Genomic DNA, 112,095 nt, shown 5'->3' on the forward strand with positions numbered 1-112,095 from the left:
TGCCTGGTTGCACGAGCAGGCACCCTATGCCCTGCTGGCCCACCGTACCGAGAGCGATCCGCTGTTCTGCTACGCCAACCGGCAGGCGCTGAGCTGCTTCGGCTATCCCCACGCCCAATTCATCGGCATGCCTTCGCGTTACAGCGCCTCGCCCAGGGACCGCGGCGAGCGACAGCGCTTGATGGAGGCGGTGGGGCGCCAGGGCTAAGCCTCAGGCTACGAAGGCTGGCGCGTCGACAAGGCGGGAGAGGCCTTCCAGATCCATGCGGGGGTGGTGTGGAATCTGATCGATGCCGAAGGTACGCGGCGGGGGCAGGCGGCGCTGTTCTGGCCGGATCCGCAGCGGATCGGGCAGGTGGAGTGAGGCCGGATTGTTGGGCTCGGCTGCGCGCGGAAGATCGAATTCGTGGACAAGGCTGCGCCGTTGTCACCCTACGCATGCCCCCGCCGTAGGGTGGAAAACCGCGTAGCGTTTTCCACGCGGGTTAACTGCCCCCTCTCCCTGAGGGAGAGGGTTGGGGTGAAGGGGACCACAACCCTCACTCATCCTCGACGATCAGCACCACCAGATCCTTGGGCCCGTGGGCGCCATAGGCCAGCACCTGTTCGATGTCGGCGGTCTTGGATGGCCCGGAGATCAGCAAGGCGTTTGTCGGCATGCCGTCCTGCCAGCGGTGTTGTTGCTGCAACTCGTAGAAGTTGTCCACCACGGTGCTGGCCCTGAGCAGGGCGATATGCAGCGGGGGCACCAGGCTCATCAGGCGCGGCTCCTGGCGATCCGGCCAGAGCACCAGGCTGCCGGTGGCGGCCAGGGCGCCCAGGGTGCCGGTGAGGCTGGCCGGGGTGTCGTTGAACAGCTCGGCCTTCCATTCTTCCACGGGGCGATCATAGGCCTTCCAGCGCGGTGAGCCGTCGCGCTGCCAGCGCTCCACCAGGCGCGCGCCGTGGGGCGTGCCGGGGGCAATCAGCAGTTGGTCCAGCCCCCGTTCGGCGAGGATGCGCTCGACCAGCGTCGGCCAGTCCGCCGCGGTGGTCAAATGGGTTTCGGTATGCACCGTTTCCATCAGGGTACGCAGGCGGGCGACGCGCTCTTCAGGCGGATAGCGCCAGGGTTCGGTCACCAGGGCTTCGTCGAAGGTGTCCGCCAGCGGCTGGGTGCCCTGCAGACTGCCGCGCAGCTTGGCGAGGATGTTGTCGCGGGCGCTCATGGGCGTTTCTCCAGGTGTTCGCGGGCCAATTCGTGCAGCGAGCGGGATGCCGGCCTGGGCGCGCTGTGGTGCTCAGTCCAGGGGCCGAGCTGGCCCGGGGTGAAGCGGCCGAAGCGGGTGGCCAGGTAGCTGAAGCCGCGATAGAGCAGCGGCGAGGTGTAGAGATTCTGCCAGGCATGCCAGGTCCAGCGCTCCCGGGCGGAGAACTTGCTGCCCTGGCCGCGCAGCAGGTGCGGCTCGGCTTCGGGGGCCTTGACGTTCTCTTCGCGCAATCGCCGCAACAGCGCCGGAATCGGGATCTTGACCGGGCAGACCTCGCCGCAGGCGCCGCACAGCGAGGAGGCGCTGGGATGATCCGGTGCGCGCTCTAGGCCGACCAGGTGCGGGGTGATGATGGCGCCGATGGGGCCGGGGTAGACCTCGCCATAGGCGTGGCCACCGATGCGGGTATAGACCGGGCAGTGGTTCATGCAGGCGCCGCAGCGGATGCAGTTGAGGGTCTGGCGCAATTCGCTGTCGGCGAAGGCCTGGCTGCGACCATTGTCCAGCAGCACCAGGTGCACCTCGCGCGGGCCGTCCAGTTCCTCGGCCTTGCGCGGACCGGAGATCATGTTGACGTAGGTGGTGATCGGCTGGCCCAGGGCGGAGCGGGTCAGCAGCGACAGCAGCGGCACCACGTCGCGCAGATTCTCCACCACCTTCTCGATGCCGGTCACGGCGATGTGCACCGGCGGCACCGTGGTGGACATCCGCCCGTTGCCCTCGTTTTCCACCAGCAGCAGGGTGCCGGTCTCGGCGACGGCGAAATTGACCCCGGAGATGCCGATGTCGGCCTCGAAGAATTTCTGCCGCAGCACCCGCCGACCGGTCTGGATGAGTTCGTCGACGTCGGTGGTGTAGGGCTCGTCCAGATGCTCGTGGAAGAGGGTGCCGACCTGCTGCCGGTTGAGGTGGATGGCCGGCATGATGATGTGCGACGGCTTCTCGCCGGCGAGCTGGATGATGTACTCGCCCATGTCCGACTCCAGGCAGTCGATGCCCTGGGCGCCGAGGACGTGGTTCATGTCCATCTCTTCGCTGACCATGGACTTGCCCTTGATCAGCAGTTTGGCCGCATGGCGCTCGGCGATCTGCTGGACGATGGCGTTGGCCTCGGCCGTGGTCTCGGCCCAGTGCACCTGGACGCCATTGCGCGTGAGGTTGGCCTCCAGGCGTTCCAGCAGCTCCGGCAGCTTGGACAGCGCCCGGGCACGGGTGCGATTGCCCAGTTCGCGCAGGCGCTCGCGCTCGTCGGCATCGCTCATGCTGGCCAGGCGCTTGGTCATCAGCGAATCCATGGCCGTGCGGAAGTTGCGCCTGAGCTGGTCGTCGCCCAGGGCCTGCCGCGCACGGGTCCTGAAGGGAGGCGCTTCGCTGACGTCGGTGAGGGGGATCTTCAGCATCTCGTTCATGCGGCACCTCCGATACGGCGCCAGAGAAAGCTCGCCAGGTGTTCGCCACGCAGGGCGGCGCGCTGCTTTTCCAGGGCGCCGTTGATGTTCATCAGGCACCCGCAGTCGGCGGTGAGCACCTGGGCCGCGCCGCTGTCCTGCAGGGCACGGGTCTTGTCCGCCACCATGGCACCGGAGATGTCCGGCATCCGCACCGAGAAGGTGCCGCCAAAGCCGCAGCATTCGCTTTCGTGGTCATGGTCGACACGCTCCACGGCCTCTAGCTGGCCGAGCAGGGCGCGGCCGTGCAGGTGGGTCTGCATCTCGCGGCGGGCGCTGCAGGAGGTGTGCAGCGCCACCTTGGTCGGGGCGCCGCGATCCTGGTAGTCGACCTGGCAGATGTGCAGCAGGAATTCCGCCAGCTCGTAGGTGCGCTCGGCCAGATCCTGCACCTGACGCAGGGTCTCGGGTTCGTCGGCGAACAGCTCGGCATAGTGATGGCGCAGCATGCCGGCGCAGGAGCCGGAAGGCACCACCACCGGCCAGGGCTCGGCGAACAGCGCCAGCTGGGTGCGCGCCACGGCGCGGGCCTCCTCGGTGTAGCCCGAGGTGTAGGCCGGCTGGCCGCAGCAACTCTGCGCCTGGGGGAAATGCACGCGCAGGCCTTCGCGCTCCAGCAGGCGGATGCTGTCCATGCCGGCTTCGGGATAGAAGAGGTCCACCACGCAGGTGCCGAACAGATACACCTGGGTCGGCTTCTGCTGCGGATAGGTCCGCGGCGGCGCCAGCGGTGGCGCGGTGCGGGTGACGTTGGGGGCGGCGTTGTAGAAAAGATCGTTCATCAGGCGTCACTCCGGGTTGGCCCGGTAATAAGAGGACCGGCGACGGCCTGAACCGCCGCCGGGAACCGCGTGATCAGTGCACCAGCATGCCGGTGAACACATAGGCCTGCGCCAGGGTGATCAACCCGACCAGCACGGCGAAGCCGATGCTGTGGCGCACGGTGAAGCGGAACAGGTCGGACTCCTTGCCCACCATGCCGGTGGCGGCGCAGGCCACGGCGATGGATTGCGGCGAGATCATCTTGCCAGTCACGCCGCCGGAGCTGTTGGCCGCCACCAGCAGGGTGTCGGAAACACCGATCTGGTGCGCGGTGGTGGCCTGCAGCGAGCCGAACAGGGCGTTGGACGAGGTATCCGAACCGGTCAGGAACACCCCCAGCCAGCCCAGTAGCGGCGAGAAGAAGGGGAACAGCGCGCCGGTACCGGCCAGCAGCAGGGCCAGGGTGGTGGACATGCCCGAGTAGTTGACGACGAAGGCGAAGGCCAGCACCAGTCCGATGGACAGGATCGGCTTGCGCAACTCCACCAGGGTTTCCTTGAACACGCCCAGGGCGGTCGAGGGCTTGATGCGGAAGATGGCCATGGAGATCAGCGCCGAGATCAGGATCGCCGTGCCCGAAGCGGACAGCAGATCGAGCTTGTAGACCGCCGGCATCGGCGTCGGCGTGGCCACGATCGGCAGCGTCTTGAGCACCAGCTTGTCCAGGTAGGGCACCGGCACGTTGATCACCAGGACATAGAGGGCACCGCCGCTGGCGAACAGCGCCTTGAAGGCCTTGGTGGTCCAGATCGTCACCACCACGGTGAGGATCAGGAACGGCGACCAGGCCTTGATCACGGTGCCCAGGGAATGTTCCGGCGGCAGCCGACCGCCGCTGCCGAAGCCGGCCCCACCGCCCAGCATGGCGGCGCCGCCACCGCCACCGACCACTGCAGTCGCACCCGCGGTGGCGTGCTGCGGCTGGCGCAGCTTCAGATAGCCGGTGAGGGCGATCATGGCGGCCAGCGACGAGGTGATGTCGGGCAGTTCCGGACCGATGAAGTTGGAGGTCAGGTACTGGAACACGGCAAAGGTGCCGCCGCAGATCAGCGCCGGCTTCCAGGTTTCCCGCAGGCCGCGCATGCCGTCCATCATGAACATCAGCCACAGCGGCACCAGCAGCGACAGCAGCGGCAGCTGGCGGCCGGTCATGGCGCCGATCTTGAAGGCGTCGATGCCGGTCACCTGGCCAGCGACGATGGTCGGGATGCCCAGGGCGCCGAAGGCCACCGGCGCGGTGTTGGCGATCAGGCAGAGCCCGGCCGCCTTCAGCGGATTGTGGCCCAGGCCCACCAGCAGCGCGGCGGTGATGGCCACCGGCGCGCCGAAACCGGCCGCACCTTCCAGGAAGGCGCCGAAGCAGAAGCCGATCAGCAGCACCTGCAGGCGTTGATCGTCGGTGATCGACAGCACCGAGCTGCGGATGATGTCGAACTGGCCGCACTTGACCGTCAGCTTGTAGAGGAACACCGCCGTGACGATGATCCAGGCGATGGGCCAGAGGCCGTAGAGGAAACCGTAGCCGGCCGAGGCCAGCGCCTTGTCCACCGGCATGCGATAGACGAACAGGGCGATAAGCAGGGCGATCGCCAGGGTGATGGCGCCCGCCACATGGCCCTTGAGTCTCAGACCGGCGAGGGCGACGAAAAAGAACAGAATGGGCAAGGCGGCGACGAAGGCCGAAAGGCCAAGGCTGCCAAGGGGGAGATAGATCTGTTGCCAGGTTTCCATCGGGTGCTCCTTGATTGTTTTTGTAGGGAGGCGGCAGGACGGGGTTGCACAAGATCGCGACCTGTGGCAAAAATTGGTAAGACCAATTTACAAGGGCGACTTCACGCACGTTAAGCGGGGTCTTTGTGCCTGTCAAACCCCTTGATGTGCGACTTTCGTCGGCCCAGCTCTTCCGCCTGGCGGACGGCCGCTGCTGTCCGCAGCATTTTTCGAGGTTTTTCATGGGGTTCGAACCGGTCAAGCAACGTCGTCTGTCCGACGACATCGTCAAGCACCTGGAAGCGCTGATCGCCGAAGGCTCGCTGCGCCCAGGCGAGCGCCTGCCGGCCGAGCGGGTGCTGGCCGAGCGCTTCGGGGTGTCGCGACCCTCGCTGCGCGAAGCCATCCAGAAGCTGATCGCGCGCGGTTTGTTGCTCAGCCGGCAGGGCGGCGGTACCTACGTCACCGAGGCGCTCAACAGCGCCTTCACCGATCCCCTGCTGCCGCTGCTGGAAAGCCGCGAGGAAACCCGCCGCGATCTGCTGGAATTTCGCCACACCCTGGAAAGCGCCTGCGCCTACTACGCCGCCCAGCGCGCCACCGAGCCGGACCTGGCGCGGCTGACCCTGGCCTGGGAGCGCCTGGAGGACTGCTACCGCCGGCGCGAGACCCTGACTCGGGAAGAGGAGGGCGAGGCCGATGCCGCCTTTCACCTGGCCATCGCCGAGGCCAGCCACAACGCCGTTTACCTGCACAGCATCCGCAGCCTGTTCGAATTGCTGCGCCATCACATGGTGACCAACATCGGCGGGATGCACGCCCAACGGGGTGAGACCCGCGAGCGGCTGCTGGAGCAACACCGGGCGCTCTACCAGGCGATTGTTGCGGGGGAAGCGGAGAATGCACGCGAGGCGGCGAGCCGCCATCTGGGCTATGTGAGAGAGGTTCTGGAGGAGGCTGGCGCCATGGCAGGCCGTCTAGCACGGGCCAGACGGCGCGATGAGCTCTAAAAAAAATCTGGCGTAAAATATTGTGATGTCATTATGCTAGTAGCATAAATTGAGCGTCCGCGGCTAAAGTTTAGCGTTCCAGAGCTGATAACCCGGTCACACCTTCCCGCCTTCGCTGGCGTCTAGACCGGTACCCTCCTGTGGAACACGCCTCTTCTTCGCCCTCGCTCGTCGACCTTACCTTCACTCCTGCATTGCTCGGTGCATGCGGCACCGGGGCGATCCTGTTCGTGGGCGGCGTGACGCCGACCACCCTGGCCCTGAGTGCCACCCAGGTGGTCCTGGCCGCCGGGCTGGGCTTCTGGCAACTTCGTCGCGCCCAGGCGCGCCAGGCAGAGCGCGTCGCCGCCCAGGCCGTGAGCCAGAGCCCCGCCAGCGGTCGGGACGAAGCCCTCGAAGCGCTTTGCGTGGCTGTACTGCCGGTCTGGTCCGAGCAAATCGAAGCCGCGCGGGCCCACACCGAACAGGAAATCGTCAGCCTGACCAGTCGCTTCGCCGAACTGGCCGACCGCATCCACAGCGTGGCCGGCGCCGATCACGGCAGCGGCGACCGCCTGGTCAACCTCATGGCCAGCAGCCAGAACCAGCTGGACGGCATCCTCCAGGCCTTGCGCGAGGCGCTGTCCAGCAAGGGCGCGCTGCTCAACGAAATCAACGGCCTGGCCGGCCTGACCGAACAGCTCAAGAGCATGGCCAAGGACGTCGGCGACGTGGCGCGCCAGACCAACCTGCTGGCCCTCAACGCCGCCATCGAAGCCGCCCGTGCCGGTGAAGCCGGGCGCGGTTTCGCGGTGGTCGCCGACGAGGTGCGCAAGCTCTCCACCCTGTCCGGCGATACCGGGCAGAAGATCGGCGAAACCGTGGAAACGGTGAACGGCGCCATCGCCCGCACCCTGGAGCTTTCGCAGCTCCACGCCGAGCGCGACACCGGCACCCTGAACCAGTCCGGCGAGACCATCGAACAGGTCATCGGCACCTTTGGCGGCACCACCCGTGACGTGGTCGAGCGCAGCGATGCCCTGGCCGACAACGCCGCAGCCGTGGGCGGCGCCATCGCCGAGGTGCTGGTCGCCCTGCAATTCCAGGATCGCGTCAGCCAGATGCTCGGCCACATCCGTGACGACCAGGCCCGCCTCGAGCGCCTGGTGATCGACCGTCGCGCCCTGGCCGCCAGCGGTCAGCCGCTGCCGACCCTCGACACCCGCGGCTGGCTCGCCGACCTGGCCCGCACCTACACCATGGCCGAGCAGGTCGCCGTGCACCACGGCAAGCGACCGGCCGCCGCCCCCGCCGAATCCGATATCACGTTCTTTTAAGGAAAGCTGTCATGAGCAACAAGACCATTCTGATCGTCGACGACTCCATCTCCATCCGCCAGGTGGTGTCCATGACCCTGAAAAGCGCGGGCTACGACGTCATCGAAGGCTGCGACGGCCGCGATGCCCTGACCAAGCTGGACGGGCGCAAGGTGCACCTGATCATCAGCGACGTGAACATGCCCAACATGGACGGCATCACCTTCGTCACCGCGGCCAAGAAGCTGCCGGCCTACAAGTTCACCCCGGTGATCATGCTCACCACCGAATCCGATGCCGCCAAGAAGGCCGCCGGCCAGGCCGCCGGTGCCAAGGCCTGGATGGTCAAGCCGTTCCAGCCGGCGCAGATGCTGGCGGCGGTTTCCAAGCTGATCATGCCCTGATGGCCCCGGAGGCTGCCCCCATGAACGACATCGTTCGTACCCGCTTGCCCCTTACCGGGCCGCTGACCATCTACACCGCGGCCGACAGCAAGCCGCTGCTGATGGAGCCCCTGACCGCCGGGGTCACCGTGGCGCTGGAACTGGCCGAGGTCGATGAATTCGACTCCGCGGGTCTGCAGTTGCTGCTGCTGGCCCACCGCGAGGCGCAGCGTCTGGGCGGCAGCCTCGAACTGGTCGACCCCAGCCCCGCCGTCACCGAACTGCTGGAGCTGGCAGGTCTTGCCGACTTCTTTACCGCGGCCGCCGCGGAAGGTGTTGCCGCATGAACATGGACGAGATCCTCAAGACATTCATCGCCGAGAGCGAGGAATTGCTGCAGCAGATGGAAGCCGCGCTGCTGCAGATCGAGCAGGCGCCGGATGACGTCGAGCTGATCAATGCCATCTTTCGCGCCGCCCACACCATCAAGGGTTCGGCCGGGCTGTTCGGCCTGGACCATGTGGTGGCCTTCACCCATGTCGCCGAAAGCGTGCTCGACCGCATCCGCAGCAACGAGCTGGCCTTCGACGAGACCCTGTCGGCGCTGTTCCTGGAGGTCTGCGACCACCTCAACGGCCTGATCGCCCGGGTATCGTCCGGCAGCGAGCCGGAGCCCGACTTCCAGGCCGCCGGCGCCGTGCTGGTGCAGCGCCTGGAGCACTATCTGCAGCCGAGCGCCAAGGCCACCCAGCCGGCCGCCACCGCCCGTAGCCTGGCGGCACCGGTCGATGGCGTCGCCGCCGGCCACTGGCACCTGTCGCTGCGCTTCGGTCCGGACATGCTGCGCAATGGCATGGATCCGTTGGCCTTCGTGCGCTACCTCAACAGCTTTGGCCGCATCGTCAACATCGTCACCCTGACCGACGCCATCCCGGCCGCGGCGGAGATGGACCCGGAGACCTGCTACCTGGGCTTCGAGGTCGCCTTCGACAGCGACGCCGACAAGGCGACCATCGAGGCGGCCTTCGAATTCGTCCGCGAGGACAGCCAGATCCGCATCCTGCCGCCGCACAGCCGCAGCAGCGACTACTGCCAGCTGATCGACGACCTGGCCGAGGAAGACCTGCGCCTGGGCGAGATCCTGGTGCGCTGCGGCACCCTGACCGCCACCGAGCTGGACGAGGTGCTGCGTCGCCAGGCCGATCCGGCGACGCCGCGCCAGCCCATCGGCGAAGCCCTGGTGGAGGCCCAGCTGGTCAATCCGCCGGTGGTGGATGCGGCCCTGAACAAGCAGCGCAAGATCAAGGAGCAGCGCGCGCCGGCCGGCGAAGGCCAGCTGATCCGTATCGACGCGACCAAGCTCGATCAGCTGATCGACCTCATCGGCGAGCTGATCATCGCCGGTGCCGGGACCCAGCTGATCGCCCAGCAGAGCGGTCTGGCGGCTCTGGTGGAATCCACCGGGGTGCTGTCGCGCCTGGTGGAAGAGGTCCGCGACACCGCCCTGACCCTGCGCATGGTGCAGATCGGCACCACCTTCAATCGTTTCCAGCGCGTGGTCCGCGACGTCTCCAAGGAAATTGGCAAGGACATCGCCCTGCGCATCAGCGGCGGCGAGACCGAGCTGGACAAGACCGTGGTGGAAAAGATCGGCGATCCGCTGACCCACCTGATCCGCAACGCCATGGACCATGGCATCGAATCCGCCGAGCTGCGCCTGGCGCGAGGCAAGCCGGCCCAGGGCACCGTGGGGCTCAATGCCTACCACGAGTCGAGCAGCATCGTCATCGAGGTCACCGACGACGGCGGCGGTCTGTCGCGCGAGCGCATCCTGCGCAAGGCGACCGAGCGCGGCCTGATCGCCGAGGGCCAGGTGCTGGCCGACAAGGATGTGTTCAACCTGATCTTCGAACCGGGCTTCTCCACCGCCGAGCAGATCAGCAACCTGTCCGGTCGCGGCGTCGGCATGGACGTGGTGAAAAAGAACATCACCGCCCTGCGCGGCAGCGTCGATCTCACCAGCGAGGAAGGCCGCGGCACCACGGTGACCATTCGCCTGCCCCTGACCCTGGCGATCATCGACGGCTTCCTCATCGGCGTCGGCAAGGCTACCTACGTGGTGCCCCTGGAGGCGGTGGAGGAGTGCATCGAGCTGACCGAGGCGGCCAGTGTCCAGGCCAACGGCAACGATTACCTCGACCTGCGCGGCGAGGTGCTGCCGGTGCTGCGCCTGCGCCAGCTGTTCGCCATCGAGGAGGCGCCGCCGCGGCGGCAGAACGTGGTGGTGGTGCGCTACGCCGGCCAGCGCGCCGGTCTGGTGGTCGATCAGCTGCTCGGCGAATTCCAGACGGTGATCAAGCCGCTCGGTCCGCTGTTCGGCCACAACCGCAGCCTGGGCGGTTTCACCATCCTGGGTACCGGCGCCGTGGCGCTGATCCTCAACGTGCCCGGCCTAATAGGAGAGGCCGCGTCTACCAGCGTTACTGCTCCAGTCCACGCTCCCGTGCTGACCTGACCGACAAGGAATTCGAGTCCATGACCGTTACCAAACGTATGTCCCTGCTGGTCCTTTCCGCGTTGCTTGGCATCATCCTGCTGGCAGGGCTGGCTTACTACCAATTGCACCAGGTGTTCGAACGAGCCAATTTCGGCAACGACGATACCGTGCCGGCCATTCTGGGCATCGACGCCGTCGACGCCCATTCCGCCGATGTCATCACCAACATCTATCGCCACCTCGCCGCCGATGGCGAAGCCGCCACCCGGCAGGCCGAAAAGGAACTCGGCGAATCGCAGCGGCTGACCGAAGAGGCCCTCAAGGCCTACGAGGGGCAGATCTCCGACGAGACCGACAAGCGCCTGTGGGAAGACGACAAGCAGGCCATCGCCGCGCTTAACCAGCTCGCCGCCAAGGTGATCCCGCTGTCGCGCGCCAGCCTGGATGACGAGGTCAAGCGGCTGCTGGGCGAAAACCAGGAGATCATCACCCATGTCGGGGATGTCCTCGACGCCCATCGCCTCTACAACCAGAAGCTGGGCGCGGAACAATCCAGCCTGGCGGAAGGCACCCTCACTCAGGCCACGCTGCTGTCGATCGGCATCTCCCTGGCCACCCTGCTGCTGATCGGTCTGCTCGGCTTCTTCATCACCCGCAACCTGCTGCGCCAGCTGGGCGGCGAGCCGGCCGAGGTGGCCAAGGTCGCCAACCGCACCGCCGCGGGCGACCTGCCCGATGATCTGCAGCTGCGTGCCGGCGACGAGTCCAGCCTGATGGCCGCCATGCAGCGCATGGTGGTGACCCTGCGCGGTCTCGTGCAGGAGATGAGCACCATGGCCAGCGAGCACGATCGCGGCGAGACCGAGGCGCGCATTCCGCTGGAGCGCTTCCAGGGCACCTTCCGCAACGTCGCCGAGGGCGTCAACGCCATGGTCGCCGGCCACCTCAGCGATTCCGCCAAGGCCATGGCCTGCGTCAAGCGCTTCGGCGAGGGCGATCTGGCTGCGCCGCTGGAGCGGTTCCCCGGCAAGAAGGCGGTGATCAACGACAACCTCGAGCAGGTCCGCGACAACATCCAGCTGCTGGTAGCGGAGATGGTGCAGCTGTCCGCCGCCCATGATCGCGGCGACACCGATGCGCGCATCCCCGTCGAGCGCTTCCAGGGCACCTTCCGTGGCATGGCCGAAGGCGTCAACGCCATGGTCGCCGGCCACCTGAGCGATTCCGCCAAGGCCATGGCCTGCGTCAAGCGCTTTGGCGAAGGCGATCTGTCGGTGGCGCTGGAGCGCTTCCCCGGGCAGAAAGCGGTGATCAACGACAACCTCGAACAGGTCCGCGACAACATCCAGCGCCTGGTCGAAGACGCCAACCAACTGAGCCAGGCGGCCATGGCCGGTCGTCTCGATACCCGCGCCGATGCCAGTGCCCACCAGGGCGATTTCCGCCGCATCGTCGCCGGCATCAACGGCACCCTCGACGCCATCGTGGCGCCGGTCAACGAAGCCATGGGCGTGATGGCCGGGCTCGCCCAGGGTGACCTGAGCCGCACCGTACGCGGTGACTACCAGGGCCAGTTGCTGGAGCTCAAGGAGTCGATCAACGGCACCGTCGGCAAGCTGAACCAGATCATCGGCGACGTGCGCCTGTCGGCCGACTCCCTGGCCAGCGCCTCGGAAGAGATCTCCGCCACCGCCCAGAGCATGAGCCAGGCCAGCACCGAACAGGCGGCTTCGGTCGAAGAGACCAGCGCCAGTGTCGAACAGATGTCGGCCTCCATCGCCCAGAACACCGAGAACGCCAAGGTCACCGACGGCATGGCCGGCAAGGCCGCGCGGGAAGCCGGGGAGGGTGGTCAGGCCGTCAGCGAGACCCTGGTGGCCATGAAGACCATCGCCGACAAGATCGGCATCGTCGACGACATCGCCTACCAGACCAATCTGCTGGCGCTCAACGCCGCCATCGAGGCGGCCCGTGCCGGCGAGCATGGCAAGGGCTTCGCCGTAGTGGCCGCCGAGGTGCGCAAGCTGGCCGAACGCAGCCAGGTCGCTGCCCAGGAGATCGGCACCGTGGCCAAGAGCAGCGTGGCTCTGGCCGAACGCGCCGGCACTTTGCTGGAGCAAATGGTGCCGTCCATCAGCAAGACCTCCGACCTGGTCCAGGAAATCGCCTCGGCCAGCGAAGAACAGAGCAGCGGGGTGAGCCAGATCAACGGCGCCATGCTGCAACTGAGCCAGATCACCCAGCAGAACGCCTCGGCGTCCGAGGAGCTGGCCGGCACCGCCGAAGAAATGAGTACCCAGGCGGAGCAGCTGCAGCGCCTGATGGGCTTCTTCAATACCGGCGAAAGCCGGGTGGTACAGGACCTGGAGCGCGCGCTGGAGGCCTCGCGGCCGAAGGCCATGCAGGTCCCGGGCAAGGCACTGCGTACGGGTACCGCGGGCGTGCCTGACGGCTACGTCCCCTTCGAATCCTGACCCCTATCCTACGGCCACCTGCGGGTGGCCTTTTTGAGACCATCGACATGACCGTCATCAAGAAAATGCTGCTGCTGGTGCTGTCCGCGTTACTGGGCATCCTGGTACTGGCCGGCACCGGGCAATACGAAATCGACCAGGTGTTCCAGGCGGCCAACTACGGCAATGACAATACCGTTCCCAGCCTCAAGGCACTCGGCGAGGTCAATGACAGCCGCTCCGACTACGTGGTGGGCATCTATCGCCACGTACTGTCGACCAGCAGCGAAGCCATGACCACTGCCGAGCAGGACCTGGCCGCGGCCAAGGAACGCATTGGCCAGAGTCTCGCCAAGTACGAGACGCTGGTCTCGGATGACCGCGACCGTGGCCTGCTGGCCGCCGATCGCGCCGCCTTCACGGCGCTGTTCAACCTCGGCGACCAAGTCATCGCCCTGTCGCGGCAGAATCGCAACGAAGACGCCCAGGCCCTGATGCGCAGCCGCACCGACGTGATGCTGGCCATCAACAAGGCCCTCGACGAGCACGTCGGCTACAACGAGAGCCTCGCGCAGCAGGGCGTGCAGGTCGCCCAGAAGACCAAGGTCGAAGCCACCTGGCTGGCCCTGTCCATCGCCCTGGCGACCCTGCTGGCTGTGGCCCTGCTGGGCTTCTTCATCACCCGCAACCTGCTGCGTCAGCTGGGCGGTGAGCCGGCCGCGGTGGCGACCCTGGCCGGCCGTGTGGCCGCCGGTGATCTGCCCGATGACATCAAGCTGCGCGGCGACGACAAGACCAGCCTGATGGCGGCCATGCAGAACATGGTCACCACCCTGCGCGGCCTGATCGGCGAAATGAGCAGCATGTCGGCGGCCCACGACCGCGGTGAAACCGTGGTGCGCATCCCGGCCGAGCGCTTCCAGGGCGCCTATCGCAACATGGCCGAAGGGGTCAACGGCATGGTCGCCGGGCACCTCAGCGATTCCGCCAAGGCCATGGCCTGCGTCAAGAGCTTTGGCGAGGGCGATCTGTCGGTGCAGCTGGAGCGCTTCCCCGGCCAGAAGGCGGTGATCAACGACAACCTCGAACAAGTGCGCGGCAACATCCAGCGCCTGGTCGAAGACGCCAATCAACTGAGCCAGGCGGCCATGGCCGGTCGCCTCGATACCCGTGCCGATGCCAGTGCCCACCAGGGCGACTTCCGCCGCATCGTCGCCGGCATCAACGGCACCCTCGACGCCATCGTCGCCCCGGTCAACGAAGCCATGGGCGTCATGGCCGGGCTCGCCCAGGGCGACCTGAGCCGCACCGTGCGCGGTGACTACCAGGGCCAGTTGCTGGAGCTCAAGGAGTCGATCAACGGCACCGTGGGCAAGCTGAACCAGATCATCGGCGACGTGCGCCTGTCCGCCGATGCCCTGGCCAGTGCCTCGGAAGAGATCTCCGCCACCGCCCAGAGCATGAGCCAGGCCAGTACCGAACAGGCCGCCTCGGTCGAGGAGACCAGCGCCAGCGTCGAGCAGATGTCGGCCTCCATCGCCCAGAACACCGAGAACGCCAAGGTTACCGATGGCATGGCCGGCAAGGCCGCGCGCGAGGCCAACGAAGGCGGCGAAGCGGTGGGTGAGACCCTGGTGGCCATGAAGACCATCGCCGAGAAGATTGGCATCGTCGACGACATCGCCTACCAGACCAACCTGCTGGCGCTCAACGCCGCCATCGAGGCGGCCCGCGCCGGCGAGCATGGCAAGGGCTTCGCCGTGGTGGCCGCCGAGGTGCGCAAGCTGGCCGAACGCAGCCAGATCGCCGCCCAGGAAATCGGCACCGTGGCCAAGAGCAGCGTGGCCCTGGCCGAGCGCGCCGGGTCACTGCTCGACGAAATGGTACCGTCCATCAGCAAGACCTCCGATCTGGTACAGGAAATCGCCGCTGCGTCCGAAGAACAGAGTAGCGGAGTCACTCAGATCAATAGCGCCATGCTGCAACTCAACCAGATCACCCAACAGAACGCCTCGGCCTCGGAAGAGCTGGCCGCGACCGCCGAAGAAATGAGCGGTCAGGCCGAGCAGCTGCAGCGCCTGATGGGCTTCTTCCACACTGGCGAGGGTCGTGCGGTCCAGGACCTGGAGCGTGCCATCGAGCAGACGCGCCCGGTCGCCAGCCGCACGGCCCAGCCAACCTCGCGTCGTCCGCAGATGGCCGCGGGCGGCCTGCCGGACGGTTACGTCCGCTTCCCGGAGTAATGGCGTCATGACAGCCCTGACCCTTGGCGACATCGCCCACGAACACCTCGGCCATCAGCACCTGACCTTCGTGGTCGATGGGGAAACCTATGCGGTGGATACCCTCGCGGTGCGCGAGATCATCGAGTTCGGCCAGCTGACCCAGGTCCCGCTGATGCCGGCCTGCATTCGCGGGGTGATCAACCTGCGCGGCGCCGTGGTCCCGGTGGTCGATCTGGAAGCCCGCTTCGGCGGGCGACCGACCCGGGTCGGCCCGCGGACCTGCATCGTCATCCTGGAAGTGTGCGCCGACGAAGACACCCAGGTGCTGGGCGTGGTGGTGGATGCGGTGAGCGAGGTGCTGGAAATCGCCGCGGCGGACATCCGTCCGGCGCCGGCCTTTGGCAGTCGCCTGGCGCCGCACTTCATCGCCGGCATGGTCAAGTCCGAGGACGGCTTTCTGACCCTGCTCGACGTGGCCCAGGTACTGGATGTGCAGGAACTGGCGAGCCTGGCCCAGGCCGCCAGCTGAGACATCCCCGCATTGCACGGGCGACGGTAACCGGCGCCTCTAAAACGAAACAGTCGTAACCGGCGCCGGAGGCGCTTCCACCATGCTGAACACTCTTCGCGTCTCGACCAAGCTGGCGATCGGTTTCGGTGCCGCCATCTTCATGCTCTTGCTGACGATCGGCGTCGCGATCCTGAACATGGAGAAGATGAAAGAAGCGGCTGACACCATGTCCCAGCGCAACTTCCCACTCACCGTGCTGGCCAATACCCTGTCGCGCAATACCCTGGATTCCGGCCGGCTGATGCGTAACCTGCTGCTGCAGGACACGGTCGAGGCGCGCGCCAAGACCCTGGACGACATCAAGCGGGTCCGTGCGGAAAACGCGGATATCCTGGCTGACCTGGGCCGACGCGTGCAGAGCGATGAGGGCAAGCGCAAGCTGAATGCGATCGTCGAAAGCCGTCAGCGACTGCAGGACAAGTACGCTGAATTCTTCCGCCTCCTGGATACGGATCGCGCCCAGGCCCGGGACTTCCTGCTCAACGTCTTTGCGCCCAACAACAATGAACTCGTGGCTGCCGCCAATGCCCTGAATGAGCATCAGGCCCAACGCATGGTTTCCTCGGGTGAAGAAGCTACTGCCGCCTACATGGATGCCCGCAATCTGATGATCGTGATAGGTACGGTGGCAGTCCTGATCTCCATCCTGCTCGGCTACCTGATCACCCGCAGCCTGATCCGGCAGCTGGGTGGTGAACCCGCCTATGCCGCCGAGGTGGTGCAGCGCGTCGCCCGCGGTGACCTGAGCGTCGAGGTAACGACCCGCGAGGGCGATACCACCAGCATGCTGGCCGCCGTGCGCACCATGACCACCACCCTGGCGCAGATCATCAGTGACGTGCGCAGCTCGGCCGATGGCCTGGCCAGCGCCTCCGAAGAGGTTTCGGCCACCGCCCAGAGCATGAGCCAGGCCAGCACCGAGCAGGCCGCCTCCGTCGAGGAAACCAGCGCCAGCATCGAGCAGATGTCGGCCTCCATCGCCCAGAACACCGAGAACGCCAAGGTCACCGACGGCATGGCCGGCAAGGCCGCGCGGGAAGCGGACGAGGGCGGCCAGGCCGTGCGCGAGACCCTGGTGGCCATGAAGACCATCGCCGACAAGATCGGCATCGTCGACGACATCGCCTACCAGACCAACCTGCTGGCGCTCAACGCCGCCATCGAGGCCGCCCGTGCCGGCGAGCACGGCAAGGGCTTCGCCGTAGTGGCCGCCGAGGTGCGCAAGCTGGCCGAGCGCAGTCAGGTCGCCGCCCAGGAAATCGGCACCGTGGCCAAGAGCAGCGTTGCCCTGGCCGAGCGCGCCGGATCCCTGCTGAGCGAGATGGTGCCTTCCATCAACAAGACCTCCGACCTGGTGCAGGAAATCACCGCCGCCTCCGAAGAGCAGAGCGCCGGGGTCGAGCAGATCAATGGCGCCATGCTGCAGCTCAGCCAGATCACCCAGCAGAACGCCTCGGCGTCCGAAGAGCTGGCCGCCACCGCGGAAGAGATGAGCGGCCAGGCCGAGCAGCTCCAGCAGATGATGGAATACTTCACCCTGAGCGGTTCGCCGGTGGCCCAGCAGGTCACCCGTCCCGGTGCCAAGCACTCGGGTCCGAGCCTGGCCGAGCGCGCTTCGGCACTGATCGATTCACCCCGGCGTGCGCCCCGTGGCAGCGTGCCGGCCGGTTTCGCCCGTTTCGAGGAGCAAGCCTGATGCTATTGCGCCAGTTTCTGACCTTTCAGCTCGCCGGTGATCTCTACGGCGTGAACACCAGTTGCGTGCGGGAGATCATCGAGTACGGCGCGGTCACCACGGTGCCCATGCTGCCGCCGGCGATCCGTGGCGTCATCAACCTGCGCGGCGCCGCCGTGCCGGTCATGGACCTCGGCGTGCGCTTTCGCAACGAGGTGACCGAGACCTCCCGCCGCAGCTGCATCGTGGTGCTGGAAATCCAGGTCGACGGTGGCCCCCAGGTGTTCGGCATCGTGGTGGACGCGGTCTGCGAGGTGCTGGAGATCGCCGCCGACGGCATCGAGCCGGCGCCGCGCTTCGGCGCCTCGATCCGCACCGACTTCATCCTCGGCATGGCCAAGCAGGGTGCCGGTTTCGTCATCCTGCTCGACATGGATCGGGTCCTGGGCGCAGACGATCTCGCCCAGCTCGCCGCCATGACGGCTGCCTGAGTCGCCGGCCATGGAACTCCCCGCGCTGACCGACAGCGAATTCCGTCAGTTTCGCAGCTTCATCTTCCGGGTCGCCGGCATCAGCATGTCCGATGCCAAGCGCCCGCTGGTGAGCGGTCGCCTGGCCAAGCGCGTGCGCCAGCGCGGCACGCCCAGCTACGACGCCTATTTCCAGCTGATCCAGCGTGACCAGGCGGAATGCCAGATGGCGGTCGATCTCTTGACCACCAACGAGACCTACTTCTTCCGCGAGCCCAAGCACTTCGACTTCCTGCGCGAGCAGGTGCTGCCGAACTGGGACAGACGCCAGCCGCTGCGACTGTGGAGCGGCGCCTGCTCCTCGGGGGAGGAGCCCTATACCCTGGCCATGACCCTGGCCGAAGGGCTGGGCGAGCGCCCCTGGGAAATCGTCGCCTCCGACCTCAGCACCCGGGTGCTGGCCAAGGCACGCAACGCCCAGTATCCGCTCGCCGAAGCCGAGAACATCCCGCCGGCGCTGTTGCGGCGCTATTGCTTCAAGGGCGTGGGCGAGAACGACGGCACCTTTCTGGTGGATCCGCGGCTGACCGCGCGGATCGCCTTTCGCCAGATCAATCTGAACAACTCGCTGCCGGAGCTGGGCACCTTCGACATCATCTTTCTGCGCAACGTGATGATCTACTTCGACGTGCCCACCAAGCGCCAGGTGGTGGCCCGTCTGGTTCGCCACCTGCGACCCGGTGGCTACTTCTTCGTCAGCCATTCCGAGAGCCTCAACGGGGTGACCGACGCCCTGAAAATGGTCAGTCCTTCCATCTATCAACGTCCGCTCTAGCCATGGCAGCCGCGCCGGAACTGTTCTTGCGTCCTGGCGACTGGTATTTCGGCCAGGGCGATTTGCGGATCCGGACCATCCTGGGCTCCTGCGTGTCCTTTGTCTTCTGGCACCCGCAGCGACGCCTCGGCGGCATGACCCATGCGCTGCTGCCCACGCGTCAGCGCGCCGCTCCCGGCGCACCCGCCGACGGCCACTATGTCGACGAATCCCTGCAATTGATGCTGGGGGCGATCGCCCGCCACGGCGGTGATCTCTCCGGCTACCAGGTGCACCTCTACGGGGGTGGCAACATGTTTCCCCAGCTTCTGCGCGGGCGCGTCCGCAACATTGGCGACGTCAATGTCGAGGCGGCGCTGGCGCAATTGGCCCAGGCCGGTATCCACACGGTGCGGACCCACGTCCGCGGCGCCGGCCATCGCAAACTGTCCCTGGACCTCGTCGACGGCCGGGTGCTCATGCAACAGGTGGAGCTACCCTATGTTCCGCCGCTTACGAGACTTACTCCATGAACAAGATCAAGGTCCTTATCGTCGACGACTCCGCCGTGGTGCGGCAGGTGCTCGCCCAGAGTCTCGCGGAGGATCCGGCCATCGAGGTGCTGGGGGTCGCCGCCGACCCGGTGTTCGCCCAGGACAAGATGCGCAAGCAATGGCCCGACGTCATCGTGCTGGACGTGGAGATGCCGCGCATGGACGGCATCACCTTTCTCAAGAAGATCATGGCCGAGCGCCCAACCCCGGTGGTGATCTGCTCGACCCTGACCGAGAAGGGCGCCGCCACCACCCTGCAGGCCATGGCCGCCGGGGCGGTCAGCATCGTCACCAAGCCCCAGGCCAACCTCAAGCAATTCCTCAAGGACGCCTCGGACGACCTCACCAGCGCGGTCAAGGCCGCCGCTCGGGCCAATCTCAAGCGCCTGGCGCCGCGTGGCGTGCCGGTGGTGCCGACGCCCAAGCTCAGCGCCGACGCCATCCTACCGTCCGGCGGCAGCCCGGCCATGGCGCGCACTACCGAGCGCATCGTCGCCCTGGGTACCTCCACCGGCGGCACCCAGGCCCTGGAAGCGGTGCTGACCTCGCTGCCGCGGGTCTGCCCCGGCATCGTGGTGGTCCAGCACATGCCCGAGCGCTTCACCGCCGCCTTCGCCGAGCGCCTGGATCGCCTCTGCGAGCTGGAGGTGCGCGAAGCGCGGCATGGCGATCGGGTCCTGCCGGGACGGGTGCTGATCGCGCCGGGTGGTCGCCACATGCTGCTCAAGCGCAGCGGTGCCCAGTACCAGGTGGACGTGGTCGACGGCCCGCCGGTCAGTCGTCATCGCCCCTCGGTGGACGTGCTGTTCCGCTCGGTGGCGCGGGCCGCCGGCAGCAATGCCCTGGGGATCATCATGACCGGCATGGGCGACGACGGCGCCCGTGGCCTCAAGGAGTTGCGCGACGTCGGTGGCCGTACCCTCGGCCAGGACGAAGACAGCTGCGTGGTCTACGGCATGCCCAAGGAAGCCATGAAGCTCGGCGCGGTGGAGCAGGAGATCGGCCTCAACCAGATCGCCGCCGCCATCCTCAAAGGTGGGGTCTAGACGAACTTGCGGGGCAGGCGGGACTCCAAGCGCGAGCACGCGAGGAGAGCCCCATGTTCGACATCTGCCACTGGATCAACGAGCCTGAAACCTGGCTGGCCGAGCCCGAGCGGCTGCGGGTCATCACCGATCGCCACAGTGACTTCTGGAACCACACCCACGACGGCGGCGAGCGCCACAGCGGCCACTTCTTCGGCGCCCGGGTTACCAGCGGCTTCACCGCCCAGCTGCGGGTGGCGGCGCGCTGCAAGAACCAGGGCGACCATGCCGGCTTGATGGTGCGGATCGACGAGCAGTACTGGCTGCGGGCCGGCATCGGCTACTTCGACGATACCCCGCAATTGCTCAGCGTCCTGACCCTGGGACGCTCGGATCTGGCCGTGGGCGCAACGCTGGGCGAGCGCGAAGAGCTGTGGTTGAGGGTTACCCTGACCCAGGGCACCCTGCGGGTCCAGGCCTCGCTCGACGGTCAGCGCTGGCCGCTGCTGCGCCTGGCCAGCCTGCCCGTCGCCGCCGAGTACCGTGTCGGCCCGGTCTGTGGCACCCCGGAGCGGGGTGGCATGGAGGTGGCGTTCAGCGATTTCAGTCTGCAGGCCCCGCTGCAGCGAGGCCTGGCCGATCTGAGTTGAGGTGGGGAGGGCGACTCAGCCGACGGTGACGGGGGGCAGTTCGACCTGCTGCACCTGCACCGGCTTGCGCGGGGCAACCACCTTGGCGACCCCGTCGACGACCTTGTCGCCGTGCTGGTTGAACACCCGGGTGGCCAGGTTCACGCGAAACTTCGGCAGCTTTTCCAGCACCTCGATTTCCACCGTCAGGGTATCGCCCAGCTTGACCGGCTTTTCGAACGTCATGGTCTGGTCGACATAGAGGGTGCCCGGGCCCGGCAGGTTGCAGGCCACCGCGGCGCTGATCAGGGCGCCACTGAGCATGCCGTGGGCGATGGGCTCGCGAAACAGCGTCTTGGCGGCGAATTCGGCGTCCAGGTGCAGCGGGTTGCAGTCCCCGGAGAGGGCGGCGAACAGCAGCACATCGCGCTGCTCGATGGTGCGGGTCACGGTCACCTTCTGGCCGATCTCGAGGGCTTCATAAGGGATGTTTTCGGTCAGGCTCATGACGCGCTCCGGCAGCTGTGACAAGGCGGCGGACGCCGCGAAGCCGGGCATTCTACCCAGGCTCGCCGCCCGAGGCTAATCGACGCCCGGAAAAGCCCCGAGAGAAGGTGACCATAAGTGACCATCTGGTCATTAGGTGACGTTAAGGGCGGATATTGATGCTGTTGCGGGCAGGGCAAAGCTGCTAGGCTCGCAGGGCCGGTTCAGCGCTGATCACGGCACTCCAACGAACAATAACCATAGAGCGGGAGCGGGCTGCATGATGCCGAATTTCTGGAGTGACAAATATCCCGAGGGCATCCAGACAGACATAGACCTGGACCGTTATCGCAACGTCCTGGCGGTATTCCGCGAGGCCTGCCAGACCTACGCCGAGCGCCCGGCGTTCAGCAACCTGGGTCGTACCCTGAGCTACCGCGAACTCTATGAGCTGTCCGGTCAGTTCGCCGCCTACCTGCAAAAGCATACCGACCTGCAACCCGGCGATCGCATCGCCGTGCAGATGCCCAATGTGCTGCAGTATCCGGTGGTGGTCTTTGGCGCCATGCGCGCCGGCCTGGTGGTGGTCAACACCAACCCGCTGTACACCGCCCGCGAGATGCAGCACCAGTTCAAGGATTCCGGCGCCCGGGCGCTGGTCTGCCTGGCCAACATGGCGCACCTGGCCGAACAGGTGCTGCCGCAGACCGACATCCAGCACGTCATCATCACCGAGGTCGGCGACCTGCTGCCGACCTTCAAGCGCCTGCTGGTCAACGCCGTGGTCCGCCACGTCAAGAAGATGGTGCCGGCCTATCGCATTCCCCATTCCATCCGCTTCGTCGATGCCATGACCAAGGGCGAGCACGTCGATTTCGTCGACGCCGACCCGGCGGCCGAGGACGTCGCCGTGCTGCAGTACACCGGCGGCACCACTGGCATCGCCAAGGGCGCCATGCTGACCCACCGCAATCTGGTGGCCAACATGCTGCAGTGCCAGGTGCTGATGACCAAGTACCTGGGCGGCGGCGCCCAGGTGATGATCGCGCCGCTGCCGCTCTATCACATCTATGCCTTCACCATTCACTGCATGGCCATGCTGATCCAGGGCAACCACAACGTCCTGATCACCAATCCGCGCGACCTGCCGGCGCTGGTCAAGGAACTGCGGCAGTGGCGCTTCAACGGCTTCGTCGGCCTCAACACCCTGTTCGCCGCCCTGTGCAACAACGAGGATTTCCGCCAGCTGGATTTCTCCCAGCTCAAGGTGACCTTTTCCGGTGGCATGGCGCTGCAGCAATCCGTGGCCCTGCGCTGGGAAGAGGTAACCGGCTGCGGCATCTGCGAAGGCTATGGCATGACCGAGACCAGTCCGGTGGTGAGCTTCAATCCGCTGGAGCGGCGCCGGCTGGGTACCATCGGCGTGCCGGTGCCGGGCACCGACTGCAAGGTGGTGGACGCCGATGGCGTGGCCCAGGGCTTCGATACCCCCGGCGAACTGTGCGTCAAGGGCCCCCAGGTCATGAAGGGCTACTGGCTGCGTCCCGAGGCCACCGCCGAGGTGCTGGACGCCGAAGGCTGGCTGCGCACCGGCGACATCGCCGTGATCGAGCCGGATGGCTATCTGCGCATCGTCGATCGCAAGAAGGACATGATCCTGGTGTCCGGCTTCAACGTCTATCCCAACGAGCTGGAAGAGGTGCTCTCCCAGTTGCCCGGGGTGCTGCAGTGCGCCGCCATCGGTATCCCCGACGAGGTGGCGGGGGAGAAGATCAAGGTGTTCGTGGTGCCCAAGCCCGGTGCGTCCCTCACCACCGAGCAGGTGCTCAAGCACATGCACGACAACGTCACCGGCTACAAGCGACCCAAGCTGGTGGAGTTCCGCGACAGCCTGCCGACCACCAACGTCGGCAAGATCCTGCGTCGCGAACTGCGTGACGCCGAACTCAAGAAGGCGTAACAGGACTTCACTATGTCCCCCGCGCCGCTACCTCTCGTCGACTGGTAGCGGTGCCACCGGTTTCCAAGCATGGTTTTCGCAAGAGGTTCGGGTATAAACCGCAGGCGGCATTTTGCCGTCACCTCTCCGACCTCTTTCCTTGAGGACACACCATGCGAATTAGCGTACGCCAGGCCGTGCTGGGCCTCTTCCTGCTGGGCTCCAGCGTGCTCGGTCAGGTCCAGGCCGGTGAACCCATCCGCGTCCTGTTCGTGGGCAACAGCTACACCTTCGTCAACGATCTGCCGGCGATGGTCCGTCAAATGTCCGTTGACGCCGGTCAGTCGCGCCCGCTGGACGTCAAGCATGTGACCTTCAGCGGCGCCAGCCTCGAGGAACACTGGAAGCGCCACGACGTGCAGGACGAGCTGGCCAAGGCCAACTACGACTACGTGGTGATCCAGGACCACAGCATGATGCCGGTGAAGAATCCGGACCTGACCCGTCAGTACGTGCGCCTGATCGCCGACCTGGCGCGCAAGGACGGTGCCCAGCCGATCCTCTACCTGACCTGGGCCCGGCAGAACAACCCGACCATGCAGGCGCAGCTGGACAGCGTCTACACCCCCCTGGCCAAGGAAACCGGCGCGCTGCTGGCCCCGGTGGGCCAGGCCTGGCAGAAGGCCCTGGCTGATCAGCCGCAACCGGGTCTGTTCCTGCCCGACGGCAGCCACCCGTCCTTTACCGGTACCTACCTGACCGCCTCGGTCTTCTATGCCCTGATCTACGGCACCCGTCCGCCGCTGCCGGCCGCCGGCGAAAAGATCAAGTTCGATCATGCCGATCCCGCCGATCTGCAACAGGACGCCTGGAAGGCCCTACAGTCGCTGGACATGGCCCTACGCACGCCGCCGGCCAAGCTGAACGTAGCCAGCGTCCAGGCCAAGCGCTGAGTCCGTTCCGCCGCTGCGCGCCGTCCGGCCGCGCAGCGGTTTTCCGCCCGCCGTTCTTGTAAAGCCCCGCCGCACCCCCCAACTCTTTTACACTTACCGGTCCAAGCGACCGCCGTCGAAAGAGTTTCATGACCGATACCCCCTCCGTTGCCCGTCTCGCCGCCAACCTGGATCAGGCCTTCAACGCCGATCGCCATCGCCTGAGGCGCCAGCTCCAGGCCCTGCAGAAACAGCCTGATCCGGCCCGCGAAGCCCAGTGGCTGGAGCGTTTCCAGGCGTCCTGCGCCAAGGTCGAGGCGCGGCGTGCCAGCGTGCCGACCATCCGTTACGACGACGCCCTGCCGATCGCCGCCAAGCGCGAGGAGATCAAGCGCGCCATCGCCGGCCACCAGGTGGTGGTGATCGCCGGTGAGACCGGTTCCGGCAAGACCACCCAGCTGCCCAAGATCTGTCTGGAATTGGGCAGGGGTGTGCAGGGGCTGATCGGCCACACCCAGCCGCGCCGGCTGGCGGCGCGCAGCGTGGGCGCCCGGGTGGCGGAGGAACTGGGTTCGCCGCTGGGCGAACTGGTCGGCTATCAGGTGCGGTTCGAGGATCAGAGCACCGATGCCACCCTGATCAAGCTGATGACCGACGGCATCCTGCTGGCCGAGACCCAGCACGACCGCTTTCTCGAACGCTACGACACCATCATCGTCGACGAGGCCCACGAGCGCAGTCTCAACATCGACTTCCTGCTGGGCTTTCTCAAGACCCTGCTGCCGCGTCGCCCCGATCTCAAGCTGATCATCACCTCGGCCACCATCGACCTGGAGCGCTTCTCCCGGCACTTCGACGGCGCGCCCATCGTCGAGGTTTCCGGGCGGACCTATCCGGTGGAGACCTGGTACCGCCCGCTCAGCGCCGAGGTGGACGAAGACGGCGAACGGCTGGTGGACGACCTTTCGGTAGACCAGGGCATCCTCCAGGCGCTGGACGAGATCGAGGCGCACGAGCGCAGCGTCGGTCAGCGTCCGGGCGATGTCCTGGTGTTCCTGCCCGGCGAGCGCGAGATCCGCGACTGCGCCGAGGTCCTGCGCAAGGCCCAGCTGAAATTCACCGAGGTGCTGCCGCTCTATGCGCGCCTGACGCCGGCCGAGCAGCAGAAGATCTTCCAGCCGCGTCCGGGGCGCAAGATCGTGCTGGCCACCAACGTCGCCGAGACCTCGCTGACCGTGCCGGGCATCCGCTACGTGATCGACAGCGGCACCGCGCGCATCAGTCGCTACAGCTATAGAGCCAAGGTCCAGCGCCTGCCCATCGAAGCCATCTCCCAGGCCAGTGCCAACCAGCGCAAGGGCCGCTGCGGCCGGGTCGAGCCGGGCATCTGCATCCGCCTCTACAGCGAAGAGGATTTCCTCGGTCGACCGACCTTTACCGATCCGGAGATCCTGCGCACCAACCTGGCGGCGGTGATCCTGCAGATGCTGCATCTGCGCCTGGGTCGCATCGAAGACTTCCCCTTCATCGAGCCGCCGGATGGCAAGGCGATCAAGGACGGCTTCACCCTGTTGCAGGAACTCTCGGCGGTGGACGTCGAGGGGCGCCTGCTGCCCCTGGGGCGGCAACTGGCGCGCCTGCCCGTCGATCCGCGCCTGGGCCGCATGCTGCTCGAAGCGACCGAGCAGGGCAGCCTCGCCGAGGTGCTGATCGTCACCAGCGCCCTGTCGGTGCAGGACCCGCGCGAGCGCCCGGCGGACCGCCAGACCCAGGCCGATCAGGCCCATGCCCAGTGGAAGGACCCGGATTCCGACTTCGCCGCCCTGGTCAATCTCTGGCACGGTTTCGAAGAGCAGCGCCAGGCGCTGGGCTCCAACGCCCTGCGCAGCTGGTGCCGCAAGCACTTCCTCAACTACCTGCGGCTGCGCGAGTGGCGCGATGCCCATCGCCAGCTGACCCTGCTGTGCCGCGAACTGGGGCTCCAGGCGCGCAAGGCCGACAGTCCGGCGCCGGCACCGGCGGAAGTCGGCAACCGACCTGCGCCGACCACCGACAAGCACGTCAACGCCAAGGCCCAGCAACAGGCCGAAGCCAGCGAGGCGGCGGTACGCGCCCGCGGCTATGCGGCGCTGCACAAGGCCATTCTCGCCGGCCTGCTCAGCCAGATCGGCCAGAAGAGCGAGGACGGCGACTACCTGGGCGCGCGCCAGCGGCGCTTCTGGATCCATCCCGGCAGCGTCATCGGCCGCAAGAAACCCAACTGGATCATGGCCGCGGAGCTGGTGGAGACCACCAAGCTGTTCGCCCGTATGGTGGCCAAGATCGAACCGGACTGGATCGAGCCGGTGGCGGGCCACCTGGTCAAGAAGACGCACCTGGAGCCCCACTGGGAGAAGAAGCGCGGCCAGGTGGTGGCCTATGAGCAGGTCACCCTCTATGGCCTGATCGTGGTCGGCCGCCGCCCGGTGCACTTCGGCCCCATAGATCCGCCTGCCGCCCGCGAGCTGTTCATCCGCGAAGGCCTGGTACGCGGCGAGATCAACAGCCGGGCCAAGTGCCTGGCCGCCAACCGGGCGCTGCTGGAGCGGCTGGACGAACTGGAAGCCAAGGCCCGCCGCCGCGATATCCTCGCCGATGAGGAAACGCTGTTCGACTACTATGCTGCGCGTCTGCCGGCGGACGTCTACCAGACCGCCACCTTCGACAGCTGGTACCGCCGCGAGAGCGCCAGGCAGCCCGATCTGCTGATCATGCGCGAGGAAGACGTCCTCGCCCGCGAAGCCAGCGAGGTGACCGCTGCCCAGTATCCGGACACCCTGCGCCTGGGCGAGCTGATTCTGCCGCTGTCCTACGAATTCGACCCGACCCATCCGCGCGATGGCGTCACCCTGCGAGTGCCGGCGCCGCTGTTGCCGCAGCTGCCGCCGCAGCGGCTTGACTGGCTGGTGCCGGGATTGCTCTACGACCGCTGCGTGGCCCTGGTGCGCAACCTGCCCAAGGCGCTGCGCAAGAATTTCGTCCCGGTACCGGATTTCGTCCGGGCGGCGCTGGACAAGATCCCCTTCGGCGAGGGCTCGCTGCACGAGGCCCTGGGGCGCGAATTGCAGCGCATGACCGGCGCCCGTATTCCCGACGAGGCCTGGCCGGAAGCCGAGGCGGGTCTCGATCCCCATCTGCGTATGAACCTGGAAGTCGTCGATGCCCAGGGCAAGCCGCTGGGCGAAGGCCGCGACCTGGCCGAGGTGACGGCGCGCTTCGCCCAGGAGAGCCAGGCGGCTCTGGCCCTGCCGACGCAGAAACGCCAGGAGCAGCGCCCGGTGGAGGCCAAGGCCTTCGCCGAGGTGGCGGCCAAGACCCAGCAGCAGGTGGCCGGCCTTTCCATGACGGTCTATCCGGCGCTGGTGGACGAGCAGGGCACGGTGCGCGAAGGCCGCTTCGCCACCCAGGCCGAAGCGCGCTACCAGCATCGCCGCGCCCTGCAGCGACTGCTGCTGCAGCAACTGGCGGAGCAGGCCAAGTTCCTGCGCGGCAAGCTGCCCGGCCTCACCGAACTGGGCCTGCTGCACCGCGAACTGGGTCGGCCGGAAGCCCTGGTGGAAGACATCCTGCTGGCCAGCCTGGACGCCGCCATCCTTGCCGACGACGCCGAGCTGCCCCGCGATGGCGCAGGCCTGGCTTCACTGGCCGAGCGGCGCAAGGGCGGCTGGACCGAGCAGGCCGAACGGATCGCGCGCCTGACCCTGGAGATCCTCAAGCTCTGGCATGGCCTGCAGAAGAAATTTAAGGGTCGCATCGACCTGGCCCAGGCGGTCGCCTTGAACGACATCAAGGCGCAACTGGCCAGCCTGGTCTATCCCGGTTTCGTCCGGGATACGCCTCTGGAATGGCTCAAGGAGTATCCGCGCTATCTGAAGGCCATCGAGCAGCGCTTCGACAAGCTCGGCAGTCAGGTGCAGCGTGATCGCGTTTGGAGCGGCGAACTGGCCGGACTCTGGGAACAGTATCGCGCCCGCGCCGCCAAGCATGGCCAGGAGGGCAAGCGCGACGCCAATCTGGAGCTCTATCGCTGGATGCTGGAAGAGTATCGGGTGTCGCTCTGGGCCCAGCAGCTGGGCACACGGATGCCGGTGTCGGACAAGCGACTGAACAAGCAGTGGAGTCTGGTGGAGGCCTAGCGCGGTCATCCATCGGAACCCTCCCAGGCCCGGGTCGACCGCTGGCATAGTGAGTCCATGACCCAGGCCAGCTTTCGCTTCCATGGCGCCCTCGAACGCTTTCTGGCCCCGACCCGTCGCGGCCGGGTGATCCGGGTCGAATGCGCCGCGGTGGCGAGCGTCAAGCATCAGATCGAAGCCCTCGGTGTGCCCCATACCGAGGTGGGTCTGCTGCTGATCAACGGCGAGGCGGCTGCGCTGACGCAGCGACTGGACGACGGCGATGAGGTCATCGTTCATCCGGCACAGGCCGAGAGCTCAGGCGAATCCGCGCCTGGTCATCCAGGGGCAGGACGTCCGCGCTTCGTCGCCGATGCACACCTCGGCGCGCTGGCGCGGCGTCTGCGCATGGCGGGCTTCGATACCCTGTACGACAACGCCTATGCCGATCCGGCCCTGGCCGATCTCGCCCGGCGCGAAAAACGTATCCTGCTCACCCGGGATCGTGAATTGCTCAAGCGACGGCAGGTGCTGCATGGCTGCTATGTGCATGCCCTGCGTCCGGAGGCGCAGCTGCAGGAGCTCTACCAGCGCCTGGGTCTGCGTCCCTGGGCATTGCCCTTTTCACGCTGTCTGGCCTGCAACTCGAGTCTGCAGGCGGTCAGCCTGGCGGAGGTCGCCGACCGCCTGCCTCCGCGCGTGCGGGAACGCCACCGGCATTTCCTGCACTGTCCGCATTGCGACAAGCTGTTCTGGGAAGGCAGCCACTGGCGCGCCATGCGCGAACGCCTGGCACAGGTCTAGCGCGGCAATACCTGGCGCAGCGAGCCACCCACGTCCGGCAGGTCCATCTCGATGCGCCGCCACCAGGCTTCCGCGAAGCTGTAGCAGGCGAAGGCGATCAGGCCGAGGCCGACCACGGACAGCACCAGTCCGCCAAAGGGCAGATTCTGCAGGCCGTTCAGGGCGTCCTTCATGCCCGGCGGATGCAGCGCCTGGTAGCGCGAACCGCTGACCACCAGCAGGACGGCGATCTCGACGAAGGCCACGCCCCGAGCGATAAGGCCGAAGCGACCGACGGGCCGGATCAATCGCAGCTGCTCCGGACTGGCTTCGAGATAACGCTCGAAGCTGGCCTTCCAGCCCTTCACGAAATGGGCGAGGCCCACGCCCAGCGGAATCAGCGCGGCGACGTACACCAGCAGGTTGGAATAGCGCCAACCGAGGAGCGTCTGCAGTAGGTCGTTGGTTTCCCCACCCGAGCCACCGCCCTGGCGCAGACCACTGACCAGCAGGCCGAGGGCGAAGAAGGCCAGGGCGCCATAGGTGATGCCACCCACCAGCAGGCCGGCGCGGATCACCAGGCCCTTGGGCTTGCTGCCATGGTCATCCACATCGCGGATGGCCTGGAGGATGCGCCAGGCCGCGAAGGCGACCAGGCCGACCACCACCAGGCCGACCAGGAAGTGGCCGAAGGGCTGGGCGAGCAGGGCTTCGAGGCTGTCATGGCTGTCCGCCGGCTGGCCGGAGCCGCGTGCGGCCAGCAGCGCCAGCACGCCGATGATGAGATAGACGAGACCGCGGGCGGCATAGCCGCCGCGGGCCAGGAGAGTGAGTCCGGTACGGGTGCGCATCTGTTATGTCCGGTTACATCCTGCCTTGTACTGACCGGCGGCCCGCGTACGGGTTCTGGCGGGCGGACAGGCGCACCGGGGATGCTGGCGGGACGCGGCGTTAGGCCTTAGGCTCGCACCCTTTGCCTCGGCGACAGTTTCATGGACAAAGCTCGACTGCTCACCCTCATTCTCCAGGCGCTGGAAGCCGACCGCGAGGTCATCAGCCAGCAATTGGCGGCCAGCCATGAAGCGGCCACCCACAGCGAAAGCAAGGCCGAGAACAAGTACGACACCCGCGGTCTGGAAGCGGCCTACCTGGCCGATGGCCAACGCCGCCGTCTGCACGAGATCGAGCTGGCCCTGGCCGCCTACCGCGCGCTGACTCCCATGACCATGAGCGACGGTGTCCGCGTCGGCGCCCTGATCGAACTCACTACCGCCACGGCCAGCCGCTGGCTGTTCCTCGGCCCGGATGCGGCGGGACTCAAGGTCAGGCTGGATGGTCAGGAGGTGCTGGTGATCTCCCCGCGCGCGCCCCTCGGTCAGGCATTGCTCGGGCGGGAGGAGGGCGACGAGGTGGCGGTGACCGTGGAAGGCAAGGTGCACCGGCAGGAGATTCTGGCGGTGTATTAGCGTAGGGCGGAGGTAATGTCCTATCTCCGTCGTGGCCTTGGTCCGCTCCCATGGACTGGGCAATGACGGCGGATCGCAGGCTTGCCGGTGCCAATGGAGATGAATGCCCGCTCGGATAGCTCCCTCTCCCCTCGGGAGAGGGTTGGGGTGAGGGTGCCCTTCCACGAAGCCCCAGTGGAAAAGGCTACGCCGTTTTCCGCGCTACGGCGCCATGAGACGCCGTTGACGGTAGTCGCGGCCATGGGCCGCGCCTACGGACCCCTCTCTCAGGTCTCCACCCCTTCCACCGGCCGGTTGGCCCTGGGCGGTGCGGCCTCTTCCTTGTCCTGCTTCGGCCGGTGCTGATCCAGCCAGGCGCGGCTCTGCTGCTGGGCCTCGTCGACCTTCCTGTTCAGCTCGTCGAGAGTCCCGCCCAGGGTTTCCCGGGCCTGTTCGCGGGCGGCTTCTTCCACCTTGGTGGCGAAGCTGTCCGCTGCCTTCTCGGCGCTGTCGCAGCCGCCGAGGCCGAGCAGCAGAAGGATGCCGGCAAGTCCGAGGATGGCTTTGGTGCTCATGTTCGTCCGCTCCTTGTCATGAAGGCCGCTTCAGCGAATCGCGCGGCTCAGGACCGGCGGCGCTGTGCTTGGCTTCGCCGCGGGTCTTGTACAGCGAGACCAGCACGCCACCGGCCAGCAGGCCCAGGGTCACGCTCAGGGAGATCGCCGGCGGAATCTTGCCGATGATGCCCACCAGGAAGATCTTGCAGCCGATGAACACCAGCACCAGCGCCAGGGCGTACTTGAGGTAGGCGAAGCGATGAATCATCGCCGCCAGGGCGAAGTACAGCGCGCGCAGGCCCAGGATGGCGAAGACGTTGGAGGTGTAGACGATGAAGGGGTCCTGGGTGATGGCGAAGATCGCCGGCACGCTGTCCACCGCGAACACCAGGTCGGCGCACTCGATCACGATCAGCGCCAGGAACATCGGGGTCGCCCAGAGCACCGCCTTGCCACTGGCATCGGGCTGGCGCACGAAGAAATGATCGCCATGCAGCTCATCGGTCACCCGCATTTTCTTGCGCAGGAATTTAATGAAGACGTTGTCGTCGAGGTTGGGCTCTTCATCCACCTTGGCGAACAGCATCTTGACCCCGGTGATCACCAGGAAGGCGCCGAAGATATAGAGGATCCAGTCGAACTGGTGGATGAGGGCCGCGCCCAGGCCGATCATGATGGCGCGCAGCACGATCACCCCGAGGATGCCCCAGAACAGCACCCGGTGCTGGTACTCGCGTGGGATGGCGAAGAAGCCGAAGATCACCGCCATCAGGAAGACGTTGTCCATGGACAGCGACTTCTCGATCAGGAAGCCGGTGACGTAGTCGAGACTGGCGTCGGCGCCCTTGAGCTGCCAGACGAAGAGGGCGAACAGCAGACCCGCACTGATGTAGCCGGCGGACAGCAGCAGGCTTTCCTTGACCTCGATGGGCTTGTTCTCCTTGTGGAGCACACCCAGGTCGAAGGCCAGCAGGGCGATGACGACGGCGAAGAAGGTCAGCCACATCCAGGTGGCGGTGCCGAGGAAGTCGGCGAAGAAGAATGCATGCAGGGCGTTCATGAGCCCCTCCTTAGTCAAGTTTCAAGACTATGACTCGACATGGCGGCACACGCCGTCAGAGGGGCCCGGGTCACCAGAACAGGATTTCGAACTCGCGCACATTCGGCAAGGATTGCAGTTTTACAAAATGCAACCGCTCTAGCTCAGGCTTCTCGGGAGGAGTGGTGGCCGGTGATCAGCCAGCGGCCGTCGATCTGCTCGAAGGTGAAGAGGAAGCGCGCGGGCACGCTGATGGCCTGCTCGCCTTCCCGATAGTGGAAGACATAGAGCCCGCCAACCACCACGGTGCCGAGCTTGCTGCTGACCCTTTTCTTGAAGATCTGGACGTCGCACACCAGCCCGTCGTTGGCGAGGAAGTTGCGGAAGTATTCGCGGCGGCTTTCCTCGTTGTCGCGTACCTCGTTGGAGAGCGTGGGCACCAGGATGGCGTCCGCGGCATAGAGCGCAAGGATGGCCTCCACGTCGCGGGTGGCAACGGTCGCGGCCCAGGTGTACAGCGCGGCTTTGGCGCCGGCCAGGCAGGCGATCTCTTCGTTGGAGCGGGCAGGAGCGGCGATCGACATGACGGAATCCTCGGGCTGATAGGTGACTGTTATAATATAACAATCAATCCCGGGTGGTTGCGCTGTGGCGACCTATCGCTCGAGGGTGACGCCTGCGCGAGGCGTCCGGGGCACGGAGGTGTCGCCGCCGGTTGCCGGCGACGGCGGGGGCGAGGTGGATCAGCGATTCTCGACCTTCGACCGCAGCGGGATCTCTTCGCGCGAATCGGTCTGGCTCACCGGCTGGCCGACCATCTCTTCATAGACCGCCGGCTGGGCGATGAACAGGCGCACGTCCTTGACGTCATCGAGGATGCGCCGGGCTTCTTCCACCGAGGCCACGTGCAGGGTGGCGCCCTTGTCATCGGCGACGGGGACCGAGGTGCCTTCCACCAGCGCATGGATGACGTAGGAGCCGCCTTCCATGGACACCAGATTGACTTCCTTGACCGCGCCGGCCTTGACCTGCTGATTCAGCTCTTTGACATTCATCGACACACCTCGGTTATCACGCTAACGAGCCCTGCGCAGCGGCAGGAGTAGGTAAGGATTCGAGGCGGGAGCGGGGGTGGGAGTTCCGGAGTGAGATGCGTCCGGGAGGTGTCTCTCCGCTCTTGTCAGTACCCCGTCATTTCCAGGTAGCCCATCCCCCTGGCGCTGCCCTCCACCCTGACCGGACCTTCCCAGTAGGGCGTGCCCAGGGCCATCCAGGCATCGGGGTTGACTGCCGCGATTTGCAGGTCGAGCTGCTGCCCCGGCAGGGTGATGGACCAGCGTACCGGCACCTCGCGGCCGGCGACCCTGTGGGTGGACTCCGGCGCCAGGCGGATATCGCCGGGATGTAGCGGCTGGTTGTGGCCATCCGCGGCGATCAGGTTGCCGAACAGATAGTGCTGGCCGTCGGCCTGGCGCAGGCGATAGAGCATCAGCTGGCGACCGTCGTCCAGGTGCAGGGAAAACCAGTCCCAGCCCAACTGGTCGGCGGCCAGGTGCTGGCTGCTCCATTCGCGATCCAGCCAAGCCAGGCCCTTGACCGGCACGCGCCGCCCTTCGATCTCCAGTTCGCCCTCGGCCTGGAAGAAGGGCTGGCTGTAGTAGTAGGACGCCTGACCGCTGGCGGATTTGCGGCTGATCCCGCCTTCGCCCTGGAGCACCAGCGGGCCGGTGGCGGCGAGTTCCAGCCGATAGGCGAAGCCCGGGCCTTGCGCCTGGACCTGCGCCTGCCCGGCGAGGTCGCCCGCGAGGCGCCAGTCGTCGATCCAGGCGGCGAAGGGCGCGGCCGTCACGCCGGCCTGCCCGATACCACCGCGGCCCTGGGTCTGGGCGGAGAACTGGCGGGTCTCGGTGGTAAGGCCGGCGTGGCCCAGCCAGAGGTTGCCATTGCTCCAGCCGGGCTGGTCCGCGCCGGGCCGCAGGGCATTGCGGAACAGTGTCCATTGCACGCCATACTGATGGCCCTCGGCATCGCTGAGATTGGCGGTGACGTACCACCATTCGATGCGGAAATCCGGATGAGCGCCGTGATCGGCGGGAAAGCTGAAGACCTTGCCCGGCACCACCGGCGCGAAATTCTCGCTGCCCTGGCCAAGGCCGGCGAAGCCCTCGGAAGCCGGTTGCTGGTCGCAACCGGTGAGCAGCAGGAGTGCGACCAGCAGGGCCCTAGCGTTCATTGCCGAGTTCTCGCAGCAGATCCAGCGGTTGACTGCGTTGCAGCCGCAGCAGCGGCCAGGCGGCCGCCAACAGGGTCGCCACTAGGGCAATGGCGGAAAGCGCCAGCAATTGACCCGGAAAGACCTGCAGCGGCAATCGCCAGCCGAAGGCCTGGACGTTCACCACCGCTACCAGGCACCAGGCCAGGAGAATGCCCAGCGGCATGGCCAGGGCCAGGGTGAGAAGGGCGAGCCCCAGCAGCTGCCCCAGGCTGAGCAGGATCAGCCGCGGTCGTTCGATGCCCAGCGCCCAGAGCGGCGCGAGCTGACCGAGACGCCGCTGCGCCTGGCCGAGCAGGGCGATGAACAGGGCGAGACCGGCCACCGCCAGGGTCAGGGCGTTGAGCGCGGCGGTGGCGCTGAAGGTCCGTTCGAACACCTGATCGGCGTAGCGCCGCAACTGCCCCTGGTCGATGGAATGACTGGCGTCCAGCCCGAAGCGCTGCTGCAGTTCGCCGCGCAGGGCCTCTACCTGCGCCGGCGCCATGCGGATGACGATGCGTACCAGGGCGGCATCCGGCCACAGCGCCCGCAGGCGCGCCTGGGCTAGCAGCAGGTGGCCACGCGGATTGCCATAGTCGGCATAGGTAGCCAGTATCGGCGCGGACCAGCGCCCCTGGCTGCCCTGCAGCTCCACCCGCTGCCCTTTGGCTACCCCGAGGCGGCGCGCCAGTTGCTCGCTGAGCATCACGCCCTCTCCGGCGAAGAAGGGCGTCCAGGCGTCGCCACCGGCATCGAGCAGCGGCCAGTGCTGGCGATAGAGGTCAGCGTCCAGCACCCCGCTCAGGGTGGACGGCTGGCCTTCAATCCTGGTCTCTAGTTCGTACACCGGGAGCACCGCGCGGACGCTGGATTGCCGGGGTAGCCAGGCGAGCAGGGCCGCGGCCTGGGTAGCATCCTGCGGGCGCAGATAGAGTTCGGCGGCCAGGCGCTGGTCGAGCCAGCCATCGAAAGTGCGGCGGAAGCCTTCGGTCATGCTGCCCGCGCCGACATTGGCCGCCAGCGCCAGCAGCAGCGCCATCAGCGCCTGGGACAGCCCGGGCAGCTGCTGGCGGGCGTCGGCCAGGAACCAGCGTGAAAGCGGGCGCCGGGCCTGCTTGAGGAGCAGATCCAGCAGGGCGCTCAGCAGCGGCGGCAATGCCAGGGCCGCCGCCAGCAGCAGGCAACCGAGCAGGGCCAAGCCGCTGGCCAGGCTGTTGCCGCCCAGCCACAGCCCCAGCGCCGCCAGGCCGACCAGCAGGGCGCCCAGGGCCTGGCGCTGGAGCCAGCGGCCATGGGCGGCGCGCCAGGCCTCACCCTGGGCCAGCGCCAGCAGCGGCAGCCGCGCGGCGCGCCAGAGGCCGTCGGCACCCGCCAGCAGGGCACCGCCCAGGCTGAGGCCAAGGCCGGCCAGCCACCAGGCCGGGCTCAGGGTCAGGCTGCCGGCGATCTCGGCGCCATAGAGGCCGCGCAGACTGGCCGCCACGTCGGGCAGCAGCAGCGCCGCCAGCAGATAGCCGCTGGCAACTCCCAGGGCGCCCGCCACCAGGGCGATCAGTGCCAGTTCCAGGGTCAGCGCCAGCACCAGGGTCGCGGCCGACAGACCACAGGCGCGCAGGGTGCGCAGCAGGGCGCGGCGTTGCTCAAGCGCCAGACCGGTCGCGGCATGGACGATGAACAGGCCGACGGCGAAGGCCAGCAGGCCGAGCGCCAGCAGGTTGAGGTGGAAGCTGTCGGTCAGGCGGTCCAGTTCGGCGCCCTGGTCGTTCTCCAGCCGTTGCAGGTCGACCCCGTCCAGGGTGGGCAAGGCGCGCTGAAAGGTCTTTGGCAGGATCAGTCGGGAGAGCTGGTCCGGTGCGTCGAGCAGGCGCTGGGCCTGGCCGATGTCCATGACCAGGGTGCCAGGCGCCAGGCCGGGGCGCGGCTGGAGCGGTGGTAGCGCCAGGCCATCGGCGCGGTGCAGCACTTCACCGGCCTGGAGCCGCCATTCGCGCAGCGTTTCCGGCGCGATCCAGGTGGTGCCAGTCGGACCGAGAAAGTCGAACAGGGCCTCGGGCGAAGCGCGGGCCGCCACCCCCCGGTCACTGGGCAGGGTGACCGGCTCGATGCCCAGCAGCGGCAGGGCGCCCTCGCGCTCGGCCAGGGTCAGGCGGCCCTGCAGGACGGGCGACACCGGCCAGCCCTGACGACGCAATTCGACGAACAGCGCCTGGGGAAAGCGTTTGCCGTCCCGGGCTTCCAGACTCGACTGGTCGGCACCGAAGAGGGCGCTGGCCTGGGCATAGCTCTGGCGGGCCTGGGCATTGAGCGCCAGCACCCCGATCAGCAGCGCGGTCGCCAGCCACAGCCCGGCGACTAGGCCGGCCAGTTGCAGCGGATGGCGCCGCCAATGGCTGGCCAGGCTGTGCAGACTCCAGTAGAGCAGTCTCATGGCTGGCCCATGGCTGCGCCGCCGAGACGCCCGCGTTCCAGTTGCAGGGTGCGATCCAGATGACTGGCGATGCGCGCGCTGTGGGTCACCATCAGCAGGCTGCTGCCGGTCTCGGCGACCAGTTCCAGCAGCAGGGCCAGGGCCTGGTCGCCACTGGCTTCGTCGAGATTGCCGGTGGGTTCGTCGGCGAGCAGCAGGGGCGGCCGGGAGGCGAGGGCCCGTCCCAGGGCCACGCGCTGCTGCTGGCCGCCGGAAAGCTGTTCCGGATAGCGCTCCAGCAGGGCGGTCAGCCCCAGGCGCTCGGCCAGCTCGGCTTGCCAGCGCGGATCATGGCGCCCGGCCAGGCGCGCCTGGAAGGCGAGATTGTCGGCCACCGTGAGGCTGGCGATCAGATTGAATTGCTGGAAGATCAGCCCGATGCCCTCGCGGCGCCAGGCGGCCAGGGCCCGTTCGTTGAGACTGTCGAGTGCCTGGCCGGCGGCCTGGATGTGGCCTCGGTCAGGCCGGTCGAGGCCGGCGACCAGGTGCAGCAGGGTGCTCTTGCCACTGCCGGATTCGCCCATGAGCGCCAGACTCGCGCCCCGCGCCAGGCTGAGGTCCACGCCGCGCAGGACCGGCAGCGGGCCCTGGGGCGTCGGATAACTCTTGTGCAGATCGGTGATGGTCAGCATCGCGCCTCCAGCGCCGGTCGTGGTCTGCAATCGACCGGGCGGGGGCGGCGACGTTCAGCGCGGCTAGCGGCGCTTGGCCTTGCCCTTGCCGGCCTTCTCGTCTTCCTCGCGCTGCAGACGCTCGCACTTGCGCACCATGGTGAGGTAGTACACGGCGCTGCCGGCGAACAGGATGATGGGCAGTGCCAGGGACATCTGCAGTAGGCTGCCGGGGAAGGCGCTGGGCACCCAGTGGTGATAGAGCAGGATGCCGATCGCCAGCAGCACCGAGTACAGCAGGCCGTAGCCACCGGCCTTGCGCGATTCGCGGGCGAGGTCGAGAGGTGGGCGATTCAGATCGTTGGGCTCGAACATGGAGGTCTCTGGCAGGCTCTGAAGAAGGCGCTAGTTTAGCGCCTGGACTCGCGCCGGTCGCCACTGCCCGGGCACCCCGGACAAGACGTCGCAGGGATAGCCCGCCGCTCGTTCACGCGATGTTCAGGCAGACATAAGCTTGAAATCTTATCCTTTGCAGCCATTTAGAGGCCTGGCGATGGCAAGCGAGCAGGTCTCCTTGTAAGCTCGATCAGTTATTTGAACGCGCACAATGCGCACGGATAAGGAATCAACATGAAACAGTATCGGTTGGCAGCAGCGGTGGCCCTGGTGGGTCTGGTTCTGAGCGGCTGCGACTCCAAGCCCAAGGTCGAGCTGGAAAGCCCGGCCCAGAAGGCGTCCTACGGCATCGGCCTGAACATGGGCAAGAGCCTGGCCCAGGAAGGCATCGACGACTTGGATCCCAAGGCCGTTGCCCTGGGTATCGAGGACGCCGTTGGCAAGAAGGACCAGAAGCTGACCGATCAGCAGCTGACCGAAGCCTTCGCCGCCCTGCAGAAGCGCGCCGAAGAGAAGATGACCAAGGTCAGCGAAGACAACGCCAAGGCCGGCAAGAAGTTTCTCGAAGAGAACGGCAAGAAGCCTGGCGTGATCACCACCGCTTCCGGCCTGCAGTATGAAGTGGTCAAGAAGGCCGATGGCCCGCAGCCCAAGCCCACCGACGTGGTCACCGTGCACTACGAGGGCAAGCTGGTCGACGGCACCGTGTTCGACAGCTCCATCAAGCGTGGCACCCCGATCGACCTGCCGGTCAACGGCGTGATTCCGGGCTGGGTCGAGGCGCTGCAACTGATGCACGTCGGCGAGAAGATCAAGCTGTACATCCCCTCCGAGCTGGCCTACGGCGCCCAGAGCCCGAGCCCAGCGATCCCGGCCAATTCCGTGCTGGTGTTCGACCTGGAACTGCTCGGCATCAAGGACGCCGCTGCCGCGGACGCCGAAGACGCTCCGGCCGCTCCGGCTGCCGAGGCGCCGGCCGCTGCCGAAAAGGCTCCGGCCAAGAAGTAAGCCGCACTCTTTGTGCCGAACGCCCTGCCTAGCAGGGCGTTTTACATTGGACGGCGGGAAACCCTGCCGCAGCGGTGCGATCCAAGCAAGGGCGCAAAGACCTGTGGTTTACGGGTCTCTGGCCAATGCTCTCTCCTGCTCGAGGTGTCCATGAAGCCGCCGAAGAATTTTGATCGCTACCTTGGTATCGCCCAGCGCCTGCTGATCCGTGGCCGCCTGCCCGCACTGTTGCTCGGCGTAGCGCGCAAGACCAGCAAGCGCGGACTCAAGCTGGGCGAGGCCCGCGACACCCTGAGTCTGTTCCATCAGCTGTTGCTGGCCTGGTGGCGAGGCGAATACCGCGGCGTGAGTCGCAAGACGCTGCTGACCGTCGCCGGGGGTCTGGTCTACTTCCTGCTGCCCATCGATCTCATTCCCGACTGGGTGCCCATGTTCGGTCTGTTCGACGACCTCGCCGTGCTGGCCTGGGTCGGCAAGGCCTGCAGCGATGAGCTGGACGGCTTTCGGGCCTGGCGCGCCAACCGCACCGCGAGCCAGCAGGCGGCCCTGGCGGCCCTGCCCGACAAGCACGAGCGGCCGGCGCCCGGCGTCGCCCTCGATCAGTTGCGGGATTGAGGGATTTGAGCGTACGCATCAGTCGCCAGCACTGGCTGGCCTTGCTGGATGAACTGGAGAGCGCGCGGCGCAGCCGCAGTCTCCTGACCTACCGCTCGGTGATCGAACGGCTGGGGCTGCCCCAGCCGGCGATGGTCACCCTGACCACGGCGCTAGAGTATCTGGCCGCCCTCGATCGGCGCGAGGGTCGGCCGCTGCGCAGTGCGCTGGTGGTCAGCCAGAGCGGTACGCGCATCCCCCGTGAAGGTTTCTTCGACTGTGCCCTGCGCCTGGGCGCCCTGGAAGGTTCGCCGCCCGTCACCGACGCCATCAGCTGGCATGCGGCCGAAGTGACCCGGGTGTTCGATCACCGCTATCCCGACCATCGCCAGGAATAGGCGTCAGGCCCGCATCAGGTGCAGGCTGTAGCCGGGCACCCTTTTGGCATTGCGCTTGGCCTCCGAGGCCAGCGCCGCCACTCCGCTGGCATCCACCCGCTGGCCGGCCTCTCGGTCCAGTTCCACCACCCCCAGGGACAGCGACAGCAGCGGATACTCGCGCCGGCGGCCGTCTCTGTCGTAGGCCAGGAAACAGCCGGCCTCCAGGTGCTCGCTGCGATAGAAATGTCGGCAGCGCTCCTGGAAGGCCGCTATCAGGCCATTGAGGCGCCGCCGCCAGTCCGCCGACCCCAGCACCACCAGGAAGTCGTCACCGCCGATGTGGCCGACGAAGTCCTGCTGTGGATCCAGGCGCTCGGACAGGGTCTGCGCCAGGCAGAGCAAGACCTCGTCGCCCTTGGCGTAGCCATAGAGGTCGTTGAAGGGCTTGAAGCCGTCGATGTCGACGTAGCACACCACGGCTTCGCGCTGCTGATCCAGCAGCCGGGTCAGGCACTGCTGGATGGGCACGTTACCGGGCAGCTGGGTGAGGGGGTTGGCATGCTTGGCCTGCTGGATGCGCTGTTCGGTGATCAGGCGCAGCACGTCCATCACCCGTCCGACGCCGACATAGCGACCGCCTTCGGTAATGATGAAATCCTCTTCGATGCGCTGGCGTGCTCGGGCGGTGAGCAGGCGGCTGACCTGCTGCAGCGACTGGCCGGATTCGGTCGCCAGGAAGTCCTGGCTCATCAGTCGGGCGATGGGCTTGCGCGCGAACACCTCGTGGGCGAAGGGCTTGAGCAGCGCCGAACTCAGTTCGTGATGGTGGACGATGCCCACCGGGCGATCGTCTTCGTCCACCACCGCCAGGGTGTTGAGGCTCGGCTGCAGGCGGAAACGCTCCAGCACTTCGGGAATGAGCATGTCCTGGCCGACCGCGACCTGCTCGACCCTGAGACTAGCAACGGTGGTCGATTCTTCGGCAAGCTCGGAACTGCGGACTTCCATCACCGGCAGCAGGGTCTGGATCTCGCGCGGTGGGGCGGCGGTCGGTCGACCCAGCAGATAGCCCTGGACCAGATCCACGCCCATGCTCGCCAGGGTCGAGAGCTCTTCGTGGGTCTCGATGCCTTCGGCGATCACCTGGGCGCGCGAGGCTTCGGCCATCTTCAGGATGGAGCCGACGAATTCGCGCTTCACCGCATCGCGGTGGATGGACTCGATGAAGTGGCGATCGATCTTGACGAAGTCCGGGCGCAATTCCGACCAGCGCCTGAGACTAGAATAGCCGGCGCCCAGGTCGTCGAGGGCGATGGAAAAGCCCATGGCGCGGTAGTGGTGCAGGGCGGTGGCCAGCAGCGCGAAGTCATCGATGGGCGCCTGCTCGGTGAGCTCGATCACCACCTGCGCCGGGGAAAGACCCAGGCGCTGCAGCAGTTTAAGGGTCTGGCCCGACTGGTGCGCCGGTTCCAGCAGGGTTTCCGGACAGACGTTGAGAAACAGCAGGCCATCCAGCGCCAGCTCGCGAAAGGTCTGGCAGGACTGCTGGCGTGCGGCGATTTCCAGTTCGGACAGGCGACCGGCCTGGCGGGCGGTGGCATAGAGGGGCAGGGGGGATTGCAGCGGGGTATTCGAGGCGCCGCGAATGAGGGCCTCGTAGCCGAGGATGCGTCGCTCGCTCAAGGACACTATGGGTTGAAAGAGCGAATGCAACTCGCGGTTGGCGAGAATGCGATCCAACACCCCAGCCTGGTCGTTAAGCGTCATGATAAGCCTGCAGGAACCCGGAAACGAAAATGCCCGGGGGTCGCAGGTGGCGACCCCCGGGCATTTCACGACAGAGATGTGACGTTTTGATGTCAGCGCTTGGGCGGCGTCTGGCTCAGGTCCAGGTAGTCCAGCAGCACATGGCCGGACTCCATGAGATAGGCGTCGTCCTGCGGCTTGGTCTTGTCGTCGTCGATCGCCGGGTTGTCCTCGTCGATCTTCTTCAGCTCCTTGAGCGGGGCTTCGCCCTTGCCCTTGCGACGCTGGTTTTCCATGGCCAGCTGGCGCTCGTCCAGCGCGGTCTGCTCGGCGCGGCGTTTCTTCTCGTCGAGGCTGACGGTGGTGTCCGCCGCCAGCTCCTGGGCCAGCTTCAGGCGCTCGCGGGCAAAGATGAAGTCGGGATCCTTCTGCACCCGCACGTCATGGCGCTTGACCAGTTCCGGCAGGTAGTTGGCGAAGGGATTGCTCAGACCGGTCACCGCCGGGGCAATGGTGTCCCAGGGCATGGAGTCGGGCAGGGCGCTCTCGCCGATCTGCTTGGTGTCCACCACCGCCGGGTAGTCGATGTCCGGCAGTACACCCTGGTGCTGGGTGCTCTGGCCGGAGACGCGGTAGAACTTGGCGATGGTCAGCTTCAGCTCGCCATGGTTGAGCGGCTGGATGGTCTGGACGGTGCCCTTGCCGAAGGTCTGGCCGCCGACGATCAGCGCCCGGTGATAGTCCTGCATGGCGCCGGCGAAGATCTCCGAGGCCGAGGCGGACAGGCGATTGACCAGCACGGTCAGCGGGCCCTTGTAGAAGGCGCCGCCTTCGTCGTCGGCCAGCACCTCGACCTTGCCGTCGCCATTGCGCACCAGCACGGTGGGACCCTGGTCGATGAACAGCCCGGTCAGTTCGGTGGCTTCCTGCAGCGAGCCGCCGCCGTTGTTGCGCAGGTCCAGGACGATGCCATCGACCTTTTCCTTCTGCAGCTCGCCGATGAGCTTCTTCACGTCACGCGTGGTGCTCTTGTAGTTCGGGTCGCCGGCGCGATAGGCCTTGAAGTCCAGATAGAAGGCCGGTACGTCGATCACGCCGAGCTTGTAGTGCTTGCCCTCGTGGGGCACGTCGATCACGTGCTTCTGCGCCGCCTGCTCTTCGAGCTTGACCGCTTCGCGGGTGATGGTGACGATCTTGGTCTTCTGGTCGTTCGGCGCATTGCTCGCCGGGATGACCTCCAGGCGGACCTTGGAGCCCTTGGGTCCGCGGATCAGCTTGACCACCTCGTCCAGCCGCCAGCCGATGACGTCGACCATCTCGCCGTCGCCCTGGGCGACGCCGACGATCTTGTCCGCCGGCGCGATCTGCTTCGACTTGTCGGCCGGGCCGGCCGGTACCAGGCGCAGGATCTGCACGTAGTCGTTGTCGTTCTGCAACACTGCGCCGATGCCTTCCAGCGACAGGCTCATGTTGATGTCGAAGTTTTCCGCGCTTTCCGGGGAGAGATACTGGGTGTGCGGGTCGTAGGACTCGGCGAAGGCGTTGATGTAGGTCTGGAAGACGTCTTCGCTGCGGGTCTGGTTGAGCCGTGCCAGTTGATTCTTGTATCTCTTGGTCAGCTGCTGCTGGATCTGCTGATCGGTCTTGCCGGACAGGCGCAGGCGCAGGACCTCGTCCTTGAGCTTGCGGTGCCAGAGATCGTCCAGCGCAGCGGTGTCCGCCGGCCAGGCCGCCTTCTCGCGATTGGTGTTGAAGGATTCGTCGACGGTGAAGTCGAGCTTGCCGATGCCGGCGTTGAGCAGGCCCAGGCCGTAGTTCAGCCGCTCGGTCATGCGCTGGGCATAACGACGGTAGATGGCGAAGCCCGGTTCGAGGTTACCCTGCTTGAGGTAGTCGTCGAAGCGGGTCCGCGAGGCGTCGAATTCGCGAATGTCGGCGGCATTGAAATACAGCCGGCCGGGATCAAGCATCTTCAGATAGCTGTCGTAGATCTTGATCGACTGGGCATCGTTGAGCGGCGGCTTGCTGTAGTGGTGCCGCTTGAGCAGCTCGACGATGTTGAGGCTGGCGATGACCTGGTCGCGATCGGGTTGCAGTTTCTCGGCGCCTACCGGCGCGTTGGGCTTGGCGAAGAGGGGCGTTGCGCTGACGCCAAGCAGGACAACGAGGGCGGTACGGGACAAGAGCTGCTTCATGTGTATTCGACTAATGCACGGAAAGGAATAGGCTATAGGCCCTTCCCGGCCCGGGCGGTTCCGCGGCCAGGGGAAGTATGACGGGCGCTGACGAAAGTCGTCTGACGGCGGTCTTAAGGGTAGCGGCGATCGGAGGGGAAGGCTGTGACAGCCCCGCGTCTTCCGGTCCGCTCGACTCCCGCAGAACCCGCCGGCGCAGGCGCTTTTCGTCAAAGCCTGAGCCACTATGGAGGCACCGTGAACGCATTGCAAGGTATCGAAGGGCAACTGGAATGGCAGTCACTGAGCGCGCGCGCGCTGGCGCCTGGGGAAATTCGCATCAAGGTGGCGGCTGCCGGTCTCAACCGCGCGGACCTGCTGCAGCTGGCGGGCAACTATCCGCCGCCGCCCGGCGCGCCGGCGACCCTGGGCCTCGAATGTGCCGGGGTGGTCAGCGAGACCACTGCGGATTCGCGCTGGCAGGTCGGTGACCGCGTCTGCGCGCTGCTGGCTGGCGGTGGCATGGCCAGCGAGGTGGTTGTGGACGGGCGTCAGGCGGCCTCCGTGCCGGAAGGCCTGTCGCTGATTGAGGCCGCGGCGCTGCCCGAGGTCTGGGCGACTGCCTGGAGCAACCTGTTCGATCTGGCCGCACTGCAGCCGGGCGAAAAGGTACTGCTGCATGCCGGCGCCAGCGGCGTCGGCTCGGCCGCCATCCAGCTGTGCAAGGCCTTCGGTAATCCCTGCTGGGTCAGCGTCGGCTCCCAGGATCGCCTGGCGCATTGCGAGCGCCTCGGTGCCGAGGGCGGGGTGCTGCGCAAGACCGATCTGGAAGGGCTGCGCGATTTCGCCCCCTTCCACGTCATCCTCGATCCGGTCGGCGCGAACTATGCGTCGCTTAACCTGGATCTGCTGGGCCAGGACGGACGCTGGGTGCTGATCGGCCTCATGGGCGGTCGCCAGGCCGAGATGGATCTGGGCAAGGTGCTCGGCAAGCGCATCCGCATCATCGGTTCGACGCTGCGCAACAGATCCGTGGAATTCAAGGCCAAGACCATGAGATCCCTGGAGGCCAAGGTGTGGCCGCTGTTCGCCGAAGGCAAGCTGAACGTCAACCTGGAACGCCGCTTCGCCGCCCAGAACGCCGAAGCCGCCTTTGCCGCCCTGGAAAGCAACGAGGTGAACGGCAAGGTGGTGCTGGTGCTGGACGAAGGGCTGGAGTAGCACCAAGGCCAGGGTTATCGCGGCCATGGCGGTCTGCCGCTACGGCCGCTCCTACAGATCGAGTCCGCTGTAGGCGCAACTGTCTTTATCGCGGCCATGGGCCGCTCCTACGAGGGGTGATGCTTCTGTAGGAGCGGCCCATGGCCGCGATAACATGCGTGTCTGACTGACTCTACCGCCAGCTGAGGATCGGCCAGCCGGCCTGTGCCGCGCGCTCGCGTAGTACCGGATCGGGGTTGACCACGTGCGGCTTGCCCACCGCTTCGAGCAGCGGCAGGTCGTTGCGCGAGTCGGAGTAGAAGCTGGCGCCAGCCAGCAGGCTGCGGTCGCCGCCGAGCAGTTCCAGCAGGCGGGTCAGCTTGCCTTCGCGAAAGGTCATGACGCCCTCCACCTGGCCGCTGTAGACGCCGTGGCTGACCTGCAGGTCGATGGCCAGCACCTCTTCCACGCCGAGGCGTTCGGCGATGGGCTCCACCAGATGCACCCCGGAAGCCGAAACGATGATCACCCGGTCGCCGGCCGCGCGGTGGGCGGCGATGCACTTCATGGCGTCGCTGAAGATCAGGGGTTCGATGACGTCCTCGACCCAGGGCCCGACCTCGAAATCCACTTCCTCGGGCGTGCGGCCCACCAGGGGTTCGAGGTGGAAGGCCATGTAGTCTTCCATGGCCAGTTCGCCCTGGGCGTAGGCCGCCATCAGCTCGCTGTCGCGCCGCACGAAGGATTCGCGGTCGACCCAGCCGAGCACGCCCATCTGCTGGCTCCACAGGCTGGAACAGTCACCGTCGATAAGGGTTTCGTCGAGATCGAAAATCGCCAGGGTCATGCCACTTCTCTCAGGCTGTCGGAATCGACGGCCAGGGTGACGGCTGTGCCGTTCGGCTGCAAGGCCGTCGGCCCATGGTTGAGAACGTCGACATTGAGTTCGCAGGCTTCGGTGGCGATCCGGTAGCGGATCACGTTGCCCAACAGGCTGTGACCGACGATGCGGCCGCTGAAACCGCTGGCGACGCCGAGTCGGATGGCCTCGGGGCGAATCGCCACCTGCCCCTGGAAGGTCTGGCCGAACAGGCGGCTGGCCTGGTCGGCGCTGAGCAGGTTGTAGTTGCCGATGAAGCCGGCGGCGAAGGCATCCACCGGTGCGGTGTAGAGGGTCTCGGCATCGCCGCTCTGGACGATGCGCCCCTCGCGCATCAGCACGATGCGATCGGACAGGGTGAGGGCTTCTTCCTGATCGTGGGTGACGAACACCGTCGTCAGGCCCAGCTCCTGCTGGATGGCGCGGATCTGTTCGCGCAGGTGGCGACGGATGCGGGCATCCAGCGCCGAGAGGGGTTCGTCCAGCAGCAGCAGCCGCGGCCGCACGATCAGCGAGCGCGCCAGGGCCACGCGCTGGCACTGGCCGCCGGAGAGCTGATGCGGATAGCGCTCGGCGAAGCCCTGCAGTTCTACCAGGGTCAGGGCCTCGCGCACCCGCTGTTCGATTTCGTCCCGCGCCAGGCGCTGCATGCGCAGGCCGAAGGCGACGTTCTGCGCCACGGTCATGTTGGGAAACAGCGCATAGCTCTGGAACACCATGGCGATGCCACGGCGCTGCGGCGGCAGGTGGGTGATGTCCTGTCCCGCCAGCACGATGGCGCCGCGATCGACCTCGGTGAGCCCGGCCAGGCAGCGCAGCAGGGTGGACTTGCCGCAGCCCGAGGGGCCGAGCAGGGTCACCAGTTCGCCCTGTTCCGCATGGAATTCGATGTCGGTGAACAGGGTATTGGCGCCGTAGCGCTTGTGCAGTCCCTTGACCGCGAGATAGCTCATGTCCGCTCCCGATTCAGGCGATTAGCGATCCAAGTCAGCAGCAGGACCGCGAGGAAGTAGGAGATCACCAGGGCGCTGGTCAGGTGGCCGCTGCCGTTGCGCAGGTTGTAGAGATAGATCTGCAGGGTCTCGTAGCGCGTCCCCACCAGCAGGTTGGCGAAGACGAATTCGCCGATGAGAAAGGAGAAGGACAGGAACAGCGCCACCATCAGGCCGGTGCGCAGATTGGGCAGCACCACCAGCAGGGCGGCGCGCCAGGAGCTGGCGCCGAGCAGGTGGGCGGCGTCCATCAGGTCGCGCAGATTCAGCGCCTGGAGGTTGTTGCTGATGGCGCGGTACATGAAGGGCAGGGCGATGGTGAAGTAGCAGAACACCAGGATCCAGGGCGTGCCGGTCAGCGGCAGCGGCCCGCTCGCATAGAGCTGCAGCAGGCCCACCGCCGAGACCACCGGCGGCACGGCGAACGGCAGGAGGATCAGCACGTTCATCAGCGCATCTAGCCGGGGGAAGTGATAGGCGACGGCGAACATGGTCGGCAGGATCAGCACGCAGGACAGCGCCAGGGCGCCAAAGCAGATCGCCAGGGAGCGACCGAAGGCGGCGAGAAAGCGCGGATCGCCCCACAGCTGCAGGTACCACTTGAAGGTGAAGCCCGCCGGCAGCAGGGTCGCCGACCACTGGGTGGCCAGGGAATATAGGAGGGTCGCGGCGAGGGGCGTGAACAGGATCAGGAACAGGATCCAGACCACCAGCCGATGGTAGAGGCGCTCAGCTCTGGACATGACGACTCCGCCGCAGCAGCCATTGATGGACGAGGGTGATCAGGGTCATGAAGGCCACCAGCAGCATGGCCAGCGCCGCGGCCAGGTTGGGCTCCAGATAGATGTCGCCGGAGACCAGGGCGGCGATGCGCACCGGCACCACGTTGAAGTTGCCGACGGTAAGGGCATAGACCGTGGCGTAGGCGCCCAGGGCGTTGGCGAGCAGGATGATGAAGGTGCCGATCAGCGCCGGACTGAGCACCGGCAGGCCGATGTGCCGCCAGTATTGCCAGGTGCCGGCACCCAGCAGCGCCGCCGCGTCGCGCCAGTCCTGCTTCAGGGCTTCGAAGGCCGGGAACAGCAGCAGCACGCCCAGGGGAATCTGGAAGTAGGTGTAGATGAGGATCAGGCCGCCCTTGGTGTAGAGGTTGAAGCCTTCGATCAGCCCGAATTGCTTGAGCGCCAGGGTCAGGCAGCCGTTGATCCCCAGCAGGATGATGAAGGCGAAGGCCAGCGGCACCCCGGCGAAGTTGCTGGTCATGTTGGTGAAGGCCACTACGAAGCCGCGCAGCCGCGAGTCGACCCGGGTCAGCGAATAGGCGCCGAGCAGCGCGATCAGCAGGCCGCAGACGCTGGACCAGAGCGAAATCTCCAGGGAGAAGCGGATGGCCTGCAGGTAGAAGGGCGAGCCGAGGATTTCGGCGTAGTTGCCCAGGCCCCAGCCGCTTTCGCTGGAGTTGAAGCTGTTGAAGGCGATCCAGGCCAGGGGCGCCAGCTGGAAGGCGCCGAACACCAGCAGGAAAGGCAGGATCAGCAGCAGGGCGAGTCGGGGCCGCTTCATGCCAGCAGCTCCCGACACAGGGGCTTGTCATGGGCGAGGCCCAGCAGCGTGCAGACGGTGCCGCAGAGCTCCACCTGCAGCGGCGTCGCCTCGCCCAGGGAGAAGCCTGCGCCAAAGACGAACAGGGGCACCTCGCGTTCTTCCGGCAGCGTCCCGCCGTGACTGCGGTCGTCGTTCATGCCGTGATCGGCGGTCACCAGCACCTGGTAGCCGGCGTCCAGCCAGGCGGGCAGGTAGTGGGACAGCAAACCGTCGGCGCGGCGCGCGGCGTTGCGGTACTCGGGGCTGGAGAGCCCGTGCCGGTGACCGGCATCGTCGATGTTCATCGGATGCACCAGCAGGATGTCCGGGTCATGGGCCAGGCGCAGGTGCTCGGCATCGTCGAACAGATGGGAATCCGGATAGTGGTCGGCGTAATAGAAGTGGCCGTGCTGGATCGGCAGGGCGGTGTCGCTGACGTGCCTGTCCCGTGCCCGGTCGAAGGGGCTGCGATTGTAGAGTTCGCTGACCCAGTGATAGGCCGCCGCCGCCGTGGTGAGGCCGGCGGCCCGGGCCAGGTGGAAGAGGCTGGTCTGGTTGGACAGCCGGTCCACGCCGTTGTGGACGATGCCGCTGCGCACCGGGGGCACCCCGGTGAGCAGGCATTCGTAGAGCGGACGAGAGAGCGAGGGCAACTCGCATTCCAGCCGGTAGAGGCGACCCCGGCCGGCCAGGCAGAGCGCCTGGAGGAAGCCGAGTCCGTGTTCGGCGACCCTCAGGGCGAGTCCGTCCAGCACGACCAGGATGACCTTCATGATGTCACTGCTGCATGTTGATCAGAACGTGTTCCTGCCAGAGCCGCGGCAGGCGCTTGGAGGTCTCTTCCCACGCCTTGGCGTCGGCAATGGGACGGGCCTTGGCGTATTGCGCCTGGGGCAGCAGCTTGGCCTGGACATCGGCCGGCAGGGTCAGGTGCTCCGCGCGGATCGGTCGGGCATAGCCCTGGGCCAGGTTGATCTGGCCGGCGTCGGAGAAGATGTACTCGCGGGCCAGCTTGGCGGCGTTGGGGTGCTTGGCGTACTTGTTGATGATGGTGGTGTAGCCGGAGGTCACCGAGCCATCGGAGGGGATCAGCACCTCGAAGCGCGATCGATCGATCTGGTCGCGATAGTTGAGGGCATTGAAGTCCCAGACCACGCCGACTTCCACTTCACCCTTCTCGAGGTTGGCCACCACCGGGTTGGTGAAGGCCAGGCGGCCCTGCTTGGCCAGCTTGGCGAAGAAATCCAGCGCCGGCTTGATGTTCTTTTCGTCGCCCCCGTTGGCATAGGCCGCCGCCAGCACGCCGCTCACCGCCTGGGAGGCCGCGCTGACATCGCCGATGGTGACCTTGTAGTTGCCCTTGAGCAGGTCGGCCCAGGAATGGGGAACGTCCTTGACGGTCTGCTTGTTGACGATGAAGGCGATGGTCCCGGTGTAGGCCAGGGCCCAGTGACCGTCGCTGTCCTTGGCCCAGCTCGGGACCTGGTCCCAGGTGCTGGGTTTGTAGGGCTGGGTAACGCCCTTCTGCACGGCGATGGGGCCGAAGGAAGCACCGACGTCACCGATGTCGGCGGAGGCGTTCTCGCCTTCGGCGGCGAACTTGGCGATCTCCTGGGCGGAGCTCATGTCGGTATCCTGGTGCTTGAGTCCGTACTTCTGCTCAAGGTCCTGCCAGGTGCCTTTCCAGTTCGCCCAGGTATCGGGCATGCCGACGCTGTTCACCTCGCCTTCCTTGCGGGCGGCGGCTTCGAGGGCTTTGAGATCGACGGTATTGGCGAAGGCGGTACCGGCCTGTACCGCAACGGCTGTGGCCAACAGGGAAGCAAGCAGACGGGTCATACGGGCGCTCCAGGGATTAGGGCTTGGTCTAGGTCAGCAAGACACAGGCCAATCTAGGACCGGGGTATGACGATTTGATGGCAATCCGCCCAGGTTCTCTGCTGGCACGGGCGCTGCAGTCGTCACCAAGCGGTCATCTGGCCGTCTTAGTCTCCAACCAAACCCTAGTCGAGGCGTTACGGGTGCACCAATCTGAAACTGGTCTAGTCCAAAGAAGTGCGCCAGGTGCCGGCGCCATCCGCCAGGCCCTGCAGGAGCAGATCGCCCACGGTCTGCTGCCGGCCATGGAGCGCCTGCCGTCCGAGCGCCAGCTGAGCGAACTCTTCGCCACCACCCGCATCACCCTGCGCGAAGCCCTGCTGCAGCTGGAGGCCCTGGGGCTGATCTATCGCGAGGAACGCCGCGGCTGGTTCGTCGCCCCACCGCGCCTGGCCTACAACCCCCTGGCGCGGACCCATTTCCATGCCATGGTGGAAGCCCAGGGTCGCCGACCGGCTACCGAGGTCCTGGCGGCGCGGCAGATGCTGGCCTCGGCGGAGATCTGCCGCCTGCTGGAGTTGCCGGCGCTGTCCAGCGTCTATCAGATCCGCCGGGTCCGCCGCGTGGATGGCCGACTGGTGCTCTATGTCGAGCACTACCTCAATGCCGCCTATTTCCCGGGCCTGCTGGAGCACGACCTGCAGCGCTCTCTCACCGAGCTGTATCGCGACCGCTACGATATCCGCTACGGCGAGGTGCGCTTCGAGATCCTGCCGACGGCGCTGCTACCGGAAGCGGCCCAGGCGCTGCGGGTGGCCCAGGGCAGTCCGGCGCTGCACATCACCCGCATCAACCACGACCAGCAGGGACGCCTGATCGACTGCGACCTGGAATTCTGGCGGCATGACGCCATCCAGGTCAGGGTCGAGGTACCGGACTAGACCGGCATCAGAGCGGCAGTTCGCTGCTCGAATAGAAGGCCGTCAGCACCTTGATCAGATGGCCCAGGTCGTGGCTGCCGGCCAATTCGCGGATGGAGTGCATGGCGAAGGTGGGCAGACCGATGTCCACGGTGCGCACGCCCAGCTGTCCGGCGGTGATGGGCCCGATGGTGGAGCCGCAACCCATGTCGCTGCGCACCACGAAACTCTGCACCGGCACCCCTTCGCGCTGGCAGAGATCGCGGAAGAAGGCCGCGGTCTCGCTGCTGGTGGCATAGCGCTGGTTGGCATTCACCTTGATGACCGGTCCGGCGTTCAGTTTCGGGCCGTGGTTGCCATCGTGCTTGTCGGCATAGTTGGGGTGCACGCCATGGGCGTTGTCAGCCGAGATCAGCAGCGAGCGCTGCAGGGTGCGGGTAAAGGCATCTCCGGCGGGCAGCAGGCGCTGCAGCACCTGTTCGAGGAAGGGACCGTCGGCGCCGCAGCAGGAGGTGGAGCCCACTTCCTCGTGATCGGTGCAGACCAGTACGGCGTTTTCGTCGCCCTCGTCGGCCAGCAGGGCTTCCAGACCGGCATAGCAGGACAGCAGATTATCCAGGCGCGCGGCGGCGATGAAATCGTCTTCGAGGCCGACCAGGGCAGCGGGCTGGACGTCATAGAAGCTCAGTTCGAAATCCAGCACCTCGGCGTCGTCGAGGCCGTGCTCCTGTTGCAGGCGGGTGGCCAGCAGGGCGCGAAAGTCGCGCCGCTCGCCGGCCGGCACCTGGGCCAGGATCGGCGGCAATTCGTTCTGGGCATTGATGGCCCAGCCCTGGTTGGCTTCGCGATTGAGGTGGATGGCCAGGTTGGGAATGATCGCCAGCGGCTTGCGGAAGTCGATCAGTCGACTCTGCACCCGGCCACCGGCGCGAAAGGTCACCCGGCCCGCCAGGGACAGGTCGCGGTCGAACCAGGGCGCCATCAGCATGCCGCCGTAGACCTCGACGCCCAGTTGCCAGAAGCCCTGCCGCTGCAGCTCCGGCTGCGGCTTGACCTTGAGGCAGGGGCTGTCGGTATGGGCGCCGACCAGGCGCAGACCGCGCTCCAGGGGTTGGGCGCCCAGGCGTACGGCGATCAGCGAGGAATCGTTGCGGGTGACGTAGTAGCGGCCACCCGGCTGCACGGACCAGCTCTCGCGCTCGTCCAGACGCTGGTAGCCGGCAGCTTCGAGACGGCGGGCGAGGGTGGCGGTGGCATGGAAGGGGGTGGGGGAACTGGCGAGGAAATCGATGAGGCCTTGGATCTGATCGGTACGCATGGACGACTCCGGACGACAAGGTGTCCAGTCTAGGTTCTGGACCCGGGGGAGTCGAGCGTAGCGCCGGGTCCGGCGGCACCGCCATGCTCAGCGGCGTTGCAGCACCAAGTGGTGGATGTGCCAGTGCTTGGGCCGCCCGACCGCGGTATGGCCTTCCTCTTCCTCTTCCCGGTGCAGGAGGACGTCCCAGTCCTGGAGAAACCGCCGCAGGGCCGCGGCGTCGACTACCGTCACGCCCTTGCTGGCCCAGCTGTCCCGCTCGCCGAAGAGCTGGCCACAGAACAGACCACCCGGACGGACCGCCGCCGTGATCCCGTTCCACAGCGTGGGGGAATGGGCCGGTTCACAGAAGGGCAGGGCGAAGCTGGAATTGAGGAGGTCGCAGCGGGGGAGGGTGACCGTCTCGAAGCGGGCCTGGCGGGTTTCCAGGCGCCCCTGCAGCAGGGCCGGCGTGCGCTCGCGCAGCGCGCTCAGGGCCTCGGGCTCGGCATCCAGGGCCAGCACCTGCCAGCCCTGCTCCAGCAGCACCAGGGTGTCGCGACCGGTGCCACAGCCCAGGTCCAGCGCCAAGCCTGGCGGACTCGACCAGGACGAGAGCGCCTGCAGCAAGGTCTCACGCGGACCGCCTGCGGCGGTGGCGGTGTAGTAGGACGTCCAGTGCGACAAGCGGCGTTCCTCCGGTCGAGTGCCTCAGTAGGCCAGCGAAGGATCAGAAAGGCGCGGGACTGGTAAAGCTCATCCGCTCGCCCGAGACGGGATGGGTCAGCGTCAGCAGGCTGGCGTGGAGGCAGAGGCGGGGCCGGAGCGCCAGCGCCTCGCCCTGGGCATAGAGCTGATCGCCCAGCAGCGGATGACCGATGCTCAGCATATGGACGCGCAACTGGTGGGAACGGCCGGTGATGGGGGTGAGTTCCACCCGGCTGTAGTGACCGTGACGCTCCAGCACCTGCCAGAAGGTCAGGGCATGGCGCCCCAGTTCGTGATCCACCACGTGGCGCGGCTTGGTCGGCGGGTCGTAGCGCAGCGGCAATTCGATGCGACCGCTGTTGGCCTCCGGCTCGCCCCAGCAGAGGGCGCTATAGGCCTTTTCCGTTTCCCGGTCATGGAATTGCCGGGACAGCTCGCGGTGGCTGTCGGCATCCCGCGCCAGCACGATGACCCCGGAGGTCTCCCAGTCCAGGCGGTGGACGATGCGGGCCTCCGGATAGCCGTTTTCCTGCAGGCGGGTCACCAGGCAGTCACGGTTGTCTTCGGCGCGACCGGGGACCGACAGCAGCAGGGTGGGCTTGTCGACCACCAGCAGGGCGTCGTCTTGGTGAATGATGCGGATGTTGGAGAGGGGCATGGGCTTCCTGGGGGCCTGCTTGCGAAGCCGGCCCGCGCCTGACGGGCGCAGCGGATTCGACATGGCTTAAACGCCAACGGCGGCCCTGGGGCCGCCGCTGTCCTGCAAGACGCGCCTTAGCGGTCGGGCAGGGTGATGTTGAGTTCGAGGATCGAGCAGCTGCCCTGGTTTTCCAGTTCGACCTGGATCTGGTCCTGCTCGATGGGCACGTACTTGCGGATCACTTCCAGCAGGTCCTTCTGCAGTTGCGGCAGATAGTCCGGCTGCTCGTGGCGCCCGCGTTCGTGGGCCACGATGATCTGCAGCCGCTCCTTGGCTATCGAAGCGCTGTTCTGCTTCTTCCGATCGCGAAAGAAGTCGAAGATGCTCATTCGCCACCACCCCCGAACAGACGTTGCAGGAAGCCTTTCTTCTTCACGTCGAGGAAGCGATAGGCCACTTCCTTGCCGAGCAGTCGCTCCACGGTATCACTGTAGGCCTGACCGGCGTCGCTCTGTTCGTCGAGAATCACCGGAATACCCTGGTTCGACGCCTTGAGCACCGCCTGGGATTCGGGGATCACGCCCAGCAGGCGAATGGACAGGATCTCTTCCACGTCCTCGACGCCGAGCATTTCGCCCTTGGTCACGCGCTCGGGGTTGTAGCGGGTCAGCAGCAGGTGTTCCTTGATGGCTTCCTCGCCCTTTTCCGCGCGCCGCGACTTGCTGGCCAGCAGGCCGAGCATGCGGTCGGAGTCGCGGACCGAGGAGACTTCGGGGTTGGTCACCACGATGGCCTCGTCTGCGAAGTACATCGCCAGGTGGGCGCCCTTCTCGATGCCGGCGGGGGAATCGCAGACGATGAAATCGAAGGTCTGCTTGAGTTCATTGATCACACGCTCGACGCCATCCTGGGTCAGGGCGTCCTTGTCACGGGTCTGGCTGGCGGCCAGCACGAACAGGTTCTCGAGACGCTTGTCCTTGATCAGGGCCTGGCTCAGGGTGGCTTCGTTGTTGATCACGTTGACGAAGTCGTACACCACGCGGCGCTCGCAGCCCATGATCAGGTCGAGGTTACGCAGGCCGACGTCGAAGTCGACGATGACGGTCTTGTGGCCGCGCAGGGCGAGACCGGTACCGATGGCGGCGCTGCTGGTGGTCTTGCCGACGCCGCCCTTGCCGGAGGTGACTACGAGTACTTTGGCCAAACTGATTCACCTTGATCGAAAGTAATAACTGAAGCGACTCGGTGCCCTCGGTGACGAGATTGCAGGCAGTGTCGCGCTTCGTGTTGCCGTTGGCGGCTTAGGCGCCAAGTGCGAAAAATTCGCGGAAGTATCCGTTAAAGACGGGTGATGTTCAACACATCTCCCACCAGGCTGACCTGCACCGGATTGCCCCATTGTGGATGGCGTCGCAGGTCTTCGGCGACCTTGTACTGGCCGGCGATGGAAAGCAGTTCCGCGGTCAGCTGCTGGCAGAAAATCCGCGCTTTAGTATCACCTTTGACGCCGGCCAGCGCGCGGCCGCGCATGGGTCCATAGACATGGATGTTGCCGTCGGCGAGCAGTTCGGCGCCCGGGCTGACCGGTGCCAGCACCACCAGATCACCGGCCGGGGCATAGAGCTGCACGCCGCCGCGCACCGGTGCGGTGATGATCTTGGTCGGATTGATCGGCGGGGCGGGCGGTACGACCGGTTTGGGCGGTTCCGCCGGCTTCACCGGTTCGCGATCGCGCGGCTCGACCTGGCGCTCGCGGCCACCGGAGCTGGGCGGCAGGATCGGCAGGTCGTAGTCGTTGGCGGCGGCCAGGTCCCCGCTGCGGCTGGCACGCAGGGCCAGGGTGCGCAGACCGTGGCGGCGGCAGAGATCGAGGAGGGCGCCCAGGTCGAGCGGGCCGGCATCCTCGGCAAGCTTGTCCAGGCCCAGCACCAGCGGCGTTTCCTGGAAGAAGTTGGGGGCCTGGGCGACCTTCTGGGCCAGTTGCCGGTCCAGGCGCCCCAGGTCGTTGCGGAGAAGCTCCAGCACGGTCACGGCGAGCATGTTGCCCTTGAGCTGGAAGACGGAGTCGCTTTCGGAAGGATCGGCTGCGGTCATGGTGGGTACTTGTGCTTGGATGGCGGGACTTATAGCGGGATGCCCCGCGTGTCGCAACCCTCACCGGGTGCGGGGGGCCGTGACTGTGAAGGCTACGGGAAATCTGCGCGAGGCCTGTAGAATGGCGCGACTTTTTCATGCAGGAGTTCCGATGGAGCGGCCGTCTTTCCGCCTCGCCTTTCTCAATCCACGTTATTGGCCGCTCTGGCTAGGGCTCGGTCTGCTCTGGCTGCTGGTGCAACTGCCCTACGCCGTGCTGCTGCGTCTGGCCCGGGGACTCGGCTGGATCTTCTATCACGTCGCCGGGCAGCGCCGAGCCATCGCCCGCCGCAATCTGGAACTCTGCTTTCCCCAGCTCGACGAACAGGCGCGTGACCTGTTGCTCAGGCGCAACTTCGCCAGCAGCGCCATGGCCCTGCTGGAGATGGCCATGAGCTGGTGGTGGCCGCGGCAGCGCCTGGCCCGGCTGGCCCACATCGAAGGCCTCGAGCACCTGCAGGCCGCCCAGCGCGACGGGCAGGGCGTGATCCTCATGGCGCTGCATTTCACCACCCTGGAAATCGGTGCGGCGCTGCTCGGTCAGCGGCACACCATCGATGGCATGTACCGCCAGCACAAGAATCCGGTGTTCGACTTCATCCAGCGCCGTGGTCGCGAGCGCCACAACCTGGACGCCACCGCCATCGAGCGCGAGGACGTGCGCGCCATGCTCAAGGTGCTGCGCGCCGGTCGTGCCATCTGGTACGCGCCGGATCAGGACTACGGCGCCAAGCAGAGCCTCTTCGTGCCGCTGTTCGGCATCCAGGCGGCGACGGTGACGGCCACCACCAAGTTCGCCCGTCTGGGGCGGGCCAGGGTGCTGCCCTTCACCCAGGAACGCCTGGCGGATGGTTCGGGTTATCGCCTGGTGGTCCATCCGCCGCTGGCCGACTTCCCTGGCGACAGCGAGGAAGCCGACTGCCTGCGCATCAACCAGTGGGTGGAGCACTGCGTCAGCCAGTTGCCCGAGCAGTACCTCTGGGCCCACCGGCGCTTCAAGACCCGCCCGGCCGGTGAGCCCAAGCTCTATCCGAAGAAGAAACGCTAGATGAGTCTGGGCGGCGAAGGGCGCACGGGGCTGATACTGGCCGGCGGTGGCGCGCGGGCCGCCTATCAGGTCGGGGTGCTGCAGGTGGTGGCGGACACCCTGGCGGTCCGTTCCGACAATCCCTTTCCGATTCTCGTCGGTACCTCGGCGGGGGCGCTGAACGCCGCCGTGCTGGGCTGTGGCGCCCTGGATTTCGGCCGCGCGGTGGATCGCCTGGCGGCGGTCTGGGCAGGGCTGGACACGGCGATGATCTATCGCAGCGACTGGGCCGGGGCGACCCGCCAGGCTGCGCGCTTCGGGCTGCAGACGCTGTTCGGCGCCTGGCGCCAGGAACCCCTGGCCCTGCTCGACAACGCCCCGCTGCGAGCCCTGCTCAGCCGCGAGCTGGATTTCTCCGGCATCACCGCCGCCTTGCGCCAGCGCGCCCTGCGCGCCGTGGCAGTCACGGCGTTCGGTTACGCCTCGGGCCAGGCGATGACCTTCTACCAGAGTCATGGCGCCCTGGATCCCTGGTTTCGCCACCGGCGCGTCGGAGTTCCGGCTCGGCTGGCGGTTGACCACCTGCTCGCCAGCACGGCCATTCCGCTGTTCTTTCCGCCGGTGAAGGTGGGGCGTGAATACCTGGGCGATGGGTCGGTGCGGCAGACGGCGCCCATCAGTCCGGCGCTGCATCTGGGGGCGGATCGCATCCTGGTCATAGGGCTCGGCGCGCCCGGGGGGCACGAGCACGGCCTGCAGGGTCGGCCGCCGACGGTGGCGCAGATCGGCGGCCACCTGCTCAACAGCACCTTCGTCGATGCCCTGGACAGCGACACCGAAACCCTGCGGCGTCTCAATCTGCTGAGCAGTGCGCTGCCGGCGGGGGATCCGGTCAGCGGACGGTTCTGCCGTCCCGTGGAGATGCTGGTGATCTCGCCCAGCCAGCCGCTGGCGGATATCGCCACCCACCATCGCAAGCGCCTGCCGCCGGCCTTGCGGCAGTTGCTGCGCGGCGTCGGGGTGAACCGGCCTTCGGGCAGTGCACTGCTCAGCTATCTGCTGTTCGAGGCGGCCTATTGCCAGGAACTCATGGCGCTGGGACGGGCCGATGCCCAGGCCCGCCTACCGGAGCTGCGGGCCTTTCTCGCCGGCGCCTAGGCCTTATTCGGCGATCTGCAGTTCCCGCGCCTTGGTGTAGAAGTAGCGGATCTTCTCGTACTCGAAGGGCGAGTTGAGCTGGCCGTATCTCATGTCGGTCACGTACCTGAGGTTGATGCCGCGCAGCACCATGATCTCCGGATGACGACTGCTCTCGTCGCTGACGTTGAGGAAGTTGATCTGCGCCTCGGCGGCGAAGTCCACCGCCAGGCCACCGGTGTCGCGCAGGTTGGACGGGCCGAGGATCGGCAGCATCAGGAAGGGACCGTCACCCACGCCATAGAAGCCCAGGGTCTGGCCGAAGTCTTCCGGCTGCTTGATCAGCCCGACGCGGGTCGCCGGATCCCACAGGCCGAACACCCCCACGGTGGTGTTGAGCAGCAGCCGGCCGGTGGTGTCCAGGGCGCGGCGGCCCTTGAACTGCAGCAGGCTGTTGAGCAGGTTGTTGACGTCGCCCAGGTTGCTGAAGAAGTTGCTCACGCCCGAGCGGACGAAGCGCGGGGTGATATAGCGATAGCCATTGACCACCGGCAGCAGGACCCACTCGTCCAGCCGATAGTTGAAGTGGTAGACGTGGCGGTTCCAGGATTCGAAGGGGTCGTAGACGTCCAGCGCCACCAGTGACGCCCGTTCGAATTCGCGCTGGTCCAGCCCCGGGTTGTACTTGAGGGTCGACAGCGGATTGCTGAAGCCGTCGGCGCCCACGGGCGCGGCCGGCATGGTGTCCGAGCCGATGGTCAGGGAGGAGGAGGGCGGCGGGCTCGATTCGGCAGCGAATACCGAGGCACTGGCCATCAGGAGAAGAGCGAGAAGGGACTTAACCACGGGCGAAGAACTCCAGCATGGCGTTCGCGTTGACGCGGTAGTTGAGATTGCCGCAATGGCCGCCGTGGGGATAGACGGTCAAGCGATCGCCAAAGGTCTTGCGCAGGAAACCGAGGTCGCCCGGGCCGAGGATGATGTCGTCGGCATTGTGCATGACGCCGATCTTCGGGCTGCTCTTCAGATAGTCCTCCAGCGCGGTGAGGCTGGACTTGCGCGCCAGATCGTCGAGGTTCTGCCCCTTGAAGTTCTTCTGCCAGAACGGCATCACCTGCTCGGTCATGTAGCAGTCGAAATCGCACTGCAGCGAACGGGCGAAGAAGCGCGTCAGGCTGGTGCCCTCGCTGATCGGGTAGGTCGGCGGGGTGATCAGGCCGCGGCGGTTGATCAGGTCGGAGGTAAAGGCGATGTCGGCTGCCGAGAAGCGGAAGGACGAGCCGATCAGCATGGCCAGTTCTTCGTTGCTCAGCCGCTCCGGCGAGCGCTGGAAGTCGCGCACCACGGCGTCGTTGAAGTCGACGTAGCCCTTTTCCTGGAAGTAGCGGGTCAGCTTGGACAGGATCAGCTCGTAGAAGGTGCGGTTGTTGGTGACGCCCTTCACCTCGGTCTGCACCAGGCGATCCAGGTTGCGTACCGAGGTCAGCAGATTGACCGGCGGATTGACCATCAGCACCTTCTTGAAGTTGAAGCTGCGCTGGCTCTCGTCCAGGTAGGACACGAAGGCGGCGTCCAGGCCACCCAGGCTGTAGCCGGTCAGGTAGTAGTCGGTGACCGGCAGCTTGGGATGCTGGGCGCGCACCGCCTGCATGGCCCGATAGAGGTCCTCGGCATCGTGCGGGGTGTAGCCCGGGGTGGCCGTACGCGACACCGACACCATGAAGTCCCAGCTGGTGGGCGAGGACAGCTGCACCACGTGGTAGCCGGCCGCGTAATACAGCCGCTTGAGGTATTCCTGGGTGCTGGAGGAATAGTTGGCCCCGGTGCCGGCGATCAGGAAGATCAGCGGCGCCGGATGGTCCTGGCGGGCGAGGCGGTAGTGGAATTTCTTCACCGGCCAGAAGTTGCCGGGCAGCTGGTATTCCCGCTCCGGACGCAGGTTGAGACTGTAGTCATCCTGGTCGATGGTGCTTTCGGGCGGCAGCTCGGGGCGGAATTTTTCCGGCGTGGTGACGATGGTGGCTTCGAAAGGATTGACCAGTGGATAGCCATAGGTGGCGGCATCCACTTCGGCGGCCGCGTGCGCGGTACCCCAGAGGCCGGAAAACAGCGCGCCCAGCAGGGCGGCGACGCGCAACGGAAGACGCATGGACAGAGTCCTTTCAGAGGGCTTGAGAGCGTAGGTAAGACAACGACTCGCCGATAGGTTGCATCGGCGAGCGAAGGTTTCTGCGAGGCGTCGATTACAGAGCGGTCGACGGGCTGCGTCAAGCGACATCGGATGTCGCGAAAAGTGCAGCTCTTGTCGCTAACCGGTCGTTATGCGTCGTCCAGGCGGTAGTGGCCATCTTGCATTGCCCGAATGATGGGGGTGGGGCAACCGCCCGACTTCCATAGCGAGAGGACTGCTGCATGAGCATGGTGAAGAAACTGTTGGGAATAGGACTCGGTGTTGCGCTGACCTCGGCCATGAGCCTGGCCCAGGCGGCCAAGCCGGAAATCACCATCGGCTATGTCGATGGCTGGGCCGATAGCGTGGCCACGACCCATACCGCAGCTGAAGTGATCCGCCAGAATCTGGGCTATGAGGTCAAGCTCATGCCGGTCGCCGCCGGCATCATGTGGCAGGGGGTCGCGCGCGGCAAGCTCGACGCCATGCTCTCCGCCTGGTTGCCGGTCACTCACGGCGCCTACTACGAGAAGATGAAGGACCAGGTGGTCGATCTGAACGTCAATACCCCCGATGCCAAGATCGGTCTGATCGTGCCGGAGTACGTCAAGGCCAACAGCATCGCCGATCTGCAGGCGCAGAAGGCCGACTTCGGCGGCCGGATCGTCGGTATCGACGCCGGTGCCGGGGTCATGCTCAAGGCCGACCAGGCGATCAAGGATTACGGCCTGGACTACAAGCTGGTGGCCAGTTCGGGCAGCGGCATGATCGCCGAGCTGACCCGGGCGGAAAAGGACCAGAAGCCGGTCGTGGTGACGGGCTGGGTACCGCACTGGATGTTCGCCAAGTGGAAGCTCAAGTTCCTCGAAGATCCCAAGGGCGTGTTCGGTGGCTCCGAGCATGTGGACACCGTGGCCAACCCGGCCCTCGAAGCCAAGGCCAAGCCGGTCTGGGATTTCCTGAAGAAATTCGCCTGGCAGCCGGGTGAGGTGAACGAGGTGATGCTGGCCGTGGAAGAAGGCAAGAAGCCGGAAGAAGCGGCCAAGGCCTGGATCGCTGCCCATCCGGATCGCGTGAAGTCCTGGCTGCCCTGAGGGTTGGCCGAATGAAGAACGGGCCCCGCGGGGCCCGTTTTGCTAGCTGTGCAGCTGCTCGGCCGCGTACAGCGTGTTCTCCAGCAGGCAGGCCCGCGTCATGGGGCCGACGCCACCCGGGACCGGGGTGATCCAGCTGGCGCGTTCGCAGGCGCTTTCGTATTCGACGTCGCCGACCAGGCGGCCATCGGCCTGACGATTGATGCCGACGTCGATGACGATGGCGCCGGGCTTGATCCATTCACCCTTGACCAGTCCGGGCTTGCCCACGGCGACCACCACCAAGTCGGCCTGGCTGACATGGTGCTCGAGGGAGCGGGTGAACCTGTGGGTCACGGTGGTGGTGCAGCCGGCCAGCAGCAATTCCAGCGCCATGGGGCGGCCGACGATATTGGAGGCGCCGACGACCACCGCATCCAGACCATAGAGGTCGACGCCGGTGCTGTGCAGCAGGGTCATGATGCCCTTGGGCGTGCAGGGACGCAGCTGGGGATTGCGCTGCGCCAGCCGGCCCAAATTGTAGGGGTGGAAGCCGTCCACGTCCTTGTCGGTGCGGATGCGCTCCAGCAACCCGGTGGCGTCCAGGTGGGCGGGGAGGGGCAGTTGCAGCAGGATGCCGTCGACGCCGGTGTCGTCATTCAGACGATCGATCAGGGCTTCCAGCTCGGCCTGGCTGGTAGTGGCCGGCAGGTCATGGGCATAGGAGTCGAAACCGACCTCTTCGCAGTCCTTGCGCTTGTGCGCCACATAGACGCGCGAGGCGGGATCGTCGCCGACCAGGATGACGGCGAGGCCAGGGGCGCGCAGTCCGGCGCTACGACGTTGAGAGACTCGCTGGGCAATATCCTGGCGCAGGCGGGCGGCAATGGACTTGCCGTCGATCAGTTGGGCGGTCATGGGCGATTTCTGGTGGTGACGGAAAAGGGTCGGCTATTTTCGCATGGACGGGCCCGCTCGCAACAGAGAAGCCTCTGCGGCGGCTAACTCATTCTTCTGCTTAAAAATTTTTAAAAAATTAGTTGACGGACCTGCGCGAGCTTTATAACATTCGCCCCGCTTGCCGAGCACAGCCCAAGTCACTGACAAGGGCCAGGCAAGAGGCTTCTCACCAAGGAAGTCTCTGCTAGGGCAGCTGCCGTAACAGGCGCCCGTAGCTCAGCTGGATAGAGCATCCGCCTTCTAAGCGGATGGTCGCAGGTTCGAGTCCTGCCGGGCGCGCCATTGGCGGTTCGGCGACGGCAAGCAGGTAAGATATGGTGGGCGTAGCTCAGTTGGTAGAGCACAGGATTGTGGCTCCTGGTGTCGTGGGTTCGATTCCCATCGTCCACCCCATATTTAGCGAACGCCAGACCTTGTGTCTGGCGTTCGTGTTTCAAGCGTCTCGCGGACGTGGTGGAATTGGTAGACACACCAGATTTAGGTTCTGGCGCCGCAAGGTGTGAGAGTTCGAGTCTCTCCGTCCGCACCAATCAAGATGCACAGCAAAAGACCGGCCCAGTGCCGGTTTTTTTGTGCCCGCGATTTAGCGGGCGGCCAGAGGATCGCTAGCGCCGGCGCCGGACCTCAGTGCAGATGCCGCAGCAGCGGCGCGCAGAGGGCGAAGGCCAGCGAGGTGCCGAACAGCAGGGCCCGGGTCCAGCGTTGCGCTGTGCGCCTGTGGCACACGGGCGGCGGCGAGCCTGCCGTGGCGGACTGATCGATGGCGCTGTCGAACAGGGTGATCGAGCGGGTCAATTGGGTTCGCATGATCCGACCTCTTGCCGTATGCACTAATTGTTATTGGCACCTTCAAGATAATGCGCTGGGCGGGTAATGCAAGATGCCTGGAGAGCCCGGACGAGTGGCGGCGGCGCCGCTGGCCACGCGGCCGGTCAAGGACGGCCGCGCCCCGGGGCGGGTCAGGCGGGAGGTGGCGACCAACGGTCAGTTGAGTGTTGAGGTCAGCAGGAAGAAGGCGCCGCCGAGGGCTCCGCCACTGATCAGGACCAGGCTGATCAAGGCGCCGCCCACGAACTGGGCGATGTCATCACTGATTTCGTATTCCGCTTTCATGCTGGGCTCCAGAAGGTAGATGCCGCTACAGATAGCAACCGCGCGTTACAGCGCGACGACACCGGTCGCATCAAGGCTAGCTGTTCGCCCAGTTCAGCCAGAGCGTCTGTTCTTCGCTGAGCTGACCCACTTCGCGCAGCGCCTGTTCCAGGTCTTCGCGAACCCGGCGCTTGAGATCGGCGTTGAGATCGACCTGGGCGCTCTCCGCCAGCCGATCGGCGAGCGAGAGATCCGCACTGAGCTGGCGCAGGCGGGGCCCGATGAAATCCTTCTGCTGCATGAGCCGCTCCTATCTCCTGACGCTTCGGAGTGTGGCATGGGGGAGCTTCGACTGAACACAGGTGGGAAAAATATTGTCTGACTTGATTGGTCAAAAGTCGGACTTTCGGCAGCTCATGTCGTTTTCAGGTCCGAGATGTCAGCTTTATAGAGGGAAGAACAGATCATGAGCGGGAATTCGACGCGCAAGTTGCTGGTGCTGACCGCAGGTTTCGGCCTGCTGGTGATCGCCGCGGTGGCCACTACCCATCGCAGCGACTCGACCGGCAGCGAGCCGGCCGTGGTGGCCACCACCACGCCGCCGGTAGCGGCCCATGCACCCACCACGGGTACCCATCCCGTCGCCGACGAACACAAGCAGGATCTCGCGAGCTTCCTGGCCCAGGCGGCCCTGACGCCGTGCGGGTCCACCCTGCCAGCGACCATCACCGACCCTGCCTGTCGCGCCGCCATCGAAACCCATGCGCGGCGCGCCGGCTATGGCGACGACGAGGTGGCGGCCTATCTGAATGCCCACCAGGACCGATGATCCCCTGGTTTAGCGTTTTCGGTTATAAGCAAAGACTCTTTTCATATAGGTCGGCATAACCTGAGTGGTTATCCTGTGCGGCCGCAAGATGAGCCGACAACGGCAATTGGGGCTGTAATGGAAGTAGGGTCGATGGGCTTCGTGGTCGCGGGGCTGGTGGTTGGCTTCATCGTCGGCATGACAGGGGTGGGCGGTGGCTCGCTGATGACGCCCATCCTGCTCTGGTTCGGGATCAATCCGGCCGCAGCGGTGGGGACCGATCTGCTCTATGCCGCCATCACCAAGGCGGGCGGCGTCTTCGTCCACCAGCGCAATAGCAACATCGACTGGAAGGTGACCGGTTGGCTGGCCGCCGGCAGCGTGCCCGCGGCGGCCCTGACGCTGCTCGCCCTGGCCCTGCTACCCGGTGATCAGCAGGCGACCAATACACTGATCAAGCATGCCCTCGGCATCGTGTTGCTGCTGACGGCCCTGGCCATCCTGTTCAAAAAGCAGATTTTCGTCTTTGCCAGCCGCCATGCCGGCGACAGATTCCACCTGAGCGCTGGGCGGCTCAATGCCCTGACGGTCCTGACCGGCGCGGTACTGGGCTTCATGGTGACCCTGACCTCCATCGGCGCGGGTGCCCTGGGTACGGTGGCGCTCTTTCTGCTCTATCCGCTGATGGCGACGCGGCGTCTGGTCGGCACCGAGATCGCCCATGCGGTCCCCCTGACACTGGTGGCAGGGCTGGGACACGCCGGCCTGGGCAATCTAGACTGGCATGTCCTGGGCTTTCTGTTGCTGGGTTCGCTGCCGGGCATCTTCCTGGGCAGTCATCTCTCCGGACGGGTACCGGACGCTGTCCTGCGGCCCTGCCTGGCGGTCATGCTGCTGGTCATAGGCACCAAGCTGGTGGTCTGAACCTAGATGGAAAACTTAAGGTCGTTCATCGGACGACTACTGGCGATCCGCTAGTGCAAAACATCTCTAGGATAGGCGGTATTAAAACTGTTATCGCGATTGCCGATAACCTGATCGCCGAGTCCTTTCCTGGAGCTGTCCCATGTCCTCCGCCACTGCCGAATTCGCCGCTGTTGACGATGCCTCTGCCTATCACGTGCTGCGCCAGGCGCTGGACCGCTCCCTGGCGGTGATCGAATTCGATCTGCAGGGCAATGTGCTGCACGCCAACGACAACTTCCTGGAGACCTTCGGCTATCGTCTCGAGGAGATCAGTGGGCGGCATCACCGGCTGTTCTGCCCGCCCGGGGTAGCGGAAAGCGACGACTATCAGGACTTCTGGGCAACGCTGGGGCGCGGCGAATTCCATAGCGGCGTCTATCGCCGCAGGCACAAGGACGGCAGCCTGAAGTGGATCCGCGCCACCTACAATCCGTTGCTGGATGCGCAAGGGCGCCCGCAGCGCATCATCAAGTTCGCCACCGACATTACCGAGGCGCGCCTGCAGGCGGTCGAGTACGAGGGCAAGATCGAGGCCATCCATCGTTCCCAGGCGGTGATCGAATTCGATCTGCAGGGCAACGTGCTCTGGGCCAACGACAATTTCCTTGGCATGACCGGCTATGCGCTGGACGAGCTGCGCGGGCGTCATCACAGCCTGATGTGCCCGGCCGACTATGCGCGTTCGGCGGAATACGCCCTGCTGTGGAATCGCCTGGGGCAGGGCGTTTTCGATACCGGCGTCTACAAGCGCATCCGCCGCGATGGCCGGCCGATCTGGATCCAGGCCACCTACAACCCCATCCTCGACAGCGACGGTCGGCCCTACAAGGTGGTGAAGTTCGCCACCGATGTCACCGATGCGCAACTGCAGGCCGCGGAGTTCGAAGGCAAGATGGCCGCCATCGATCGTGCCCAGGCGGTGATCGAATTCGATCTGCACGGCAATATCCTGACCGCCAACGAGAATTTCCTGTCGGCCATGGGTTACAGCCTGGACGAGGTGCGCGGCAAGCATCACCGGATCTTCTGCGAACCCGAGCACGCCCGCTCGCCGGGCTATCGGCTGTTCTGGGAGAAGCTCGGCCGCGGCGACTTCGATACCGGGCTGTACAAGAGACGCGCCAGCGACGGCCGCCAGGTGTGGATCCAGGCCACCTACAACCCCATCCTCGATGCCGAGGGCAAGCCCTACAAGGTGGTCAAGTTCGCCAGCGACGTCACCGAGAGTCAGCTGCGCAACAGCGACTACGAAGGCAAGGTGGCGGCCATCGACCGCTCCCAGGCCATCGCCGAATTCTCCCTCGACGGCACGGTAATCACCGCCAACCGCAACTTCCTGCTGGCCCTGGGTTACCAGGCCGATGAAGTGGTGGGCAAGCATCACCGCATCTTCTGTCCCGACGACTATGCCCGTTCCGCGGAGTACCGGCTGTTCTGGGATAAATTGGCGCGGGGCGAATTCGACGCCGGGGTGTACAAGAGACGCAACAGCCGGGGCGAGGAGATCTGGATCCAGGCCACCTACAACCCGATCTTCGACGCCGACGGCAAGCCGTGCAAGGTGGTGAAGTTCGCCGTGGACATCACCGAGAGCCAGATTCGCAACAGCGACTATGCGGGCAAGGTGGCGGCCGTCGACCGCGGCCAGGCGGTGATCGAATTCGACCTGACCGGCAAGATCCTCGAAGCCAACCGCAACTTCCTGGCGACCCTGGGTTATCGCCTGGAAGAGATCCGCGGGCAGCATCACCGCATCTTCTGCGAGGCGGAACACGTCGCCTCCGGCGAATACCGCGAGTTCTGGGCGCGGCTGGCCCAGGGCGAGGTGTTTGGCGGACGCTTCATGCGGCTGAGCAAGTTCGGCCAGCGCATCTGGATCCAGGCCACCTACAACCCCATCTTCGACGCCGACGGTCAGGTGCACAAGGTGGTGAAGTTCGCCACCGATATCACGCGCCAGGTGGAGCTGGAGCAGCACCTGCGGCAGAAGATCGAGCAGATGAATCTCTCGCTGCATGCCCTGACCCGCTCCATCAACCAGATCGCCGAGACCACCGACGACGCCAACCGCATGGCTCGACGCACCCTGGAGGAAGCCGAGCGCGGCTCCCTGACCCTGGGCCGCTCGCTGGACGCCATGGAGGCCATAGGCACCACCGCCGGGGGCATCCAGGACATCGTTCAGGTGATCAGCGACATCGCCAACCAGACCAACATGCTGGCCTTCAACGCCGCCATCGAGGCGGCCCGCGCCGGCGAACACGGACTGGGCTTCTCGGTGGTGGCCGACGAGGTGCGCAAGCTGGCCGAGAAGTCGTCCCAGGCGACCAAGGAGATCAACAAGCTGATCCTGGAGTCGGTCAAGAGCATCGCCCAGGGCAGCGAGATCTCGCGCAGCGTGGGCGAGGCCTTTGGCCTGATCGCCGAAGGGGTGGGCAAGACCCAGCAGTCCATCGAGGCCATCAACGGCTCCACCGCGGCCCAGCTCGAGGATGCGGCGCGGGTCAATCAACTGATCCAGGAGCTGGACGCGGCCACCACGCTCACGCCGGTGACCGGGGGAGCGCGATCGTGACCGCGATCCAGGGCGTCGTGCGGATCGGCGAACTGGAAGTCGCCCTGTCCGCCCAGGCCCTGGAACGCGTGGTGCCCTGGCCGGAGCGCCTGGCCCCTCATCCGAGTCCGGTGCCCTGGCTGCTCGGCCTCTTCGAGCTGGGCGGCCAGCCGCTGCCGCTGGTGGACGGTCATCGCCTGCTGGGGCTGCCGGCGGGCGAGGGCGAGCGGCGGATCGCCGTGATCCGCCAGGGCGGTGGACGCTTCGGCCTGGCCATCGATGGCGTGGTGGATCTCCTCGGTCTGGCGGATGACGTCATCGTACGGTTGCATGGGGCGCCTGGACGCCTGCTGGGGCGGGTGTACCTGCGCCCGGACAGCGGTCGGCTGGTGCACCTGCTGGACCTGGACGCCCTGGCCGCCTTGCCGGGCTTCGAGGTCAGTGCCGACGTGCCGTCGACGCGGCAGCAGGTTGCCCGCGGCAAGGAAGGGGAGCGCCTCTATCTGCTGTTCGAGTGCGACGGGCGCCGCCTGTGCCTGGACGCGGCGGTGGTGCAGGAGCTGGTGGATCGACCGCAACTGACCCCCAGCGAATTCGCCAGCGACAGCTGTCGCCACCAGGTGCAGCTGCGGGGCCAGGCCCTGCCGGTGCTGGAGCTGTCCGAGCTGCTCGGCCTGGCCACGCCGGCGAACGGTCACCATGAGCAGCTGCTGGTGCTGGCGGCGGGCGACCAGGGTCAGTATCGGGTCGCCTTCGGCTTCCAGCGGCTGCTCGGCATGTGGCGCCGGGATCCGGCGCAATGCGCGCCACTGCTGGGCTTTGGCCTGGAGCAGCCGGGGCTGTTGCGTGGGGTATTCAGCGCCGCTGATGGCGAGGCGGCGATCGTGATCGATCACCTGGCCCTGGGGTGCCAGGAGGCGGCGGTCGCCTATGCGCGGATCTATCGCACCGATCGCGACCTGTTGCGCGAAGAGCGCCGCCAGGTGCGACGTCAGCCGTGCCTGACCTTTCTCGCCGAACTGCTGTTCGCCGTACCGCTGGAGCAGGTGGCCGAGGTCCTGCCGCTGCCGGCGCACTTCCTGCGCCTCGGTCAGCGGGATCCGCGGCTGCTGGGGGTGATGGAGGTCCGCGGCCAGCAGATCACCCTGGTGTGCCTGCGCACCCTCGCCGGCGCGGTGGCGGTCGCGCCCGGCCCCGGCGATCAGGTGATCGTGGTGGAGGGGCAGCGCCAGCGCCTGGGCTTCGTGGTGCAGCGGGTGGAAGCCATCGAGGCCTTTACCGAATTGCGCGCCGATGCCCTGACGCGCAGCTGGCAACTGCCCGGGGAGGGCGGCGCGGTGCCGGCGCAGCGGGCGCAGAGCTGGGTAGGGGTAGGGGCTCCGGGCAACAGTCGCCAGGCGACCCTGATCGACCTCGGCGCCCTGGCGCGGCGCCTGGAAGGCCAGCCACGCCAGACCCTGCCGGAGCCCTTGGTCGCGGCGATCTGACCTACCGCCTGTCGCTTCGCTGAGCGGTCGGGTAACGGATCGCCGGCACTCTGGTCCGGCCCCGCCGGACGTCATCATCGAAGCGGCAGCGGCAGGCTAGAGCCGCTCGGGTTTTCCCTCCAATGTCAGGCCGGGCGCGCGATCGGCGCTGTTGTTGCCGGCTCGGGAGCCAGGCGTTCATCAGCACCCGGTCAAGAAATCCCGCGGCGCGTCGAACCAGAGAAAGACACAACTTTCCTGGGTGATCCCATGTTCAACGCCGCACTCAAACGTCGCATCGCCGATCTCGAAGCCGAACTGTCCGAGCACCGCCAGGTGAGCGCGGCCTTCCATCAGGATTCGCTGCATCTGCTGCTGGACGCCCAGGGCCGGATCGAGGATTTCAACGAGAACTTCGCGCTCTGCCTAGGCTACGCCCCCGGCAGTCTGACCGGGCGCAATCTGGACGACATCATTCCGGACTACGTGAAGAAGCTGGTCTGCTACGGCGACCTGAAACGCAGCTTCAGCGAAGGCCGCCAGGCCAGTGGCATCTATCGGCTGCTGCGCGGAACGGGCGGCGTCGCCTGGCTCTATGCGATCTGGACGCCAGTGCGCGATAGCCAGGGCCAGGTCAAGCAGATCCGCTGCTATGCCTATGACCGTACCGAGCAGGTGGAGACCTCCACGGAACACTCGGGCATCATCAATGCGCTGCTGAGATCCACCGCGGTGATCGAATTCAACCTGGCCGGCGAGGTGCTGACCGCCAATGAGCGCTTCCTGCAGGGCATGGGCTATTCGCTGGCGCAGATCGTCGGCAAGCACCACCGGATGTTCTGCACCCGTGAAGAGGCCGAATCGGCCGACTATCGCGCCTTCTGGGAACGGCTCAATCGCGGCGACTACGTGGCCAGCCGCTTCAAGCGCATCGACAGCCATGGCCGTACCGTCTGGCTGGAAGCCTCATACAACCCGGTACTCAACACCCGTGGCGAGCTGTACAAGGTCATCAAGTTCGCCACCGTCATCACCGATCAGGTGGAACAGGAACTGGCGGTGGCCGAGGCCGCGCGGGTCGCCTTCGACATCTCCCAGACCACCGACGAAAGCGCCCGCCAGGGCGCGGCGGTGGTGCAGGACACGGTCGCGGTGATGACCCGCATCGCCGACGAGATCCAGGTCGCCGCCAATGGCATCGAGGACCTCGGCAAGCAGTCGCTGGTGATCAGCGCCATCGTCAAGACCATCAGCGGCATCGCCGAGCAGACCAATCTGCTGGCGCTCAACGCCGCCATCGAAGCCGCCCGGGCCGGCGAGCAGGGGCGCGGCTTCGCGGTGGTGGCGGACGAGGTCCGGCAACTGGCCGGGCGCACCAGCAAGGCCACCGAGGAGATCGTCGGCGTGGTGCAGCAGAACCAGCAACTGGCGCAGACGGCGGTCAGCAACATGGCCGCCAGTCGCCAGCAGGCGGAGCAGGGGCTGCACCTCGCCAGCAACGCCGGGGTGCGCATCACCGAGATCCAGGAGGGCGCCCGCCAGGTGGTGGGCGCGGTCAGCCAGTTCGCCCGCCGGCTGAGTTAAGGCTAGGCGTCCCAGCCGGGGGCGCTGTACCACGCATAACCGGCCGCATCCAGCTCCAGCCAGCGGCCCTGGTGGATGACCATCCGGGTCGCCACCTCCGGGCTGGCCAGGCCGATGGCCACCAGCAGGCTGCGGATCAGGGCGCCATGGGCCACCAGCAGGGTGGGACCCTGGAGTTCCTCCAGCAGGGGGCGCACCCGTTCGGCGGCATCGGCATAGCTTTCGCCACCGGGCACCCTAAAGGTATAGGGCTCGGCCATGCGCTGGGCGTGCTGCTCGGGATAGCGCTGGGCGATGGTCGGCATGTCCAGGCCTTCCCAGTCGCCAAAGGCCTTTTCCGCCAGACGCGCATCGCGGCCCAGGCTGAGTGGCGCACCGGGCAGCTGCGCCAGGATCAGATCGAGGGTTTCGCTGGCGCGTTGCAGCGGACTGCTCAGGCAGGTGAAGCGAGAGACGTCGAGGCGCTCGCGCAGGGCCAGGCCCACGGCCTCGGCCTGGGCCCGGCCACGGGCGTTGAGCGGTATGTCCTGGCGACCCTGCAGGCGGCCGCTGGCATTCCAGTCGGTTTCGCCGTGACGGATCACCAGCAAGGGAGCGGGGAAGGGCAAGGGCATCAGTCCAGGGCAGTGGGTAGGGTGAGGATGAAGCGCAGACGGCCGTTTTCCTGGCGCGCGACCAGGCTGCCGCCATGGCCGCGGGCGACTTCCTGGGCGAGGTAGAGGCTCAACTCCAGGCGGGCGGGCTGTTCAGGCGTGGCCTCGGTCAGCGCCGGCTGGAACACCTGGCTGAGGCTGCCGGGATCCACCACGGCGGTGCGGCTTTCCACGGCGAGGCGATAGCAGCGTTCGTCGAGCTCGCCGCGCAGCAGCAGGGTGCCGCCGGCAGGATTGCGGGACGCGACCCACTCCAGCAGCGCGCCCATGGCCTGCAGCAGGCGCGGCAGGTCGAGGCGCACCGCGGCGGGTAACTCCGGCAGCTCGCTGCCTAGGGTCTGGTCGGGAAAACGGGCCTGCAGCGTGGCGAGCAGGTTGGTCAGACGCTCGTTGACGCCCTCCACCAAGGTCAGTTTCAGCGGCAGGCCGTGGCCGAGACGCACACGGACGAAATCGGCGGCCGCAGCGCTGCGTTCGGCCAGGCGCCGGGCCTCGGCCTGCCAGGGCTCGGCTTGTGCGGCGCTCGTGGGCAGGTCCTGCGCGGCCAGCGCCTGGAGCGGACGCTGCAGGTCTTCTTCCAGCAGCACCAGCAGTTGCTCGCGCAGCGGTGTGAGATCGAGGTCGCCACGCGCGCCGGGGCTCGCCTCGCGACGCTGTTCTTCCCGGGCGAGCAATTCCCCCAGCAGACGGGCGAAGCCGTCCAGGGTGTCGATCACCGGGCGCTGTTCCAGCCGCGGTGCGGGCTGGGGATCGAAGGCGCACAGCGTGCCGAAGAAGGTGCCATTGGGCCGGAACACCGGGACCGACAGATAGCTCTTCCAGCCATAGAGGCCGGGCGCCGGATGGTCGCAGTAAGTAGGGTTCTGGGTCACATCGCTGATGATCACGGCGTCGTGGGAGGAGCGCACGTGATTGCACAGGGTAGATTCGAGATCCAGTTCGGCGCCGGGTTGCAGGCCGAAGGCGATGCGATCCTCCACCGCGCAGGCGATCCAGCGCTGCTCGGTGACCTCGGCCACGGTGGCGACCCCGAGGCCGCTGATGTCGCAGACCACGCGCAGGAGCGCCGCGACGGAATCCAGGGACGTCAGCAGCTCGATGCTTTCGACGGTGCTGGAGGGTTGGCTGGGCATGGCGCGGTAGTTCTCTTACGGACAGGGCCTGAACGCTAGGCCAAGAGACGGCGGAGAGCAACCGTCAGGCCGCAGAGCCAACCGCCAGGCCGATGCCGGCTAGCCGATCAGATCGGTGGCGTAGGCCAGCACCGTGAGGCAGAGCAGCAGCAAAAGCAGGTTGGCCGGGGTAATGCTTTTCATCGGGGAGATCCTCTCACGCAAGGGCTGTTCCTTGTCCAGGTACGCCTGGGACTGTCATGCCGGTGCTGGGGATCTCGGGGGGTGGAGCGGGTAGGTTCATCTCTGCGTCTCGATACTGCTGGCAAAGGACAGGACTCGGAACGCCACTGTCGCCGTTCGTTCAGCCGCCGGCAGAGGAGGTGCGACATCTGGTCGAAGCGGCAGTGCGAGCGGTTCGCAGTTGCCAAGCGGCGGGCGAGTGGGTAGCGTGGCGCCCCATGCGAACCTTCCTTTGCCCCATCAGCGCCTATTACTCCTACCTGACCAATATCGGGTGGTAGGTACTGCGCTGCATGACCGAACCGCCCAGGGCGGCTCGGTCAAGGCAACTTCTCCCGGTCTCCCAGGCACCGTCCAGCCACAGGAGACCCCATGGACAGCACCACGCAAGACCTGCTCGCCACCCTCGAAGCCCGCGGCTTCGTCCATCAGACCACTGACCGTGACGGCCTCGCCCGCGCCTTTGCCAGCGGCCCGGTGACCGGCTATCTCGGCTTCGACGCCACCGCCGACAGTCTCCACGTCGGCCATCTGCAGGGCCTGATGCTGATGCGCTGGCTGCAGCGCGCCGGCCATCCCATCCTGCTGCTGATCGGCGGCGCCACCACCCGCATCGGCGATCCCAGCTTTCGCGACAGCAGCCGTCCGGTGCTCACCGACGGCCAGATCGCCCTGAACATGGCCGGTATCGCCAAGGCCTTCCACCGCTACCTGGAGGTCGGCGATGGCCACGGTCGCGCCCAGGTGGTGGACAACGCCGAATGGCTCGACGGCCTCGGCTATCTGAATTTCCTCGGCGCCGTGGGTCGGCACTTTTCCATCAATCGACTGCTGACCTTCGATGCCATTAGGAATCGCCTTGATCGCGAGCACTCGCTGTCCTTCGAGGAATTCGGCTACACCCTGCTGCAGGCCTACGACTTCGTCGAGTTGTCGCGGCGCTATGGCTGCACCCTGCAACTGGGCGGCGCGGACCAGTGGGCCAACATCATCAATGGCGTGGAGCTGTCACGCCGGCAGGGTGGCCCTCAGCTCCATGGCCTGACCATGCCGTTGCTGGCCACCCGTGACGGCCGCAAGATGGGCAAGTCGGCCCAGGGCGCGGTCTGGCTCAACGAGGAGCGGCTGTCGGCCTTCGACTTCTGGCAATTCTGGCGCAACTGCGACGATGCCGACGTCGAGCGTTTCCTGGCGCTGTTTACCGAGCTGCCGCTGGACGAGGTACGGCGGCTGGCGGCCTTGGGCGGCGCGGAGATCAATCTGGCCAAGACCGTGCTGGCCAACGAGGCGACCCGCCTGGCCCACGGCGAGCAGGCCCAGCGTGCGGCCGAGGCGGCGGCCGCCGAGGTCTTCGCCGACCGGGACGGCGGTGGTCGCTTGCCGACGCTCGCTCTGAGTCGCCGGCAGCTCGATGGGGGTGTCAGCCTGGTCGAGCTGCTAGTGCAGACCGGTGTGCAGCCGTCGCGCAGTGCGGTCCGCCGACTGGCGGAAGGCGGTGGCCTTCGCCTGGACGAACTGCCCGTATCCGATCCCGATGTGCGGCTCACGGCGGGCGACGTCGGTCGACGGGTAAGTCTGGGCAAGAAGCGGCATCTGCGCATCACAGCGGTGGACTGAGGAGAAGGCGATGAAGGTCTGGGTGATAGGCGCCTCGCGGGGCATAGGACTGGGGCTGGTCGAGCGCTACCTGGGTCGTGGCGACCAGGTGCTGGCGCTGGTACGAACACCGAATGCGGCGCTGGACGCCCTGGCGGCGACCACCGCGGGACGGCTGCGGGTGGTGACCGGCGATCTCTGCGATCCCGAGCTGGGCACGCGACTACTGAGCGAAAGCCGCGATGAGTCGCTGGATCGGCTGATCGTCAATGCCGGCATCATGGGGCCGCACGAGGTGGAGGGGCAGCGGGCGACCCCCGCGGAGCTGGGCGAGCTGTTCCTGACCAATGCCGTGGCGCCGCTGCGGCTGCTGGAGGCCCTGGCGCCGCGGATGGCTGCGGCGGGAGTGGCGGCCTGCTTGAGTTCGCAGATGGGCAGCGTCAGCCTGGCACGGGCCGCCGACATGCCGCTCTATGGCGCCAGCAAGGCGGCGCTCAATAGCCTGCTGCAAAGCTGGGTCGCCGGGCAGCAACCGGCCTTCGCCGTGCTTGCGCTGCACCCAGGTTGGGTGCGTACCGCCTTGGGCGGGGTAGGCGCGCCGGTCGAGGTGGCCGCTAGCGTTGCCGGTCTGGTAGCGACGATCGAGGCACGGGCCGGCCAGCGCGGCTGTGCCTTTCTCGACTACCAAGGCCAGGCCCTGCCCTGGTAAGCAGGGGGCCGGATCGCTCAGTGCGGCTGAGCGATCCGGCCCTTGTCCGACCTCTGTCGAGGATCGAAGATGAGTCCATCATCCTGGAGAGCCCGCCCATGCGCATCGACGAGCACACCTTTCTGGTAACCGGCGCCGGATCCGGCCTTGGCGCCGCCACCGCCGCGGCGCTGATCGCGGCAGGCGCCCGGGTGGCACTGCTGGATCTGCAGGCCGACGCCGTGCAGGCCCAGGCCGAACGCCTCGGCGACCGGGCCCTGGCGCTCGCCGTGGACGTGACCGATGCCGAGGCCCTGAGCGCTACCATGGATACCGTCCTGGCCCGCTGGGGCGGTCTGCAGGGGGCAATCAACTGCGCCGGCATCGTTGGCGGCGCACGCATCCTCGGGCGCAACGGCCCCCACGATCTCGCCGCCTTCGCGCGCATCATCAACGTCAACCTGGTGGGCAGCTTCAATGTGCTGCGCCTGGCCGCCGCGGCCATGGCCCAGGGCGAGGCCGATGCCGGCGGCGAACGCGGCGTGATCATCAACACCGCCTCCATCGCCGCCTTCGACGGCCAGATCGGCCAGGCCGCCTATGCCGCCTCCAAGGGGGGCGTCGCCGCGCTCACCCTGCCGGCGGCGCGCGAACTGGCCGGGCAGGGCATCCGGGTCATGACCATAGCGCCGGGCGTCTTCGAGACGCCCATGATGGCCGGCATGACCCCCGAGGTGCGCGAGGCCCTGGCCGCCAACGTGCCCTTTCCGCCGCGCCTCGGTCGCGGCGAGGAATTCGCCGCCCTGGTCCGCCACATCATCGAGAATCCCATGCTCAACGGCGAGGTGATCCGTCTCGACGGTGCGCTGCGCATGGCCCCGCGCTAGGAGAGTTGTCATGAACGATCCCATTGTTATCGTCGCCGCCGCTCGCACCCCCATGGGCGCCCTGGGCGGCGAACTGGCGGCGCTGTCGGCGCCACAGCTGGGCAGCGCCGTGATCCGCACCGTGCTGGAGCGGGGCGGTTGGTCGCCGGAGCGGGTCGACGAGGTGCTCATGGGCTGCGTGCTGCCAGCCGGCCTCGGCCAGGCACCGGCCCGCCAGGCGGCCCTTGGCGCCGGCCTGGACCAGAGCACACGCTGCACCACCCTGAACAAGATGTGCGGTTCGGGCATGCAGGCGGCCATCCTCGGCCATGACCTGCTGCGCGCCGGCAGTGCCGAGGTGGTGGTGGCGGGCGGCATGGAAAGCATGAGTCGCGCGCCCTATCTGCTGGAAAAGGCCCGCAGCGGCTACCGCCTCGGCCACGGCGCCCTGATCGACAGCATGTTTCTCGACGGCCTGGAAGACGCCTATGAGCCCGGGCGTCTGATGGGCACCTTCGCCGAGGATTGCGCGGCGCGCCTGGGTATCGGCCGCGAGCGCCAGGATGCCTATGCCCAGCAGTCCCTCGCCCGGGCGCGCCAGGCGCAGGCCAGCGGCGCCTTCGTCGCCGAGATCGTCGCGGTGGAGGTGGCGGGGCGCAAGGAAACCCTGAGCATCGACACCGATGAACAACCGCGCCGCGCCGATCCGGCACGCATTCCCACCCTCAAGCCGGCTTTTCGCGAAGGCGGTACCGTCACCGCGGCCAACGCCAGCTCCATCTCGGATGGCGCCGCGGCATTGCTGCTGATGCGCGCCAGCACGGCGGCGCGCGAAGGCCTGACGCCGCTGGCGACGATCCGTGGCCATGCCGCCCATGCCGGCGCGCCGGGCGACTTTCCCACCGCGCCCATCGGCGCCATCCGCACCCTGCTCGCGCGCATCGACTGGCAGCTGAACGACGTCGACCTGTTCGAGATCAACGAAGCCTTCGCCGTGGTGGCACTGGCCGCCCAGGATGCCCTGGGGCTGGACCCGGAGCGCCTGAACGTGCACGGTGGCGCCTGTGCCCTGGGCCATCCCATCGGCGCCTCCGGCGCGCGGATCCTGGTGACCCTGATCCAGGCGCTGCGCCAGCGCGGTCTGCGCCGGGGCGTGGCCGCCATCTGCATCGGCGGCGGCGAGGCCACGGCCATGGCGCTGGAACTCAACGACTAGACAAGGACAAGACCATGAGCGAACCCTCTGCCGAATCGACCCTGCTGCTGGAGATCGAGGCGCGCGTCGCCCTCATCACCCTCAACCGCCCCAAGGCGCTCAACGCCCTCAATGCCCAGCTGCTCCACGAGCTGGATGCCATGCTGGCGCGCCTGGACGCCGATCCCGAGGTCGGTTGCGTGGTGCTCACCGGCTCGGCCAAGGCCTTCGCCGCCGGCGCCGACATCAAGGAAATGGCCGGGCAGGGCTATCCGCAGATCTACCTGGACGACTATTTCCGCGTCGCCGACCGCATCGCCGAGCGGCGCAAGCCGCTGATCGCCGCTGTGGCCGGCTACGCCCTGGGTGGTGGCTGCGAACTGGCGTTGCTGTGCGACTTCATCTATGCCGCCGACACCGCGCGCTTCGGCCTGCCGGAGATCACCCTGGGCGTCATTCCCGGCATCGGCGGTACCCAGCGTCTGACCCGCGCCCTGGGCAAGGCCAAGGCCATGGAACTGTGCCTGACCGGACGCCAGCTGCCCGCCGCCGAAGCCGAGCGCGCCGGCTTGGTCGCCCAGGTGTTTCCCGCCGACGAATTGCTGGAGCGCACCCTGGAAGCCGCCCGCGGCATCGCCAGTCGCTCGCTGCCGGCGACCCTGCTGCTCAAGGAGAGCGTCAATCGCGCCTTCGAGACCAGCCTGGCCGAGGGTATCCGCTTCGAGCGCCGGGTCTTCCATTCGCTGTTCGCCAGCGCCGACCAGAAGGAAGGCATGGCCGCCTTCGTCGAGAAGCGGCCGGCGAAGTTCGAGCATCGTTGAGCGCTCCCGGCGCCTCTCGGAGGCGCTAGACTGGCCGTTTCCGCCCAGCGTCGCAGAGCCTTCGGATGCGTATCGACCCCTTGCCACCCCTGACCAATCTGATTGCCTTCGAGGCAACGGTCAGGCTTGGCAGCTTTACCCGTGCCGCGCTCGAACTCAATCTCACGCAAAGCGCCATCAGCCGTCAGGTGGCGCAGCTGGAGGCCTTTCTCGGTCGCGCGCTGTTTCGGCGGGAACACAAGCGGCTGCACCTGACCGTCTCCGGGCAGCGCTATGCCGAGCGGGTCCAGCAACTCTTGGCGGGTCTGGCGGAAACCACCGCCGAGGTCATGGACCTTAGTGGCGAGCAGCAACTGGTCCTGGCCTGCTCCTCGGGCGTCGCCGCCCTGTGGCTGGGTCCGCTGATCGGCCATTTTGCCAGTGCCTTTCCCGGCATCGACGTGCGCCTGCGGGTGCTGGACAACCTCGATACCCTGCTCAAGCCCGAATTCGATCTGGCGCTCTATTTCCTGCGGGAACCGCCGCCGCCGGGATTGGCCGGTCGCCAGTTGTTTCCCGAATGGGTAGGCGCCTATTGCGCCCCGGACTACCTGGGCGGGCAGCAGCTGTCACCCCCGGAGCTGCTCGACCGGCGCCTGCTGATGATCGAGGACGGGCAGCGACGCTGGCTGTCCTGGACGGAGTGGTTCGCGCGGCTAGGCTATCCAGCCCCGCGGATCCGCCAGCGGCTCACCGTGAGTCAGTACCCCATCCTGGTCGATCTGGCGATTGCCGGTCACGGTATCGTCCTGGGCTGGCGCCCCATGATCGATGCCCACCTGCGCTCGGGCGCGCTGGTCGAAGCCTGTAGCGAATGCGTGCAGGGGCAGGGGGGTTACTACCTGCTGTGGCCGGGCGATCGCCAGCCGGGCCTGGCGACGCGCCGTTTCGAAGCCTGGCTTAACGACGCCCTGAGCGCGTCACCTTGACCCCTCTTGCATGCGCCTGGCGCATGCAAACCCCTGCAATCAGCGTTTTCCTGCGTCCCGGGTAGCCCCTTAAGCTCGGCGGCAGAGGGCGGAGATCCTCGTCCTGTTTCCTTTATCGAAACTGCCGTCGCCGGTGCAGGGACTCCCGAGTTTCCTGCGCGACTCGCATTCAGGGAGCCAACAATGCAGAGCGCTACGACCTTCCCGCAGCCGTCCACCGCCCACCGCCGCCAGGCCAACAAGGCGGTCGTCGCCACCGTGATCGGCAACGGTCTGGAGTGGTTCGACTTCACCGTCTACAGCTTCTTCTCCGTCATCATCGCCAAGGTGTTCTTTCCGACCGCCAGCGAACTCACCTCCTACCTCCTGGCCCTGGCCACCTTTGGCGTCGGTTTCTTCATGCGGCCAGTAGGGGGCATCCTGCTCGGCATCTACTCCGATCGCCGCGGCCGCAAGGCGGCGCTGTCGCTGACCATCCTCTTGATGGCCGCCGGTACCCTGATCATCGCCGTGACCCCGGGCTATGCCCAGTGGGGGCTGTTCGCCCCGGCGCTCATCGTCTTCGCGCGCTTGCTGCAGGGCTTTTCCGCGGGTGGCGAGATGGGCAGCGCGACCGCCTTTCTCACCGAGCACGCGCCCGCTGGGCAAAAGGCCTACTACTCCAGCTGGATCCAGGCCAGCATCGGGGTGGCGGTCGCCCTGGGTGCAGGCGCCGGCGCGCTGCTGTCGGCCTTGCTGACTCCGGAGCAACTCGAGAGCTGGGGTTGGCGCCTGCCGTTCCTGTTCGGCTCCCTGATCGGCCCCGTCGGTTTCTACATCCGTAGCCGCATCGACGAAACCCCGGCCTATGCCACCGTCGAGCGTGCCCAGTCGCCGCTGCGGGAGGTAGTGCGCATCTATCCCCGCCAGACCGCGATCACCTTTTCCATGGTCGTGCTCTGGACGGTCTGCACCTACTCCGTGCTGTTCTACCTGCCGTCCTACTCCACCCGGGTGCTGGGTCTGCCCAGTGGCCTGGGCTTCACCGCCGGCGTACTCGGTGGCCTGGTGCTGCTGGTGGCGACGCCGCTGGTCGGGCGCCTGGCCGATCGCCAGGGCAAGCGACCCTGGCTGCTGGGGTCGGCCATCGCCATCTTCTGCCTCGCCTGGCCGTTGTTCTGGATGCTCAATCGCTGGCCGGGCCTGGCTTCCCTGCTGGTGTTCCAGGCCGTGCTGGGACTGCTGATCTCCGGCTATCTGGGCGGTCTGCTGGCGGCCTTCGGCGAGTTGTTGCCGACCCGGGTGCTCTCCACCGGACTGTCGGTGGCCTACAACTTCGCCGTGACCCTGTTCGGCGGCTTCGCCACCTTTACCGTGACCTGGCTGATCGCCGCCACCGGCAGCCCGCTGGCGCCGGCCTTCTACATCATGTTCGCCGCGGCCATCAGTGCCGTGGGCGCGGCGCTGTTTCGCGACGCCGCCAGCGAGCAACCTTCGGGAGAATCCGCATGACTCAAAGCACCTCTCTACTGCTGCGCAACGGCAAGCTGCTGGATCTGGCGAGCGGCATCCTGATCACCGGCAAGGAAGTCCTGGTGGAGGGTGAGCGCATTACCGCCGTGCGCGACCAGAGCGCTGCGCCGCCGGCAGGCGTCACCGTCATCGATCTGGGCGGCCGCACCCTGATGCCCGGCCTCATCGATTGCCATGTGCATGTTCTGGCCTCCAGCGCCAACCTGGGTTTCAACGCCCTGCAGCCGAACGCCATCATCATGTACCGCGCCCTGCCGATCCTGGGCGCCATGCTCGAGCGCGGCTTCACCACCGTCCGCGATGCCGGCGGCGCGGACTGGGCGCTGGCGCGCTCCATCGCCCTGGGACTGGTGCCGGGCCCGCGGATCTTCGCCTCCGGCAAGGCGCTGTCGCAGACCGGCGGCCATGGCGACATGCGGGCGCGTGGGGAGCTGCTGCTGAACGAGCCGTGCAGTTGCTGCTTCCGCGCCGGTGCTATCGCCCGGGTGGTGGACGGGGTGGACAACGTGCGCAAGGCGGTGCGCGAGGAACTGCAGCAGGGCGCCAGCCAGATCAAGATCATGGCTTCCGGCGGGGTGTCCTCGCCCACCGATCCCATCGCCAATACCCAGTACAGCGAAGCCGAGATCCGCGCCATCGTCGAGGAAGCCGAAGCGGCCAATACCTATGTGATGGCCCATGCCTATACCGCCCGCGCCATTCGCCGCGCCGTGGCGTGCGGGGTGCGCACCATAGAGCACGGCAATCTGGTCGACCGGGAGACGGCGCAGCTGATGCGCGAGCGGGGCGCCTTCGCCGTGCCCACCCAGGTGACCTACGAGATGCTCGCCGAGCACGGCGCCCGCTATGGACTGCCAGCGGATTCCGTGGCCAAGATCGAAGACGTCCGCCTGGCCGGCCGTCGCGCCCTGGAATTTTTCGCCGAGGCGGGCGTACCCATGGGCTACGGCTCCGACCTGCTGGGCGAGATGCACGAATACCAGACCCAGGAACTGCGCATCCGCGCCGAGGTGCTGGGCAATCTGGAAGCCTTGCGCAGCGCCACCAGCGTCGCGGCGCGCATCCTCGAACGGGAGGGCGAGCTGGGTTGCATCGCGGCTGGCGCCCTGGCGGATCTGCTGGTCGTGGATGGCGATCCCTTGACCGATATTTCCTGCCTGGTGGGGCAGGGCGAGCGGTTGGACGTCATCCTGCAGGGCGGCCGTCTGGTAAAGAATCGCCTCGGGTGAAGGGAGACTTGCCGGCCTGGCGTGGTCCCCTGTAGCAGTCAATGACCATGGAGAATTCGTGATGCCCCTCGCCGCAACCGAACTCGGCAGTCACTACCAGGCCTACCTCGACTGCCTCAACCGCCAGGCCTGGACGGAGCTGGGCCGTTATGTCGACGAAGCCGTCGAGCACAACGGCCGGCCCCTGGGATTGGCGGGCTACCAGGCCATGCTGGAAGGCGATCATGCCGCCATTCCCGATCTGCACTTCGCGGCGCGCTTGCTGGTCGTGGAAGCGCCCTGGCTGGCCGCGCAACTGGACTTCGACTGCACGCCACGCGGCGAGCTGTTCGGGCTGGCGGTGAACGGACGGCGGGTGCGTTTCAGCGAGCACGTCTTCTATCGCTTCGAGAACGGGCGAATCCGGGAGGTGCGCTCGGTGATCGACACCGCCGCCATCGCCGCCCAACTGGCGGAGGGCTAACCCGCTCGGGTCTGGCGCTGGCGATAGCCCAGGGGGCTCAAGCCCGTCCACTTGCGAAAGGCGCGCTGGAAGGAGCGGGGATCGGCGAAACCCAGACGCAGGGCCAGCTCCTCCAGGGGCAGAGCGCCCTGATCCAGCTGGCGGCAGGCCAGGCGGCAGCGACGTTCGTCCTTGAGGCGCTGGTAGGTCTGGCCGCTCGCCGCCAACTGGCGTCTCAGGGTCGCAGCCGAAAGACCCAGGGTCGCGGCCAGGCTGACGGCGTCCGGCCAGTCTTCTGGGGCGCGACTGCGCAGCAGGGCGCGGATGCGGGCGATCAGACTGGCGTCGTCGCGATAGTGCACCAGCAGATTGCCCGGTGCGGCGGCGATGAAGCGACGCGCATCCGCGGCACTGCGGCGGATCGGCAGGCCCAATACGGCGGCGTCCAGCCGCAGCCAGTCTTCGCCGTGGGCGAAGCTGAGGTGGGTGCCGAAGCGCTGGCGATAGTCGGCCAGCAGTTCCGCCGGCGGCTCCTGGGCGGTCAGGCGAATCTCCGCCAGTGGCAAGCGGCGGCCCACCAGCCAGCAGGCCAGGCCATGCAGGATCAGCCAGAGGGTAAAGACGGCAAAGCTACCCGGCAGGCTGCCGGGGGCCAGCCGCAGGGTCGCCTGCTCGCCATTGCGCTGCAGGCGCAGATCGACGCCCAAGGTCAGGCGCAGGAAGTCGGCGCTCTGCCGCAGGGCGTCGCCCAGGGTCGGTTGCAGGCGGGTGCTCTGGCAGAGAAAGGCAAAGCTGCCGGCCGGGAGCGGGCGTGGGCCAAGGGCGAAGAACTCGTCATCGAAACGCCACGCCAGGCGATACCACAGCTGGCCGAACAGCGGCGCCGAGAGGCGCTCGCGGTCAAGCAGCAGCTCGGCTGGCTGGACGCCTTCGGCAGCGAGCAGGGCCTCCGGCGCCTGACCACTGCGCCGGCACAGCCCGGCCAGGGCTTCGTCGAGGATGCCCGGCGCCAGGCTGTCGCGCGGCAGGCCGGTCACAGATGCAGGGCCCGGCCCAGGGCGCGCAGCGCCGCTTCCTGCACCGCTTCGCCCAGGGTGGGGTGGGGGTGCAGGGTGGCGGCGACGTCTTCCAGTTGCATGCCCATTTCCAGGCTGTGGGAAAAGGCCGTGGCCAGTTCCGCCACCTGCTGCCCGGTGGCCTGCCAGCCAAGGATGCGATGGTCGTCCGCACGAGCCACCACCCGCACGAAGCCTTCCGGCGCCTCCAGGGTGAGGGCACGGCCATTGGCGGCGAAGGGGAAGCTGGCGACCTTGGTCTCCAGCCCCTGGGCCTTGGCCTGCTCGGGGGTCAGGCCGACCACCACGATTTCCGGATCGGTGTAGCAGACCGCCGGGATGGCGACCGGCGCGAAGCGCCGCCGCTTGCCGGCGATCAGCTCGGCGACCACCTCGCCCTGGGCCATGGCGCGATGGGCCAGCAGGGGTTCGCCGGTGAGATCACCGATGGCCCAGACGTCGGTCATGCTGGTACGGCAGCCGTCGTCGACGCGGATATAGCGGCCGTCGTAGTCCAGCGGCAGGCGCTCCAGGCCTTCGGTGCGGGGACGGCGACCGGCCGCCACCAGGATGCGCTGGGCCGGCAGGATCTGCTCCTCGCCGTCACCGCGGGTCATTCGCAGGCCAGCGCCGTCCGCGGCCAGACCGGCGACGGTGCAGCCCAGGTGGAGCTCGATGCCCAGGCGTTCCAGTCGCTGGCGCAGCGGCGCCGTGAGCTCGGCATCGTAGCCGGGCAGCAGGCGCGATTGAGCCTCCACCACCGCGACCCGGGCGCCCAGCTTGCGATAGGCGATGCCCAGCTCCAGGCCGATATAGCCGGCGCCCACCACCACCAGATCCTCGGGAATCTCTGTAGGCGACAAGGCCTCGGTGGCCGAGATCACCGGGCCGCCGAAGGGCAGGCTGGGCAATTCCACCGAGGTGGAGCCCATGGCCAGCACCAGGTGTTCGGTACGGATGCGCAGCCGTTCGCCACCGGCGCGCTGCACCTCCACGGTCTTGCCGTCGAGGATCTCGGCCCAGCCCTCGACCACCGTCACCCCCTGCTTCTTGAGCAGGGCGGCGACGCCGGTGGTGAGGCGATCGACGATGCCGTTCTTCCAGGCCACGGCCTGGCCAAGGTCCAGTTCCGGGCGGCCATGGCGGATACCAAGGGCGCCCTGGTCGGCGCGACCGCAGGCGCGATGGAATTCCTCGGCGACATGGATCATCGCCTTGGAGGGGATGCAGCCGACGTTGAGGCAGGTACCGCCAAGGGCGGCGCCCTCCACCAGGGTGGTGGCGATGCCCAGCTGAGCGGCGCGCAGGGCGGCGACATAACCGCCGGGGCCGCCGCCGATGATGAGGAGTCGGGTGTCCATGGCTACTCCAGGAAGAGGGTGGCGGGTTGTTCGAGCAGCTGGCGCACGGCCTGGATGAAGCTGGCGGCGTCCTGGCCATCGATCAGCCGGTGGTCGAAGGAAGCGGAGAGATTCATCAGCTTGCGCGGCACCACCAGCCCATGGCGGAAGGCCGGGCGCTCGACGATGCGATTGACGCCGATGATGGCCACTTCGGGATGGTTGATGATGGGCGTGGAGGCGATGCCCCCCAGCGGACCCAAACTGCTGATGGTCAGGGAAGAGCCGGAGAGTTCGTCGCGACCGGCCTTGCCGCCGCGCACCGCGGTGGCCAGCCGGGCCACCTCCTGGGCGCAGCCCCAGAGATCCAGCGCCTCGGCATGGCGGACCACCGGCACCGCGAGCCCCTGTTCGCCCTGGGTGGCGATGCCCAGGTGCACCGCGCCATAGCGCGTCACGGTGCTGCTCTCTTCGTCGAAGCGCGCATTCATCTGCGGAAAGTCCCGCACCGCCACCACCAGGGCTCGCGCCAGGAAGGGCAGCAGGGTGAGGTGGGCACGACGACCCTGCCAGCGCTGATTGAGGGTGGCGCGCAGGGCTTCCAGCTCGGTGACATCCACCTCTTCCACATAGGTGAAGTGGGGGATATGCCGTTTGGCGGCCTGCATCTTCTCGGCGATCTTGCGTCTCAGGCCGATCAGCGGGATGCGCTCCTCGCCACCGCGTTTCGCCAGGCCACCGCCGCCGGTGGCGGGCGGCAAGCCGGCGTCGCGTTGCTGCACATAGGCCTCCAGATCGCCATGCAGGATGCGCCCGCCCTGACCGCTGCCGGTGACGAAGCGGAGTTCGATGCCCAGGTCCCAGGCGTGCTGGCGTACCGCGGGAGACGCCAGCGGCGGACTGCCGGGGGCCGGGCGGGAAGCTGGTCGGTCGTCGTCGCGCGGGACCTCCGCTTCCGGGCGTCGCGGGGCCGGGGCCGTCTCGGGCGTGGGCGCTTCCGCCTTCGGTGCTGGCGCCGGCGCGGCTGCCACCGGCGCGGGGCGACTGGTCTCGCGCAGATTGCCGTCGCCGGCCACCTCCAGGCGGATCAGCTCGGCGCCCACCGCCAGCACCTGACCGGGCTCGCCGCCCAGGGCGACCACCCGGCCCACCACCGGCGAGGGAATCTCCACCATGGCCTTGTCGGTCATGACGTCGGCCAGGGTCTGGTCTTCGCTGACCTCGTCGCCCACTGCCACGTACCACTTGACCAGTTCCACCTCGGCGATGCCTTCGCCGATGTCGGGCATCTTGATGACATGGGTACCCATCTCAGACCTCCATCACGCGCTTGAGCGCGGCGCCGACCCGGGACGGACCCGGGAAGTAGTCCCATTCCTGGGCGTGGGGATAGGGGGTATCCCAGCCGGTCACCCGCTCGATGGGCGCCTCCAGGCGATGGAAGCAGTGCTCCTGCATCAGGGACACCAGCTCGGCGCCATAGCCGCAGGTGCGGGTGGCTTCGTGGACCACCACGCAGCGACCGGTCTTGTTCACCGAATCGGTGAGGGTCTGCAGGTCCAGCGGCCAGAGGCTGCGAATGTCGATCACCTCGGCGTCGATGCCGGTCTCGGCGGCCGCCGCCAGGGCGACCCAGACGGTGGTGCCATAGGTCAGCACCGTGACCTGCTTGCCGGGACGGACCACCGCGGCGCGTTCCAGCTCGACCCGGTAGTAGCCGTCCGGCACGGCGCTGGCCGGATGGCCGGACCAGGGCGTCACCGGGCGGTCGTGATGGCCGTCGAAGGGGCCGTTGTAGAGGCGCTTGGGTTCGAGAAAGATCACCGGATCGTCGCTCTCGATGGAAGCGATCAGCAGGCCCTTGGCGTCATAGGGATTGGAGGGCATCACGGTGCGCAGCCCGCAGACCTGGGTGAACATGGCCTCGGGACTCTGGCTGTGGGTCTGGCCGCCATAGATGCCGCCACCGCAGGGCATGCGGAACACCAGCGGCGAGGTGAACTGGCCCACCGAGCGATAGCGCAGCCGCGCCGCCTCGGAGACGATCTGGTCGATGGCCGGGTAGACGTAGTCGGCGAACTGGATCTCCGCCACCGGTCGCAGGCCGTAGGCGCCCATGCCCACCGCGGCGCCGGCGATACCGTTCTCCGAGATGGGCGCGTCGAATACCCGCGAGGCGCCATACTTGGCCTGCAGGCCCTCGGTGCAGCGAAAGACGCCGCCGAAATAGCCGACGTCCTCGCCGAACACCACCACGTTGCTGTCGCGTTCGAGCATCACGTCCATGGCCGAGCGGATGGCCTGGATCATGGTCAGGGTGCTGCGGCTGCCGGCCTGGGTCGGCAGGTCGGTTTCCTGTTGTACGGTCATGGCGTCACTTCCCGAGCTGTTGGCGTTGGCGGCGCAGGTGCGGCGGCAGGTCCTGATAGACCTCCTCGAACATGTCGGCGGCGCTGGGGGCGAGATCGCTGGCGAAGGTGCCGTGGGCTTCGGCGGCCTTCTGGGCAGCGGCCACCTCGGCTTCCAGCTCGGCGCTCAGCGCCTGGTGTTGTTCCTCCGACCAGAGGCCACGACCGATCAGGTGTGTTTTAAGCCGGTCGATGGGATCGCCCAGGGGGAAGTGCGTCCAGTCGTCGGCGGGACGGTACTTGGATGGGTCGTCCGAGGTGGAGTGGGGGCCGGCGCGATAGGTCACCCACTCGATCAGGGTCGGCCCCAGGTTGCGCCGGGCGCGCTCGGCGGCCCAGCGCGAGGCGGCCAGCACGGCGAGAAAGTCATTGCCATCCACCCGCAGGGCGGCGATGCCATAGCCGAGGCCGCGGGTGGCCAGGGTGATGCCCTCGCCGCCGGCGATGGCCTGGAAGGTGGAAATGGCCCACTGGTTATTGACGATGTTGAGGATCACCGGCGCCCGGTAGACGTGGGCGAAGGTGAGGGCGGCGTGGAAATCGCCTTCGGCGGTGGCGCCGTCGCCGATCCAGCCCGCGGCGATGCGGGTGTCGCCCTTGATCGCCGAGGCCATGGCCCAGCCCACCGCCTGGATGTACTGGGTGCCCAGGTTGCCGGAGATGGAAAAGAAGCCGAGGTCGCGGTAGGAGTACATCACCGGCAGCTGGCGACCCTTGAGCGGATCCCGGGCGTTGGACAGCAGCTGGCAGATCATCTCGTCCAGCGGCGCCTCGCGGGCGATGAGGATGCCCTGCTGGCGATAGGTGGGGAAATGCATGTCGTCCGGGCGCAAGGCCAGGGTCTGGCCGACGGCGATGGCTTCCTCGCCCAGGCACTGCATATAGAAGGAGAGCTTCTTCTGCCGCTGGGCCTTGAGCATCCGCGCATCGAACAGCCGGGTCTTGAGCATGGCCCTGAGGCCCTGCAGCAGCAATTCGGGCGCTTCTTCGGTGGCCCAGGGGCCGACGGCGCGACCCTCTTCGTCGAGGATGCGGATCAGCTGGGTCGCGAGCTCGCGGGTATCCACCGGTGCCACGTCGATGGGCGGCTTTTCCGCACGGCCGGCGGGGCAGAGTTGCAGGTAGCTGAAGTCGGTGGGACGTCCCGGGCGGCCGCTGGGTTCGGGAACGTGCAAGCGCAGGGGTGGATGGTCGCTCATGGCCGCCCCTCCTGGTGGAAGAGGGTGCAGGCGGGTCGCAGGACGGGTTGGCCGTCCGGATGCGATGCAGGGTGCCACATGGTGGAGGCCTCGGCATTCTTGTTATTGGTCGCCTGAGTATAGGCCGGCATGGCTAGCCGTTTTGCCGCAATTTCAGGGTGTGCAGCCCGGCCTTTTGGTGCTATTGAACTCCGTACAAGAACAACAGTGGAGGTTTTGCACCATGGCTGGTCTGGACCGTATCGACCTGCGCATCCTCAACGCCCTGTCCGCCGATGGCCGCCTGAGCTGGCGCGATCTGGCGCAGAAGATCGGGCTGTCGCTGACCCCGACGCTACGGCGGGTCAAGCGACTGGAGGAGGAGCGTTACATCCAGGGCTATCACGCCCAGCTCGATGAAACCCGGCTGGCCGGCAGTGTCAGCGTCTTCGTGTCGGTGCGCCTGGAAAAGCAGTCCACCGACTACCTGCGCGCCTTCGAGCGGGAGATCGTCAAGGCGCCCCAGGTGATGAGCTGTTTCCAGATGACCGGGGATGCGGACTACGTATTGCGGGTGGTGGTGCAGGATCTCGCGGCCTACCAGCACTTTCTCGCCGAGACCCTGACCTGTATTCCCGGGGTGGCCAGCGTGACATCGGCCTTCTCGCTCAAGGCCGTGCTGTTGCGACCGGCGCCGTTGCTATGAGGCGCGTGCAACGACTAGCGGATACCGAGGGAAGTGCGGACCTGCTGCGCCTGGGTTGCGCAATAGGCGCGGTCGCGCAGGCGGGCGGTATCCAGCATCAGGGTCAGGCGACGTTCGCTGGCGGGACGACAGACTTGCACCGGCAGACCGCCATCCGGGGTCAGGGGGCCGAACAGGCAGTCGATGTTGGGCAGCTGGGCGACGAACTGGTGGGTGAGGGCAAGCATTGTTGTTGTCCGAAGTACCGAGGTGGCGATGTGACACCATTCACATCGCCAGGGTTCCTCGATCTTCAGGCACTGGGCGTAACAGAATAGGCGACGCCATTCACGGCATCGATCAATTGACCGATGGACCAGGGCTTGGGCAGGAAGCGCACCTTGCACTTGATGCTGGCCGTGGACGGCGTTTCGTAGCCGGACATGACAATAATGGGCATATCTGCCCAGCGTTGGCACACCAGATTGGCCAGTTGAGCGCCATCCATGGAGCCGGGCATGCGGATGTCCGTCAACAGGATGTCGATATTGGCGTCCTCTTTCTCCAACAGCGACAAGGCAGCATCGGCGGAGTCAGCGGCGATGATATTGAAGCCTTCGGGTTCGAGGATCTCGGTAACGAAATCCGCGACCAGTGGCTCGTCGTCCACCACCAGGATGGTGGGTCGGAAGACAGGGGTTCCCGGCTGTTCTGCGCGCATGACTGGACCTTATATACAAGACGTTGCTGAGCCTTGGATAGCGGCGACCCGGGAAAATTCCCCAGGCCATGTGCCACTGAATTTGGCGTCAGATTTCTGTCTTCGTGCCGTGATTATTTTGTCGCGCGCAGCTTTCGCACGCTGCGACGCCATGCCACGCATATTTGGTTACGTTTCCTGCAAAGGCTCTAGAGCGGTGTTTTGCGACACCCTGCAGTCATGCAGGACCGCCGCCGCGGTGAAAGGTTTCAGCGACCTGGCATATGACTTGTATTGGGTAAGGCAACTGCAGGACGCAGAGTGCTTTTTTTGTCACGTCCCAGTGGCCTTACCTAAACCCAGGCTTTGCTCGTACACAAAGGACATCGACGCCACGCCTCCCAAAGCAGTATCTGTCCATGACGCCTATCCGCTCCCTCGCTACCGCCCTTCGTCGTCCGCTCGCCGCGGCCGCTACCGTTCTCGCGCTGTCCGCTGGCGTTGCCCAGGCCGAGCCTGTCAGCCTGGTCGGTCTGAATCTGTCGGGTGCGGGCTTCGCGCCCCAGGTGCTGCCCGGCATCAATGGCACCAACTACATCTTCCCGGTGGAGGCCTACTTCCAGCAGTGGAGCGCGCGGGGCGTCAAACTGATCCGTTTCCCCATCATCTGGGAGCGCCTGCAACCCAAGCTGGGCGGCCCACTGGACAGTGCCTACGTCGCCCTGGTGAACCAGACCTTCGGCTATGCGCAAAAGCACGGCATCAAGATCATCCTCGACCTGCACAACTATGCCCGCTATCGCGGTCAGGTGATCGGCACCAGTGGCGTCCCCTACGCCCGCTATCAGGAGATCATGACCCACATCGCGCGGCAGTGGAGCGGCCAGTCCTCGCTGTACGCCTACGACATCATGAACGAGCCCCACGATGCCATGGCCTACTGGCCGACCGCGGCCCAGTACGGCATCAATGGCGTGCGCGCGGTGGACAGCACCCGTCCGGTCATCGTCGAAGGCAACGGCTGGTCGAGCGCCACCCGCTGGGCCGAGTTCAACGATGCCCTGCTGGGGCTGAAGGATCCGGCCAACAACATCATCTTCTCGGCGCATTCCTACTTCGACGAGAACGCTGGCGGCAGCTACGACAAGACCGACGTCAACAAGCTCGACGCCAACTATGGCGTGACCCGGGTGAAGCCCTTCGTCGACTGGCTGAAGAAGAATGGCAAGCGCGGCTATATCGGTGAATTCGGCGTACCGGACAACAATCCGCGCTGGAACCTGCTGATGGACAACATGCTGGCCTACCTCAAGCAGAACTGCATCCCGGCCTCCTACTGGGCCGCGGGTCCGGGCTGGGGCAGCTACTTCATGTCGGTGGAGCCGATCAATGGCCAGGAGCGGCCGCAGTGGCCGACCTTGCGCAAGTACCTGGACGACAGCAGCTGCACCGCCATCGGCCCGGTCGCCAGCGGCAGCACCACCCCGGCCAACGGTGGTGGCACGGCCGGCAACAGCGGTTCGGCTGGCGGTAGCGCCGGCGCCGTGGGCAATGCCGGCAGCGGCAGCAGCGCCGGCAACACCGGAAACGCAGGCAGCAATGCAGGCGTTCAGGTGCCGCCGAGCAATGGCGCGACCGCAGGCACGGTTACCTCGGTGATCAACGACTTCACCAACTCGGACTGGCACAAGGGGGTGTTCCTCAAGAAGGCCGCTGTCTCGGTACCCGGTACCGCGGTGAATCGCGCCGCCTTCAAGGCCGGTGCCTACCTGACCACCGCGGATGGCCAGGTGCGGCGGATCTCCTCGGTGCAGGCCGGCAACAGCCTGGGGGTCTTCACCGAAGGCACGCCCTTCAACGGCAACGCCGTGGGCTATCCCAAGACCGTGACCGTGTCGCCCACCGGGGTGACCAGCGCCGCCAGCGTCAGCAGCGCCATCAACGACTTCACCAATGCCGACTGGAACCGCGGGGTCTACCGTCGCGCCGCGGCCATCTCCATCCCGGCCACCGCGGCCAATCGCTCGGCCTTCAAGCTGGGTGGCTCGGTACGCCTGGTCAATGGCCAGATCCTCAAGATCAGCTATGTGCAGGATGGTGCCAACAACTTGGGGGTGTTCTTCGACGCCAGCCGCCTGGATGCCAGCGTCGGCTACCCCAACACCCTGGTGTCCTTCAGCCGCTGATCCCCGGGATCGGGCAATAAAAAACCCGGTGGCCAAAGGTCACCGGGTTTTTTATTGCCTGCTCAAAGATGGATGAAGGTGGTGACCTCACCCGGCTGCACGCGGCATTCGTCGACGGCGTGGATCACCCCGGTGGTCAGGGCCGCTTCCGGACTCAGCAGCCGGGCGTTGGCCTTGAGGCAGCTGTGGATGTCCAGGGCCTCGGCGGCACCTGCGGTGCGCTCGGCGACGATGCGGGCATAGAGATCCAGGTCGTAGTCCAGGCACATGGCGTATTCGGCCATGCGCGCATGGTCCACCGAGTTGTTCAGATTCCAGTAGAAGGAGTGGTAGAGGAATTTGCTGTGACGACTGGCGGTGCGGTGTTCGCCAGCCAGGAAGAGGATGTTGCCCATGGACTCGACGGTGCCCAGGTTGTGGGTATGCACCGGCAGCGGCAGGGACAGCAGGAAGTTGTACATTGTGAAGCCGTAGCTGCAATCGCCGCCCATGGTGGCGATCTTGAGCAGGATGCGCGAGGCGTCCTGCTGCACGGCCTGGGAGCACTGGGCGATCAGCTGGCCGCAGCTGGTGGAATTGATGGGACCGGTGAAATGGATGACATGGGTGCTCATGGGGCCTACCGACGCGCCGGGGAGCCCGACAGAGGGCAGGGCTCTATGTCTTCTGCTTCGGCGATTTTCGGGTGGGCTTGAGCGCTGGCGTCGGCTGGCCGACGAAACGCGTCCCGACCGGATGGGCTGTGCCCGGGTAGAGGCGCGGTCTCAGCGCAGCAGCAGCATCGGTACTTCGGTCTTGTGCAGCAGCTGGGTGGTGCGACTGCCGCGCAGGAAGCGCCAGACCGAGGAGTGACTGTAGGCGCCCATGATCAGCAGGTCGGCCCGGCGTTCGTCGAGGTGGCGGGGGACGATGCGCTCCACGTCGCCATGGGCGACGGTGGTGTCGACCCGGCATCCGGCGCTGCGCAGCAGCAGGGCCAGGTCATCCAGGCGCTTGCGCAGGATCGGATCGTCTTCGCCGACGCGCAGCAGGGTGCCGCTCATGCCGGCCAGCAGCGGACTGCGCGCCAGCGCCAGGATGCCCTGGTGGGTGGCTTCCCGGCCGTCATAGGCGATGGTGAATTGCCGCGGCGGCTTGAACGGCCCCGAACAGATCAGGATCGGCCGGTGCACGGCGCGGACCACGGCCTCCAGCTGGCTGCCGATGCCGCTGTCCCCGGAGCGCTCGCCGCGCTTGCCGATCACCAGCAGGCGGGTGTCGGCTTCCAGGGTCTTGAGGGTATCCACCAGCCCCTCGGGGCGGCGCAGGATCTGCGGCGCCGAGGTCAGGCCCTGCTGCAGCAGGCGTTGGCGGGCATTGAGCAGCAGCGCCTTGGCCATGCCGGCGCCGACGTCATCGTCCAGATAGACCGGGGCGCCGTTGGCGACCTTCTTGCCGCTGCTGGCCGACTCCTGCACGTGCAGCAGGGTGACGGGCGCGTCCAGTCGTCGCGACAACCAGGCGGTGTGGTCGCAGACGCTTTCGGCGTGGGGAGATCCATCGATGCAGGCGAGCAGGGAGGCCATAACGGTATTCCTTGGCAAGACCGGGACCAGACACGATCCCTGTCAGGAGCGTAGCACCCGCCCAGTGCTGTCCAGATGACGCCTGGGTGTCATCTTCGGCTTTTGCTGGGCAGGTCACGGCCGTCATCCCGGACGCCCTCACATTTCGTAGCGATCGAGTTCCCGGGTGATCAGCAGGCGCTGGATTTCACTGGAGCCTTCGTAGATCTGGGTGATGCGGATGTCGCGGTAGTACTGCTCCACCGGGTAGTCCTCCAGGTAGCCGTAGCCGCCATGAATCTGGATGGCCTTGGAGCACACCCATTCGCCCGTCTCGGTGGCGAACAGCTTGGCCTGGGAGGCTTCGCTCAGACAGGGCTGGCCCGCCGTGCGCAGTCGCGCCGCATGCAGGATCAGCAGCCGCGCGGCATTGAGGCGCGTATGCATGTCCGCCAGCATGTTGGCGATGCTCTGGTGCTGGATGATCGCCTTGTCGAACTGGATGCGCTCGCGGGCATAGCCGAGCGCCGCTTCGAAGGCCGCGCGGGCGATCCCCAGCGCCTGGGCGGCGATGCCGATGCGGCCGCCTTCCAGGTTGGACAGGGCGATGGCCAGCCCCTTGCCGCGCTCGCCCAGCAGGTTGGCCGCCGGGATGCGGCAGTTGTCCAGGGTGACCGCGCAGGTGTCGGAGGCGCGCAGGCCCATCTTGTGCTCGGTGCGCTCGACGCGAAAGCCGGGGGTGTCGGTAGGCACCAGAAAGGCCGACAGGCCCTTCTTGCCCAGCTCCGGATCGGTCACCGCGAAGACGATGGCCAGGCCCGCGCGGCGACCGTTGCTGACGAATTGCTTGCTGCCATTGAGCACCCAGCTGTCACCGTCGAGTACCGCCCGGGTGCGCAGGTTGTGCGCCTCGGAGCCGGCCTGGGGTTCGGTCAGGCAGAAGCAACCGATGACCTTGCCGGCGGCCAGGTCAGGCAGCCAGCGGTCCTGCTGTGCGGCACTGCCGTAGCGCAGCAGCGGGCCGCAACCCACCGAGCTGTGGATGCTCATCAGGGCGCCGAGGCTGCCGTCGCCGGCGGAGATCTCTTCCACCGCTAGGGCATAGGCGACGTAATCCAGGTAGGTGCCGCCCCATTGCTCGGGCACCACCATGCCCAGCAGGCCCAGTTCACCCAGCTGGGCGACCACGGCGTCGTCGATCCACTCGGCCTTTTCCCAGGCGCGGGCGTGGGGCGCGACCTCGCGGCGGGCGAAGTCACGCGCCAGGTCGCGGATCATGCGTTGTTCTTCGGTGAGTTCGATGTCGTGCATGGGGGCCTCCCTCAGGAATGGCGAAAATCGGCGAAAAAGGCGGCGACGCGGCGGGGATCCAGGTCCTGCCAGCGGGCCGGATTCCAGTGCGGCGTGCGGTCCTTGTCCACCAGCATGGCGCGCACCCCCTCGACGATCTCGCCCTTTTCGAACCAGCGGCGATCCAGGTGCAGCTCCAGGGCGAAGCACTGTTCCAGCGACAGCCCGCTGCCCTGGCGCAGCAACTCCAGGGCGGTGGCGACCGCCAGCGGCGAACGGGCGTCCAGGGTGGCGAGGGTCTCCTGCGCCCAGTCGCGATAGGCGGGGCGCTGCTCCGCCTCCAGGCTGGCGCGCAGCTCCTCGACGGTGGCCGCCGCGAAGTGCTCGGCGATGGCCGGGCGCAGATCGGTCAGGCGCGCGGCTTCGGCCGGCGCCGCGGCGAATTCCTGCAGCAGGGCGGCCAGGTCGGTGGGGCCCTGGGCAGTGGCTGCCTCCAGGCGCTGCAGCAGGTCGGCGTTGGCCGCTTCGGGAATGAAGACATCGGCCAGGCCGGCGGCCAGGGCATCGGCCGGACCGATCTGCACGCCGGTCAGCCCCAGATAGAGACCCAGGTGGTCGGGCAGGCGCGGCAGGAAATGGCTGGCGCCGACGTCGGGGAAATAGCCGATGGCGGTTTCCGGCATGGCCATGCGGGTGCGCTCGCTGACGATCCGCAGCCGCGCCGCCTGCACCAGGCCCATGCCGCCGCCCAGCACCAGCCCCTGGGCCAGGGCCAGCACCGGCTTGGGATAGCGGTGCAGCGCCAGGTCGAGGGCGTATTCCTCGGTGAAGAAGGTCAGGTGCAGGTCATCGCCGCGCTGGTAGCTGTCGTACAGCGCCCGCACATCGCCGCCGGCGCAGAAGGCCTTGGGCCCGTTGCCGCGGAGCACGATCACCCGCACGCCCGGGTCCTGCTCCCACTCGCGCAGCGCCCCATGCAGGGCGCGCACCATGTCCAGATCCAGGGCATTGAGCCCGGCCGGGCGATCAAGGGTCAGGTAGCCGACCCCGCCGCGTCTTTCCAACAGCACCTTGGCGTCGCTCATGCACCGTCCTCGTCCAGGTAGTCCTGGATGATGGCCGAGAAATCCAGCCCGCCGCCACCCGCGCGGCTGAATCTCTGGTAGAGCTGTTGCGCCACTGCGCCGAGGATCACCGGCTGCTGCACGGCGCGCGCTGCCTCGGTGGCGAGGCCCAGGTCCTTGAGCATGAGGTCGGCGGCGAAGCCGCCCTGGTAGCCGCGCGAGGCCGGCGCCTGGGGCAGTACGTCCGGATAGGGGTTGTTGACCTCCGAACTCCAGCAGCGCCCGCTGCTGGTATTGATCACTCCGGCCAGGGTCTTGGCGTCCATGCCCAGGCGGGTGCCCAGGGCCATGGCCTCGGCCACCCCGATCATGGAGATGCCCAGCAGCAGGTTGTTGGCCACCTTGGCCACCTGGCCGTTGCCGCTGGCGCCGCAGTGCACCAGGTTGCGGCCCATGGCGGCCAATAGTGGCTGGGCGCGCTGGAAGCCGGCTTCGCTGCCGCCGACCATGAAGGTGAGGGTGCCCGCCGCGGCGCCGCCGGTGCCGCCGGAGACCGGTGCGTCCAGCAATTCCAGACCGCGCTCGGCGGCGGCGCTGGCCACCGCCCGGGCGCTGAGCGGATCGATGGTGGAGGAATCGATCAGCAGGGTGCCCGGTCGGGCCCGAGCGATCAGCCCGTCGTCGCCCAGATAGACCGTCTTCACATGGGCAGCCGCGGGCAGCATGGTGATGATCACTTCCGCGCCGCTCTCGGCGACGGCGGTGGGCGAGGCGGCGACCTCGGCGCCTTCGGCGCGCAGCGCTTCGAGGGCGGCGGTGGAAAGGTCATAGACGGTCAGCTGATGGCCGGCCTTGAGCAGGTTGCGGGCCATGGGCGCGCCCATGTTGCCCAGTCCCAGAAATCCCAGATGCATGCTGGCGTCTCCCTTACTTGAGGGTGATGGTGGTGTTGACGACCCCGGCGCTGCCGACGTCCTGCTCGTCGGGCCAGCGCGTGGTGATGGTCTTGGTCTGGGTATAGAAGAGCACCGCCTGCTTGCCATAGGGCCCCAGGTCGCCCAGCTTGGAGGCGCGCGAACCGCTGAAGGAGAACAGCGGCACCGGCACCGGGATGGGCACGTTGATGCCGACCTGGCCGACGTCGATGTCTTCCTGGAAGCGCCGCGCCGCGGCGCCGGAGCGCGTGAAGAGGGCGACGCCGTTGCCATTGGGGTTGGCGTTGATCAGGGCGATGGCCTCGTCGAGGGTGGCCGCGTGCATCACGCAGAGCACCGGTCCGAACAGCTCTTCGCGATACAGGGTCATGTCGGTGGTCACCCCGGAGAACAGCGTCGGGCCGACGAAGTTGCCCTTCTCGTAGCGCTCGACCTGGATGTTGCGACCGTCCAGCTCCAGGGTCGCGCCTTCGCTCACCCCGCGCTCGATCAGGCCGCTGACCCGGTCCAGCGCTTGGCAGGAGATCAGCGGGCCGACGTCGGTGCCGTGCTCGTGACCCGCACCCACCCTGAGGCTGCGCGCCTTGGCCACCAGGTCCGGCACCCAGCTGTTGGCTTCGCCCACCAGCACCACCACCGAGACCGCCATGCAGCGCTGACCGGCCGCGCCGAAGGCGGCGCCCACCAGGTTGGCCAGCGTCTGCTCGCGGGGCGCGTCGGGCATCACCACCGCGTGATTCTTGGCGCCCATCATGCACTGGACGCGCTTGCCGGCTTCGCTGGCGCGGCGATAGACGTGGGTGCCCACGCGGGTGGAGCCGACAAAGGACAGCGCCTTGATGTCCGGATGATCGCAGAGGGCGTCCACCACCGCCGGTCCGCCATGGACCACGTTGAGCACCCCGGGCGGCACCCCGGCTTCCAGCGCCAGCTCGGCCAGGCGCATGGTCACCAGCGGATCCTGCTCCGACGGCTTGAGGACAAAGGTGTTGCCGCAGGCGATGGCCATGGGGAACATCCACAGCGGAATCATCGCCGGGAAGTTGAAGGGGGTAATGCCGGCGCACACGCCCAGGGGTTGCAGCAGGGTATAGGTGTCCACCCCGCTGGCGACGTTGTTGGCCAGTTCGCCCAGCTGCAGGTTGCCGATGGCCGCGGCGTGCTCCACCACCTCCAGGCCGCGGAAGACATCGCCCTCGGCGTCGGCCAGGGTCTTACCCTGTTCGGCGGTGAGCAGCGCGGCCAGTTCGCTCATGTGCTCGCGGATCAGCTGCTGATAGCGCAGGAAGATGCGCGCCCGGGCGCCGATGGGCGTCTTGCGCCAGGTGGCGAAGGCCGCCTTGGCACTGGCGACGGCGCGCTGCACCTCCTCGGCGGTGGCGAAGGGCACCCGCGCCAGCACCTCCTGGGTCGCAGGATTGATCACCTCGCGGCTTTCGCGGCTGGTGGAGGTGACGAACTGGCCGTCGATCAGCAGCGGCACGTCTTTGATGGCGGTCTGGGTCATGACAGGGATTCCTGAGCGGTGGCTGGGGTGGCCGGGGCAGGTTGGGCGGCGAAGTCTTCTTCGGCGTAGTCGTGGAGGTCGGCGCTGCCGCCGGCGCGGCGCTGGGCCTCGCCGAGGCGCAATTCGATGCGGCGGATCTTGCCGGACAGCGTCTTGGGCAATTCGCTGACGAATTGCAGGCGGCGTACCCGCTTGTAGGGCGACAGGCAGCCCCGGGCGAAGCCGAGCAGCTCCTGCGCGAGTTCAGGCGAAGGCGCGTGGCCGGCGGCCAGGATGACGAAGGCCTTGGGCACATTCAGGCGCAGGGGGTCGGGGCTGGGCACCACCGCCACCTCCATCACCGCCGGGTGCTCGATCAGGGCGCTCTCCAGTTCGAAGGGGCTGATGCGGTAGTCCGCCGACTTGAAGACGTCATCGGCGCGGCCGACAAAGGTGATGTAGCCATCGACGTCACGCACCGCGGTATCGCCGGTGCGGTAATGGCCGTCGCGCATCACCTCGGCGGTCTTTTCCGGGCTGTCTTCGTAGCCCAGCATCAGCCCGGCCGACCGTGGCTGCAGGGCCAGGGCCACCTCGCCGTCGTCGCCCGGCCGGCCATCGGCATCTAGTAGCGCGATGTGACACCCGGGCAGCGGGCGCCCCATGGAGCCCGGCTTGAGCGGCTGTCCGGGGGTGTTGCCCACCAGGGCGGTGGTTTCCGACTGGCCGAACCCATCTCTCAGGGTCAGCCCCCAGGCCGCCTGCAGGCTGTCGATGATCTCGGGATTGAGCGGTTCGCCCGCGCCGACCAGCTCGCGGAGCTGCAGGCGCTCGCGATAGGCGGCGAGATCCTCCTGGATCAGCATCCGCCACACCGTGGGCGGCGCGCAGAGGCTGGTGACCGGATAGCGCGCCAGCACCTCCAGCAGCGCCTGGGGCTTGAAGCGCGGCACGTCATGGATGAACACGCAGGCGCCGGCGTTCCAGGGCGCGAAGACGCAACTCCAGGCATGCTTGGCCCAACCGGGGGACGAGATGTTGAGGTGCACATCGCCCGGTTGCAGACCGATCCAATACAGGGTGGACAGGTGCCCGACCGGATAGCTGCTGTGACTGTGCAGCACCAGCTTGGGCCGCGAGGTGGTCCCCGAGGTGAAGTAGAGCAGCAGCGGATCCGTGGCGAGGGTCGGGCCATCCGGCAGGAAGTCGCTGGCACAGGCGGCCGGCGCATAGGACTGCCAGCCGGGCACCGGCGCCCCGACGCAGATGCGGGTGAGGCCGGCATCCAGACTGGCGCAACGCTCCGTGTGCGCACTGCCCACCACCAGGTGGGCGATGCGCCCGCGCTGCACCCGATCCTGCAGATCGGCGTCGCTGAGCAGAGTGGTGGCGGGCACCACCACGGCGCCCAGTTTGAAGGCGCCAAGCAGCGTCTCCCACAGCGCCACCTCGTTGCCCAGCATCACCAGGATGCGTTCGCCGCGGCGCACACCCTGGGCGCGCAGGAAATTGGCGGTGCGATTCGACGCCTGGCGCAACTCGGCGAAGCTGTAGCGCTCTTCCCGGCCCTCGGCGTCGAGGCGCCACAGCGCCGGACCGGCATGCTCCTCTGCAAGGCGATCGAAATGGTCCAGCGCCCAGTTGAACTGTTCCAGTTGCGGCCAGCGGAAATCGCGGACGGCGGTGGCGTAGTCGGTGCGATGGCGCAGCAGGAAGTCCCGCGCTTCGCGAAAGGCGTCGCCGGCCGTCATGGGCGATACCCCGCGGCCTGCAGGGGCGGGAGGGAAGGGCAGCGTCCGGCCTGGCGCCGGGATGGGGCGTGAGGGTGGGTCATGGTGGCCTGCTCGTTATTGTTGTTGGCTAGCAGAGGTTCGCGCCATCACCGCTCGTGACGCGACCTGGTAAGCAGTATAGTTCCGGCAAAAGTCTCCTGGCTTCCGACAAAAACGCCCGACCGATATGCAAAAATCCAATAACCCGGCTGCGCGTCTCGACTGGGACGACCTCAGATTCTTCCTCGAAGTGGCGCGCACCCAGAAGGCCAGCGCGGCCGCCCGGCGCCTGGGGGTCGACTACACCACCGTGTCGCGGCGGATCGCCGCCCTGGAGAAGGCGCTGGGCGCGCTGCTGTTCGAGAAGTCGCGCAGCACCGGCTTCAGCCTCACCATGGAAGGCCAGCGCCTGCTGGTGCACGCGGAAACCCTGGAGAGCACCCTGCAGACCGCCTGCGAGCAGATCTCCGATACCCGGCTGGCGCCTTCCGGCCAGGTGCGCATCGGCGCCACCGAAGGCTTCGGCAGCTACTTCGTCGCGCCCCAGCTGAGTTTCTTCCAGGATCGCTATCCGGGCATCACCCTGGAGGTGCTGCCGGTGCCGCACTTCGTCAATCTCTCGCGCCGCGAAGCCGACATCGCCATCACCCTGGAGCGGCCCGAGCGCGGGCCCTACGTCTGTCGCAAGCTCTGCGACTACCGCCTGCGGCTCTATGCCACCGCCGACTACCTGGCCAGCCATCCGCCCATCGCGCAGCTGGCCGATCTGCAGCGCCATAGATTCATCACCTATGTCGACGATCTCGCCTTCAGCCCCGAGCTGCTCTATCTGGAGCGGATCCTGCCCGAGGCTAGCAGCGGCCTGCGCAGCACCAGCGTGATCGCCCAGTACCAGGCGGCCCTGTGCGGGCACGCCCTGGCGATCCTGCCGTGCTTTGTCGCCGAGCCCGATCCGCGGCTGGTGGCGCTGCTGCCGGAGCAGATCCAGATCACCCGGCAATTCTGGCTCTATTACCGCGAAGACCTGCGCCGCCTGCGGCGCATCACCCTGGTGACCGACTACCTGCGCGCCTGCACCGACGCCAATCGCGACTTCCTGCTGGGTGAAACCCGCACGCCAGTGCTGGGCTGGCCGACGCCCTGAAGCCCGTTGCCGATCGGTGCGGCACCCCGGGACCCGGCTGGGGTCTCAGAGCTGTCGGTCGTCCGTCGACGGCCTCCAGTGAACAGATGGGAACGGCAATGGAACGATATCAGGCATTGAGTCAGGCGCTGAGCAAGGCGGCCGAGCGGGAAGAAGCCTATTGGCAGGGACTGGAGCGCCGCCTGCATGAATTGCCGGATTGCTTCACCCGCTACCTGGGCCTCACCCCGGCCGATCAGGTGGATGCCGGGCTGGGCCTGGAAAAGCGCGTGGATGGCAATATCGTGCGCGAACTGGAGGTCTATGCCCGCTATGACCTCACGGTGATCGTCGATGACCTCGCCGGCACGCCCCAGACCTTCGCTATCGGCCTGTCCTTCTTCTATACCAATGACCACTTCGTGCTGAAGGAGCGCGAGGGCGAATTCTCCGTCGCCCTCGAACCCCAGGACGATCCCGACCGCTTCTGGGCCGAAGGCTGCCGCGAGATCTACGACTCCCTGGCGCGCCGCATCCGCGGCAAGACCCTGCCGGCCATCGAGTAACCCGCGGTTCGCATCCGTCAGACCGGCGTGACCAGGCGCCCCTCGGCGAAATAGCGCTCCACGTTGGCCAGCACCAGGTCGGCCATGGCCTGGCGGGTCTCGTGGGTGCCGCTGCCGAGGTGCGGGGTGAGCACCACGTTGTCCAGCGCCAGCAGGGCCGCGGGTACCTCGGGTTCCTCGGCGAAGACATCCAGGCCGGCGCCACCCAGGCTGCCCGCTCGCAAGGCGGCCACCAGGGCGGGCTCGTCGACTACGCTGCCGCGGGCGATATTGATGAGATAGCCGTGCGGTCCCAGGGCGGCGAGGATCCGGGCGTCGACCAGCTTGTCGGTGGCTGGTCCGCCGGGCAGCGACAGGACGAGGAAATCCGCCGCCTTCGCCAAGTCTTCCAGTTCGGCGTGATAACGATAGGGGACGTCCGGCTGCGGTTGGCGTCCGTGATAGGCCACCTCCATGCCGAAAGCTTCTGCCCGCCGGGCGATGCTCTTGCCGATGTTGCCCAGGCCGACGATGCCGCAGGTCTTGCCGGCCAGGCGCGAGGTCAACGGAAACTTGCCCTGTCGCCAATCGCCGCGGCGCACGAAACGATCCGCGGCGCTGATGCCCCGTGCCACGTCGATCAGCAGGGCGAAGGCGGTATCGGCGACGCAGTCGTCCAGCACGCCAGGCGTGTTGCTCACCACCACGCCCAGATCCCGTGCCGCGGCGATGTCGATGCTGTCGTAGCCCACCCCGAAGCTGAACACCGCCTGCAGGCCGGGCAGGGCGCTCATCAACTCGCGTGTCGCACCGTGCACGCCGGAGGTGACCAGGGCCACCACGTCCCGCCCACGCGCGGCGAGCAGGGCGGCCTGATCGGGTGCTTCCCAGAGCCGCAGCACCTCATGGCGTGAATTCAGGGCGTCCTGCAGGGCAGGCAACAGCGGACCTACCTGCAGCAGCAGCGGACGTTCGTTCTGTTCAGGCATATCTAGACTCCTTGAAGAGGCAGGGGCGGCGAATCCGCCCCTGAAGGGGGAGGGCCTAGCCCAGCAGCTGCAGGCCGAGCTGGATCGCGACCCAGATCGCCAGCAGGGTGGCAAAGCCCAGCGCCAGGTTTTCGAACCAGTTGTTGCGGTACTTGTCGCCCAGCAGCGACTTCTGGTTGGACATGATCAGCAGACCCAGGGAGATCACCGGCAGGCCGACGATGTTGAGGGCATTCACGCCGATGGTCAGGGTCACGAAGTCGGGCATGCCCGGCAGCGACCACACCAGCGGCGTCACCAGGATGAAGAGCAGGAACCACTTGTGCGCCGGGTCCTTGTGAAAGGTCTTGCCATAGCGTTCGCGGCGCTCCGGACGGATGTGTTGCAGGGCGTCGGTGATCAGCATGGGAAAGGCGGTGGTCTTGCCCACCACGCTGGCGAACAGGGTGGCGAAGACCCCGGTGAAGAAGATCACCCAGCCGCCGGCGCCAAAGAACAGCTCCAGGGCCGCGCCCAGGTCACTCAGGGTATTCACCTGCAACCCATTGGGTCTGAGGATCTCCACCCCGACCACCCAGATCGCCAGGTTGATGACGATGCCGACCACCACCGCGAAGAGCAGGTCGTTGCGCTGGATGCGCTTGTGTTCCGGGCCGGTCCAGCCCTTTTCCTTCATCACATAGGGATGCACGAAGTTGGCGATGGAGCCGGCCACGGCGCCGATCACCGATACGGCGACCAGCAGGGCGCCGTGCACGCCTTCGTCCGGCGGAATGCTGAAGCCGATGGTGCCGCGCAGGATGCCGCCCAGGTCCGGACCCGACATCACCGCCAGGGTGATGAACGCCAGCGTCATGACCGCCAGCAGCAGTTTCATCACGCCCTCGATCAGCGCATAGAAATTGCGGCCCACCAGCAGCCAGACCGCGATCACCACCGCCGCCGAGCAGAGCAGCGGCTGGTCGAGGTGGAGCAGGGTGGCCAGGGCTTCGCCCGCGCCCTTGAGCATATAGGCATTGGTCAGGTGCCCCATGATCAGCGCATAGCCGAGCATGAACCAGGCGAACGCCGGGTGCAGCTGGGCATAGCCTTCCAGGATCGACATGCCGCGGTTATTGCACAGCTGGAAGCGGGCAATGATGTTGACGATGAGAAAGCGCAGCAGCAGGGACACCGCCAGCACCCACATCATGGCGTAGCCGTAGTTGGCGCCCGCCACCGAGGAGGTGATGAGGTCCCCGGCGCCCAGCCAGGACAGCACCGCGATGATGCCGGGGCCCAGCAGCTTCGCCAGGCGGCGCAGGCCGGAGCCTTGCGCCTTGTTCAGGGTTACGGATTTTTCGACGGAACCGGATCGCTCCATGGGGGCGGCTCTCCTAACGATTGTTGTTGTTGTGAATGGGCCGCAGGCGGCCTTTTCGTTAGCTTGCCCTCTGGGTTTAGCACTACATACGACGTCGTACAACTTTAAGCGGACGACAAAATGTTGCCTTCCTCGGGCTCGGCCGGGCTCGCTTCGGTGGCACCCGTACGCACCGCTGGATCAAGCCAGGTGACTTCGCCTGAGACTGTCTCTAGAATGGTCGCCCTTGATTCTGGGGGGTCGGAGTGCCGGCCTGTTCTTGTGCCACGAGGAATATCCATGCAAGTTTCCGTTGAAAACACCTCTGCTCTCGAGCGTCGCATGACCATTGGCGTGCCGGCCGAGCGTATTGAAACCGAAGTGAACAAGCGTCTGCAGCAGACTGCACGGCGTGCCAAGGTTCCCGGTTTCCGCCCGGGCAAGGTACCCATGAGCGTCATCCGCCAGCGCTACGAAGCCTCGGCTCGTCAGGAAGCCTTGGGTGATCTCATTCAGGAAACCTTCTACGAAGCCGTTGTCGAGCAGAAGCTCAACCCGGCCGGCGCACCCGCCGTCGAACCCAAGGTGTTCGAAAAGGGCAAGGACCTGGAATACGTCGCCACCTTCGAAGTCTTCCCCGAGTTCGAAGTGAAGGGCCTGGACAGCATCGAGATCGAGCGTCAGGACGCAAGCGTCGAAGACGCCGACATCGACAAGATGCTCGACGTGCTGCGCAAGCAGGGCACCCGCTACGAAGCCGTTGACCGCGCTGCCGCCAACGACGACCAGGTCACCATCGACTTCGTCGGCACCCAGGACGGCGAAGCCTTCGCTGGCGGTTCCGCCGAAGGCACCAAGCTGGTGCTGGGTTCGGGCCGCATGATCCCCGGTTTCGAAGACGGTCTGGTCGGCGCCAAGGCCGGTGACGAGCGCGTGCTCGACCTGACCTTCCCCGAGGACTACCAGAACCTGGATCTGGCCGGCAAGGCCGCCCAGTTCAAGGTCACCGTCAAGGAAGTGGCCGCGCCCGAGCTGCCCGAGCTGAACGAAGCCTTCTTCAAGCAGTTCGGTGTGGAAGAGACCACCGTCGAAGGTTTCCGCGCCGAAGTGCGCAAGAACATGGAGCGCGAGCTGCGCCAGGCCCTCAAGACCAAGGTCAAGAACCAGGTCATGGACGGTCTGCTGGCTGCCAACCAGATCGATGTCCCGGCTGCCCTGATCAGCAACGAAGTGGATCGTCTGCGCGTGCAGGCCGTCCAGCAGTTCGGCGGCAACATCCAGCCCGAGCAGCTGCCGGCCGAGCTGTTCAGCGAGCAGGCCAAGCGCCGCGTGCTGCTGGGTCTGATCATCGCCGAGATGGTCAAGCAGTTCGAGCTCAAGCCCGATGACGCCCGCGTTCGCGAGCTGATCGAAGAGATGGCGGCGGCCTACCAGGAGCCCGAGCAGGTAGTGAAGTGGTACTACCAGAACGAGCAGCAGCTGAACGAAGTGCGTTCGGTTGTACTGGAAGAACAAGTCGTGGATACTGTCCTCAAGCAGGCAAAAGTCACCGACAAGCAGGTCTCCTACGAGGACGCGGTCAAACCGGCCGAGGCTCCGCAAGCAGCCTGATCTGCCTCCAGTTGCTAGTTCACCTAAGCCAGCCTCGTGCTGGCTTATGTGTTTTTGACAGGTCATCCAGATAGGGAGCTAGTGCAGGACATGTCCCGCAATTCATACATGCAATCCATGCCCGATATTCAAGCCGCTGGCGGTCTGGTACCCATGGTGGTGGAGCAATCCGCCCGGGGCGAGCGCGCTTACGACATCTACTCCCGGCTGCTCAAGGAGCGGGTCATCTTCCTGGTCGGCCAGGTCGAGGACTACATGGCCAACCTGGTCGTCGCCCAGCTGCTGTTCCTGGAAGCGGAGAATCCTGACAAGGACATCCACCTCTATATCAACAGCCCGGGTGGTTCGGTGACCGCCGGCATGTCGATCTACGACACCATGCAGTTCATCAAGCCCGACGTTTCCACCATCTGCATCGGCCAGGCCTGCAGCATGGGCGCCCTGCTGCTGGCAGGCGGCGCCGCCGAGAAGCGTTTCTGCCTGCCGCACTCGCGGATGATGATTCACCAGCCCCTGGGCGGTTTCCAGGGTCAGGCTTCGGACATCGAAATTCACGCCCGTGAAATTCTGACCATCCGCGAGCGTCTGAATAAGGTGCTGGCGCATCACACCGGTCAGCCGATGGACGTGATCGCCCGCGATACCGACCGTGACAACTTCATGAGTGGCCCCGAAGCCGTCGCCTACGGCCTGATCGACAAGGTCCTCGAGAAGCGCAACATCCCCGCCTGACCCCGCCTCGACCACCTGCCCAGGCGCCGGTCGTTTGGGCAGGTAGGCTTGAAAAACCGTGCAATAGGCTCCATCTTGTTGATGTAAGCACATTCCATTGGATCGATCGAATGACAGATACGCGCAATAGCGACGATAACGGCAAGCTGCTTTACTGCTCCTTCTGCGGCAAGAGTCAGCACGAAGTACGTAAATTGATCGCTGGACCCTCCGTCTTCATCTGCGACGAATGCGTCGACCTGTGCAATGACATCATCCGCGAGGAAGTCCAGGAAGCTCAGGCCGAAAGCAATGCGCACAAGCTGCCAGCGCCGAAGGAAATCAGCGCCATCCTCGACCAGTATGTCATTGGTCAGCAGCGTGCCAAGCGGGTCCTCGCCGTTGCCGTCTACAACCATTACAAGCGTCTGAATCAGCGCGAGAAGAAAGACGACGTCGAACTGGGCAAAAGCAACATCCTGCTCATCGGTCCGACCGGTTCGGGCAAGACCCTGCTGGCGGAAACGCTGGCGCGCCTGCTCAACGTACCTTTCACCATCGCCGATGCCACCACTCTGACCGAAGCCGGTTACGTGGGTGAAGACGTCGAGAACATCATTCAGAAGCTGTTGCAGAAGTGCGATTACGATGTGGAAAAGGCCCAGATGGGCATCGTCTATATCGACGAGATCGACAAGATCTCGCGCAAGTCCGACAACCCCTCCATCACCCGTGACGTCTCGGGCGAGGGCGTGCAGCAGGCGCTGCTGAAGCTGATCGAAGGTACCGTGGCGTCGGTTCCGCCCCAGGGTGGCCGCAAGCATCCCCAGCAGGAATTCCTGCAGGTCGATACGCGCAACATCCTGTTCATCTGTGGCGGCGCCTTCGCCGGCCTGGAAAAGGTCATCCAGAACCGTTCCACCAAGGGCGGCGGCATCGGCTTCAATGCCGAGGTGCGCAGCCAGGAACTGGGCAAGAAAATCGGCGAATCCCTGCGTGACGCCGAGCCCGAGGATCTGGTCAAGTTCGGTCTGATCCCTGAGTTCGTCGGTCGTCTGCCGGTCATCGCGACCCTGGACGAGCTGGATGAACCTGCACTCATGCAGATCCTGACCGAGCCGAAGAACGCCCTGACCAAGCAGTACGCCAAGCTGTTCGAGATGGAAGACGTGGATCTGGAATTCCGTCCCGACGCGCTCAAGGCGGTTGCCCGCAAGGCGCTGGAGCGCAAGACCGGTGCCCGGGGTCTGAGATCCATCCTCGAAGGCATCCTGCTCGAGACCATGTACGAGATTCCTTCGCAGAAGGAGGTCAGCAAGGTGGTCATCGACGAGAGCGTCATCGACGGGAGTTCCCAGCCGCTGCTCATCTACGAGAACAGCGAGCCCGCCAAGGCGGCGCCAGACGCGTGACAAAAGGGGCTTCGGCCCCTTTTTCATTTCAGCGACGGTTGTATTTTGCGGCGCCCAACCTCATGTTAGAGAAAACCGAGGCCTTAACCGCATCTGCGGCCGATTATTTGCCGAGACCCGTATCCCATGACTACGACGATAGAACTTCCCCTGCTGCCCCTACGTGACGTAGTGGTCTATCCCCACATGGTCATCCCATTGTTCGTCGGAAGGGAAAAGTCCGTCGAGGCCCTCGAGGCCGCCATGGCTGGCGACAAGCAGATCCTGCTGGTCGCGCAGAAGAATCCCGGCGACGACGATCCCGCCGCGGATGACATGTATCACATGGGTACGGTCGCCACCGTTCTCCAGCTGCTCAAATTGCCCGACGGCACCGTCAAGGTCCTGGTCGAGGGCGAGCAGCGTGGCCGTATCGAGTCCTTCGTCGAGAACCAGGCCTATGCCCGTGCCCTGGTCACCCTGATCGAGGACAGCGAAGCCCCGGATCGCGAATCCGAGGTGTTCTCGCGCAGCCTGATGAGCCAGTTCGAGCAATACGTGCAACTCGGCAAGAAGGTCCCCGCCGAGGTGCTGTCTTCCCTCAACAGCATCGAAGATCCCAGCCGCCTGGTCGATACCATGGCCGCGCACATGGCGCTGAAGATCGAGCAGAAGCAGGAGATCCTCGAGATCACCGAGCTGGGCCCCCGCGTCGAGCACGTGCTGGCACTGCTGGATGCGGAAATCGACCTGCTGCAGGTGGAAAAACGCATCCGTGGCCGCGTCAAGAAGCAGATGGAGCGCAGCCAGCGCGAGTACTACCTCAACGAACAGATGAAGGCCATCCAGAAGGAATTGGGCGACATCGATGAAGGACACAACGAGGTCGATGACCTCAAGCGTCGCATCGAGGCCGCCGGTTTGCCCAAGGATGCCCTCGCCAAGGCCAATGCCGAGCTGAACAAGCTCAAGCAGATGTCGCCCATGTCGGCCGAAGCCACCGTGGTGCGCTCCTACATCGACTGGCTGGTGAACGTGCCGTGGCAGGCCGAGAGCAAGGTCCGTCTGGACCTGGGCCGCGCCGAGGAAGTCCTCGACAAGGACCACTACGGTCTCGAGGAAGTGAAAGAGCGCATCCTCGAATACCTCGCTGTGCAGAAGCGCGTGAAGAAGGTGCGGGGCCCGGTGCTGTGCCTGGTCGGTCCGCCCGGCGTGGGCAAGACCTCGCTGGCCGAGTCCATCGCCCGCTCCACCGGTCGCAAGTTCGTGCGCATGGCCCTGGGTGGCGTGCGTGACGAAGCCGAGATCCGTGGTCACCGCCGCACCTACATCGGCTCCATGCCGGGTCGTCTGATCCAGAAGATGACCAAGGTCGGGGTGCGCAACCCGTTGTTCCTGCTCGACGAAATCGACAAGATGGGCAACGACATGCGCGGCGATCCCGCCTCCGCATTGCTCGAGGTCCTGGATCCGGAGCAGAACCACACCTTCAACGACCATTACCTCGAGGTGGACTACGACCTCTCCGACGTGATGTTCGTCTGCACCGCCAACTCCATGAACATTCCGGCGCCGCTGCTGGACCGCATGGAAGTGATTCGGCTGCCCGGCTACACCGAAGACGAGAAGGTCAACATCGCCACCCGCTACCTGATTCCCAAGCAGGTCAAGGCCAACGGCCTGAAGAAGGGCGAGGTGGAATTCGATGAAGCCGCCCTGCGCGACATCATCCGCTACTACACCCGTGAAGCGGGCGTGCGCAGTCTGGAGCGTCAGGTGGCCAAGGTCTGCCGCAAGGTGGTCAAGCAGCACGCCCTGAGCAAGGAGCGTACCGCCAGCGTCACCGTGGACACCCTGGAGCACTGGCTGGGCGTCCGCAAGTTCCGCTACGGTCTGGCCGAGCAGCAGGATCAGATCGGTCAGGTCACCGGCCTGGCCTGGACCCAGGTGGGCGGTGAACTGCTGACCATCGAGTCCGCCGTGGTCCCCGGCAAGGGTCAGATGATCAAGACCGGTTCGCTGGGCGACGTGATGGCCGAGTCCATCACCGCGGCCCTGACCGTGGTCCGCAGCCGTGGTCGCAGCCTGGGTATCCCCAGGGACTTCCACGAGAAGCACGACATCCATATCCACGTCCCCGAAGGCGCCACGCCCAAGGACGGTCCGAGTGCCGGTATCGGCATGTGCACGGCGCTGGTGTCGGCGGCCACCCGCATTCCGGTACGCGCCGACGTGGCCATGACCGGCGAGATCACCCTGCGTGGTCAGGTGCTGGCCATCGGCGGCCTCAAGGAAAAGCTGCTCGCAGCCCACCGCGGCGGCATCCGTACCGTGATCATTCCGGAAGAAAACGTCCGGGATCTGCGGGACATTCCGGACAACATCAAGGCCGACTTGCAGATCAAGCCGGTCAAATGGATTGACGAGGTCTTGGAGGTTGCGCTGCAATACACGCCGGAGCCGCTTCCGGACGATGGTCCGGAGCTCGTCAGCAAGGACGAGAAGCGGGATCAGGAAGGCAAGGAGCGCGTCAGTACCCACTGACGGCGCCCCTGGGCTTGATGGGCGGGCCCCAGCTGAAGCTGCTGGTGTTCCGCCGTCCTGCTGGATGCAAGGTCCTTGATCGACGAAAAGGCGCATCTCGAGATGCGCCTTTTCGCTATTTGGTATTCGACGATTTCGCCATGGCCGGTCCGGCCACAGCTCGTGGGGGGAACATGCTACAAAACATCAGGGACCGTTCGCAGGGATGGATTGCCAAAGTCATCATCGGATTCATCATCCTGCTGATGGCACTGACCGGCTTCGAAGCGATCATCCGCGCCACGGGTCACCAGGGCGCCGTCGCGCTGGTCAATGGCGACGAGATCAAGCAGACGGAGCTGGCGCAGGCCGTGGAAATGCAGCGTCGCCAGCTGCAGCAGCAACTGGGGCAGGGGTTCGATCCGTCCACCTTGGATGACCGTCTGCTGCGCGAATCCGCGCTCAAGGCACTGATCGACAAGCAACTGCTGCTGCAGAGCGCCAAGGCCGATCGCTTCGCCTTCTCCGAGCAGGCACTGGATCAGCTGATCCTCAATACCCCCGAATTCCAGACCGAAGGGCGTTTCGATCCGCAGCGCTTCGATCAGGCCGTTCGCCAGATGAACTACAACCGCCTGCAATTCCGCGATCTCCTGCGCGACGAGATGCTGATCGGTCAGCTGCGCGCCGGCATCGTCGGCAGCAACTTCGTCACCGATGCCGATATCGAGGCCTTTGCGGCCCTCGAACGGCAGACCCGTGACTTCGCCCTGCGTACCGTCAAGGCCTCGCCGGCCGGCATCACGCCGACCCAGGACGAGATCCAGGCCTACTACGACAGCCACAAGAACGCCTTCATGACCCCCGAGCAGGTGGTCATCGAGTACGTCGAGCTGAAGAAGGATGCCTTCCTGGCCAAGGCCAAGGTCGACGAAAGCCGCCTGCAGGCCGCCTACAAATCCGAGATCGCCAATCTGTCGGAGCAGCGTGACGCCGCCCATATTCTCATCGAGGTCAATGACAAGCAGAACGACGAGCAGGCCAAGGCCAAGATCCAGCAGATCCAGGAACGCCTGAAGAAGGGCGAGGACTTCGCCAAGCTGGCCAAGGAGTTCTCCCAGGACCCGGGCTCGGCGGCCAATGGCGGTGACCTCGGCTTTGCCGGTCGCGGCGTCTATGATCCGGCCTTCGAAGAGGCGCTCTATGCGCTGGCACCGCAGCAGGTGTCGGCTCCGGTGCGCACCAGCTTTGGCTGGCACCTGATCAAGCTGCAGGGCGTACAGGCACCGGAAGTGCCCACCCTGGCCAGCGTCCGGCCGCGTCTGGAACAGCAGCTCAAGGCGGAAGACGCCGATCGCCTGTTCGTGGAAGCGGGCCGCAAGCTGGAAAGCTCCGCCTATGAGTCCTCCGACCTGGGCCAGCCGGCCCAGGAGCTGGGCCTGCAGGTCAAGACCAGCGCGCCCTTCGGTCGTGAAGGCGGCGAGGGGTTGACCGCCAACCGCCAGGTGATCGAGGCGGCCTTCAGCGAAGACGTCCTGCGCAACGGGGCCAACAGCACCGCGCTGCAACTGGATCCGGAGACCCTGGTGGTGATTCGTGACAAGGAGCACCGTACGCCGCAGCTGCAACCTCTGGATGCGGTCAGAAATGAGATCGTGACCCGCCTGACCCAGGAGAAGGCCGCAGCCGTGGCCAAGCAGACGGGTGAGCAGCAGCTCAAGACCCTGCGCGACGGTGGCAAGGCCGTGGCGGGCGACTGGCGTACCGTCGAAGCCGCCACCCGCAACCAGGAGGGTGTCGATCCCCAGGTGTTGCAGGCGGCCTTCCGCATGGCCAAGCCGGAAGGCGACAAGCCGTCCTATGCGGGCGTCAGCCTGCAGAACGGCGACTTCGTCCTGATCCGGCTGCAGGGTGTCGGGGTGCCCAAGGAAGCCCTGAGTGCCGAGGACAAGGCGTTGTATCGTCGCTATCTCGCCTCGCGTGCCGGCCAGGTCGATTTCGCGGCCTACCGTCGGGCCCTGGATGCCAAGGCCGAGATCAAGCATCTCTGATACGAAAAAAGCCCGGGAAACCGGGCTTTTTCTTGG

Annotated in this window: 102 protein-coding genes, 3 tRNA genes and 1 pseudogene (1 of these 106 cut by a window edge); 54 read left to right on the top strand and 52 right to left on the bottom strand. The window is 66.5% G+C overall.

Going from position 1 to position 112,095, the window contains the following annotated elements:
• Window positions 1-364, top strand: a pseudogene (locus DBY63_RS11230) (MEKHLA domain-containing protein) (it extends 107 nt beyond the left edge of the window).
• 175 nt (window positions 365-539) lie between these two features.
• Here DBY63_RS11230 and DBY63_RS11235 read toward each other — a convergent pair.
• The 4 genes from DBY63_RS11235 to DBY63_RS11250 form a co-directional block, all read right to left on the bottom strand.
• On the bottom strand, window positions 540-1,208 hold the full coding sequence (locus DBY63_RS11235; protein WP_108581955.1) for a lactate utilization protein C: 669 nt from the start codon (window positions 1,206-1,208) through the stop codon (window positions 540-542).
• Window positions 1,205-2,659, bottom strand: coding sequence for a LutB/LldF family L-lactate oxidation iron-sulfur protein (locus DBY63_RS11240; protein ID WP_077173250.1), 1,455 nt, complete (start codon window positions 2,657-2,659; stop codon window positions 1,205-1,207). The genes DBY63_RS11235 and DBY63_RS11240 overlap by 4 nt, the downstream gene beginning before the upstream one ends.
• On the bottom strand, window positions 2,656-3,480 hold the full coding sequence (locus DBY63_RS11245; protein WP_108581956.1) for a (Fe-S)-binding protein: 825 nt from the start codon (window positions 3,478-3,480) through the stop codon (window positions 2,656-2,658). Before DBY63_RS11245 ends, DBY63_RS11240 begins: the two co-directional genes overlap by 4 nt.
• Before the next feature lie 73 nt (window positions 3,481-3,553).
• Entirely contained in the window at window positions 3,554-5,251 is a 1,698-nt protein-coding gene (locus DBY63_RS11250; protein WP_108581957.1) for a lactate permease LctP family transporter, read from the bottom strand.
• A gap of 221 nt (window positions 5,252-5,472) precedes the next feature.
• Between DBY63_RS11250 and DBY63_RS11255 the strand changes: the two genes are divergently transcribed.
• From DBY63_RS11255 to DBY63_RS11320, 14 genes are all read left to right on the top strand, one after another.
• Window positions 5,473-6,240: an FCD domain-containing protein gene (locus DBY63_RS11255; RefSeq protein WP_077173252.1), complete on the top strand. Its 768-nt coding sequence runs from the start codon at window positions 5,473-5,475 to the stop codon at window positions 6,238-6,240.
• A 140-nt stretch (window positions 6,241-6,380) separates the two neighbouring features.
• Entirely contained in the window at window positions 6,381-7,556 is a 1,176-nt protein-coding gene (locus tag DBY63_RS11260) for a methyl-accepting chemotaxis protein (protein WP_256594384.1), read from the top strand.
• Between the two features lie 11 nt (window positions 7,557-7,567).
• The gene (locus DBY63_RS11265) at window positions 7,568-7,939 is read left to right on the top strand and encodes a response regulator (protein WP_007162125.1); all 372 of its coding nucleotides are present in this window, start codon (window positions 7,568-7,570) and stop codon (window positions 7,937-7,939) included.
• 20 nt (window positions 7,940-7,959) lie between these two features.
• Complete coding sequence (locus tag DBY63_RS11270) at window positions 7,960-8,265, top strand: STAS domain-containing protein (protein ID WP_027601278.1); 306 nt, start codon at window positions 7,960-7,962, stop codon at window positions 8,263-8,265.
• Window positions 8,262-10,433, top strand: a complete 2,172-nt coding sequence (locus DBY63_RS11275) for a chemotaxis protein CheA (RefSeq protein ID WP_108581958.1) — start codon at window positions 8,262-8,264, stop codon at window positions 10,431-10,433. The genes DBY63_RS11270 and DBY63_RS11275 overlap by 4 nt, the downstream gene beginning before the upstream one ends.
• 20 nt (window positions 10,434-10,453) lie before the next feature.
• On the top strand, window positions 10,454-12,889 hold the full coding sequence (locus DBY63_RS11280; RefSeq protein WP_077173255.1) for a methyl-accepting chemotaxis protein: 2,436 nt from the start codon (window positions 10,454-10,456) through the stop codon (window positions 12,887-12,889).
• 47 nt (window positions 12,890-12,936) lie between these two features.
• Window positions 12,937-15,111 (top strand): methyl-accepting chemotaxis protein, encoded by a 2,175-nt coding sequence (locus DBY63_RS11285; protein WP_108581959.1) that lies wholly within the window; start codon window positions 12,937-12,939, stop codon window positions 15,109-15,111.
• Between the two features lie 7 nt (window positions 15,112-15,118).
• Window positions 15,119-15,622 (top strand): chemotaxis protein CheW, encoded by a 504-nt coding sequence (locus DBY63_RS11290; RefSeq protein ID WP_027597644.1) that lies wholly within the window; start codon window positions 15,119-15,121, stop codon window positions 15,620-15,622.
• An 82-nt stretch (window positions 15,623-15,704) separates the two neighbouring features.
• Window positions 15,705-17,360, top strand: coding sequence for a methyl-accepting chemotaxis protein (locus tag DBY63_RS11295; RefSeq protein WP_042137831.1), 1,656 nt, complete (start codon window positions 15,705-15,707; stop codon window positions 17,358-17,360).
• Entirely contained in the window at window positions 17,360-17,830 is a 471-nt protein-coding gene (locus DBY63_RS11300) for a chemotaxis protein CheW (RefSeq protein ID WP_027601273.1), read from the top strand. The genes DBY63_RS11295 and DBY63_RS11300 overlap by 1 nt, the downstream gene beginning before the upstream one ends.
• Before the next feature lie 10 nt (window positions 17,831-17,840).
• The gene (locus DBY63_RS11305; protein WP_027597646.1) at window positions 17,841-18,644 is read left to right on the top strand and encodes a protein-glutamate O-methyltransferase CheR; all 804 of its coding nucleotides are present in this window, start codon (window positions 17,841-17,843) and stop codon (window positions 18,642-18,644) included.
• A 26-nt stretch (window positions 18,645-18,670) separates the two neighbouring features.
• Complete coding sequence (locus tag DBY63_RS11310) at window positions 18,671-19,156, top strand: chemotaxis protein CheD (RefSeq protein ID WP_231501051.1); 486 nt, start codon at window positions 18,671-18,673, stop codon at window positions 19,154-19,156.
• Window positions 19,153-20,223 carry a chemotaxis response regulator protein-glutamate methylesterase gene (locus DBY63_RS11315; RefSeq protein WP_027597648.1) on the top strand — a complete coding sequence of 357 codons (1,071 nt, stop codon included), beginning with the start codon at window positions 19,153-19,155 and terminating at the stop codon, window positions 20,221-20,223. Before DBY63_RS11310 ends, DBY63_RS11315 begins: the two co-directional genes overlap by 4 nt.
• A 53-nt stretch (window positions 20,224-20,276) precedes the next feature.
• The gene (locus DBY63_RS11320) at window positions 20,277-20,852 is read left to right on the top strand and encodes a DUF1349 domain-containing protein (protein ID WP_108581960.1); all 576 of its coding nucleotides are present in this window, start codon (window positions 20,277-20,279) and stop codon (window positions 20,850-20,852) included.
• A 15-nt stretch (window positions 20,853-20,867) separates the two neighbouring features.
• Here the strand turns inward: DBY63_RS11320 and DBY63_RS11325 are convergent, their stop codons facing one another.
• A complete protein-coding gene (locus DBY63_RS11325; protein ID WP_007162137.1) occupies window positions 20,868-21,338 on the bottom strand; it encodes a MaoC family dehydratase in 471 nt (156 codons plus the stop codon).
• 259 nt (window positions 21,339-21,597) lie between these two features.
• On the opposite strand from DBY63_RS11325, the gene DBY63_RS11330 reads away from it, so the two are divergent.
• From DBY63_RS11330 to DBY63_RS11345, 4 genes are all read left to right on the top strand, one after another.
• Window positions 21,598-23,277, top strand: a complete 1,680-nt coding sequence (locus DBY63_RS11330) for a long-chain fatty acid--CoA ligase (RefSeq protein WP_077173258.1) — start codon at window positions 21,598-21,600, stop codon at window positions 23,275-23,277.
• A 152-nt stretch (window positions 23,278-23,429) separates the two neighbouring features.
• The gene (locus DBY63_RS11335; protein WP_007162139.1) at window positions 23,430-24,209 is read left to right on the top strand and encodes an SGNH/GDSL hydrolase family protein; all 780 of its coding nucleotides are present in this window, start codon (window positions 23,430-23,432) and stop codon (window positions 24,207-24,209) included.
• A gap of 128 nt (window positions 24,210-24,337) precedes the next feature.
• A complete protein-coding gene (gene hrpA / locus DBY63_RS11340) occupies window positions 24,338-28,363 on the top strand; it encodes an ATP-dependent RNA helicase HrpA (RefSeq protein WP_108581961.1) in 4,026 nt (1,341 codons plus the stop codon).
• Between the two features lie 57 nt (window positions 28,364-28,420).
• The gene (locus DBY63_RS11345; RefSeq protein WP_108581962.1) at window positions 28,421-29,146 is read left to right on the top strand and encodes a Mut7-C RNAse domain-containing protein; all 726 of its coding nucleotides are present in this window, start codon (window positions 28,421-28,423) and stop codon (window positions 29,144-29,146) included.
• Here the strand turns inward: DBY63_RS11345 and DBY63_RS11350 are convergent.
• Entirely contained in the window at window positions 29,143-29,976 is an 834-nt protein-coding gene (locus tag DBY63_RS11350; RefSeq protein ID WP_007162142.1) for a DUF1206 domain-containing protein, read from the bottom strand. The genes DBY63_RS11345 and DBY63_RS11350 overlap by 4 nt on opposite strands.
• 141 nt (window positions 29,977-30,117) lie before the next feature.
• Between DBY63_RS11350 and DBY63_RS11355 the strand changes: the two genes are divergently transcribed.
• Entirely contained in the window at window positions 30,118-30,591 is a 474-nt protein-coding gene (locus tag DBY63_RS11355) for a GreA/GreB family elongation factor (RefSeq protein WP_042137814.1), read from the top strand.
• 266 nt (window positions 30,592-30,857) lie between these two features.
• Here DBY63_RS11355 and DBY63_RS11360 read toward each other — a convergent pair whose 3' ends face one another.
• The 8 genes from DBY63_RS11360 to DBY63_RS11395 all read right to left on the bottom strand — a co-directional run bounded on the left by DBY63_RS11360 (window position 30,858) and on the right by DBY63_RS11395 (window position 37,873).
• Complete coding sequence (locus DBY63_RS11360; protein WP_108581963.1) at window positions 30,858-31,145, bottom strand: hypothetical protein; 288 nt, start codon at window positions 31,143-31,145, stop codon at window positions 30,858-30,860.
• Window positions 31,146-31,161: 16 nt separating this feature from the next.
• Window positions 31,162-32,187, bottom strand: a complete 1,026-nt coding sequence (locus DBY63_RS11365; protein WP_108581964.1) for a TerC family protein — start codon at window positions 32,185-32,187, stop codon at window positions 31,162-31,164.
• Window positions 32,188-32,330: 143 nt separating this feature from the next.
• On the bottom strand, window positions 32,331-32,750 hold the full coding sequence (locus tag DBY63_RS11370; protein WP_007162146.1) for a DUF4440 domain-containing protein: 420 nt from the start codon (window positions 32,748-32,750) through the stop codon (window positions 32,331-32,333).
• Window positions 32,751-32,909: 159 nt separating this feature from the next.
• The gene (locus DBY63_RS11375) at window positions 32,910-33,221 is read right to left on the bottom strand and encodes a DUF6482 family protein (RefSeq protein WP_027601267.1); all 312 of its coding nucleotides are present in this window, start codon (window positions 33,219-33,221) and stop codon (window positions 32,910-32,912) included.
• Between the two features lie 125 nt (window positions 33,222-33,346).
• Window positions 33,347-34,399 (bottom strand): lipocalin-like domain-containing protein, encoded by a 1,053-nt coding sequence (locus tag DBY63_RS11380; protein ID WP_108581965.1) that lies wholly within the window; start codon window positions 34,397-34,399, stop codon window positions 33,347-33,349.
• A complete protein-coding gene (locus DBY63_RS11385) occupies window positions 34,389-36,848 on the bottom strand; it encodes an FtsX-like permease family protein (protein WP_108581966.1) in 2,460 nt (819 codons plus the stop codon). Before DBY63_RS11385 ends, DBY63_RS11380 begins: the two co-directional genes overlap by 11 nt.
• Window positions 36,845-37,519 (bottom strand): ABC transporter ATP-binding protein, encoded by a 675-nt coding sequence (locus tag DBY63_RS11390; RefSeq protein ID WP_058790809.1) that lies wholly within the window; start codon window positions 37,517-37,519, stop codon window positions 36,845-36,847. Before DBY63_RS11390 ends, DBY63_RS11385 begins: the two co-directional genes overlap by 4 nt.
• A 63-nt stretch (window positions 37,520-37,582) precedes the next feature.
• The gene (locus DBY63_RS11395; RefSeq protein ID WP_042137805.1) at window positions 37,583-37,873 is read right to left on the bottom strand and encodes a hypothetical protein; all 291 of its coding nucleotides are present in this window, start codon (window positions 37,871-37,873) and stop codon (window positions 37,583-37,585) included.
• 255 nt (window positions 37,874-38,128) lie between these two features.
• Here DBY63_RS11395 and DBY63_RS11400 point away from each other — a divergent pair, with 255 nt between their 5' ends.
• The 3 genes from DBY63_RS11400 to DBY63_RS11410 all read left to right on the top strand — a co-directional run bounded on the left by DBY63_RS11400 (window position 38,129) and on the right by DBY63_RS11410 (window position 39,894).
• On the top strand, window positions 38,129-38,902 hold the full coding sequence (locus DBY63_RS11400) for an FKBP-type peptidyl-prolyl cis-trans isomerase (protein ID WP_007162159.1): 774 nt from the start codon (window positions 38,129-38,131) through the stop codon (window positions 38,900-38,902).
• A 150-nt stretch (window positions 38,903-39,052) separates the two neighbouring features.
• The gene (locus DBY63_RS11405) at window positions 39,053-39,517 is read left to right on the top strand and encodes a DUF1232 domain-containing protein (protein ID WP_007162160.1); all 465 of its coding nucleotides are present in this window, start codon (window positions 39,053-39,055) and stop codon (window positions 39,515-39,517) included.
• Between the two features lie 5 nt (window positions 39,518-39,522).
• Entirely contained in the window at window positions 39,523-39,894 is a 372-nt protein-coding gene (locus DBY63_RS11410) for a hypothetical protein (RefSeq protein WP_007162161.1), read from the top strand.
• 3 nt (window positions 39,895-39,897) lie between these two features.
• Here the strand turns inward: DBY63_RS11410 and DBY63_RS11415 are convergent, their stop codons facing one another.
• Together DBY63_RS11415 and DBY63_RS11420 are read right to left on the bottom strand one after the other, a co-directional pair.
• The gene (locus DBY63_RS11415) at window positions 39,898-41,643 is read right to left on the bottom strand and encodes a bifunctional diguanylate cyclase/phosphodiesterase (protein WP_108581967.1); all 1,746 of its coding nucleotides are present in this window, start codon (window positions 41,641-41,643) and stop codon (window positions 39,898-39,900) included.
• 92 nt (window positions 41,644-41,735) lie between these two features.
• A complete protein-coding gene (locus DBY63_RS11420) occupies window positions 41,736-43,817 on the bottom strand; it encodes a carboxy terminal-processing peptidase (RefSeq protein ID WP_007162163.1) in 2,082 nt (693 codons plus the stop codon).
• A gap of 237 nt (window positions 43,818-44,054) precedes the next feature.
• Between DBY63_RS11420 and DBY63_RS11425 the strand changes: the two genes are divergently transcribed.
• A complete protein-coding gene (locus DBY63_RS11425; protein WP_027597662.1) occupies window positions 44,055-45,017 on the top strand; it encodes an NAD(P)H-quinone oxidoreductase in 963 nt (320 codons plus the stop codon).
• A 172-nt stretch (window positions 45,018-45,189) separates the two neighbouring features.
• Here DBY63_RS11425 and DBY63_RS11430 read toward each other — a convergent pair whose 3' ends face one another.
• From DBY63_RS11430 to DBY63_RS11455, 6 genes are read right to left on the bottom strand one after another with little or no spacing between them, the layout of a single operon-like run.
• Window positions 45,190-45,843 (bottom strand): HAD family hydrolase, encoded by a 654-nt coding sequence (locus DBY63_RS11430; protein ID WP_042137802.1) that lies wholly within the window; start codon window positions 45,841-45,843, stop codon window positions 45,190-45,192.
• The gene (locus tag DBY63_RS11435) at window positions 45,840-46,829 is read right to left on the bottom strand and encodes an ABC transporter ATP-binding protein (protein ID WP_042137800.1); all 990 of its coding nucleotides are present in this window, start codon (window positions 46,827-46,829) and stop codon (window positions 45,840-45,842) included. The genes DBY63_RS11430 and DBY63_RS11435 overlap by 4 nt, the downstream gene beginning before the upstream one ends.
• A complete protein-coding gene (locus tag DBY63_RS11440; protein ID WP_108581968.1) occupies window positions 46,826-47,611 on the bottom strand; it encodes an ABC transporter permease in 786 nt (261 codons plus the stop codon). Before DBY63_RS11440 ends, DBY63_RS11435 begins: the two co-directional genes overlap by 4 nt.
• Window positions 47,598-48,431: an ABC transporter permease subunit gene (locus DBY63_RS11445; RefSeq protein ID WP_108581969.1), complete on the bottom strand. Its 834-nt coding sequence runs from the start codon at window positions 48,429-48,431 to the stop codon at window positions 47,598-47,600. The genes DBY63_RS11440 and DBY63_RS11445 overlap by 14 nt, the downstream gene beginning before the upstream one ends.
• Window positions 48,428-49,225, bottom strand: a complete 798-nt coding sequence (locus tag DBY63_RS11450; protein WP_027597667.1) for an alkaline phosphatase family protein — start codon at window positions 49,223-49,225, stop codon at window positions 48,428-48,430. The genes DBY63_RS11445 and DBY63_RS11450 overlap by 4 nt, the downstream gene beginning before the upstream one ends.
• 4 nt (window positions 49,226-49,229) lie before the next feature.
• Entirely contained in the window at window positions 49,230-50,291 is a 1,062-nt protein-coding gene (locus DBY63_RS11455) for an ABC transporter substrate-binding protein (RefSeq protein WP_007162170.1), read from the bottom strand.
• Between the two features lie 182 nt (window positions 50,292-50,473).
• On the opposite strand from DBY63_RS11455, the gene DBY63_RS11460 reads away from it, so the two are divergent.
• Complete coding sequence (locus tag DBY63_RS11460) at window positions 50,474-51,211, top strand: UTRA domain-containing protein (protein ID WP_044341329.1); 738 nt, start codon at window positions 50,474-50,476, stop codon at window positions 51,209-51,211.
• A gap of 7 nt (window positions 51,212-51,218) precedes the next feature.
• On the opposite strand, the gene DBY63_RS11465 is transcribed toward DBY63_RS11460, so the two are convergent.
• The 6 genes from DBY63_RS11465 to minC all read right to left on the bottom strand — a co-directional run bounded on the left by DBY63_RS11465 (window position 51,219) and on the right by minC (window position 55,929).
• Window positions 51,219-52,508, bottom strand: a complete 1,290-nt coding sequence (locus tag DBY63_RS11465) for a M18 family aminopeptidase (RefSeq protein ID WP_007162172.1) — start codon at window positions 52,506-52,508, stop codon at window positions 51,219-51,221.
• Window positions 52,509-52,595: 87 nt separating this feature from the next.
• Window positions 52,596-53,174, bottom strand: a complete 579-nt coding sequence (locus DBY63_RS11470) for a class I SAM-dependent methyltransferase (RefSeq protein WP_108581970.1) — start codon at window positions 53,172-53,174, stop codon at window positions 52,596-52,598.
• A gap of 43 nt (window positions 53,175-53,217) precedes the next feature.
• On the bottom strand, window positions 53,218-53,853 hold the full coding sequence (locus DBY63_RS11475) for an RluA family pseudouridine synthase (RefSeq protein WP_007162174.1): 636 nt from the start codon (window positions 53,851-53,853) through the stop codon (window positions 53,218-53,220).
• A gap of 116 nt (window positions 53,854-53,969) precedes the next feature.
• A complete protein-coding gene (minE, locus tag DBY63_RS11480) occupies window positions 53,970-54,224 on the bottom strand; it encodes a cell division topological specificity factor MinE (RefSeq protein ID WP_007162175.1) in 255 nt (84 codons plus the stop codon).
• Window positions 54,221-55,039, bottom strand: coding sequence for a septum site-determining protein MinD (minD, locus tag DBY63_RS11485; RefSeq protein WP_007162176.1), 819 nt, complete (start codon window positions 55,037-55,039; stop codon window positions 54,221-54,223). The genes minE and minD overlap by 4 nt, the downstream gene beginning before the upstream one ends.
• 134 nt (window positions 55,040-55,173) lie before the next feature.
• Entirely contained in the window at window positions 55,174-55,929 is a 756-nt protein-coding gene (gene minC, locus DBY63_RS11490) for a septum site-determining protein MinC (protein WP_027597674.1), read from the bottom strand.
• A gap of 151 nt (window positions 55,930-56,080) precedes the next feature.
• Between minC and DBY63_RS11495 the strand changes: the two genes are divergently transcribed.
• Complete coding sequence (locus DBY63_RS11495) at window positions 56,081-57,016, top strand: lipid A biosynthesis lauroyl acyltransferase (RefSeq protein ID WP_108581971.1); 936 nt, start codon at window positions 56,081-56,083, stop codon at window positions 57,014-57,016.
• Window positions 57,017-58,153, top strand: a complete 1,137-nt coding sequence (locus tag DBY63_RS11500) for a patatin-like phospholipase family protein (protein WP_007162179.1) — start codon at window positions 57,017-57,019, stop codon at window positions 58,151-58,153.
• 3 nt (window positions 58,154-58,156) lie between these two features.
• Here DBY63_RS11500 and DBY63_RS11505 read toward each other — a convergent pair whose 3' ends face one another.
• On the bottom strand, window positions 58,157-58,873 hold the full coding sequence (locus DBY63_RS11505) for a VacJ family lipoprotein (protein WP_223855461.1): 717 nt from the start codon (window positions 58,871-58,873) through the stop codon (window positions 58,157-58,159).
• A gap of 97 nt (window positions 58,874-58,970) precedes the next feature.
• Window positions 58,971-60,281 (bottom strand): alpha/beta fold hydrolase, encoded by a 1,311-nt coding sequence (locus DBY63_RS11510; RefSeq protein WP_027597678.1) that lies wholly within the window; start codon window positions 60,279-60,281, stop codon window positions 58,971-58,973.
• A gap of 263 nt (window positions 60,282-60,544) precedes the next feature.
• Here DBY63_RS11510 and DBY63_RS11515 point away from each other — a divergent pair, with 263 nt between their 5' ends.
• A complete protein-coding gene (locus DBY63_RS11515) occupies window positions 60,545-61,396 on the top strand; it encodes a glycine betaine ABC transporter substrate-binding protein (RefSeq protein ID WP_007162182.1) in 852 nt (283 codons plus the stop codon).
• Between the two features lie 42 nt (window positions 61,397-61,438).
• Here the strand turns inward: DBY63_RS11515 and folD are convergent, their stop codons facing one another.
• Window positions 61,439-62,293: a bifunctional methylenetetrahydrofolate dehydrogenase/methenyltetrahydrofolate cyclohydrolase FolD gene (gene folD / locus DBY63_RS11520; RefSeq protein ID WP_007162183.1), complete on the bottom strand. Its 855-nt coding sequence runs from the start codon at window positions 62,291-62,293 to the stop codon at window positions 61,439-61,441.
• A gap of 247 nt (window positions 62,294-62,540) precedes the next feature.
• On the opposite strand from folD, the gene DBY63_RS11525 reads away from it, so the two are divergent.
• The 3 genes from DBY63_RS11525 (at window position 62,541) to DBY63_RS11535 (ending at window position 62,864) form a co-directional block, all read left to right on the top strand.
• A tRNA-Arg gene (locus DBY63_RS11525) sits at window positions 62,541-62,617 on the top strand.
• A 35-nt stretch (window positions 62,618-62,652) separates the two neighbouring features.
• Window positions 62,653-62,728 (top strand) — tRNA-His (locus DBY63_RS11530).
• Window positions 62,729-62,779: 51 nt separating this feature from the next.
• Window positions 62,780-62,864: transfer RNA gene (locus tag DBY63_RS11535), tRNA-Leu, on the top strand.
• A 95-nt stretch (window positions 62,865-62,959) separates the two neighbouring features.
• On the opposite strand, the gene DBY63_RS11540 is transcribed toward DBY63_RS11535, so the two are convergent.
• From DBY63_RS11540 to DBY63_RS11545, 3 genes are all read right to left on the bottom strand, one after another.
• Window positions 62,960-63,142, bottom strand: a complete 183-nt coding sequence (locus tag DBY63_RS11540) for a hypothetical protein (RefSeq protein ID WP_007162184.1) — start codon at window positions 63,140-63,142, stop codon at window positions 62,960-62,962.
• 177 nt (window positions 63,143-63,319) lie between these two features.
• Window positions 63,320-63,448 (bottom strand): hypothetical protein, encoded by a 129-nt coding sequence (locus DBY63_RS25235; protein WP_007162185.1) that lies wholly within the window; start codon window positions 63,446-63,448, stop codon window positions 63,320-63,322.
• Between the two features lie 76 nt (window positions 63,449-63,524).
• On the bottom strand, window positions 63,525-63,728 hold the full coding sequence (locus DBY63_RS11545) for a hypothetical protein (protein ID WP_007162186.1): 204 nt from the start codon (window positions 63,726-63,728) through the stop codon (window positions 63,525-63,527).
• Window positions 63,729-63,893: 165 nt separating this feature from the next.
• On the opposite strand from DBY63_RS11545, the gene DBY63_RS11550 reads away from it, so the two are divergent.
• From DBY63_RS11550 to DBY63_RS11570, 5 genes are all read left to right on the top strand, one after another.
• Window positions 63,894-64,256: a hypothetical protein gene (locus tag DBY63_RS11550; protein ID WP_108581972.1), complete on the top strand. Its 363-nt coding sequence runs from the start codon at window positions 63,894-63,896 to the stop codon at window positions 64,254-64,256.
• Between the two features lie 117 nt (window positions 64,257-64,373).
• Window positions 64,374-65,159 carry a sulfite exporter TauE/SafE family protein gene (locus tag DBY63_RS11555; protein ID WP_027597679.1) on the top strand — a complete coding sequence of 262 codons (786 nt, stop codon included), beginning with the start codon at window positions 64,374-64,376 and terminating at the stop codon, window positions 65,157-65,159.
• Window positions 65,160-65,301: 142 nt separating this feature from the next.
• Window positions 65,302-67,776, top strand: a complete 2,475-nt coding sequence (locus DBY63_RS11560) for a PAS domain S-box protein (RefSeq protein WP_058790831.1) — start codon at window positions 65,302-65,304, stop codon at window positions 67,774-67,776.
• A complete protein-coding gene (locus DBY63_RS11565) occupies window positions 67,773-69,242 on the top strand; it encodes a chemotaxis protein CheW (protein ID WP_108581973.1) in 1,470 nt (489 codons plus the stop codon). Before DBY63_RS11560 ends, DBY63_RS11565 begins: the two co-directional genes overlap by 4 nt.
• Before the next feature lie 249 nt (window positions 69,243-69,491).
• The gene (locus DBY63_RS11570; protein ID WP_108581974.1) at window positions 69,492-70,805 is read left to right on the top strand and encodes a PAS domain-containing methyl-accepting chemotaxis protein; all 1,314 of its coding nucleotides are present in this window, start codon (window positions 69,492-69,494) and stop codon (window positions 70,803-70,805) included.
• 2 nt (window positions 70,806-70,807) lie between these two features.
• On the opposite strand, the gene DBY63_RS11575 is transcribed toward DBY63_RS11570, so the two are convergent.
• Both DBY63_RS11575 and DBY63_RS11580 read right to left on the bottom strand, forming a co-directional pair.
• Window positions 70,808-71,413 carry a histidine phosphatase family protein gene (locus DBY63_RS11575; protein ID WP_177411445.1) on the bottom strand — a complete coding sequence of 202 codons (606 nt, stop codon included), beginning with the start codon at window positions 71,411-71,413 and terminating at the stop codon, window positions 70,808-70,810.
• A gap of 5 nt (window positions 71,414-71,418) precedes the next feature.
• Entirely contained in the window at window positions 71,419-72,591 is a 1,173-nt protein-coding gene (locus tag DBY63_RS11580; protein WP_108581976.1) for a GAF domain-containing protein, read from the bottom strand.
• 594 nt (window positions 72,592-73,185) lie between these two features.
• Here DBY63_RS11580 and tyrS point away from each other — a divergent pair.
• From tyrS to DBY63_RS11625, 9 genes are all read left to right on the top strand, one after another.
• Window positions 73,186-74,430, top strand: a complete 1,245-nt coding sequence (gene tyrS / locus DBY63_RS11585) for a tyrosine--tRNA ligase (RefSeq protein ID WP_027601247.1) — start codon at window positions 73,186-73,188, stop codon at window positions 74,428-74,430.
• Between the two features lie 10 nt (window positions 74,431-74,440).
• Complete coding sequence (locus DBY63_RS11590; RefSeq protein WP_108581977.1) at window positions 74,441-75,118, top strand: SDR family NAD(P)-dependent oxidoreductase; 678 nt, start codon at window positions 74,441-74,443, stop codon at window positions 75,116-75,118.
• Window positions 75,119-75,216: 98 nt separating this feature from the next.
• Entirely contained in the window at window positions 75,217-75,984 is a 768-nt protein-coding gene (locus tag DBY63_RS11595; protein WP_108581978.1) for an SDR family NAD(P)-dependent oxidoreductase, read from the top strand.
• A gap of 10 nt (window positions 75,985-75,994) precedes the next feature.
• On the top strand, window positions 75,995-77,179 hold the full coding sequence (locus tag DBY63_RS11600; RefSeq protein WP_108581979.1) for an acetyl-CoA C-acyltransferase: 1,185 nt from the start codon (window positions 75,995-75,997) through the stop codon (window positions 77,177-77,179).
• Between the two features lie 14 nt (window positions 77,180-77,193).
• Window positions 77,194-77,979: an enoyl-CoA hydratase gene (locus DBY63_RS11605; RefSeq protein WP_007162199.1), complete on the top strand. Its 786-nt coding sequence runs from the start codon at window positions 77,194-77,196 to the stop codon at window positions 77,977-77,979.
• Between the two features lie 65 nt (window positions 77,980-78,044).
• Entirely contained in the window at window positions 78,045-78,947 is a 903-nt protein-coding gene (locus tag DBY63_RS11610; protein WP_027597689.1) for a LysR substrate-binding domain-containing protein, read from the top strand.
• Between the two features lie 183 nt (window positions 78,948-79,130).
• Window positions 79,131-80,438 (top strand): MFS transporter, encoded by a 1,308-nt coding sequence (locus DBY63_RS11615; protein WP_044341317.1) that lies wholly within the window; start codon window positions 79,131-79,133, stop codon window positions 80,436-80,438.
• Window positions 80,435-81,688, top strand: a complete 1,254-nt coding sequence (locus DBY63_RS11620) for an amidohydrolase family protein (RefSeq protein ID WP_027597691.1) — start codon at window positions 80,435-80,437, stop codon at window positions 81,686-81,688. Before DBY63_RS11615 ends, DBY63_RS11620 begins: the two co-directional genes overlap by 4 nt.
• A 61-nt stretch (window positions 81,689-81,749) precedes the next feature.
• Window positions 81,750-82,151 carry an ester cyclase gene (locus DBY63_RS11625; protein WP_027597692.1) on the top strand — a complete coding sequence of 134 codons (402 nt, stop codon included), beginning with the start codon at window positions 81,750-81,752 and terminating at the stop codon, window positions 82,149-82,151.
• Here DBY63_RS11625 and DBY63_RS11630 read toward each other — a convergent pair.
• From DBY63_RS11630 to DBY63_RS11650, 5 genes are read right to left on the bottom strand one after another with little or no spacing between them, the layout of a single operon-like run.
• Window positions 82,148-83,167, bottom strand: coding sequence for an AraC family transcriptional regulator (locus tag DBY63_RS11630; protein ID WP_108581980.1), 1,020 nt, complete (start codon window positions 83,165-83,167; stop codon window positions 82,148-82,150). The two genes, DBY63_RS11625 and DBY63_RS11630, sit on opposite strands and share 4 nt — an antisense overlap.
• The gene (gene lpdA / locus DBY63_RS11635; RefSeq protein ID WP_108581981.1) at window positions 83,164-84,546 is read right to left on the bottom strand and encodes a dihydrolipoyl dehydrogenase; all 1,383 of its coding nucleotides are present in this window, start codon (window positions 84,544-84,546) and stop codon (window positions 83,164-83,166) included. The genes DBY63_RS11630 and lpdA overlap by 4 nt, the downstream gene beginning before the upstream one ends.
• Window positions 84,547-84,548: 2 nt before the next feature.
• On the bottom strand, window positions 84,549-85,835 hold the full coding sequence (locus DBY63_RS11640) for a dihydrolipoamide acetyltransferase family protein (RefSeq protein ID WP_108581982.1): 1,287 nt from the start codon (window positions 85,833-85,835) through the stop codon (window positions 84,549-84,551).
• A gap of 1 nt (window position 85,836) precedes the next feature.
• Window positions 85,837-86,895, bottom strand: a complete 1,059-nt coding sequence (locus DBY63_RS11645; protein ID WP_007162204.1) for an alpha-ketoacid dehydrogenase subunit beta — start codon at window positions 86,893-86,895, stop codon at window positions 85,837-85,839.
• 4 nt (window positions 86,896-86,899) lie between these two features.
• A complete protein-coding gene (locus DBY63_RS11650) occupies window positions 86,900-88,132 on the bottom strand; it encodes a thiamine pyrophosphate-dependent enzyme (protein ID WP_108581983.1) in 1,233 nt (410 codons plus the stop codon).
• Between the two features lie 223 nt (window positions 88,133-88,355).
• Here DBY63_RS11650 and DBY63_RS11655 point away from each other — a divergent pair, with 223 nt between their 5' ends.
• Window positions 88,356-88,817 carry an Lrp/AsnC family transcriptional regulator gene (locus tag DBY63_RS11655; protein ID WP_108581984.1) on the top strand — a complete coding sequence of 154 codons (462 nt, stop codon included), beginning with the start codon at window positions 88,356-88,358 and terminating at the stop codon, window positions 88,815-88,817.
• A 14-nt stretch (window positions 88,818-88,831) separates the two neighbouring features.
• Here the strand turns inward: DBY63_RS11655 and DBY63_RS11660 are convergent, their stop codons facing one another.
• Both DBY63_RS11660 and DBY63_RS11665 read right to left on the bottom strand, forming a co-directional pair.
• Window positions 88,832-89,044: a hypothetical protein gene (locus tag DBY63_RS11660; RefSeq protein WP_007162207.1), complete on the bottom strand. Its 213-nt coding sequence runs from the start codon at window positions 89,042-89,044 to the stop codon at window positions 88,832-88,834.
• A 65-nt stretch (window positions 89,045-89,109) separates the two neighbouring features.
• Entirely contained in the window at window positions 89,110-89,517 is a 408-nt protein-coding gene (locus DBY63_RS11665) for a response regulator (RefSeq protein ID WP_007162208.1), read from the bottom strand.
• Window positions 89,518-89,915: 398 nt separating this feature from the next.
• Here DBY63_RS11665 and DBY63_RS11670 point away from each other — a divergent pair, with 398 nt between their 5' ends.
• On the top strand, window positions 89,916-91,682 hold the full coding sequence (locus DBY63_RS11670) for a glycoside hydrolase family 5 protein (protein ID WP_007162209.1): 1,767 nt from the start codon (window positions 89,916-89,918) through the stop codon (window positions 91,680-91,682).
• 62 nt (window positions 91,683-91,744) lie between these two features.
• On the opposite strand, the gene DBY63_RS11675 is transcribed toward DBY63_RS11670, so the two are convergent.
• The 7 genes from DBY63_RS11675 to DBY63_RS11705 form a co-directional block, all read right to left on the bottom strand.
• A complete protein-coding gene (locus tag DBY63_RS11675) occupies window positions 91,745-92,296 on the bottom strand; it encodes an ATP-dependent Clp protease proteolytic subunit (protein WP_007162210.1) in 552 nt (183 codons plus the stop codon).
• A 150-nt stretch (window positions 92,297-92,446) separates the two neighbouring features.
• Entirely contained in the window at window positions 92,447-93,247 is an 801-nt protein-coding gene (locus DBY63_RS11680; RefSeq protein WP_007162211.1) for a universal stress protein, read from the bottom strand.
• A 138-nt stretch (window positions 93,248-93,385) separates the two neighbouring features.
• Window positions 93,386-94,537, bottom strand: a complete 1,152-nt coding sequence (locus DBY63_RS11685; RefSeq protein ID WP_007162212.1) for an acyl-CoA dehydrogenase family protein — start codon at window positions 94,535-94,537, stop codon at window positions 93,386-93,388.
• Between the two features lie 11 nt (window positions 94,538-94,548).
• Window positions 94,549-95,601, bottom strand: a complete 1,053-nt coding sequence (locus DBY63_RS11690; RefSeq protein WP_108581985.1) for an enoyl-CoA hydratase/isomerase family protein — start codon at window positions 95,599-95,601, stop codon at window positions 94,549-94,551.
• Entirely contained in the window at window positions 95,598-96,494 is an 897-nt protein-coding gene (gene mmsB, locus DBY63_RS11695) for a 3-hydroxyisobutyrate dehydrogenase (protein WP_007162214.1), read from the bottom strand. Before mmsB ends, DBY63_RS11690 begins: the two co-directional genes overlap by 4 nt.
• Window positions 96,495-96,507: 13 nt before the next feature.
• Window positions 96,508-98,022 (bottom strand): CoA-acylating methylmalonate-semialdehyde dehydrogenase, encoded by a 1,515-nt coding sequence (locus tag DBY63_RS11700; RefSeq protein WP_007162215.1) that lies wholly within the window; start codon window positions 98,020-98,022, stop codon window positions 96,508-96,510.
• A complete protein-coding gene (locus DBY63_RS11705) occupies window positions 98,019-99,752 on the bottom strand; it encodes an AMP-binding protein (protein WP_108581986.1) in 1,734 nt (577 codons plus the stop codon). The genes DBY63_RS11700 and DBY63_RS11705 overlap by 4 nt, the downstream gene beginning before the upstream one ends.
• A gap of 208 nt (window positions 99,753-99,960) precedes the next feature.
• Here DBY63_RS11705 and DBY63_RS11710 point away from each other — a divergent pair, with 208 nt between their 5' ends.
• The gene (locus DBY63_RS11710) at window positions 99,961-100,917 is read left to right on the top strand and encodes a LysR family transcriptional regulator (RefSeq protein WP_027601232.1); all 957 of its coding nucleotides are present in this window, start codon (window positions 99,961-99,963) and stop codon (window positions 100,915-100,917) included.
• 98 nt (window positions 100,918-101,015) lie between these two features.
• Window positions 101,016-101,462: a hypothetical protein gene (locus tag DBY63_RS11715; RefSeq protein ID WP_169742432.1), complete on the top strand. Its 447-nt coding sequence runs from the start codon at window positions 101,016-101,018 to the stop codon at window positions 101,460-101,462.
• Between the two features lie 17 nt (window positions 101,463-101,479).
• Here the strand turns inward: DBY63_RS11715 and DBY63_RS11720 are convergent, their stop codons facing one another.
• Window positions 101,480-102,430: a 2-hydroxyacid dehydrogenase gene (locus DBY63_RS11720; RefSeq protein ID WP_108581987.1), complete on the bottom strand. Its 951-nt coding sequence runs from the start codon at window positions 102,428-102,430 to the stop codon at window positions 101,480-101,482.
• 55 nt (window positions 102,431-102,485) lie between these two features.
• Window positions 102,486-103,793, bottom strand: a complete 1,308-nt coding sequence (locus DBY63_RS11725; protein ID WP_108581988.1) for an Nramp family divalent metal transporter — start codon at window positions 103,791-103,793, stop codon at window positions 102,486-102,488.
• A gap of 279 nt (window positions 103,794-104,072) precedes the next feature.
• Here DBY63_RS11725 and tig point away from each other — a divergent pair, with 279 nt between their 5' ends.
• The 5 genes from tig to DBY63_RS11750 all read left to right on the top strand — a co-directional run bounded on the left by tig (window position 104,073) and on the right by DBY63_RS11750 (window position 112,059).
• Window positions 104,073-105,383, top strand: coding sequence for a trigger factor (gene tig / locus DBY63_RS11730; protein ID WP_108581989.1), 1,311 nt, complete (start codon window positions 104,073-104,075; stop codon window positions 105,381-105,383).
• A gap of 90 nt (window positions 105,384-105,473) precedes the next feature.
• Window positions 105,474-106,115 (top strand): ATP-dependent Clp endopeptidase proteolytic subunit ClpP, encoded by a 642-nt coding sequence (gene clpP, locus DBY63_RS11735; protein WP_007162222.1) that lies wholly within the window; start codon window positions 105,474-105,476, stop codon window positions 106,113-106,115.
• Between the two features lie 110 nt (window positions 106,116-106,225).
• Window positions 106,226-107,506, top strand: coding sequence for an ATP-dependent Clp protease ATP-binding subunit ClpX (gene clpX, locus DBY63_RS11740; protein ID WP_007162223.1), 1,281 nt, complete (start codon window positions 106,226-106,228; stop codon window positions 107,504-107,506).
• Window positions 107,507-107,632: 126 nt separating this feature from the next.
• Window positions 107,633-110,029 carry an endopeptidase La gene (gene lon / locus DBY63_RS11745; protein WP_108581990.1) on the top strand — a complete coding sequence of 799 codons (2,397 nt, stop codon included), beginning with the start codon at window positions 107,633-107,635 and terminating at the stop codon, window positions 110,027-110,029.
• Between the two features lie 173 nt (window positions 110,030-110,202).
• Window positions 110,203-112,059 carry a SurA N-terminal domain-containing protein gene (locus tag DBY63_RS11750; RefSeq protein WP_108581991.1) on the top strand — a complete coding sequence of 619 codons (1,857 nt, stop codon included), beginning with the start codon at window positions 110,203-110,205 and terminating at the stop codon, window positions 112,057-112,059.
• The last annotated feature ends 36 nt before the right edge of the window (window positions 112,060-112,095 follow it).

The organism is Pseudomonas sp. RIT411 (assembly GCF_003057735.2).
GTDB lineage: Bacteria > Pseudomonadota > Gammaproteobacteria > Pseudomonadales > Pseudomonadaceae > Chryseomonas > Chryseomonas oryzihabitans.

Coding starts and splice junctions, on each gene's coding strand:
- DBY63_RS11325 (WP_007162137.1), bottom strand. CDS start 21,338: ATGAGCCTGACCGAAAACATCCCTTATGAAGCCCTCGAGATCGGCCAG.
- DBY63_RS11685 (WP_007162212.1), bottom strand. CDS start 94,537: ATGCACGACATCGAACTCACCGAAGAACAACGCATGATCCGCGACCTG.
- DBY63_RS11330 (WP_077173258.1), top strand. CDS start 21,598: ATGATGCCGAATTTCTGGAGTGACAAATATCCCGAGGGCATCCAGACA.
- DBY63_RS11365 (WP_108581964.1), bottom strand. CDS start 32,187: ATGAACGCCCTGCATGCATTCTTCTTCGCCGACTTCCTCGGCACCGCC.
- DBY63_RS11615 (WP_044341317.1), top strand. CDS start 79,131: ATGCAGAGCGCTACGACCTTCCCGCAGCCGTCCACCGCCCACCGCCGC.
- DBY63_RS11380 (WP_108581965.1), bottom strand. CDS start 34,399: ATGAACGCTAGGGCCCTGCTGGTCGCACTCCTGCTGCTCACCGGTTGC.
- DBY63_RS11500 (WP_007162179.1), top strand. CDS start 57,017: ATGAGTCTGGGCGGCGAAGGGCGCACGGGGCTGATACTGGCCGGCGGT.
- DBY63_RS11250 (WP_108581957.1), bottom strand. CDS start 5,251: ATGGAAACCTGGCAACAGATCTATCTCCCCCTTGGCAGCCTTGGCCTT.
- DBY63_RS11415 (WP_108581967.1), bottom strand. CDS start 41,643: ATGACGCTTAACGACCAGGCTGGGGTGTTGGATCGCATTCTCGCCAAC.
- DBY63_RS11315 (WP_027597648.1), top strand. CDS start 19,153: ATGAACAAGATCAAGGTCCTTATCGTCGACGACTCCGCCGTGGTGCGG.
- DBY63_RS11720 (WP_108581987.1), bottom strand. CDS start 102,430: ATGCCTGAACAGAACGAACGTCCGCTGCTGCTGCAGGTAGGTCCGCTG.
- DBY63_RS11715 (WP_169742432.1), top strand. CDS start 101,016: ATGGAACGATATCAGGCATTGAGTCAGGCGCTGAGCAAGGCGGCCGAG.
- DBY63_RS11540 (WP_007162184.1), bottom strand. CDS start 63,142: ATGCGAACCCAATTGACCCGCTCGATCACCCTGTTCGACAGCGCCATC.
- DBY63_RS11440 (WP_108581968.1), bottom strand. CDS start 47,611: ATGTCCAGAGCTGAGCGCCTCTACCATCGGCTGGTGGTCTGGATCCTG.
- DBY63_RS11375 (WP_027601267.1), bottom strand. CDS start 33,221: ATGAATGTCAAAGAGCTGAATCAGCAGGTCAAGGCCGGCGCGGTCAAG.
- DBY63_RS11645 (WP_007162204.1), bottom strand. CDS start 86,895: ATGACCGTACAACAGGAAACCGACCTGCCGACCCAGGCCGGCAGCCGC.
- DBY63_RS11465 (WP_007162172.1), bottom strand. CDS start 52,508: ATGCGTACCGATCAGATCCAAGGCCTCATCGATTTCCTCGCCAGTTCC.
- DBY63_RS11655 (WP_108581984.1), top strand. CDS start 88,356: ATGGCTGGTCTGGACCGTATCGACCTGCGCATCCTCAACGCCCTGTCC.
- DBY63_RS11640 (WP_108581982.1), bottom strand. CDS start 85,835: ATGGGTACCCATGTCATCAAGATGCCCGACATCGGCGAAGGCATCGCC.
- DBY63_RS11430 (WP_042137802.1), bottom strand. CDS start 45,843: ATGACCCTGGCGATTTTCGATCTCGACGAAACCCTTATCGACGGTGAC.
- mmsB (WP_007162214.1), bottom strand. CDS start 96,494: ATGCATCTGGGATTTCTGGGACTGGGCAACATGGGCGCGCCCATGGCC.
- lon (WP_108581990.1), top strand. CDS start 107,633: ATGACTACGACGATAGAACTTCCCCTGCTGCCCCTACGTGACGTAGTG.
- DBY63_RS11255 (WP_077173252.1), top strand. CDS start 5,473: ATGGGGTTCGAACCGGTCAAGCAACGTCGTCTGTCCGACGACATCGTC.
- DBY63_RS11290 (WP_027597644.1), top strand. CDS start 15,119: ATGACAGCCCTGACCCTTGGCGACATCGCCCACGAACACCTCGGCCAT.
- DBY63_RS11285 (WP_108581959.1), top strand. CDS start 12,937: ATGACCGTCATCAAGAAAATGCTGCTGCTGGTGCTGTCCGCGTTACTG.
- DBY63_RS11610 (WP_027597689.1), top strand. CDS start 78,045: ATGCGTATCGACCCCTTGCCACCCCTGACCAATCTGATTGCCTTCGAG.
- hrpA (WP_108581961.1), top strand. CDS start 24,338: ATGACCGATACCCCCTCCGTTGCCCGTCTCGCCGCCAACCTGGATCAG.
- lpdA (WP_108581981.1), bottom strand. CDS start 84,546: ATGGACACCCGACTCCTCATCATCGGCGGCGGCCCCGGCGGTTATGTC.
- clpP (WP_007162222.1), top strand. CDS start 105,474: ATGTCCCGCAATTCATACATGCAATCCATGCCCGATATTCAAGCCGCT.
- DBY63_RS11550 (WP_108581972.1), top strand. CDS start 63,894: ATGAGCGGGAATTCGACGCGCAAGTTGCTGGTGCTGACCGCAGGTTTC.
- DBY63_RS11605 (WP_007162199.1), top strand. CDS start 77,194: ATGAGCGAACCCTCTGCCGAATCGACCCTGCTGCTGGAGATCGAGGCG.
- minC (WP_027597674.1), bottom strand. CDS start 55,929: ATGACCGCAGCCGATCCTTCCGAAAGCGACTCCGTCTTCCAGCTCAAG.
- DBY63_RS11650 (WP_108581983.1), bottom strand. CDS start 88,132: ATGAGCGACCATCCACCCCTGCGCTTGCACGTTCCCGAACCCAGCGGC.
- DBY63_RS11570 (WP_108581974.1), top strand. CDS start 69,492: ATGTTCAACGCCGCACTCAAACGTCGCATCGCCGATCTCGAAGCCGAA.
- DBY63_RS11305 (WP_027597646.1), top strand. CDS start 17,841: ATGGAACTCCCCGCGCTGACCGACAGCGAATTCCGTCAGTTTCGCAGC.
- DBY63_RS11475 (WP_007162174.1), bottom strand. CDS start 53,853: ATGCCCCTCTCCAACATCCGCATCATTCACCAAGACGACGCCCTGCTG.
- DBY63_RS11420 (WP_007162163.1), bottom strand. CDS start 43,817: ATGAAGCAGCTCTTGTCCCGTACCGCCCTCGTTGTCCTGCTTGGCGTC.
- DBY63_RS11240 (WP_077173250.1), bottom strand. CDS start 2,659: ATGAACGAGATGCTGAAGATCCCCCTCACCGACGTCAGCGAAGCGCCT.
- DBY63_RS11320 (WP_108581960.1), top strand. CDS start 20,277: ATGTTCGACATCTGCCACTGGATCAACGAGCCTGAAACCTGGCTGGCC.
- DBY63_RS11280 (WP_077173255.1), top strand. CDS start 10,454: ATGACCGTTACCAAACGTATGTCCCTGCTGGTCCTTTCCGCGTTGCTT.
- DBY63_RS11665 (WP_007162208.1), bottom strand. CDS start 89,517: ATGCGCGCAGAACAGCCGGGAACCCCTGTCTTCCGACCCACCATCCTG.
- DBY63_RS11400 (WP_007162159.1), top strand. CDS start 38,129: ATGAAACAGTATCGGTTGGCAGCAGCGGTGGCCCTGGTGGGTCTGGTT.
- DBY63_RS11660 (WP_007162207.1), bottom strand. CDS start 89,044: ATGCTTGCCCTCACCCACCAGTTCGTCGCCCAGCTGCCCAACATCGAC.
- DBY63_RS11705 (WP_108581986.1), bottom strand. CDS start 99,752: ATGACGGCCGGCGACGCCTTTCGCGAAGCGCGGGACTTCCTGCTGCGC.
- DBY63_RS11725 (WP_108581988.1), bottom strand. CDS start 103,793: ATGGAGCGATCCGGTTCCGTCGAAAAATCCGTAACCCTGAACAAGGCG.
- DBY63_RS11590 (WP_108581977.1), top strand. CDS start 74,441: ATGAAGGTCTGGGTGATAGGCGCCTCGCGGGGCATAGGACTGGGGCTG.
- DBY63_RS11675 (WP_007162210.1), bottom strand. CDS start 92,296: ATGAGCACCCATGTCATCCATTTCACCGGTCCCATCAATTCCACCAGC.
- DBY63_RS11455 (WP_007162170.1), bottom strand. CDS start 50,291: ATGACCCGTCTGCTTGCTTCCCTGTTGGCCACAGCCGTTGCGGTACAG.
- DBY63_RS11450 (WP_027597667.1), bottom strand. CDS start 49,225: ATGAAGGTCATCCTGGTCGTGCTGGACGGACTCGCCCTGAGGGTCGCC.
- DBY63_RS11295 (WP_042137831.1), top strand. CDS start 15,705: ATGCTGAACACTCTTCGCGTCTCGACCAAGCTGGCGATCGGTTTCGGT.
- DBY63_RS11385 (WP_108581966.1), bottom strand. CDS start 36,848: ATGAGACTGCTCTACTGGAGTCTGCACAGCCTGGCCAGCCATTGGCGG.
- DBY63_RS11600 (WP_108581979.1), top strand. CDS start 75,995: ATGAACGATCCCATTGTTATCGTCGCCGCCGCTCGCACCCCCATGGGC.
- DBY63_RS11510 (WP_027597678.1), bottom strand. CDS start 60,281: ATGCGTCTTCCGTTGCGCGTCGCCGCCCTGCTGGGCGCGCTGTTTTCC.
- DBY63_RS11515 (WP_007162182.1), top strand. CDS start 60,545: ATGAGCATGGTGAAGAAACTGTTGGGAATAGGACTCGGTGTTGCGCTG.
- DBY63_RS11270 (WP_027601278.1), top strand. CDS start 7,960: ATGAACGACATCGTTCGTACCCGCTTGCCCCTTACCGGGCCGCTGACC.
- minE (WP_007162175.1), bottom strand. CDS start 54,224: ATGAGCATCTTCGACTTCTTTCGCGATCGGAAGAAGCAGAACAGCGCT.
- DBY63_RS11495 (WP_108581971.1), top strand. CDS start 56,081: ATGGAGCGGCCGTCTTTCCGCCTCGCCTTTCTCAATCCACGTTATTGG.
- clpX (WP_007162223.1), top strand. CDS start 106,226: ATGACAGATACGCGCAATAGCGACGATAACGGCAAGCTGCTTTACTGC.
- DBY63_RS25235 (WP_007162185.1), bottom strand. CDS start 63,448: ATGAAAGCGGAATACGAAATCAGTGATGACATCGCCCAGTTCGTGGGC.
- DBY63_RS11750 (WP_108581991.1), top strand. CDS start 110,203: ATGCTACAAAACATCAGGGACCGTTCGCAGGGATGGATTGCCAAAGTC.
- DBY63_RS11625 (WP_027597692.1), top strand. CDS start 81,750: ATGCCCCTCGCCGCAACCGAACTCGGCAGTCACTACCAGGCCTACCTC.
- DBY63_RS11245 (WP_108581956.1), bottom strand. CDS start 3,480: ATGAACGATCTTTTCTACAACGCCGCCCCCAACGTCACCCGCACCGCG.
- DBY63_RS11620 (WP_027597691.1), top strand. CDS start 80,435: ATGACTCAAAGCACCTCTCTACTGCTGCGCAACGGCAAGCTGCTGGAT.
- DBY63_RS11555 (WP_027597679.1), top strand. CDS start 64,374: ATGGAAGTAGGGTCGATGGGCTTCGTGGTCGCGGGGCTGGTGGTTGGC.
- DBY63_RS11355 (WP_042137814.1), top strand. CDS start 30,118: ATGGACAAAGCTCGACTGCTCACCCTCATTCTCCAGGCGCTGGAAGCC.
- DBY63_RS11265 (WP_007162125.1), top strand. CDS start 7,568: ATGAGCAACAAGACCATTCTGATCGTCGACGACTCCATCTCCATCCGC.
- DBY63_RS11670 (WP_007162209.1), top strand. CDS start 89,916: ATGACGCCTATCCGCTCCCTCGCTACCGCCCTTCGTCGTCCGCTCGCC.
- DBY63_RS11545 (WP_007162186.1), bottom strand. CDS start 63,728: ATGCAGCAGAAGGATTTCATCGGGCCCCGCCTGCGCCAGCTCAGTGCG.
- DBY63_RS11395 (WP_042137805.1), bottom strand. CDS start 37,873: ATGTTCGAGCCCAACGATCTGAATCGCCCACCTCTCGACCTCGCCCGC.
- DBY63_RS11275 (WP_108581958.1), top strand. CDS start 8,262: ATGAACATGGACGAGATCCTCAAGACATTCATCGCCGAGAGCGAGGAA.
- DBY63_RS11300 (WP_027601273.1), top strand. CDS start 17,360: ATGCTATTGCGCCAGTTTCTGACCTTTCAGCTCGCCGGTGATCTCTAC.
- DBY63_RS11560 (WP_058790831.1), top strand. CDS start 65,302: ATGTCCTCCGCCACTGCCGAATTCGCCGCTGTTGACGATGCCTCTGCC.
- folD (WP_007162183.1), bottom strand. CDS start 62,293: ATGACCGCCCAACTGATCGACGGCAAGTCCATTGCCGCCCGCCTGCGC.
- DBY63_RS11680 (WP_007162211.1), bottom strand. CDS start 93,247: ATGGCCTCCCTGCTCGCCTGCATCGATGGATCTCCCCACGCCGAAAGC.
- DBY63_RS11580 (WP_108581976.1), bottom strand. CDS start 72,591: ATGCCCAGCCAACCCTCCAGCACCGTCGAAAGCATCGAGCTGCTGACG.
- DBY63_RS11595 (WP_108581978.1), top strand. CDS start 75,217: ATGCGCATCGACGAGCACACCTTTCTGGTAACCGGCGCCGGATCCGGC.
- DBY63_RS11370 (WP_007162146.1), bottom strand. CDS start 32,750: ATGTCGATCGCCGCTCCTGCCCGCTCCAACGAAGAGATCGCCTGCCTG.
- tyrS (WP_027601247.1), top strand. CDS start 73,186: ATGGACAGCACCACGCAAGACCTGCTCGCCACCCTCGAAGCCCGCGGC.
- DBY63_RS11350 (WP_007162142.1), bottom strand. CDS start 29,976: ATGCGCACCCGTACCGGACTCACTCTCCTGGCCCGCGGCGGCTATGCC.
- DBY63_RS11710 (WP_027601232.1), top strand. CDS start 99,961: ATGCAAAAATCCAATAACCCGGCTGCGCGTCTCGACTGGGACGACCTC.
- DBY63_RS11445 (WP_108581969.1), bottom strand. CDS start 48,431: ATGAAGCGGCCCCGACTCGCCCTGCTGCTGATCCTGCCTTTCCTGCTG.
- tig (WP_108581989.1), top strand. CDS start 104,073: ATGCAAGTTTCCGTTGAAAACACCTCTGCTCTCGAGCGTCGCATGACC.
- DBY63_RS11345 (WP_108581962.1), top strand. CDS start 28,421: ATGACCCAGGCCAGCTTTCGCTTCCATGGCGCCCTCGAACGCTTTCTG.
- DBY63_RS11235 (WP_108581955.1), bottom strand. CDS start 1,208: ATGAGCGCCCGCGACAACATCCTCGCCAAGCTGCGCGGCAGTCTGCAG.
- DBY63_RS11335 (WP_007162139.1), top strand. CDS start 23,430: ATGCGAATTAGCGTACGCCAGGCCGTGCTGGGCCTCTTCCTGCTGGGC.
- DBY63_RS11700 (WP_007162215.1), bottom strand. CDS start 98,022: ATGACCCAGACCGCCATCAAAGACGTGCCGCTGCTGATCGACGGCCAG.
- DBY63_RS11435 (WP_042137800.1), bottom strand. CDS start 46,829: ATGAGCTATCTCGCGGTCAAGGGACTGCACAAGCGCTACGGCGCCAAT.
- DBY63_RS11390 (WP_058790809.1), bottom strand. CDS start 37,519: ATGCTGACCATCACCGATCTGCACAAGAGTTATCCGACGCCCCAGGGC.
- DBY63_RS11360 (WP_108581963.1), bottom strand. CDS start 31,145: ATGAGCACCAAAGCCATCCTCGGACTTGCCGGCATCCTTCTGCTGCTC.
- DBY63_RS11690 (WP_108581985.1), bottom strand. CDS start 95,601: ATGAGCGACGCCAAGGTGCTGTTGGAAAGACGCGGCGGGGTCGGCTAC.
- DBY63_RS11405 (WP_007162160.1), top strand. CDS start 39,053: ATGAAGCCGCCGAAGAATTTTGATCGCTACCTTGGTATCGCCCAGCGC.
- DBY63_RS11505 (WP_223855461.1), bottom strand. CDS start 58,873: ATGCCGGCCGCGCCCGTGGGCGCCGACGGCTTCAGCAATCCGCTGTCG.